Source organism: Streptomyces sp. I05A-00742 (assembly GCF_013055795.1).
In the GTDB taxonomy this organism is placed as follows: Bacteria; Actinomycetota; Actinomycetes; order Streptomycetales; family Streptomycetaceae; genus Streptomyces.
Window position 1 is genome coordinate 110,100 of the sequence record NZ_JABETO010000007.1, and the last position, 111,236, is coordinate 221,335.

Genomic DNA, 111,236 nt, shown 5'->3' on the forward strand with positions numbered 1-111,236 from the left:
CCACGCCGCGGCCGCCCACGGCCCCTTCGGCCGGCTCGACGGCTTCGACGAGGTCGTGGGGGTCGGAGACCCCTTCGGCGGCCCGTTCGGCGAGCCGCTCGGGGTGCCGGGCGGCGACGGCGCGTACGGGCACGACCACCACGCCCCCGACCCGCTGGGCGACGACTACCCCTCCGGCGGCCACCCCACGGGCGACTACCCGACGGGCGCCGGCGGCTACGACCACCGCGACCACGTCCACACGGTCCCGCTCGACGAGGGCAGCGACGACGGCAGCAAGGGCCTGGCCGTCCTCTTCTGCGACCTCGACGGCTTCAAGTCGATCAACGACCGGTTCGGGCACCACACCGGCGACGCGGTCCTGATCGAGGTCGCCCGGCGGCTGAGCAACGGCGTCCGCGACGGCGACACCGTGGCCCGGCTGGGCGGCGACGAGTTCGTCGTCCTCGCGGACGGACTGGGCCGCGCCGACGCGGAGGACCTGGCGGTCCGGCTGCGCAACGCGATCATCCCGCCGATCCGGGTCGACGGCCGGGCGGTACGGGTCGGGGCGAGTTTCGGCATCGGCTGGGCGGGCTGCGGGATGTCCGCCGACGAGGTGCTGCGCTCCGCCGACCAGCGCATGTACGTCGAGAAGCGGTCCCGCGCCAGGACCGGCCGGCGGGCGGGCTGACCGGCCGGTAGCCCCCCGCGCCAGGGCGTGGCCCGTCCCGCACGGGGTAGGCTGCGCCGATGCGGCACCGCCGCCGGACCGTGGTGGCCGAACCGGCCTCGACAGCCGCGGACCCGGTGCAGAACGTGGGTGCCCGGACGGCACATCACGTGGGGAGTGACTGGGGATGACGGCCGGTAACAACGGCAACGGCAAGCCGGAGGAAGAGGACCCCTTCGGCTACCTCTACCGCTCGGAGGGCGGCGACCAGGGCGCCGACGCGTCTGCGTCCGCGCCACAGCCCGGCGTCCCCCGCACGTCGTACAACCAGGTCCGGCCGGTCGGCTCCCGCCAGTACACCCCCCAGCCGGGCGGCACCTACGGCGCCGGCGCCCCCGCCCCCCAGCAGCCGCCCGCCCCGCACTACGCCGCCCCCGAAACCCTCCCCGGCGGCGCCCCGCGCCAGCCGGGCCCGCCCCCGGGCGGCCACGGGGGCCACGGCGGCGACGCGGGCCGGCCCAAGCGGCGTGGCCTGCTCATAGCCGCGATATCCGTCGTGGTGGTGGTCGCGGGCGGGATCGCCGCGGCGGTCATCACCAACATGGGTGACGGCGATGAGAAGAACAGCACGAACGTGAACGCGGACAAGTCGCCGTCGCCGAACACCGAGGACAAGAAGAAGGACCAGAAGAAGGGCGGCGAGGACAAGCCGTCCGGCAAGCCGGTCAAGGACCTGAAGCGGGACGCGGCGTCGCTGCGTCTGGGCGGCGGCGCGACCACGTCGACGGACGTGAAGAATGCGCCGACCGAGGGCGGCCTGTACGTCGCCATGAAGCAGGGGTCTTCGATCGAGTGGGGCAATGTGGACGTCAAGGACGGCGGCCAGTACACGGTGTGGGTCGACTACGGAGCGCAGAGCGGGGAAGCGGGACTTTCGCTCTGGGTCAACGGGCAGAAGTTGGACACCACCGTGAACCTGAAGAAGTGGCCCGGTGACGGCTGGTCGTACACCTACAACTACGTTCAGCTCAAAGCTGGCAAGAACGACGTCAAGCTGTCGTGCGACTCCCAGTGCAACGTCAACGTTGCCCGGCTCAAGGTGCTTTCGGGCTGGTACAAGTCCAAGTCGTAGCCTCGCCCTCCCCGATGGCCGCGGCCGGGCCGTCGGGGCGCTCCACCTTCATGGATCAGACGTCCTTGAGCAGGCGGTTGATGAAGTCGCGGGAGGCCGCTATGTCGAGCGCTTGCTCGCGCAGGTGGTTGAACGCCGCGTCGTAGCGGACGGTGTGGGTGTCCTCCTCCAGGTAGAAGGACGTGGTGAGCGGTTCGATCGCCACCAGCGGCTGGCCCTCGTCGAAGTGGAAGACGGTGTAGGCCCCGTTGAGGCCGGTGTGCGCGCCGGCGGTGAACGGAAGGACGCGGACCTCGACATTCGGCATCTCCGACGCGTCCAGCAGGCGCTTGAGCTGCCCTTCGAGTACCCCGGGTGCTCCTGCTCGGCGCCTCAGGCATGCCTCGTCGAGTACGCAGCGCATCATGAGCGGCGGCATGGGCACGTCGTCGAGCTGACGGCTCTCCAGGGCCTGTTGGCGCTTCATGCGTAGTTCGGCGAAGGTCCTGGCCTGGCGGGTGGTGCTCCATGAGCGGCTGCTCTCGATGACCGCGCAGGCGTAGTCCATGGTCTGGAGCAGGTCCGGAACGGCCAGTGCCGCATAGGTGTCGGCTTGGCTCGCGAGCTCTTCGAGCTCGATGAGGTCGGCGAGCGAGTCGTGGATGACATCACCGTATTGAGTGAACAAGCCCCTTCGGCGGCCGGTCTCCGCGAGTTTCGCCAGCTTTCGGATCTCCGTGATCCGTACTTCGTCCTCGACGCCGTACGCGGTGAGGCACTTGTCGAGGTCGGCGCGCTGCTTGCCGTATTCGGCCTTGCTCAGGCTCGGTGAGGAGGTGCCGAGCAGCTTGGCGGCCTCCGCCAGGCTCATGCCTGCCCGGATGCGCATGGTCCGCAGCTCTGCCCCGAGTCGTCGGCGCATCAGGGTGGGCACGGCGTCCGACAAATGATCACCTACCTCATTCTCGGACGTCGACTCTACGACAAGCGTCAGTACGAGTACGCCAGTTAACTCGTTTGGGCATATATCGGGGGGAAAGTTTCGCCCCAATCCCGGGGATGCCTCAGGCTGGGCACATGGACGGATTTCAAGCCATCCGGGGAGGCCGTCGGCAGTGACATACAGAGCAGGCAGCTACGTGGTGGACGTACGCGACGGCCGCCTGGCGCAGGTCGCGGAGGCCGCCGACGGCCTCGTCCGCGTGCGGAGCCTGAAGGGGGGCGCCCCCTGGAACGCACCGCCCGACGCCCTGCGTCTGGCGACCCGCGAGGAGCGGCAGGCGGCCGGCCTGCGCCCGTACCAGACCGGCTGCGACGAGTGCGCCGCGCTCGAAGCGGCCAGGAGGACCGCCGCCGAGGGCGGGGACGTCTTACGGTCGCGGAACGCCACCGCCGCCGCGTACACGCACTGGATCGTGACGCACTCCGCGTCCGCCATGAAGAGGGGGAACTGATGCGAACCGTAGGGCGCTTGATCCAGCACTGTGGGCACCGCTCCGGCTGGGAGCAGGGTGGCGGCGAGCGGCGCTGCCGTGACTGTGGTGCGCGCCGCTTCACGGACTACGCGGCGTTGCTGACTCCGGAGCGTCCGGTGGAGGTCGCTCCGCCGACCCGCGACCGGACGTGGTCGGACCGCTCGGCCGCCGCGCTGATTGCCGTCGGACTCCACAACCTCAGTCGTTGGGGTACCAGTGCCACCACCTGGCGGCTGGCAGTCTGACCAGCATCGCGGCATGCGGGTACGGTCGGAGAGATCAAGGTCACACTGGCCGACCAGGGTGCCGTACGATCGCCGTGCTGCGGTATCGCTGCGGCAGAAAGGAGCGCACAGCATGAGTGCACAACCCGCCGAGCGTCCGTGTGGTCCCCCGGAGCGTCTGCGCACTAGCGCGGAGATTCGACGTGCTCTTCCGGAAGGTATGCGCAGCGAGTTCGACAAGGCCATCAGTAGCGCGACCTTGACCGAGCGGGCACACGTCCTGGCCCTCTGGTCCGGAATCGCGATTGAGGCCGCCGATCCCTCCGGCGACGAGCAGGTCCGTCGGTTTCAGGAAGGGCGGCTGGAAGCGCACGCGCTGGAGTGGTACCAGGAGCGAGAAGGGCGCAGTTGGTGAGCTACGCGTACCGCGTCGCCTATACCCCCGAGGCGCGTGCCGACCTGATCAAGCTGGGTGAACAGCTTGCGAAGACCGTCAGTGCCGCCATTTCCGCCGAGATCGCACCTGCCCCCTATGGGGGCTTGTCGGTTCCACGGCCCATGGGCGGAGGTGAATGGGACCGAACGGCTCTGGTTGCCATGTCGGCCGTTCGTTACGTCGTTTCGGATGGAGAGGGCGTCGACCCCCCGACCATCACCATCGTGCGGGTTATCAACCGGGGGGCTTCGTAACAACCTTCAGTCCGGCCTGCCAACCTCGGCCGCAGGGTGTGGCCCGGCCAGCGCATCCAAGAACCGCTCCACCGTCGCCGCCATCGCCTCCCGCGCCGGGGCGAGGTAGCGGCGCGGGTCGACCGTCGACGGATGCGCTTCCAGGAAGGCGCGCACGGCGCCGGTGAAGGCGGTGTTGAGGGCCGTGCCGACGTTCACCTTCCTGATGCCCGCCGTCACCGCGCGGCGGAGTTCGGGGTCGGGGACTCCCGACGAACCGTGCAACACCAGCGGGACGGGGACGGCGTCGCGGAGGGCGGCGATCAGGGTGTGGTCGAGGGTCGCCGTGCGGGCCGTCATCGCGTGGGAGCTGCCGACCGCCACCGCCAGGGCGTCGACGCCTGTGTCGGCGACGAACGCGGCCGCCTCCGCCGGGTCGGTGCGTACCCCGGGCGTGTGCGCGTCCCCCGGTTTGCCGCCGACGCGGCCCAGTTCTGCCTCCAGCCACAGCCCGCGGGTGTGGGCCCAACGGGCGGCGTCCGCCGTGGCCTTGACGTTCTCGGCGTAGGGCAGCTTCGAGGCGTCGTACATGACCGACGAGAAGTCGTGGGCGCTCGCGGCGTGGAGGAGGTCGATGGACTCGACGTGGTCGAGGTGGAGGGCGAGCGGGGCGGAGGAGGAGCGGGCGACGGCTGCGGTGGCTGTGGCGAGTGGGGTGAGGTTGCCGCCGTGGAATTTGACGGCGTTCTCGGAGATCTGGAGGACGGCGGGGGAGCCGGCCGCCTCGGCGCCGGTGGCGATGGCCTCGGCGTGTTCGACGGTGATGACGTTGAAGGCGGCGATGGTCGCGCCGGGGGTCAGGAGGTCGGCGGTACGGGCCAGGGGCATGGGGATCGACTCCCTTGCTGGAGGGCGGCGCTCAGACTGCCACTACTTTCACCAGCGGCAGCGCCGCCTCGTACGCCTCCGCGTCGAACTCCCCGGCCACGGGCGCCCGGACGGTCGCCGCGGACACGGCGATCGCGCGGGCCAGCCGTTCCGGCCAGGGCAGGCCCTCCAGCCAGGCGGAGAGGAGGCCGGCGACGGCGGAGTCGCCGGCGCCGGTGGGGTTGCCGCGCAGGCGGGCGGGCGGGGTGGCGCGCCAGGTGCCGTCGGGGGTGATGGCGAGCATGCCGTCGGTGCCGAGGGAGGCGGCGACGGCGTGGGCGCCGCGGCGGCGGGCGTCGAGGGCGGCGCGTACGGGGTCGGTGGAGCCGGTGAGGGCGGCGAGTTCGGCGGCGTTCGGTTTGACGACGTCGGGGCGGGCGGCGATGCCGCGGCGCAGGGGTTCCCCGGCGGTGTCGAGCAGGACGGGGATGTGCCGGGTCCGTGCCTGGCGGATCAGCTGCGCGTAGGCGCCGACCGGGACGCCCGGTGGCAGGCTGCCGCAGAGGGCCACCGCCCGTGCGTCGTCGAGGAGTTGGGCGTAGTGGGCGGTGAAGGCGGCCCACTCGGCCGAGGTGACCGGCGGGCCGGCCTCGTTGAGCTGGGTGGTGTCGCCGGTGGCGGCGTCCACGATGCCGACGGTGCGGCGGGTGGTCCCGGCGATGGGGACCAGCGCGTCGGTCAGCCGTCCCGGTGTGTCCGCGGCGGCCGCGGCCAGCAGGGCGCGCAGGGTCTCGCCGGTCGCGCCGCCCGCGAAGCCGGTGACGGTGGTGTCGTGGCCGAGCCGGGCCAGTACGCGGGAGACGTTGAGGCCCTTGCCGCCCGGGCGTTCGACGGCCTCGGCGACCCGGTGGGAGGTGTGGGGGCGGAGCCGTGGGACGCGGTAGGTCAGATCGAGCGCGGCGTTGAGCGTGACCGTGAGGATCATCGGCGCCTCTCTCGGACCGGGGACGCTTGGACGGGATCGCGGGAGCGATCATGCCAAAACAGCGGCGGCAGGCCCAGACCCCGGACCCGCCGCCGCTCGTCGTCCCCGCCCAAAGGCGGGAGGAATCACCGCACTTCGGGCCGGACCAGCCAGGTGCCCTTGCGCATCACGCCGACCAGTTCGTAGGCACTGTCGAGCACGACGAGGTCCGCGTCCTTGCCCGGTTCCAGCGAGCCGACGCGGTCGGCCATGCCCAGCAGCCGGGCCGGGTTCTCCGACAGGGCCCGGACGGCGTGCTCGACCGGCAGGCCGTCGACCGTCACCGCGCGGCGGAAGGCCGTGTCCAGCGTCAGCGTCGAGCCGGCGATCGAACCGGCCGTCGGGCCGTCCGCGATGCGCGCGACGGCGTCCTTGACCTCGACCCGCATCGGGCCCAGCGCGTACATGCCGTCGCTCATGCCCGCCGCGCTCATCGCGTCGGTGACGAAGGCGACCCGGCCGGCGCCCGCGCGGGCGAACGCCAGCTCCAGGACGGCCGGGTGGAGGTGCGTCCCGTCGTTGATCAGCTCGACGGTGACCCGCTGGTCCTCCAGCAGCGCCGCGATCGGGCCCGGGGAGCGGTGCTGGAGCGCGGGCATCGCGTTGAACAGGTGGGTGGCGACGGTCGCGCCCGCGTCGACGGCGTCGAGCGTCGCCTCGTAGGAGGAGTCCGTGTGGCCGACGGCCGCGACGATGCCCAGGTCCACGAGCATGCGGATGGATTCGAGGCCGCCGGGCAGCTCGGGGGCGAGGGTCATCATCCGGGCCGTGCCGTGCGCCGCGTCGACGAGCTTGCGCACGTCCGCGGGGTCCGGGTCGCGCAGCAGCTCCGGCTGGTGCGCGCCGCAGCGGTGCGGGGAGATGAACGGGCCCTCGAAGTGGACGCCCGCCAAGTCGCCCTGCTGGGTCAGCTCGGCGAGGACGGCCGCCTGCCGGGCGAGGTCGTCCAGGTCGCCGGTGACGGTGGAGGCGACCATCGTCGTGGTGCCGTGCGCGCGGTGCGCGCGGACCGCGGTGAGGGCCTCCTCCGGGTCGCCGGAGGAGAAGGAGGCGCCGCCGCCGCCGTGGACGTGCATGTCGACGAAGCCGGGGACGATCCAGTGGCCGGTCAGGTCCCAGGCCGGCGTCTCCTCGGGCACGTCCGCGACGACGCGGGTGCCCTCCACGGTGACGCGGCCGTGCTCCACCACCCCGGCCGGCAGCACGACACGGGCGCCGTCGAGAACCGTTCGTTCGACCATCAGGCGGATACCTCCGTGGATTCCGTGGATTCCGTGGCGAGCAGGTCCCAGGCGAGCAGACCCGCGCCCAGGCAGCCGGCGGTGGCCCCGAGGGCCGCCGGGACGACGATGGGGAGTTTCTGGAACGTGACGCGGTCCGCGAGCGCGGCGCGCAGCGGCCCGAACAGCGTTTCACCCGCTTCGGCGAGGCCGCCGCCGATGATCAGCGTACGGGGGTCGAGCAGCGTCAGGCCGATGACGAGGCCGTCCGCGAGCGCGTCGACCGCGTCCTGCCAGACGCGTCGCGCGCGGGGGTCGCCCGACTCCACCGCCCGGGCGCAGGCGGCGGCGTCCGCGGCCGGGTCGCCGCTCGCCGCCGCCCATGCGCGGCCCACGGCAGCGGCGGACGCCAGCGTCTCCAGGCAGCCGCGGCCGCCGCAGCCGCACGCGGGGGCGTCGGGGCCGCGGCGTACGGCGATGTGGCCGATCTCCCCGGCCGAGCCGTTCGCGCCCTCCTCGATGCGGCCGTCGATGCCGATCGCTCCTGCGATGCCGGTGCCGAGGGGTACGAACAGGAAACGGTCCGCTCCGCGGCCGGCGCCGATCCGGCCCTCCGCGAGGCCGCCCGTGCGGACGTCGTGGCCCAGGGTGACCGGGATGCCGCCGAGGCGGCGGCTCAGCAGGTCCCTCAGCGGGAGGTCGCGCCAGCCGAGGTTGGCGGCGTAGACCGCGGTCCCTGTGCGGGCGTCGACGATCCCGGGGACGGCCGCGCCGACGGCCGACGGGGGTTCGCCGAACTCCTTCTCGCCGAGTTCGCGGAGCTCCGCGGCGAGGGTGAGGATGCCGTCGACCACGGCTTCCGGGCCTCGGTCGCGGCCGGTGGGGCGGAGGGTCTCGTGGTGGAGTGTGGCGTCCGGGCCCATGAGGGCGGCTTTTATCCCGGTGCCGCCCACGTCGAGGGCGATGACATGTTTCACCCGGACAGTTTCGCGTGTGGGGGTGGGAAAGGTCTAGTCCACTGTGCGGTGGGGGGTGCCCCGGGCCCGCCCTTTCACCGTTTCTGCAGGGAGGTCCCCGCGCCCCCGGGTGAGCGCGCCTGCGGCGCGCGTCCTCAAACGCCGGACGGGCTGAATAGCCCGTCCGGCGTTTGAGGACAACCGCGCGGAGCGCGGTTTGGGGGGTGCGGGGGCTTGCCCCCGCAAGAAACGGTGAAAGGGCGGGTCCGGGGCACCCCCACCCCCACCCGCCCGCCGCGTCAGGCGCCGAGCACCACACTCCGCGTCAGCCCCCGCGGCCGATCCGGATCGCACCCCCGCCCCTCCGCCACCGCCACAGCCACCCGCTGCGCCCGCACCAGCTCCGCCAGCGGATCCCGCCCGGCATGGACGAACATCCCCCCGGCCCGGACGACCGCCGCCTCCAGCCCGTCGGGCACGGGGCCGAAGGCCCAGGTCACCCGGCCGGGGGCGGCGATGGCGACGGGGCCGTGGCGATACTCCATGGCGGGGTAGGCCTCGGTCCAGGCGCCGGCTGCCTCGCGCATCTTGAGGGCGGCTTCCTGGGCCGTCCCGTAGGCCCAGCCGCGGCCGAGGAAGGTCCACTGCCCGGCTTCGAGGAGGGCGGCGGGCAGCGGCTCGGCGAGGGCGGCTTCGGCCTCGTCGGCGGCGCGCAGGACGGCGGTGGAGCCGTCCGGGAGGGCGGCCCGGAGGAGGGCGAGGGCGGTGGTGGCGAAGCGGGTCTGGACGACGGACTGCTCGTCGGCCCAGTCCAGGACGGCGACGGCGTCGGCGGCCTCGCGCACGGGGGTGCGGGGGTCGGCGGTGAGGGCCAGCAGCGGGGTGCGGCCGCGGAGGGTGCCGAGAAGGTCGAGGACCTCCGTCGTGGTCCCGGAGCGGGTGATCGCCACGACCCGGTCGTAGCGGCGGCCCGCGGGGAACTCCGACGCGGGGAAGGCGTCCGTCTCGCCCTGCCCGGCCGCCTCGCGGAGGGCCGCGTAGCCCTGGGCCATGAACCAGGAGGTGCCGCAGCCGGTGACGGCGACGCGCTCCCCGGGCTCCGGCAGCCCGGCGGTGCCGGGGACGGCGTCGACGGCCCGGCGCCAGGAGACGGGCTGGGTGGCCAGTTCGGCGGCGGTACGGGAACCGGAAGCGGTGGGTGATGCGGCCATGACCTGGGCTCCTTGCGTTCTGCGTGAGCGATCCGTCCGTGTCCCACCGTGGATAGCAGCCCGTCGCCCGGAGGGGGAAGGGCAAGGCCGGAGCGAGTCCGTGTTCGAAGAGCCCTTAAAGTGGCGCGGAAGGAACGTGCGGAGGCGGCGGTTCCCGCGGCCTTCACCGGGCGGGTCATCCGCGCCACGGCAGGGTCACGAGCACGGTCACACGGACACAACCACAAGGGCGGAAAGCAAGTGCAGCGGCGGCGGTTCTTGGGTCTCTCGGCGGCGGGTGCCGCGACGGCGGCGATGGCGCCCGCACTCTCGGCGTGCGGGAACGGCGGGCCCGGGGGCGGTAAGACGCTGAGGCTGGTCGCAGCGGAGTACGGCGACGGCAAGCCGGAGAACAGCTCGAAGAAGTACTGGGAATCGGTGGCCCGGACCTTCATGGGCGACCACAAGGGCGTCAAGGTCGAGGTCGAGGTCTACAACTGGACCGAGGTCGACAAGAAGGTCGCCGACATGGTCGCCGAGGGCAAGGCGCCGGACATCGCGCAGATCGGCGCGTACGCCGACTTCGCCGCGGCCGGCAAGCTCTACAGCGCCGACCAGCTGCTCTCCATACCCACCCAGGCCGACTTCATCTCGTCGATCGCCCGCGCGGGCGAGGTGCGCCGGATGCAGTACGGCCTGCCGTTCGTCTCCTCCACGCGGCTGCTCTTCTACAACAAGACGCTGTTCGACAAGGCCGGGATCGCCAAGGCCCCCGAGAGCTGGGCCGAGCTGCAGGCCGCCGCGGCCAAGCTCAAGGCGGCCGGGGTGAAGATCCCGTTCGGGCTGCCGCTGGGCCCGGAGGAGGCGCCCGCCGAGACCATGCTGTGGATGCTGGGCGGCGGCGGCAGCTACACGGACAAGAACGGCAGCTACACCATCCGCTCGCAGCCCAACATCAAGACGTTCACCTGGCTGCGGGACGAACTCGTCGGCAAGGGGCTCACCGGCCCCGGCAACCCCGCCCGCACCAACCGCCAGGAGCTCTTCAACGCCTTCTCGAAGGGCCAGGTCGGCATGCTCCACGGCCACCCGAGCCTGATGGAGCAGGCCGAGGCCGGCCAGGTGAAGTACGGGAGGGCGCCGCTGCCCGGCGCCAACGGCAAGGCCCAGTCGACGATGGGCGTCGCCGACTGGATCATGGCGTTCAAGCAGGGCGGCAACCGCAAGGAGGCCGGCCTCTTCCTCGACTTCCTCTACGGCACCCAGACCGTGCTGGACTTCACCGGCAAGTACGACCTGCTGCCGGTCACCTCGTCCGCCTCGGCGCAGATGTACAGGGACGACTCCCCGCGGCGGAAGAAGCTGCGGCCCTTCCTGGAACCGCTGAAGAACGCCGAGTTCTACCCCGCGGACAAGACGTCCTGGGCCAAGGTCAGCAAGACGATCAAGGAGAAGATCGGCGCGACCGTGCAGAAGGGCGCGGACGTGGAGGGCATCCTCGACGAGATCCAGCGCGAGGCGGACTCCACGGACGGCGTCGCGCGCTAGGCAGGGCTCCGGAGGGACGGACGGACGGACTTCCCGGCCGTCCCGCCCGCCTCCGGCCGTCCCCTACGCTGGACCGCATGGAAGAAAGCGAGCGGCCGCTCTCCGAGCGCGACCGGGCCGTGCTCGCCCTGGAGCGGCGGTCGTGGCCCGGGCCCGGGGCCAAGGAACGGGTCGTGCGCGAGCGGCTCGGTATCACGCCCACCCGCTACTACCAGCTGCTCAACGCGCTGCTGGACGATCCGCGGGCGCTCGCCCACGACCCCGTCACCGTCAACCGGCTGCGCCGGCTCCGCGACGCCCGCCGGGCCCGCCGCTGAGCCCGGCCCTGCCGGTCTCCGACGGTGAAATCGCGAAGGCCCGTCGAAATCGCGAAGGCCCGTCTTGGCGGCCCGCGCCTGGGTAGGGTCGTTGTCATGGGCAGCCACCCCCTTCCGGAACCCTTGACGTCCGCCGGGCGCGAGGGCCTCGCCGCGCTCCTCGCCCGGCCCGAACGCGCGATCGTCGCCCTGGACTTCGACGGCACGCTCGCGGAGATCGTCCCCGACCCCGAGCGCGCCCGAGCGCACCCGGAGGCCGTCCCCGCCCTCGCCCGGCTCGCGCCGCGGCTGGGCTCCGTGGCGGTGATCACCGGCCGCCCGGCGGGGGTCGCCGTCCGCTACGGCGGCTTCGCCGGGGTGCCGGGCCTGGACCGGCTGGCCGTCCTCGGCCACTACGGCGCCGAACGCTGGGACGCGGCCACCGGCACCGTCCGGTCGCCCGCGCCGCACCCCGGCATCGCCGCCGTCCAGGCCGAACTGCCCGGTGTGCTCGACGCGTCGGGGGCCTGGCGCGGCACCTGGGTGGAGACCGCGCCCATCGAGAACAAGGGCGGCCGGGCCATCGCCGTCCACACCCGCCGCGCCCCCGACCCCCAGGCCGCCTTCCGGGCGCTGGAGAAGCCGCTGGCCGAACTCGCCGCACGGCACGGGCTGATCGTCGAACCGGGCCGGCTGGTGCTGGAGCTGCGCCCGCCGGGCATGGACAAGGGCGTCGCCCTCGCCGACCACGTCCGCGCGACCGGCGCCGAGTGCGTCCTCTACGCCGGGGACGACCTCGGCGACCTGGCCGCCTTCGACGCCGTGGAGCGGCTGCGCGCCGACGGGCTGACCGGCCTCCTGGTGTGCAGCGGCAGCAACGAGGTCACCGAACTCGCCGCCCGCGCGGACCTCGTCGTGGACGGCCCGAGGGGCGTCGTGGAGCTGCTGGGGGCGCTGGCGGACGGGCTGGAGTCGCGCTGAGGGCCGGCCTCGCCCTCAGTCGCCGTCCGCGTCGGCCGTCTCCCGCCGCCCCTTCCCGTCGTCCTTGACGCCGACCGCCGCCAGCGCGGTCGTCCAGTCCCGCGCGATGGCCTGCTGCGCCTTCCGCAGATCGGCCTTGCCCGCGCAGATGGCGTGCTTCAGCTTCGTCTCGACGGAGTCCTTGGGGTTGTTCGGCCCGGCGCCCTCCTTGTGGCCCGGGGAGGGCGGCTCGACCCACAGGTTGCGCGGGTCGTTGGGGTCGCCGCCGAGCTGGAGGCTGATGAGGTGGTCGTACTCGGCGTCGCGCAGGGACTTCTTGTAGCCGTAGGAGGCGGCGTTGGCCGTCTTCTCCCGGCCGGTGATGTTCGTGGGCGGCCGGATGTCCTTGGTGTAGCCGCTGCGGCAGATCGTCGTCTTCAGCGTGGCCGGGGTGACCTTCGGATTGGTCGCGCCCGGTGTGCACTTGGGGTCGGGCAGCGGCTCCTTGGCCGCGGTCCAGCGGTAGGTGCAGGTGCCCGGGGCGGGCTGCTTCTGCACGGTGTACGAGGACTGGGGGCCCGGCCCGTCCGGTATCGTCCCGTCGCCGGCACCGGCGGACGGGCTGCCGCCGGAGGCGCCGGGTGCCGAGGGCGACGCCGTGCTCCCGGCCGCGCCTCCCTTGGACTCGGACTTCTTGTCGTCGGATTCCGACGAACAGCCGGACGTGGTCACGGCGAGGACGGCGACGGCGGCCGTGGCCGCCGCCAGGGCGAACCCGCGCGATGCGATCGACATGCCCCGATGATTACCCGCCCGCCCCACCCGTCAGCGGGGCGGGCGAAGCACACCGGCGCGAACGGGACGCCGTCACGCGCCCCGTTCGGCCGTCGGCCCCAACGCCCGCAGAGCCTCCAGCTGTTCGACGAACCACCGCGCCGGCGGCAGCGCCGTCGCCGCCGCGGCCAGCCGCTCCGTGCGTTCCGCGCGCCGGTCCGGCTCCATCAGCAGCGCCTCGTGCAGGGCGCGGGCCGTGGCCTCGATGTCGTACGGGTTGACGAGGATCGCGTCCGCGCCCAGTTCGGCCGCGGCCCCCGCCTCCCGGGAGAGCACCAGGGCGCAGCCGTCGTCGGAGACGACCGGCACCTCCTTGGCGACCAGGTTCATCCCGTCGCGGATGGGGTTGACCAGGGCGACGTCCGCCATCCGGTAGGCGGCCAGGGAGCGCGCGAAGTCGTCCTTGACGTGCAGGGCGACCGGCTGCCAGTCCGCCGTCCCGAACTCCTCGTTGATGCCGTCCGCGACGCGTTCCACCTCCGCCGTGTAGTCGCGGTACACGGCGAGGTCCTGCCGGGAGGGGTAGGCGAACGCGATGTGCACGACGCGGCCGTGCCACTGCGGGTGGTCCAGCAGGAGCCGCCGGTAGGCGTAGAGGCCGCGCACGATGTTCTTCGAGAGCTCGGTGCGGTCCACGCGGACGATCGTTTTGCGGCCCGGTCCGATCTGCTTCCGCAGGGCGGCCATCCGCTCCTCGACGTCCGGCCGGTGGGCGCGCTCGCGGAGGAAGGCGGCGTCCGCGCCCAGCCCGTGGACGCCGAGGAGGGTCGTGCGCCCCTCGAAGCGCACGGCCGTCGCGGTCCCGTCCGTCCGTTCGACCTCCGCGCCGAGCACGTCCGCGCAGCAGGCGGCGAACGCGTCGGCCCAGCGGCGGGTGAGGAACGCCGCGCGGTCGCCGCCCAGGATGCCGCGCAGCACCTGCGCCGCCACGTCGTCCGGCAGCATCCGGTAGTAGTCCGGCGGGGCCCAGGGCGTGTGCGAGAAGTGGCCGATGCGCAGGTCGGGGCGGCGCTCGCGGAGCAGCCCGGGGACCAGCGTCAGGTGGTAGTCCTGGACGAGCACGGCGGCGCCCTCGGCGGCCTCCTCCGCGAGGGCGTCCGCGAACGCGGCGTTGTACGCCTCGTAGGCGGCCCACTGCTCGCGGAATTCGGCGTCGAAGGCGGGCTCCAGTGGGGTCTGGTAGAGCAGGTGGTGGACGAACCACAGCACGGAGTTGGCGACGCCGTTGTACGCGGCGGCGAACGTCTCGGCCGGGATGTCCAGCATCCGCACCCGGTGGCCGCCCGTGTCGGCGGGGTCGAGTCTGCGGCCCGCGCGGCGGGCCGCGAGCCGGTCGCCCTCGCCGAGCGCGGCGCAGACCCACACCGCCCCGGCGTCCGCGCCGATGGCGCTGAGCCCGGAGACCAGCCCGCCTCCGCCCCGGCCCGCGGTCAGGGTGCCGTCCTCGGCGATCCGGTACGCGACCGGGCCGCGGTTGGAGGCCACGACGATCGGGGCGGAGTGCACGTGCTCAGCGACCATGACGCGAGCCTTGCCACCCCGCCAACCGCTCAAACGTACGCTTACGCCGCGCGGCGCCGCGCGTACTCGGGGATCCCGGCCATCGGCGGGCGCTCCTCGGTGTCCACGGGGTAGGTCCGCGGAACGAAGCCGTCCGCCGTACGTTCGAACTGGGTCAGCGCCGGGCGCACCAGCGGCTCGCGGCCCAGCCGCAGCTGTGCGGTGCGGTAGATCGCGGCGGCCATCCGGCCCAGCGCCCGCCCGTCCTGGTGCCGGTGCCTGCGGACCCCCACGTCCACCTGGGCCAGCGCGTCCAGGCCCACCGTGTGCAGCGCGTCGACCAGCAGCCCGAGCTCCACGCCGTAGCCGACGGGGAACGGCAGCCGCTCCAGCAGCGAGCGGCGGGCCGCGTACTCGCCGCCCAGCGGCTGTACGAATCCGGCCAGCCGCGGCCAGTGCAGATTGAGCAGCGGGCGGGCCACCAGCTCGGTGACCCGGCCGCCCTGGCCCGCCGCCCCGCCGAGCGGGCGGTCGTACATGGCCTTGACGAAGTCCACGTCCGGCTCGGTCAGCAGCGGGCCGACGATCCCGGAGACGAACGTGGACGAGAAGTCGCGCAGATCGGCGTCGACGAAGCAGACGACGTCGCCGGAGGTCACCAGCAGGGAGCGCCACAGCACCTCGCCCTTGCCGGGGACGGCCGGCAGGCCGGGCAGCACGTCGTCGCGGTGCTCGACGCGGGCCCCGGCGGCCCGGGCGGCGCCGGCCGTGCCGTCCGTCGAGCCGGAGTCCAGCACCACCAGCTCGTCCACCAGGGGGACGCCTGTGGGGGGTGCCGTCATCAGGTCGCGACGGATCGCGGTCACGATGTCCCCGACCGTGGCCTCCTCGTTCAGCGCGGGCAGGACCACGCTGACGGTGGTGCCCGTCTCGCGCTTCGCGGCGAGCAGCCGGTCGAGCGGGCGGTCTGCGGCGGTCCAGGACCGCCGGGCCAGCCAGCGCTCCACCTCTTCCAGCACGTGTACGACTCCTCGGTGTGGTTGTCCGGTGCGGTTGTCCGGCGTGGTTGTGACGCATCTCGCGGTACGGACGGCCCTCTCAGGGCGCCGCGCCTTCCGTTACAGTCTTGAACAACGCGGACCGCGCCCGTATGTCGGGGTCCTGCGTGCCACAAACGCCTGGGCGACGCCCAGCGCCATACCGCTCATCCAGAGGGGCAGAGGGACACGGCCCGTTGAAGCCCCGGCAACCCTCCAGCCGGTCTCCTTGTGAGGCTCCCGGCGGGGAAGGTGCCAATTCCGTCTCGTGGCGAGGTGCGCCACGGGGAAGATGAGGAGAAAGGGCCTCGCCTCCATGGCTGTGCAAGCCGTTGAACGCGTTACTTCCTTCGGTCCCGCCGTCGCGCTGTCCTGCCGCGAGTGCGGCGAGCGCCTCCCGCTCGGACCGGTCTTCGCCTGTGCCTCCTGCTTCGGCCCGCTGGAGGTCGCCTACGAGCTGCCGCTCGGCGACCCGGAGGGGCTGCGGCGCCGGATCGAGTCCGGTCCTGCCAGCATCTGGCGGTACGCGCCCCTGCTGCCCGTCCCCGCCGACGTCGCCTCACGGCCCAACCTCGAACCCGGTTTCACCCGGCTCGTCCGGGCCGGCAACCTCGCCCGAGAGCTGGGCGTGACCGGTGAGCTGCACGTCAAGGACGACTCGGGCAACCCCACGCACTCCTTCAAGGACCGCGTCGTCGCCGTCGCCGTCGAGGCGGCGCGCGCCTTCGGCTTCACCACCCTCTCCTGCTCCTCGACGGGCAACCTGGCCGGTGCCGTCGGGGCGGCGGCCGCCCGCGCCGGGTTCCGGTCCTGCGTCTTCATCCCGCACGACCTGGAGGCCGGGAAGGTCGTCATGGCCGCCGTCTACGGCGGCGACCTCGTCGGCATCGAGGGCACCTACGACGACGTCAACCGCTTCTGCTCCGAGCTCATCGGCGATCCGCTGGGGGAGGGCTGGGGCTTCGTCAACGTCAATCTCCGCCCCTACTACGGCGAGGGCTCCAAGACCCTCGCCTACGAGATCTGCGAGCAGCTCGGCTGGCGGCTGCCCGACCAGCTCGTCGTGCCCGTCGCCTCCGGCTCCCAGCTGACGAAGATCGACAAGGGGCTGAAGGAGCTGATCGCCCTCGGGCTGGTCGAGGACCGTCCCTACCGGATCTTCGGCGCCCAGGCGGAGGGCTGCTCCCCGGTCTCCCGGGCGTTCAAGGACGGCCAGGACGTGGTGCGCCCCGTGAAGCCCGACACCATCGCCAAGTCGCTGGCCATCGGCAACCCCGCCGACGGTCCCTACGTCCTGGACATCGCCCGCCGCACCGGCGGGGCCGTGGAGGATGTGACCGACGCGCAGATCGTGGACGCGATCCGGCTGCTCGCCCGCACGGAGGGGATCTTCGCCGAGACCGCGGGCGGGGTGACCGTGGGGGTGACGCGGAAGCTGCTGGAGTCCGGCGCGCTCGATCCGTCGCTGACCACCGTCGTGCTCAACACGGGCGACGGGCTGAAGACGCTGGACGCGGTGGCGGCGGGGCCGACGGCCACGATCCGGCCGAGCGTGGAGGCGTTCCGGGCGGCGGGGCTGGGGTAGGGGGCGGGCGTTCTTGCGGACGCCCCTCCCGTAACTCCCTCAACTTCCGCACCGGACAACCACTCATCAACACGCGCACCAGAAAGGCGAACCCCATGAGCGTCACCGTCCGCATCCCCACCATCCTCCGCACCTACACCGGCGGCCGCGCCGAGGTCCCCGCCGAGGGGGCGAACCTGTCCGAGGTGATCGGCGACCTGGAGAAGAACCACCCGGGGATCGCCGCCCGGGTGCTCGACGAGACGGGTCGGCTGCGCCGCTTCGTGAACGTGTACGTCAACGACGACGACGTCCGCTTCGAGGGCGGCCTGGAGGCGGCGACCCCGGACGGGGCCGGTGTGTCGATCATCCCGGCCGTCGCGGGCGGCTGACCGGCCGACGGCCCGTCACCCCGGCATTTCACAACATCACCGCACAGAACACGGAGCGCCCCGGCCGGAAACGGACGGGGCGATTCCGTCTGTTGAAGCGCGATACAGTTGGGGCGTTCCCCCTCCGGTGTCAGAGCCGAACGCATATGAGAACCCGTCAAGTTGCGCGCGAATTAGGTGTGCGAATTGTCGGGTTGGCCGGCGTATGTCCGGCCCGACTTGCCCTGGAACATCCCCAGTTCACCGGCTTTCGCCGCTCGGCGATGCCGGTATTTCTCGTCCGTCTGACCTGTTGCAGACGGCATCCGTGCAGATACATTCAGCCGCGGTCGACGCGTTCCGGCGCACACCCCTCGGTGTCACAAGGGGTGAGGTCTGACCCGGGTCCGCGAAGTGCGGGTCCCGCGCAAGGGCCAGTAATAGGGGAGTTAGGCATGGCTCAGGGCACCGTCAAGTGGTTCAACGCGGAGAAGGGGTACGGCTTCATCGCGGTCGACGGTGGTGCGGATGTTTTCGTCCACTACAGCGCGATTCAGATGGACGGCTACCGCACCCTGGAAGAGGGGCAGCGGGTCGAGTTCGAGATCTCGCAGGGCCAGAAGGGGCCGCAGGCGGACATGGTGAGGGTGACCGCCTGACCGCGGCGCATCGACCACCGGAGTGCTCGGACTCCGGATCGCTCAGCCTGTCGAAGGGGCCCGTACCCGAAGGTGCGGGCCCTTCGCGCTGCCCGGATCCGGATACGTGGGTCCTTCGCGGCGCCCGGATCCGGATACGTGGGTCCTTCGGGTGCCCGGATCCGGATGCTGCGGTGCGAGGGGCGCGGGACCCGGGGAGTGCGTCGGGGGTGGGTGGGGAAGGGTCTCCGGGGCACCCTGAGGGAGGCCTCCGGGATGACCCCGATCTTCGGAGGGACGCTTGCACTCGGAGGTGCCGAGTGCTAATCATTGGCTTAGCACTCTCCGAGTGAGAGTGACAGACTTGGACCGTCGGTGAGGTCCGCGAGTCCGGTGGGGCAAGGAACCGCCGAGCGCGCGAACCGTCCGTCGCGGGCGCCTGTGCGGTCCGGAGCAATCCACCCCCAGTCCGGGAGGACCACTTCACATGGCCAAGATCATCGCGTTCGACGAGGAGGCGCGGCGCGGCCTTGAGCGCGGTATGAACCAGCTCGCCGACGCCGTCAAGGTCACCCTCGGCCCCAAGGGCCGCAACGTCGTCCTTGAGAAGAAGTGGGGCGCCCCCACGATCACCAACGATGGTGTGTCCATCGCCAAGGAGATCGAGCTGGAGGACCCGTACGAGAAGATCGGCGCCGAGCTGGTCAAGGAGGTCGCGAAGAAGACGGACGACGTCGCCGGTGACGGCACGACGACCGCGACCGTCCTCGCCCAGGCGCTGGTCCGCGAGGGTCTGCGCAACGTGGCCGCCGGCGCCAACCCGATGGCCCTGAAGCGCGGCATCGAGAAGGCCGTCGAGGCCGTCTCCGCCGCCCTCCTGGAGCAGGCGAAGGACGTCGAGACCAAGGAGCAGATCGCCTCCACGGCCTCCATCTCCGCCGCCGACACCCAGATCGGCGAGCTCATCGCCGAGGCCATGGACAAGGTCGGCAAGGAAGGCGTCATCACCGTCGAGGAGTCCCAGACCTTCGGTCTGGAGCTGGAGCTCACCGAGGGTATGCGCTTCGACAAGGGCTACATCTCGGCGTACTTCGCCACCGACATGGAGCGTATGGAGGCGTCGCTCGACGACCCGTACATCCTGATCGTCAACTCGAAGATCAGCTCGGTCAAGGACCTGCTGCCGCTCCTCGAGAAGGTCATGCAGTCCGGCAAGCCGCTGCTGATCATCGCCGAGGACGTCGAGGGCGAGGCCCTGTCGACCCTGGTGGTCAACAAGATCCGCGGGACCTTCAAGTCCGTCGCCGTCAAGGCCCCGGGCTTCGGCGACCGCCGCAAGGCCATGCTCGGCGACATCGCCATCCTCACCGGTGGCACGGTCATCTCCGAGGAGGTCGGCCTCAAGCTGGAGAACGCCGGTCTCGACCTGCTCGGCCGCGCCCGCAAGGTCGTCATCACCAAGGACGAGACGACCATCGTCGACGGTGCCGGTGACAGCGACCAGGTCCAGGGCCGCGTCAACCAGATCCGCGCCGAGATCGAGAACAGCGACTCGGACTACGACCGGGAGAAGCTCCAGGAGCGCCTCGCGAAGCTGGCCGGCGGCGTGGCCGTCATCAAGGCCGGTGCCGCGACCGAGGTCGAGCTCAAGGAGCGCAAGCACCGCATCGAGGACGCCGTTCGCAACGCGAAGGCGGCCGTCGAGGAGGGCATCGTCGCCGGTGGTGGCGTGGCCCTGCTCCAGGCCTCCCAGGTGTTCGAGAAGCTGGAGCTCGAGGGCGACGAGGCCACCGGTGCCAACGCCGTCAAGCTGGCCCTGGAGGCCCCGCTCAAGCAGATCGCCGTCAACGGTGGTCTCGAGGGCGGCGTCGTCGTGGAGAAGGTCCGCAACCTGACCGTCGGCCACGGCCTCAACGCCGCGACCGGTGAGTACGTCGACATGATCGCCGAGGGCATCATCGACCCGGCGAAGGTCACCCGCTCCGCCCTGCAGAACGCCGCCTCCATCGCGGCGCTCTTCCTCACCACCGAGGCCGTCATCGCCGACAAGCCGGAGAAGGCCGCCGCGGCCGCTCCGGGCGGCATGCCCGGTGGCGAGATGGACTTCTGAGCCCACCAGGCTCGCCGGTCCTGAAGCAGACCGAGGGCGGCACCCCCATCACGGGGGTGCCGCCCTCGGGCGTTCCCGGGGAAAGCCGAAGAAGTACGTGGCCGCGAAGCCGGCGGCGTACCCCACCAGGAGCCCCGCCGCGTAGACGGCGATCGCTCCACCCAACCCGTGATCGCCCTTGAGCAGCGGGAACAGCGCCCACCCCGACGGTCCGATCGCCGTCGCGCCCACCCTGCCGCCCTCCTGGGCCATGAACCCCACGAACCCGCCGCCGAACGCGCCCCCGACGCAGGCCGTCACGAACGGCCGCCCCAGCGGCAGGGAGATCCCGTAGATCAGTGGCTCCCCGATCCCCAGCAGCCCCGCCGGAAGCGCGGAACGCACCGTCCGCCGGACGGACGCGTCACGCGACAGCCGCACGTAGACCGCGAGGGCCGCGCCCACCTGGCCCGCGCCCGCCATGGCGAGGATCGGCAGCAGGACCGTGCTGCCCTGCTCGCTGATCAGCGTGGTGTGGAGCGGGATCAGCGCCTGGTGCAGCCCCAGCATCACCAGCGGCAGGAACAGCCCCCCGAGCACGAAGCCGGCCGGGGCGCCGCCGCGGGACAGCAGCGTGTCGGCGAAGTGGCCGACGGCGGCGGAGACTTCACCCGCCGCCCACATCAGCCCGTACAGCGTCGCCAGTCCGGGGAGCAGGACCGTCAGCGCCGGGGTGACGAGGACGTCCAGGGCCTCGGGGACGACGCGGCGGCACGCCCTCTCCACGACCACCGCGAGCAGTGCCGCAGCGAGTGCGCCCAGCACTCCGCCCTGCCCGGGCGTCAACTTGAGTCCGAACGCGTCTACTTGGGTCACCCCCGGCCAGACCGCGATCGCCGCGACGGCTCCGCCGAGGATCGGAGTCCCGCCGAACTCCCGGGCCGTGCGGTATCCGACGAACACCCCGATCAGCGACATGAAGCCGGAGGCGATCGCGGTCAGCGCCGGGACGAGGGCGGGCAGCCAGCGCAGGTTGGCGAGCAGTCCGGCGAGGCCGGCGATGATGCCGCAGCCGATCAGGGCCGGGATGAGCGGGACGAAGATCTGTGCGATGCGGCGGAGGGCGAGTTTGGCCGGGGTGGCGTTGCGGGCCTGCTGGTCGGCGCGGAGGGTGGCGCCGCGGGTGGCGAGGGTGATGGCGGTGTCTGGGGGGTGTCCGAGGGCGGCGGCCACCCGGGCGGCCGTTCCTGGGCCCAGGACGACCTGGTAGGCGGTGCCGTCCGTGACCAGGCCGAGGACGCCGGGGAGGGCGCGGAGTTCCGCCTCACGGACGAGGGTCGGGTCGGCGACCTCCAGGCGGAGGCGGGTCATGCAGTGGGTGATGGAGCGGAGGTTGGTGGGGCCGCCGAGGAGGGGGAGGAGGGTGGTGGTGAGGTTGTCGGTGGGGTCGGGTGCGGGCATGGGAGATGCTTGCCCCGCGGGGGGCGCTTTCGTAACGGTGGGGTGCCCCGGTCCCTCCCTTTCACCGTTTCTGCGGGGAGGACCCCGCACCCCCGAAACCGCGCTCCGCGCGGTTGTCCTCAAACGCCGGACGGGCTGTCTCAGCCCGTTGGGGGTGCCCCCTCCGGGGGAGGGACCGGGGCTCACCCCTCCCGCCGCGCGCCCTCCAGCGCGACCCGCAAATGCCCCCCGGCCGCCTCCAGCAACCGCCCCGCCGTAGCCCCGTCCACCCCACCCAGCAGCACCAGAATCGCGTCCTTGACCTCCCCACCCGTCTCCGCCAGCGCAGCCTCGATCTCCGCATCCCCCGCCCCCGTCGCCAGCGCGACGATATGCCGGGACCGCGCCCGCAGCTTGTCGTTGGAGGCGCGGAGGTCGACCATCAGGTTCCCGTAGGTCTTGCCGAGCCGGATCATGGTGATGGTCGAGAGCATGTTGAGGACGAGCTTCTGGGCGGTGCCTGCCTTGAGCCGGGTCGAACCGGTGATCAGTTCGGGGCCGACGACGACCTCGACGGCGTGCTCGGCGGCGGCGCCGAGCTCCGAGCCGGCGTTGCAGGAGAGCCCGATGGTGAGCGCGCCGGCCCGGCGGGCGCTGGTGACGGCGCCGACGGCGTAGGGGGTGCGGCCGGAGGCGGAGACGCCGACGACGGTGTCGTCGGGGGTGATGCCGAGGGCGGCGAGGTCGGCCCCGGCGGCGTCGGCCCGGTCCTCGGCTCCTTCGACGGCCGTCACCAGGGCCTCGGGGCCGCCGGCGATCAGCCCGACCACGCGGCCGGGGTCGGTGGCGAAGGTCGGCGGGCACTCGCTGGCGTCCAGCACCCCGAGCCGTCCCGCGGTGCCCGCGCCCGCGTAGACCAGCCGGCCGCCGCGGGCCATCCGTTCGGCGGTGGCGTCGATGGCGGCGGCGATGGCGGGCAGCCGGGCGGCGACCGCGGTGGCGACCGTGGCGTCGTCGGCGTTCATGAGACGCGCGATGTCCAGGGTCGGCAGCCGGTCGATGTCCGCCAGTTCGGGGCGGAACGCCTCGGTGGTGAGGGCGGCCAGCTGGGCGCGGAGTGCGGCGAAGGCGGCGGGTGACGTCATGGTGGCCTTCCCTCGGATCAGCGCGGGTCGGGCCGCGGGTCGTGGCGGTGGGCGAGTGCCTCGTAGGAGGCGGAGAGGGCGGGCGCGGCCCGTTCGTACGTCCGTTGCGCGACGCCGATGAACAGGCAGTCGACCACCAGCAGCTGGCTGGTCCGGCTCGACATCGCGGCCGGTCGCAGCTCGCTCTCCCGGGCGGTGGACGTGGCGAGGACGTGGTCGGTGTACTGGCCGATGCCGCCGCCCGGGTTGCCGGTCACGGCGACGGTGGTCGCACCGTGCTCGAAGGCGACCCGCAGGGGTTCGATGACATCGGTGGTCCGGCCGGAGTGGGTGATGGCGATGGCCACGTCGCCGGAGCGCAGCTGGACGGCGTTGGTGACGGCCAGGTGGGGGTCGGTGGGGGCGTGCGCGATCACGCCGATGCGCAGCAGCTTCTGGACGAGGTCCTGGCCGACGAGGTGGGAGGCCCCTATGCCGTAGACGTCGACGCGCCGGGCGCCCGCGAGCGCGGCCACCGCCGCCTCCAGTGCCGTGGTGTCGAGCCCGGCGGCCGTGTCGGCCAGGCACTGGGCCTCGTCGTGGGCGAGTTTGGCGACGACGCTCGGCAGCGGGTCGTCCACGGCGATGTCCGCCGTGACGGCCGGCGCCCGCCCCGCGGCCTGGTCCGCGGCCAGCGCGGCGAGGGCCAGGCGCAGCTGGCGGTAGCCGGGGTAGCCCAGGGCGCGGGCCGTGCGGACGACGGTGGCCTCGCTGGTGCCGGTGCGCCCGGCGAGGCCCGTGACGGTGAGGCCGGCCGCCCCGGCCGGGTCGGCCACCAGGGCGTCGGCGACGCGCTGCATCGAGCGGGTCATGGAGGGGGCGAGCGTGCGGACCTTGGACGCCAGCGCGGCGGGGGCCGGGGGCGCGGGGGGCCGGTGGAGGCGGTGGAGGGGGCGTTCGGCGATTTCCTTCGGATCGCTGCTCACCTGTTGAAAGGTATTTTCAGCGGGATGTGCCGTCAACCTTTCGCGTCCCGGACAATGGTGCACATGGAGCTCGAACAAGCACTGCACGCGGCCCGGGCGCTCGTCCTGGACGACCTGACCGCCGGGGGCGTGGCCGAGCCGGACATCGTCTCGCTGGTCGAGGACGCGGTGGCCGGCCGGCGGTGGTGGGTCGAGCAGTGGCCGGAGGGCGCCGCCTACGTCGCCGGGCTCGTCGCCCAGGACGTCCAGGACGCCCTGCTGGAGCGGCACGGACGCTGGCCGCTGTGCCCGGTCTGCACGGACTCGGGCGACCCGCACGCCCTGGAGGTCGAGCCGGAGCTGGGGCCCGACCCGCACTGGGCCTGTACCAAACAGGCCGTGATCGTGGCACCGGTCGGCCGGCTGTCCTCGGCCCTGCGCGGATGACGGGCCGGATGACGGGACGGGGGACGGTCGGGTGACCCTGTACATCGACCCGCCGCTGTGGCCGGGGCACGGCCGCATGTGGTCGCACCTGGTGAGCGACGTCAGCTTCGACGAACTGCACGCGTTCGCCGGGCGGATGGGCCTGCCGGACCGCGCCTTCGACGGCGACCACTACGACGTCGCCGAGTCGTCCTACGCGGACGCGGTGCGGCTCGGCGCGGTCGAGGTGCGGAGCAGGGACGTGGTGCGGCTGCTGCGGGCGGCGGGGCTGCGGCGGCGGAAGGCCGGGAGGTACCGGTGACCGCCCCCTTCCGGCGCCGGACGGGCTGAGCTCCACCGCGTGCTCCCTGTCACGTCGTGCGGTTACGTCGTGAGCAGTGCGAGCTCCGTGGTGAGGTTGTGCCGGGCGGTGCGTTCCCACCGCTCGTACCCTTGCGGGGTGCGGAACAGCCTCTCCAGGCCCAGGAGTTGACGCAGCACGGCCGCCCGGCCGGCGCGGAACGCCCCGTCCGGCACGAAGCCGTACTCCTGGCGCACCTCGGCCGCGTACGTCGCGTACGCCTCGGGCGACCCGCCCAGGACGGCGAGGTCCGCGTCGCACAGCAGCTCGCCGTTGCGGTCCCCCGGGGCCGGGTCGTGCCCGACCGTCAGCAGAACGAGCCGTACGACCTCGGCGGTCACGTCCTCCGGCACCCCTAGCTCGGTGAGGGCGCGCTCCGCCAGCCGTGCGCTGCGCTCCTCGTTGGTCGAGCGCTCGGGCAGGTAGACCGCGTCATGGAACCAGGCCGCCAGCCGGACGGCGGCCAGGCCGACCGGGTCGTCGGCGGCCCCGGCCGGTTCGCCGGTCGGTTCGTCGGCCAGTTCGTCGATCCGGTCGAGGACGGCGGTCAGGTGCGCGACCGTGTGGTAGCGCCGCTGCGGCTCCGACCAGCGGGAGAGGAGATCGTCGGCATAGCGCCCGGGCGCCGGTCCCGCCGCCGCCTCCCGGACCGCCAGGACCGTACGCTCCCAGCGCTCCTTGAGCGCGGGGCCTTGCGGGTGCTCAGAGGGGTTGGCCATGGGGCAATTGTGGAGCACGCTCGCCTGTTCCATCCGCTGGGGGAACCGGCACCCCATCGGACTCCTGGATCCCCAGGCTCTCTTGTCGAAGGCTGTTGGCCACCAGTTCGGTCATCTTGAGCAGGGTGCGGACGTAACCGAACGCCTCGGGAGAGTTCGACCGGTAGCCCAGCCGGGACAGATGCCCGCGCAGTTTGGGTGCCCCCTCGGTGACCACGCGCCGACGGTGGGCGTCGAGGCTCCCGCCGTTCGCGAGGTACGTCGAGACGCACCCGGCCAGAAACGTGTCCAGCTCGGCCAGGGCGCTCTTGTCCTCGCGCGGGACGTCGCCGGGAAACGGCGCCCGCGCGAACTCGTTCCACAGCCGCTCAACCTCTCCGAGCATCGCGTCCCTGCCCTGGGGGCCGGGCCAACGGAACCCGTACACGTAACGCACCTGCGCCCGCGGCGGGGTACGCCGGTGCCGGGCCTTCTCCCCGCGGCGGTGCCCGGCGAACGCCTCGGTCTCCCTGATCCACACTGTCCGGCTGGCCTCCAGCATCTCCAGAGCGCGCAGCAGCGCCTTCTCGTCGTTGCGCAGGTCCCCCGCCGTGCCGAGGTAGGCCCAGGTGCCGTGGAAGCCCAGCGGGCAGTAGAGCCCCACAACGTCCCGCAGGGCACGGTGGCGCCGGGCAAGGGGAAGACCGCGGTCACGGACGCGCTTGGCATACACGGAGTGGCTCACACACCGATCATCCCCAGGCGCCGGGTGCGGCTTCAACCGGATTGACCGGCCCAGGCATTGAGAGGGCGGGGCGCCTGCGGGGGATGGAGAGGAGGGGAGGCCGGGTGCTAGCCGGGGTGGCGGAACCCGTGCCGGGTCGGCGGGGGTGTGGGCCCGGCTGCCTGCCGGTCTGGGGGCGGTGGGGCGGCATGGTGCTTTGTTGGCTGGTGGTTTCGTCTCGGGCCCTGCGGGCCCAGGGCGGCCGGCTACGCGGAGCGGGTGTGGCGGCCGGTCGTTGAGTGCGGGATGGCGTGACGGCTGGGGTGAGGGCTCAGGGTTGGTGGGGCGGCATGGTGCTTTGTTGGCCGGTGGTTTCGTCTCGGGCCCTGCGGGCCCACAGCGGCTGGCTACGCGGAGCGGAGGCCGGGCCGGGTGTTTGGCTGCGAGTGCGTTGTGGGGGCGGTGGGGCGGCATGGTGCTGTGTTGGCCGGTGGTTTCGTCTCGGGCCCTGCGGGCCCACAGCGGCTGGCTACGCGGAGCGGAGGCGGGGCCGGGTGTTTGGCTGCGAGTGCGTTGTGGTGGCGGTGGGGCGGGGTCGGTGGGCGGTTTACGTGGCGGGTGCCCGGCCGTCGACCTCTTTCGTCGTTGCGCGCGCCCAAAAGCCGCCTGACTGTGTAAGGGGCCGGGCTGCTGGTGCGTGTGGGACCAGTGGGGCGGGGAGGGGAGTCAACTGGTGGATTTGGGCGCGCTTTCGGCCCGGCCTGCCGAAAAAACCGCCCTGATCCGTCACTGACACGGAGGCAGGGCCTCGCACTCCGGCACCGGCCGTGCGACGGCGCCGGAGTGCAGCGCCCGCGCCCTCCTCGCCCCAGCCGGCGGGTTTTTGGCGTGCGCGCAACGACGAAACAGGGGCGGACGGCCAAGCACCCGCCATGTAAACCGCCCACCGACCCCGCCCCACCGCCACCACTCAACCTCCCGCACTCAAAAGCCTGCCCCTGCCCTCGCTCCGCGTAGCCGGCCGCTGTGGGTCCGGAGGGCCCGAGACGAAACCGCTCGCCGAGCAAGCACCATGCCGCCCCACCAGCCCTGAGCTCTCACCTCAGCCACCCAGCACCAGCAGTCAAACAACCGGCCCCCGCCTCCGCTCCGCGTAGCCGGCCGCCTTGGGCCCGCAGGGCCCGAGACGAAACCGTCAGCCAACAAAGCGCCATGCCGCCCCACCTCACCCAGTGATCCGGTTCGCCCGAAGTGAACCCGGCCGGGTGCCCTGATGCCGCGAACGTCTCGAAGGACTTACGCTGTGCTATTGGACTAGACCTGTGGTGCCCTGCCGTCGCTACGGCTGAGAGCTGCAGGGCGCGGGCCGTATGGGATTGCGCGCACGTTGCCCAAGTTGCGTGTGTTACTGAGAGGAATGGTGTCACGTGAGTAACGGTGCGATCTTGGAGGTGATCGCGCTCGGCGCGGAGGACGCGGTGGCGGCGCAGGCGGGTGGGGCGGACCGGCTGGAGCTGGTCAGTGAGATGGCTGCCGATGGTCTGACGCCCGGGCGGGAGACGTTCGCGCGGGTGCGGGCGGCCGTGGGGATCCCCGTCCGGGTGATGCTGCGGTCCTGCGAGGGCTTCGGGGCGGGGGGTGCGGCGGAGCTGGACGCGCTGTGCGCTGCGGCGCATGCGCTGCGGGCCGAAGGGGCGGAGGAGTTCGTGCTCGGGTTCCTCGGGGAGGACGGGCGGGTGGATCTCGCCGCGGTCTCCGCGCTCTGCGACGCGATCGGGCCCGAGGCCCGGTGGACGTTCCACCGGGCCATCGACCGGGCCGCCGACCGCGACGCGCTGCGCAAACAGCTCGCGGACCGGCCCGGGCTGGACACCTACCTGACCGCCGGCTCCGCCGCCGGTGTGGACGACGGCCTGCCGACCCTGCTCACCGAGGCGGCGCGCGGCGACGAGCCGGGGTACGAGCCCCGGATCCTGGTGGGCGGCGGGTTGCAGCTCAAGCACGTCCCGGTGCTCAGGGAGGCAGGGATCGACGGCTTCCACATCGGTGGCGCGGCTCGGCCGGGCGGCTGGGACGGGCCGGTGGACGCGGCGGCGGTACGCGTCTGGCGCGAGGCGTTGGACGGGTAGCGGGACGGATGGCGGGACGGGTGGCGGGACGGACGGCCCTGCTCCTCACGGCGACCGCCGGCCGGAGCCGCCGTCACACCTCGGCCCGTTCCGGGCCGGCCGCGGCCGGCGACGCCGTGTCCGTCGCGGCCGTCGCGGCCGCCGCGGCCGTCGACGACGCGGCCACCGGTCCGCCGCGTGCGCCGCGTCCCCCGTGCCCGGCGCGCCGGACGGTCGTCGCCGTGAGGAGCAGGGCCACCAGGCTGAGGGCCGTCGAGGCGAGGGGGAACCACCGTTCGCCGAGGAGGGCGATGGCGATGCTGCCCCCGCCGCCGCCCGCGGCGACGCCGAGGTAGAGCGCGCTGCTGTTGAGGGAGATGAGCAGGGGTGCGCTGGGCGGGTCGATGGAGGCGAGCCGGTGCGGGAGGGCGACGGCGACGGCCCAGGCGGCCATCGGGCTGACCAGGGCGTAGGCGAGGGCTCCGGGCATCGTCATCGACAGCCAGGGCAGGGTGGTGAAGCACACCGCCATGACGGTGCCGCCGGTGAACAGCACGGCCCGGGCCCCGACCCGGTCGACCAGCCGGCCGCCGAGCCAGCTGCCGGCGACCGAGGAGAGGCCCGTGGCCAGCAGGATCAGGGTCAGCCGGCCCTGGTGGCCGTCGGTGGCCGGGCGGACGGCGGTGGCCAGGTAGATGTAGACGGCGTTGACGGCGATGAAGAAGCTGAAGGTCGTGGCGGCGCCCGCGACCACCCGCCGGTCGCGCAGCGGCGCCAGCCGCTCGCGGAGGCCGGGGGCGGCGGTGGGGGCGGGCAGCCCGCGCAGCAGCAGCGCCAGGCCGCCGAAGGCGACCGCGCCGAGCGCCACGACCAGCCACATCGTCCAGCGCCAGCCGATGTCCGCGAGCCAGGCGCCGAGCGGGACGCCGAGCGCGGTGGCCACGGTCATCCCGCCCATCACGGTGGCGATGGCCCGGCCGCGGCGCTCCGGCGGCACCAGGCTGGTGGCGACGGCGTTGGCGGTCGGCGTGTACAGCGCGCCGCCGGCGGCGGCGAGCACCCGCGTGGCCATCAGCAGCGGGTAGTCGGGTGCCAGGGCGCTGAGCGCGTTGGCCGCGGTGAAGACCGCCAGCGCGGTGAGCAGCAGCCGGCGGCGGTCCCAGTGGGCGGTGAGGGCGGCGAGGACGGGGGCGAGCAGCGCGTAGGTGACGGCGAAGACCGTGACGAGCTGGCCGGCGGCGGAGACGGAGACGTCGAGGTCGTCGGCGATCCCGTCGAGGATCCCGGCCATGACCATGGAGTCGGTGCCGAGGGCGAAGGCGCCCAGGGCGAGCAGGAACAGGCGGAGACGCACGGGTGTCCTTCCGGGCAGGTAAGGTTGGACGTACGTCAAACAATAGAGACTGTTGGATAGGTGTCAAACAGTGGATGGTGAACTGCTGCCCCAGCCCGATGTCCAGGACATCGAGCTGGTGAAGGTGTTGCAGGCCCTGGGGGACCCGGTACGGCTGCATCTCTTCCGGGTTTTCGCGGAGAGTGTCCAGTGCGACTGCTCCGTCGAGCGACTCAACGTCTCCCACCTGCACAAGTCGACCGTCTCGCACCACATGCGCGTCCTGCGCGAGGCCGGGGTCAGCTCGACACGGGTGGTCGGCCGCAACCGTCACATGATGCTGCGCCGCGCGGACCTCGACGCCCGCTTCCCCGGCCTGGTCGACACACTGCTCGCCGCGGTCGCGGAGCTGCCGGAGCGCGGCCCCGAGGGCTGACGGGCTACGCTGCCGACGCCCCCGTCGTCATCGGGTCCCTGACCGGTCACTTCCGGCACAGCGCCGTGCCCAGGAACTTCGCCGCCTTGCCGTCCGCGTCCCGCGACTTGCTGAAGTTCCTGTTCATCGACAGCGTCACCTGCCGCTTCCCGTCGGCGGTGACGAAGCTGAAGGTGTTGTAGCCGGCGACGCTGCCCGAGTGCCCCCACACCGGCGCGGCGGTCCCGCAGAACCGGGTGCTGTTCTCCAGCCCGAGCCCGTACGAGCGGCCTTCCCGCCCCGCGCCCATGGGGATCAGGCGGTGCATCTCCTTCCGCAGGTGCGGCGGGAGCGGCTTGCCGTCGGAGAGGGCGCGGAAGAACGTGTTCAGGTCGTGTGCGGTGGAGATGACCGTTCCGGTGCTCCAGATGGTCGCGGGGTCGAACCGGGTGAAGTCCACGGGCCTGTCGCTCCCGGGCGCCCACTCGTAGCCGTTCAGGTGGTGCCGGCCGGGCATCCGGGACGTGGTCGGGAACGACGTGTCCTTCAGGTGCAGCGGGCGGATGACGCGGCCGGTGATCTCCTGGGCGAGCGTGCGCCCGGTGGCGCGTTCGACCAGCAGGCCGAGGACGACGTAATTGGTGTTGGAGTACGACCACTTGCCCTGCTCGTCGGGGGCGAACTTCCACCCGTGCTTCACGCCCAGGGCTGTCAACTGGCGCGGCGCGTAACGCGCGTTGCCCAGGCTCCGCAGCCGGTCGACGACCTGGTCCGGCTTCGACAGGTCGACGAGGTCGTCGGTGAGGTAGTCGGGAAGTCCGCTGGTGTGGTGCAGCAGCTGACGTACGGTCACGCGCTCGCCGCGCGGGCCCGGCGGCAGCAGGCCGGGCAGGTGGCGCTCGACGGAGTCGTCCAGCCCGAGCTTCTGCTCCGCGACGAGCTGGAGCACCACCGTGGCGACGAGGCTCTTCGTCACGCTGCCCGCCCGGAAGCGGTCCTCGGCCCGCGCCCGCCGCCCGTCCTCCAGGCCGGCCTTCCCGGCCGCCCCGCGCCACACGCCGTTCTCGTCACGGACCTCGGCGACCGCCCCGGGGACGCCCTCCGCGGTGATCGCGTCCAGGGCGCGCTGGAGGGCGGCCCGGCCGGCCGTACGGGGGTGGTGGTGCGCCACGGACTGCGGGGCGTCCGTCCGCGCAGGGGCGTCCGTCCGCGCAGGGGCGGCGAGGGCGGGAGCGGCCGTGGAGGCCAGCACCGTGGCGGCGACGAGCATGGTGAGAGTCGTGGTGAGGGTGCGGGACGGGGACATCGGTGGTGGCGCCTTTCCGGTGGGCGGCGGGACGTGGTCACTTGGCCACTTGGCCGCTTGGGCTCTTGGCCGCTTGGGCTCTTGGCCGCTCGGGCACTTGGTGATGTCTCCACGCCAGGCCGCGGCGCCGCAGCGTTGATCAAGCTCAAGGCGGAGGCGCCGGGCCGCAGGCCCCTAGGGGCGCCCCCGGGAGGAGCCCCTCGCGGGGCGGGCGCCCTCACCCCTCCGGGCGCTCCAACTCGCCCGGCAGCGCCTCCGCGTGCAGCACCGTCAGACCCGACACCGCCCTGGTCAGCGCCACGTACAGCCGCCGCAGCCCCGTCCGCTCGTCCGGCTCGGCGGCCACGATCGCGGCGGGCTCGTCGAGCACCACGTAGTCGTACTCCAGGCCCTTCGCCAGCGAGGCCGGCACCAGGGTGAGCCGCGCCTCGGCCGTCGTCTCCTCGCCGGGGGCGAGGTGGGACAGACCCGCCCCGGCCAGGGCCGCCGCGAGGACGGGCACCCGCGCGTCCGCCGCGATCAGGCCGATCGACCCCTCCCGCCGGAGCGCGTCCCGGCAGGCCGCGACCACCGCGTCGTCCAGCACCTCGGGACCGGCGACGGCCCGTACCGCGAAGTCGCCCGCGGACTCGCGCATCGAGGTCGCCTCGGCCAGCCCCGGCGCGATGGCCGGCAGCAGCCGCGAGGCGTACGCGATGACCTCGCGCGGGACGCGGAAGCCCTGCGTGAGCTCCTCGACGACCGCGTCCGGCTTGCCGAGGTGGAGGAGCGCCTCCTGCCAGCCGGGGGTCGCCCACGGCGTGGTGCCCTGCGCGATGTCGCCCAGCACGGTCGCCGAACCGGTCGTGCAGCGGCGGCCGACGGCCCGGTACTGCATGGGCGACAGGTCCTGCGCCTCGTCCAGCACCACGTGTCCCAGCGAGGACGTCCGCGTCACCAGGTCCATCGTCTCGTCGATCAACACCGCGTCCGCGGCGGACCACTTGGCCGACCGCACGCTCCGCGGCGGCTTCGCCCACAGCACGGCCCGCTGTTCGTCCTCCGAGAGGATCCCGGCCGCGTGCTCCGCGAGGAAGTCCGGGTCCGACAGCAGCCGGAGCACCAGCTTCGCCGGATCGACCGCCGGCCAGACCGCCTTGACCGCCGCCTTCACGGCGGGGTTGCGTGCCACCGCGTCCTGCACCCGGTCGTCCGGCGCCTCGCCCGCCTGCTCCATCCGGACGAGCACCGCGTGCGCGATGCGTTGCGGCAGGGCGTCGCGGGCGGCGCCGTAGCGGATGTCGCGGTCCAGCAGTTCGCGGACGATCTCCTCCAGCTCGTACGCCGGGACGCGCCAGCGCCGCGAGCCGCGCACCACGACCACCGGTTCCACCGGCATCGTCACCCCGGACCGGACCGCGCGCCGCAGCACCTCGGCCATCCGCGCGTCGCCCTTGACCCGGGCGGTCCCCGCCGGGTCCGTACCCCGCACCTCGACGTGCGCGACCAGGTCGTCGACCGTCGCCTGCGCGACGTTCAACTCGCCCAGGGCGGGCAGCACCTGCTCGATGTAGCGGAGGAACGACCGGTTCGGGCCGACGACCAGGGTGCCCGTACGGGCCAGCCGCTCGCGGTGCGCGTACAGCAGGTAGGCGACGCGGTGCAGGCCGACGGCCGTCTTCCCGGTGCCCGGCGCCCCCTGGACGCAGACCGTGCCGCCGATCCCGGCGCGGACGATCTCGTCCTGCTCCGGCTGGATCGTGGCGACGATGTCGCGCATCGGCCCGACGCGGGGCCGCTCGATCTCCGCCTGGAGCAGCGCGCTCGCCGCGTCGGCGCCGGCCGGGTCGGTCAGGTCCTCGTCCTCGTACGCCGTCAACTCGCCGCCCGTGTAACCGAAGCGGCGGCGCCGGCCCACGTCCATCGGGTCCTTCTTCGACGCCCGGTAGAAGGGCTGCGAGACGGGCGCGCGCCAGTCGATGACCATGGGATCGCCGTCACCGTCGTGGACGTGCCGCCGCCCGATGTAGAAGCACTCCCTGCCCGCCTCTTCCTCCTGGTCCACCCCCGGCGCGTGCAGATAGTCCAGGCGCCCGAAGAACAGCGGGGCGTGCGCCAGGTCGGCGAGCGCGCTGATGCGGTCCTCTATCTGCCGTTCCAGGACCTCCGCGTTGACCCAGTTGGCCGTGACGTCCTTGATGTCGAGCGCCTTCACGTCCTCGCGCATCACGCGCAACGCCGCGCGGGACGCGGCGAGATGGGCGCGCTCGCGGTGGAGCGGATCGTCGACGGGCATCCCGGGGACGTCAGGGTTCGGGTCAGGGTGCGGTCCGGGGTGCGGAACAGGGCGTCGGTCGGGGGCGTGCGCGGGCACGGCATGGCCTCCAGGGGCAACGAGCTGCGGGCGTACGAGCGAAGGACCGGCCGGTTTCCGTCCGGGCGGCGGCGCTCCCGGAGGACGCACGACGGGAGGCGGAAGATCGCGATTTTAGTCACCGGGCCCGACGGGCGCCAACGATTTTTCGTGCGCCCCCGGGTGGCTCTCAGGGTTGGGGTCCATCTCCCGTAGGGGTCGGGGTGATCCTGGAGTCGTAGGGCGGGGGGCGATCGTTTACACCGGCAGATCGATGTGCGGCGGCGTCGCGGATTCCATCATGGACACATGACCACCGCAGCGATCACCCCAGACGCCCAGGGCGCCGAGCACGGCGCCGCCACCGCCCTCTCCCACGCGTTCCGCGCCCTCAAGGTGTTCGCCGGCACGGCCGTCAGCGTGGTGCTGCTGGGGCAGTACGAGGGGGAGGAGACGCTGGTCAAGCGCTGAGCGTTCGCCGGGCCTCAGTCGTCCACCAGCAGGATGTCCGCGTCGTCGAAGATCCGCAGCACGACGAGCAGCAGCCGCCCCCGCGACACCATGTACTCCGCCACGATCTGCGCGGTGAGGCGGACCTCCCGGTCCTGCTCGCCCGCGCCGATGGGCCGTGAAAGCTTTGTATAGGGGTCCCGGGCGAGGATCTCGACCGCCTTGTCCAACGAAGCCCTGCGGACCGGGTCGAGGCGATCGCGGTCCCGCGCCGCCGGCTCGGTGTACAGCACCTCGTAGATGTCCTGGTGGGGCACCGTTCCCTCCAAGCCTGGCCTGTTGCTCAGGCCAGCGTACCCAGGACCGTCCCGCCCGTGCGGGCTCCGCCTGAGTACCCGCACGCGGGACATGAGTAGCCGCTCCGATCCGCCCTGCCCATGCCGTCCGGTGGGATGGAGACATGTCTCCGCACCCTCACCTCCCGCACGGCCGGACCGCCGGGCTCCTCGACGAAGCCGACGACCACTGGGCCGTACAGCCCGCCATCGCCTCGGTCCTGAGCGCCCCAGCCGTGCTGTGCAACGGCTTCGGGACGCCGCTCGACGGCGGCGAACCCACGCTGCGCGGGCTGTTCGTGACCGGGTTCGTCCTGCTGGTCCTGGCGTGGGGGCTGCCGCGCCGGGAGTCGATGGCGTTTCCCCGGACCGTGCTCTCGGTGACCGGCACCGTCGCCATGCTGATGCCGGTCCTCGTCATCGTCGTTCTTCTCGCGCTCATGGCCTTCGCCTGATCCGGCCGTCTGAGTACCTCTACCCGTACGGGATGAGTACCTGCCGGGATCCGTGCGCCCCCGTTGTCCGGTGGGATGGCGGCATGCCTTCTTCGACGACTACCGGACCGACGACCACCGGCACCCCCGCCGGCCCGCTCCACCGACTGCGCCTCCGGCTCGGCCGCCGCCTCGGGGAGGCCGACGGGAACTGGGCGAAGCCGCCCGCCATCGCCTCGCTCCTGTGCGCTCCCGTGCTGTGCCTGTACGCGTACTACGGTGGGCCGCTCCGTACCGGAGGCCTGGAGTCGGCCCTGCCGACGGCGGTGTTCGCCGGAGTGGTCGCGCTGCTCCTCGCATGGGTGCTGCCGCACCGGAAGGCGACGCGGTTCAGCCGCATCGCCTTCTCGGTCACCGGGACCGCGCTCGTCATGCTGCCGATCCTGATCGGGGCCGTCGCCGTCCTTGGAATGATCTTCCTGGTCTGAACCCGTGGGACGGTGGCCCGCCGCGGCCGGGTATCAGGCGTCCTCGTCCGCCAGCAGCTCGTCCGCGTCCACGATCCGGTACGCGTACCCCTGCTCGGCCAGGAACCGCTGCCGGTGCGCCGCGAAGTCCTGGTCGACGGTGTCGCGGGCGACCACCGAGTAGAACCGCGCCTCGTGGCCGTCCGCCTTGGGCCGCAGGACGCGTCCCAGGCGCTGGGCCTCCTCCTGGCGGGAGCCGAACGTGCCGGAGACCTGGATGGCGACCGTCGCCTCGGGCAGGTCGATGGAGAAGTTCGCGACCTTGGAGACGACGAGGACGGAGATCTCGCCCTGCCGGAACGCCTCGAAGAGCTTCTCGCGCTGGGCGTTGCTCGTCTCGCCCTTGATGACGGGCGCGTCGAGGTGTTCGCCCAGCTCGTCGAGCTGGTCGATGTACTGCCCGATGACCAGCGTCTGTTCGCCCCGGTGGCGGCGCACCAGCGCCTCGGTGACCTTCCGCTTGGTGGCCGTCGTGGCGCAGAAGCGGTACTTCTCCTCGGTCTCGGCCGTCGCGTACGCCAGCCGCTCGCCGTCCGTGAGGTTGACCCGGACCTCGACGCAGTCGGCGGGCGCGATGTAGCCCTGCGCCTCGATCTCCTTCCAGGGCGCGTCGAACCGCTTCGGACCGATCAGCGAGAAGACGTCCGACTCCCGGCCGTCCTCCCGGACGAGCGTCGCCGTCAGGCCGAGCCGCCGGCGGGCCTGGAGGTCGGCGGTGAACTTGAAGACGGGGGCGGGCAGCAGGTGCACCTCGTCGTAGACGACGAGACCCCAGTCGCGGGAGTCGAACAGCTCCAGGTGGGGGTAGATCCCCTTCCGCTTGGTGGTCAGCACCTGGTACGTGGCGATGGTGACCGGACGGATCTCCTTCTTCGTCCCGCTGTACTCGCCGATCTCGTCCTCGGTCAGTGACGTCCGCTTGACCAGCTCGTGCTTCCACTGCCGGGCCGAGACCGTGTTGGTGACCAGGATCAGCGTCGTCGCCTTGGCCTCGGCCATCGCCCCCGCCCCGACGAGCGTCTTGCCCGCGCCGCACGGCAGTACGACGACGCCCGAGCCGCCGTGCCAGAAGCCCTCGACGGCCTGCCGCTGGTACGGGCGCAGCGCCCAGCCGTCCTCCCGGAGCTCGATCGGGTGCGCCTCGCCGTCCACGTACCCGGCGAGGTCCTCGGCCGGCCAGCCGAGCTTCAGCAGAGCCTGCTTGACCTGCCCGCGCTCGGACGGGTGGACGGCGACGGTATCGGGGTCGACGCGGGCACCGACCAACGGCTGGATCTTCTTCGACCGCAGGATCTCCTCCAGCACCGGCCGGTCGGTGCTCTCCAGCACCAGCCCGTGCGTGGGGTGCTTCACCAGCCGCAGCCGCCCGTAGCGCGCCATGGTCTCGGCGATGTCGACCAGCAGGGCGTGCGGCACCGGGTACCGGGAGTAGGTGACCAGCGCGTCGACGACCTGCTCGGCGTCGTGCCCGGCCGCCCGGGCGTTCCACAGGCCGAGCGGCGTCACCCGGTAGGTGTGGATGTGCTCCGGAGCGCGCTCCAGCTCCGCGAAGGGGGCGATCGCGCGGCGGCAGGCGTCGGCCTGCTCGTGGTCGACCTCCAGGAGGAGCGTCTTGTCGCTCTGGACGATCAGGCAGGACACACATACCTCCGAAGTCGGGATCGCCGTCCGGGCGGACACCGCGGCGGCCACGGCCGGGCTCGTGCCCGTCGGCCTTCCGCGGGCACTCGCCCGGTCCCGCGCGGCCGGTCGCGTCCGCCTTCCGCGGGAAACGGAAAAGTCTACCCCGGCCGGGTGCGGAGGGGTGGCCCGCGCGGCGTTCCGCCTGGTCAGGGCGGTTGCAGGGAGACGGGGGAGCTTCACTGCGGCGCGCGCTCCCGCGCCCGCGCCTCGCGCCCCGCGTCCGCGAGCGAGCGCGGGCGCGGGGACCGGAGGCGTGCTGCGGAACGGGGGATGGTGCCGGGCGGGGAGAAGGTGGCCGGGGTGGGGGCGGGGGTAGGCCGGAGACCGGTGGGGATGTCCGGGATCGTGGAGGGGGAGCGGCATGGCTGAGGGGCGTGGGCGGGGCCGGCGCGGTGCGGTGGCGGTTCTGGGGGCGCTGGTCCTGGCGGGTTCGTCCGCGGTGTGGGCGCCGGCGGGGCAGGCGGACGGCGGACGGGTGCGGGGCGACCGGGCCGTGACCTGTACGGGGAGCGAGAGAACCGAGTTCGGCCCGGGGCTGTCCCTGGTGCCGCGCCCGACGCGGGTCCACGCGGAGGCGCGCTACACGTGCACGGTGGCCCCTGGCCGGACGGTCCCGGCCACGGGAGCGATCGACGCGTTCTCCCCGCAGGCCTCCTGCCTGACGGTGAGCAGCCCCCGTGGCCGGGAAACCGTCCGCTACGCCGACGGCCGGACCTCGGTCGTCGTCTACGACAGCGGCCGGGCCCTCCGCGTCGCCGGCGTGAACGCCGTCGAGCTGACGGGCCGGGTGGCCGGGGGCCGGGGCGCGGGTCAGGCGGCGCGGCGAACCCTCGTCGTGCTGCCGGGGCAGATGCCGACAGACTGCCTGGGGCCCGGCGGGGTCCGGCGGGCCGAGGGAGGGGTGCAGCTGGAGCTCGGGCCGGAGTGAGCGGGCCGGAGCGTCGGGAGTGGTCGGGTCGGAGTGAGCGGTTGAAGTGGCCGGGCTGGAGTGAGGATCGGGCAGGAGCGGCCGGGCCGGAGCGATCGGGGCGAGCGGCCGGGCTGGGGTGATCGGGGCGAAGAGGCTGGGCTGGAGTGATCGGGCCGAAATGGTCGGGAGTGGCCGGGCCGGAGTGGTCGGGTCGGAGTGGCCGGGTCGGAGTGAGCGGGCCGAGGCGGTCGGGAGTGGCCGGCGGGGGTGAGCGGGCCGAAGTGGCCGGGCCGAAGTGGTCGGGGCGGACTGAGCGGGCCGGAGTGGCCGAGCCGGAGCGACCGGGGCGAAGTGACCGAGCCGGACTGAGCGGGCCGGAGCGGCCGGGCCGGAGTGGCCGGGTTCGGGTTTGGTGGGTCGGAGTGTTCGGGGTTCAGGCGTGTTCGTCGGCCAGTTCGGCGACGCCGGTGATGCGGTGCAGCGGATACGTCCGCACCTCGTCCGCGGTGTGGTCGTACGCCGTGACGAAGCCGCCCTCCACCCGCACGGGGGCGATCACGCGCTGGCTCGCCGCGCCGTCCGCGTTGACGTAGCCGATCCAGACGACGGCGCCGGTGAGGACCGCCGCCTGCATGGTGGCGAGCGTCTCGGCCGAGGTGGTGCGGGGCAGGCCGCCGCCGGCGGGGGCGGGGGTGCCGACGGGTCGGCGTTCGGCCGTCGCCGCGAGGTCGCCGGCGCGGACGGCGCGGACTGCGGCGCCGAGCAGGGTGTCGTCGGGCTCGGGCGGGCCCTCCGGCACCGGCGCGGGCGGGGTGCGCGGGGGCGTGCGGTGGACGTCGGCGCGGGTGATCAGGACATCGCCCTCGGCGGACTCGGCCGCCGGCGCGTACCCCATCGCCCGCAGCCCGTCGAGCAGTTCGTCGGGCGCGGTCTGGGAGGCGAGGACGGTGGGGGCGAGCCGGCGCAGCCGCAGCGGGGCCGAGCGGCGGTCGGCGAGGAGCTCGGCGAGTACGGCCTCGTCGTCGCAGCGCAGGTACGAGGAGGCGGCGCCGACCCGCAGCCGGCCGTGGCGGCGGGCGACGTCCTCGATCAGGTAGCCGAGCGGCTGGGGCAGCGGTGTGCGCGAGTGCTCGGTGAGGAACGCGATGAGGTCGGAGGCCGACTGTCCGGCGTCCAGCGCGCGGCGCACCGACTCCGGCGTGAACCGGTAGACCGTGGCGCCGCCCTTGGACTCGATGTCCGCGAGGACGGCGAGCCGCTGGGCCAGCGGGCGGTGCAGCGGGCCCGGGGCGACGGCGGTGAGGTCGGCCTGGACGAGGACGTGGTCGAGCGGCTCGGGCAGCAGCGGGGCCAGGACCGGCGCGGGCGGCTCGCCCGCCAGCAGGGCGCGGCCGGGTGCGGAGAGCGCGCCGCGTCCGGTGACGCCGAGGAGTTCGGCCTCGGTGAGCGCCCACCGGGCGAGCCGGGCCCGCAGGTCGTCGCCGGTCCCGCGCGGCGGGCGCTCCCAGGCCAGCCGGGCCAGCAGCGCGTCGGCGGGGACGGCCGACCCCGCCGGCAGACCGGCGAGGAGGGCGAGGGCGCGCCGCCGGACCTCCGGCGCGGGCGCCCGGTCGAGGTCGGGCCCGAGCGCGGAGAGCGTGCGGCCCTTGGCGTCCCTGGTGCCCGCGAGGGCCGGGGTGCGGGTGGTCGCGAGCCAGGCGGTGGCCAGCCACGCCCAGCGCTCGGCGGGCGGCAGGTCCAGCCACTCGTCGTAGGCGGGGGTGGGGACGTACCGCTCGTCGACGTCCCCGTCGGAGGCCAACAGCCCTGCTGCGTACGCGAGTTCGGCCCAGAAGGCGGCGACGGGCCCGGGCACGTCGAGGACGGTCGCGGCCCGCTTGAGGTCCCGTACGCTCAGGCCGCCCGCGCGCAGCACCAGCGGCCCCGCGGTCTCCCAGTCCGCCAGCAGCTCCTCGACGGCGGCCAGAGCGGCGAGCGCCTGCCCGGCCGCGGCGGCGTCCACGGACTCAGGCGCGTAGGCGGTGACCGGCGCCGGCTCGGGCGCCTCCGGCTCGGGCGCGCGGTGCGCCCGCCCGGCCCGCAGATGGAGGGCCGCCTCCCGGGGCAGCACGACGTTCCCCGGACCGGTCGGCAGCAGCAGCCCCCGGTCCAGCAGCCAGCGCAGGTGCGGGGCGGGGTCGGCGGTCACCGTGCCGTACGGCGGCCCCCAGGCGAGACGTTCCAGGACGCCCCGCGCGCCCTCGGGCGCGGCGGCGAGCAGCGCGGCCATCCGGGCGCGGTCCTCGAACAGGCCCGTCAGCGCGGCGACGGCGGTCACCGGATCGTGGGTCGCGGGCAGCCCGGCCGCCTCGATGATCTGTTGCAGCCGTCCGGGTGACATCCCGGCCGTGGCCTCGGCGACGCTCGGGCCCAGCCCCGTCGCGGAGGGCCGGGTCGCACTGGGGGCCAGCAGCTCGCGGACCGTACGGACCAGCCGCAGCCGGTCGTCGCCGCCCCAGACCAGCGCCTGCCCCCGCAGCTCGGCCACGGCCCGCGGCAGCTCGCGCGCGATGCGCGGGTCCTCCGGCTCGTCGCCGGTCATGAGCCCGGCGAGCGTCCCGTACGGGCACGGGTCAGGGGCCACGGCCAGCGCCTCGGCGACCTGGAGCGCGAACCGGTCCAGGCGGTCCAGGGCCCGTACGGCGGAAGCTCGCGTCGCGGCCCGGGTGGCGAGCTGGGTGAGGTCGCCGGGGACCGGGTTGAGCAGGTCGGGGCGGGCCCGCAGCAGTCCGGCCAGGGCGTCGTCGGACCGGGCGCGCAACTCCTCGGCGAGGGTGCGCGGGGCCCCGCCGGTCCTGCCGCCGCCGCTGCCGGTCTCCCGCGAACTGGTCATTCTGCTAACGGTACCGGGTCGGTGCGGAGCCGGGCGGGCCTCCGGGACGGGCCGCACGCGGCCGCGACCTGCGATGCGCCCGGCCGGGTGCCCCGGTCCGTTCTCGCGGACAGCCGGGGGAGGACCGGGTACCGTCGGTTCCGGACGGCCGGAGGTCACCGGGGAGCCTGGGGGACGTGGTGGGGATCGAGAGCGACCAACTCGTCTACGACTACCTGAGCAAGGTGGGCGACATAGCCCAGCGGCGATCCCTCACCTCAGGGGACCGGATGCGCCTGGTCTCCCGGCTGCGCACGGAGATCGAACGGCGCAGGGCCGCCGAGAGCGCCGAGACGCCCGCCGCCGTGCGACGGATCCTGGACGGGCTGGGCACGCCCGACGAGGCGGTCGCCGGCGCCGGCGGCGAGGACCCCGCGGGACCGGCCGCCCCGGGCCGGGTGCCCGCGCAGCGCCGCGAGCCGGCGACCGGCGCGGTGCGCTTCCCCGACGCGGGCGCGCCTCCCCACCTGGCCACGGAGGAGGAGCTGCGCGGCCCGGCCGGGTCCGGGCGGACGGGCGGCGAGTGGTGGCGGGTGGAGCAGATGCCCTTCGGGGCGGGCGAGACGGCGTTCGGGGGCGGTGAGACGCCCTTCATGGCCGGTGAGACGCCTTTCGGAGCCGGAGAGACGCCCTTCGCGACCGGTGAGACGCCCTTCGCGGCCGGGGGGCGGACGCACGGCTTCACGGGCGGGATAGAGATCCCCGACATGCTCAAGCCCCCGCCCTCCCCCGAGGAGCTCGCCCGGCAGCGCGCCGGGGCGGAGGCACGGCCGGACGACCCGCTCCGGCCCTCCGCGACCGTCGGCGAACAGGCGCCGTCCGACGAGGGGGTGGGCGCCCCCCGCCGCCGCTTCCCGTTCCGCCGAGCGGACGGCGGGCAGGAGGGCACCGTTCCCATGAGCCCGCTGCTGGCCCTGGTGGCGGTCCTCCTGGTCGTCGGCGCGGTGCTCGGCAACTGGATCGTCATGGTGGCCGGCTGGGCCCTCGCCTACATCACGCGCCGGCTCACCCAGACCGAGTCCAAGTGGGCCGTCATGGGCGTTCCCGGCCTCGCGGCGGGCGGCGCCGTGGTGTGGCTGTGGGGCCGCCTCGAACACCGCTGGGGCGCCCCGGTGGCCCAGGGGCAGCTGGGCGCCACGCTCGTCGACACCCTGCCGGTCGTCGTCCGGGTCGCGGCGGTGGGCTCGGCGCTGTTCGTCCTGTGGCGGGCGCGCCGCCCGGGCTGAGCGGGGCACGCGGGGCGCGGCTGCCGGGGTACGGGCCGGGGTTCCGGTGGATCGGGGCGGTTTCCCGTCCCGAATGCCCCTTTTTGGCGCTCCGATCCACCAATTCCCGGGGGGGTGGGGGCGTGCGTGGAGGGTACGAGCGCCCTCCGCGCGGACTCGCGCCCCCCTGGCCTCCGGGTGCCCGACTCCCTGGCACCCTGACCCCTGCCCCGACGCATCGGTCGGCCACCCGCAACGGCCCGCAGCCGCCCGTCCACCTGGGCACTCGCCCCCACTCCGCCCCACCCTCAACACCCTTACCCCCACCACCGCATCCCGGCCCGAACGCGACTTGAACGCGTTCAAAAACAGGTCTACTGTCACCATCAACGGCAGTTTTGAACGTGTTCAAGAATGGGGCGGGAACATGGATTCTGCAGTCCTCGCGTACGTCATCTACCTGCTGATCAGCCTGGCGCTGACCGTCTGGGTGGCCCGCACGCTCAGCCGCAACGGACGGGTCTTCCTCGCCGACGTGCTCCACGGGAACGAGAAGCTCGCGGACGCCGTCAACCACCTCCTGGTGGTGGGTTTCTACCTGGTGAACCTCGGGTTCATCGCGCTCTACCTGAGGGACGACAGCGACATAGGGAACACCCGGGAGATCTTCGAGGCGCTGTCGTCGAAGCTCGGGGTCGTCCTGCTCGTGCTCGGCGCGATGCACCTCGGCAACGTCTTCGTCCTCAACAAGTTCCGGCGCCGGGGTGCCATGGAGAAGGAGCTGTACCCGCCGGTGCTGCCGCAGGGGTACGTGGCTCCGCAGGGCGCGGGGGCCGCGGGTGCGGACGGGAGCTCGTACCAGTGAACCCGTCCGCGGCGGCCGTCGAGCCGCCCCCCGTCCGCCGCTTCACCGTCCTCTACGACGCCCGGTGCCCGCTCTGCGCGTTCGTGCGGAACTGGCTGGCGGGGCAGGCGCAGCTGGTGCCGCTCGACCTGGTGCCGGCGGGGTCGGACGAGGCGCGACGCCGCTTCCCGGGGCTCGACCCGGCCTCCACCCTGGAGGAGATCACCGTGGTGGGGGACGGCGGCCAGGTGTACCGGGGCGCCGCGGCCTGGATCGCGTGCCTGTGGGCGCTCGACGAACACCGGCCGCTCGCGCACCGGCTGAGCACGCCGGCCGGAATGAGGTTCGCGCGCGGGGCGGTGCTGGCCGCCGCCAAGTACCGCGAGCTGCAGGGGCGGCGGGACCCGGAGGAGCCCGGCGGGCCGTACCGCCCCGAGGGCGGCCCCAGGTGGACCGACCCGCAGGTCTGCGGGAGCGGCGGTTGTACGGGGTCCGACTAGGCTCTGAGCGTGCCAGCAGTGAACGAGCCCCGACCCGCGAAGAGCGAGCAGACGCGCACCCTCATCCTGGAGACCGCGATGAGGCTCTTCCAGGAACGGGGCTACGACAAGACCACCATGCGGGCCATCGCCAAGGAGGCCGGGGTCTCCGTCGGCAACGCGTACTACTACTTCGCGAGCAAGGAACACCTGATCCAGGGCTTCTACGACCGGATCGCCACCGAACACCGGATGGCGGTCCGGCCGGTGCTCGACCGGGAGACGGACCTGGAGGCGCGGATCGCGGGGGTGCTGCGGGCCTGGCTGGACGTCTCCGAGCCGTACCACGAGTTCGCGGCCCAGTTCTTCAAGAACGCCGCCGACCCCGACAGCCCCCTCAGCCCCTTCTCCTCCGAGTCCGAGCCCGCCCGCGAGGCGGCCATCTCCGTGCACCGGGAGGTGCTCGCGGGCTCCAGGTCCAAGGTGCCGGCCGAGCTGGCGGACATTCTGCCGCAGTTGCTGTGGCTGTCCCAGATGGGGCTCGTCCTGTACTGGGTCTTCGACCGCTCGCCGGGCCACGAGCGCAGCCGCCGGCTGGCCGAGCGCGGCGCCCGTCTGACGACGCGCGGGGTGTCCCTGGCCCGCTTCCGGGTGCTGCGGCCGCTCGTCCACGAAGTGCACGAACTGTTCACGGACTTCCTGCCGGGCATGGCGCAGACGGTGGCGGCGCGCAAGCGGCCGTGAGGCCGCCGCGCTCGCTCGCAGCCCGCGCTCGCAGCCCGCGCTCGCAGCCCGCGCCCGCAGCCCGCGCCCGCCCGCAGCCCGTCGCCTCTGCCCTCAGGTGGAGGCGGTTCGCCGGACGGGAGCACGCGCCCTGAGCGCCCCGAGCTCCCGACCGGTAGGCCCGCCATGCGCCACCCCCTCTCCGTGGCAAGCAGACTGCGCGCGTCGTGGAGGGTGGCCCGCGCCCCCACGGCCGGGGTCCCCCGCTGGGCGCGCGTCGCCGCGGCACGCGGGTCCCGCTCGTCGTCCTGCCGTCGAGCCTGTGGCGGGCCGGCGGGGCATTCCTGCCGGGAGCGGACGGGCACGGGAGGGTGACCTGCCCGCCCGGGTGCCGGTCGAGCTGCCGGCCTTCACCGCCGTCGGCCCGGTCGCGGGCGGGGGCGAGGTCTTCCAGCGCTGGCGCTGGGTCCGTCCCCTTCCTGCGGGACGACGGGTGCCGACGGCCGTCGCCGTCGTGTCGGGCGCCGTGGGGGCGGCGGTGCTCACGGCGCTCCGGACGGTGCTCCTCGTGGTCACGGAGATCACCGGCGCCACCGTCCGGGGCCGATCGGCTCGCCGACGACCACCCGGGGAACCAAGGGAGTTGGGAAGCCTTCGCGTCCTACGTCCGTCACGTGCCCCTGATCCACTGGGGGCCGCTGCTCGGGGCGGTCACCGTGGCGTACTGGCGGCGGCTGTGCCGGGCGGTGACGCCGGGAGCGGGAAGGGGCGCGTCAGTCCTCTCCCAGCACCGCCCGGATCACATGCCGGGCGTTGCGTGCCATCGCCGGGTTCGTCCTCCGGTAGTACGGCAGCGCGATCAGCGCCTGTGAGAGCGTCCGCCCCCGGCCGCGCCGCCAGGTGGCGTCGTCCACGCCGAGGGCTTCGCGGAAGACCTCCCTGGCGTCGGGCGGGAGCAGGTTCCACGCAGGGAACAGGTCGCAGGCCGGATCGCCCACTCCCATGCACCCGAAGTCGATCACGGCGGTCAGCCTGCCGCCGTCCACCAGCAGGTTGCCCGGCATCAGGTCGGCGTGGAGCCACACCGGCGGCCCGTCCCCGCCGGGGGCGCGCAGCGCGTCCTCCCACACGGCGGTCACGGCGTCGCAGTCGACGCCCTCCTCCGGGATCCCGCGCAGTTCCTCGATCGCCGACCGGGTCTCCGCGTCGAGCGAGGCGACCGGTCCGCCGCGGTGGGCCCGCGGCGCGTCCGGGAGGGTGATGCTGCGCATCGCCGCCACGAAGGCGGCCAAGTCCCCGGCCAGCAGCAGGGGTTCGTCCAGCGCCCCCTCCCGCGGGTTCCCGCCCGCCAGCCACCGGTGGACCGACCACGGCCACGGATACCCCTCGGCGGGCACCCCGGCCCCGAGCACCTCGGGTACGGCGGTGGGCAGTCGGGCCGCGAGACGCGGCAGCCACTCCTGCTCCATCGCCACGTCCTCGGCGCCGCCCTTCACCAGCGGCAGCCGTACGGCCAGGTCGTCGCCCAGCCGGAACATGGCGTTGACCGTGCCGTCGGACGGGAACCGCTTCACCGCCAGGTCCGCCCACTGCGGGAACTGCCCGGCGACCAGCCGTCGTACGAGGTCTTCGTCGACGGTGTGCGGGCCCGGACGCGTCTGCCCTGTGCTGCTCATGAGCAGTCATCCGACCGCCGGTCGCCGGCGGGCGTCAAACGCTTTTCGGCCCGGCCGTCACCGCCGGGGCGCCCGGGACGACGAGCGGGCCGCCGGTCACCGGATCGGGCACGACCACCGCCTCCAGGCCGAAGACGTCACGGACGAGCTCCGCCGTCACCACCTCGCCGGGCCGTCCCTGGGCGACCACGCGGCCCTCCTTCATGGCCACGAGGTGATCGGCGTACCGTGCGGCCTGGTTGAGGTCGTGAAGGACGGCCACGACGGTCCGGCCGCGCTCCACGTTGAGACGGCGGACCAGGTCGAGGACCTCGACCTGGTGGGCGATGTCGAGGTAGGTCGTCGGCTCGTCGAGCAGGAGCAGGTCCGTCTCCTGGGCGAGGGCCATGGCGATCCAGACGCGCTGCCGCTGCCCGCCGGAGAGTTCGTCGACCGGGCGCGCGGCCAGTGCCGTGACGTCCGTCCGCTCCATCGCCTCGGCGACCGCCCGTTCGTCCGCCTCTGACCACTGCTGCCACCAGCGCTGATGCGGCTGCCTGCCACGGGCGACGAGGTCGGCGACAGTGATCGCCTCGGGCGCGACGGGGGTCTGCGGGAGCAGGCCCAGCCGGGTGGCGAGGGTGCGCGTCGGGATGCGGCCCAACTCCTCGCCGTCGAGGAGGACAGCACCCGCTGCCGGCCTCAACAGCCGCCCCAGGGCCCGCAGCAGGGTCGACTTGCCGCAGGCGTTCGGGCCGATGACGACGGTCACCTCGCCGTCGGGGACGTCGAGGCGGAGACCGTCCACGACGACGCGGTCCTCGTAGGCGAGCGTCAGGTCCCGGGCCCGCAGTCTGCTGCCGGTTGTGTTTCCGGCGGTGGCGTCGGCGGTGCTACCCGTCGTGCTGTCGGTCCTGCTCTCCGTCGTGCTGTCGGTCATGCCGCTTTCCCTCCCGTACGCCCGCGGATGATGAGCCGGATGAGGTACGGCGCGCCGACGGCGGCCGTGAGGACGCCCACCGGGAGCTGTGTCGGCTCGAAGAGCTTGCGGGCCAGCAGGTCCGCGAGGACGACGATCAGCGCGCCCGTCAGGGCCGAGCAGACGAGCGGGATCTGGGCGGTGCGTGTCGTGCGCCGGGCGATCTGCGGGGCGAGGAGGGCCACGAAGTCCACCGGGCCCGCCGCGCCCGTGGCGACGGAGGCGAGGACGACGCCGAGGAGGACGAGGCCGGCACGCACCCGGTTGAGCCGGACGCCCAGGGCGGTGGCGGTGTCGTCGTCCATCGCGACCGTGCGCTGGGCCCGCGCCGCCCAGCACAGGGGGACGGCGAGCAGCAGCAGGGTCCAGGCGACCGGGGCCGCGGCGTTCCAGCCGGCGCCGTTGAGGGAGCCGGTCATCCACACCTTGGCCTGCTGGGCGACCAGGTAGTCGCCCTTGGTCAGGAAGAGTTGGGTGATGGCGCGCAGGGCGATCGCGAAGCCGATGCCGATGAGGACGAAGCGGCCCGCGTGCAGGCCGCCGCGCCAGGCGAAGAGGTAGACGAGGGCGGCGGCGAGGAGGCCGCCCGCCATGGAGACGTACGGCAGCGCGGCGTACGAGGTGACGCCGAACGTCATCGCGCCGACCGTCAGCGCCCCCGCGCCCTGGGACACGCCGATGATGTCGGGGCTGGCGAGCGGATTGCGCGCCACGGTCTGGATGAGCGCGCCCGCGATGCCGAAGGAGGCTCCGATCAGCAGTCCCACCGTCATTCGCGGCAGCCGGAAGGTGCCGACGACCAGTTCGTCGGGGGAGGGCCGGCCGAGGAGCACGTCGAGGACCGCGCCCGGCGCGACGAACTGGTCGCCCACGCACAGGTAGGCCAGGCAGACGACGGCCAGGGCCGCGCCCAGGCACAGGGCGACGACCGCGCTGCGGCCGTGCAGGAGGAACGAGCCCCGGGCGGCGCGGACGACGGCGTAGCCGGCGGGACGCGCCTTGGACGGAGCGGGGGCGGGCTGTGACGGGTTCACGCGGCCACCGTCCTGCGGCGGGCGAGCGCGACGAGGAACGGGAGGCCGATGAGGGCGGTCATCACGCCCGCCGGGACCTCGCTGTCCGCGTAGATCACCCGGCCGACGACGTCGGAGAGGAGCAGGACGACCGGACCGAGGAGGGCGGCCATCGGCAGCAGCCTGCGGTGGTCGCCGCCGACGAGCGCACGGGCGATGTGCGGCACGGCCAGGCCGACGAAGGCGATGGGTCCTGCGGCGGCGACCCCGACGCCGGTGAGCACGGTGGCACCGGCGCCGGCGAGGATCCGTACGGCCGCGACGTTGCGGCCGAGGCCGCGGGCCAGGTCCTCGCCGAGCGCGAGCGCGTCGAGCCCCCGGGCCACGGAGAACACGAGCACCGTGCCCAGCAGCAGGAACGGCCACATCTGGCCCGCGATCTCCTGGTCCCGGCCGGCCAGCGAGCCGATCTGCCAGAACCGGAACTCCTCCAGGGCGGACGCCCGGGTGGTGAGGATGCCCGAGATCACCGAGACCAGCAGCGCGTTGATCGCGGCCCCGGCCAGCGCGAGCTTGACGGGCGACGCGCCGCCGCGGCCGCGCGAGGCGATGGCGTACACGGCGACGGACGCCACCGCGGCCCCCGCGAACGCGAACCACACCTGCCCGGCCAGGGTGTGCACCCCGGCGGCGGCGATGGCGAGGACGACGCCGAGCGAGGCGCCCTGGCTGACGCCGAGGATGCCCGGATCGGCGATGGGGTTGCGGGTGACGCCCTGCATGACCACCCCGGCCATCGCGAGGGCGGCTCCGGTCATGAGGCCGATGAGCGTCCGCGGCAGCCGCAGCGAGCGGACGACACCGGCGGTGGCGTCGTCCCCGCCGTGCAGCAGGGCGTCGAGGACGCGGTCCGGCGGGATCGTCCGGCTGCCCACGGCGAGGCTGAGCACCACGGCGGCCAGCAGCGCCGCGACGACCGCGGCCGTCCAGCCGGCACGGCGGCGCGTGCTGGGCGCCGGTGAGCCGGTGAGGCCTGGAGGGGGAGGTGGGGGAGATGGGGGAGGACCGACCGGGTCGGTGGCGGGTATGGCTTCCACGGCGCGGTTCCGGCGGCTCTCTCGGGTGGCGGACGGGTCTCTCGGGCGACGGACGGACGGACCGACGGCACGGGCAGCCGCGGGGGCGCCCGTACGGGACGTGACGCGATCCTTGCGGGACCGCGGCGTGCGGGCACGCGCGGACCCGATACGGCCGGCCGCTCTGACCGAAAGGCCCGAGTTAGGTTCGGCTAAGTCTACGGCGGGGTCCGGGGCGCCGAGGAGGGGCGTGGCCCCGAAGCGTGCACTCCGGCGCGCACCCCCTGGCCGCAAGTGCCCGCGGCCGCGGGCGCTCGCCGGGCTCAAGCGTTCACGGCCACAGATGCCCGCCGGGCTCAAGTGCTCACGGCCGCAGGCGCCCGCCAGGCACAGGCACCCGTGGCCGCGCCCCCCACCAGCCGCAAGCTCTCACCGGCTCAAGCTCTCACCTGCCCAAGCCCTCACCCGCCCAAGCTCCCGCCGACTCCAAGCCCCCACCGGGCCGCCCGCCCGCACAGCCGCGAGGAACAACCGCGGGGAACAACCACCGGGCCCGCCCCCCGGCACCCGCCCCCCGGCACCCGCCCCCACCACACCGCCTCGGCAGAATGAGCCGCATGACCACGCAGCCCCGTGCCGCCGCGCCGGCCCCCTTCACCGTCGGCTTCGACCTGGACATGACCCTGATCGACTCCCGGCCGGGGATCCGGGTGACCTACGAGGCCCTGGCCGCCGAGACGGGCGTGCCCATCGACGCGGAGCTCGCGGTCGGCCGGCTGGGCCCGCCGCTCGTCCAGGAGCTGCGCGAATGGTTCCCGGAGGAGGACGTGCCCCGGGTGGCCGACCGCTACCGCGAGCTCTACCAGGACCTCGCCATCACCGGGTCGCTCCCCATGCCCGGCGCCCGCGAGGCGCTCGCCGTCGTGCGGGAACTGGGCGGCCGGTCGATCGTCGTCACCGCCAAGCACGGCGGCAACGCCCGGCTCCACCTCGACCACCTGGCCCTGGAGCCGGACGCGCTGATCGGCGACCTGTGGGCCGAGCAGAAGGCGGTCGCCCTGCGCGACCACGGCGCGGGCATCTACGTGGGCGACCACACCGGCGACGTCCGCGGGGCGCACGCCGCGGGCGCGCTCTCCGTCGCCGTGGCCACCGGCCCCTGCCCCGCCGACGAACTGCGCGCGGCCGGGGCGGACGTAGTCCTGGCCGGGCTGGAGGACTTCCCCCGGTGGCTGCGGGCGCACCGGGCCCGGGCGGACGAGGAGGCGGCGGCCTCCGCGTGAGCGACCCGGGAGGCGACGATCAGTCCCGGCGGCTCCCGCTCACACCCCGGACGACGCCTCCCGCGCGCGCCGCCGCTGGTCGGCCGCCGTGCGGAGGACACCGGCCGCGGCGATCACGAAGCCGACGCCCATGAGCATGCACACGAAGTAGGCGGCCGACGGCAGCGGATCCGCGCCGAGGAACAGTGGGGCGACGGTGGCCATCGTGGCCACGGCGCCCACCAGGAAGACGATCGCGCCAGCGCGCACCAGCAGATCCCCGGCCCGGGGCGTTTCGTTGCTCACCCGAGCAGGGTAGTTGCCTTGTGGCGGGCACGTGCCCCCGGCTGCCCGGCAGGGCTGTGACCAGGAACGGCGCGAAAGGGCCGCCCGACGGCGGGGCGGGGAGAGGGCTCCACCGGACGCGCCCCCGACGCGCGCCCGGACGCGCAGAGGTACGACCTGAGGACGTCTTGTCACCGGGCCCGGGACCATTAGCCTTGGGGTAGCGGGTCTTGCGACCCGCTGTAGTGCTATCCAGAGCTGTTTTTTACTTGCTTTCAGAAGTTCGACCGTTTTCGATAACTTTCGCTTTTGCGACAGTTTTCCGATTTCCGACGAGTACGAGGACGAGGACAGACGTGCCTACCGGCAAGGTCAAATGGTTCAACAGCGAGAAGGGCTTCGGCTTTCTCTCCCGCGACGACGGCGGAGACGTCTTCGTGCACTCCTCGGTGCTCCCGGACGGGGTCGACGCCCTCAAGCCCGGTCAGCGCGTGGAGTTCGGCGTGGTCGCCGGACAGCGCGGTGACCAGGCGCTCACCGTGACGCTCCTGGACCCCACCCCCTCGGTCGCGGCCGCGCAGCGCCGCAAGCCGGACGAGCTGGCCTCGATCGTCCAGGACCTGACGACCCTTCTGGAGAACGTCACCCAGCAGCTGGAGCGGGGCCGTTACCCCGACAAGGCGCAGGGTTCCAAGATCGCGAGCATGCTGCGCGTGGTGGCCGACCAGCTCGACGTCTGACCGCCCGCGATACCGGAGGGTCCGCTTCAGGGGAACCTGAGCGCGTCGGGGCCGAGGGGCGGTACGAGCCCTTCGGCCGCGGCGCGGGTCAGCAGGCCGCGGACCGCCGCGTAGCCGCTCTCCCCGAGCTGCGCGGTGAACTCGTTGACGTACAGCCCGATGTGCTGGTCGGTGACGGCCGGGTCCATCTCCTGGGCGTGTTCCCGCACGTACGGCCGGGAGGCCTCCGGGTCGTCCCAGGCCATGCGGACGGACGTCCGGGCCGACTCGGCCAGCAGCCGCAGGGTCTCCGCGCCCAGCGACCGCTTGGCGACGATCGCGCCCAGCGGGATGGGGAGTCCGGTGGTGTTCTCCCAGTGCTCGCCCATGTCGGCGAGGCGGTGGAGACCGTAGTTCTGATACGTGAACCGGGCCTCGTGGATGACCAGGCCCGCGTCCACCCTGCCGTCGCGGACCGCCGGCATGATCTCGTCGAACGGCAGGACGACGACCTCGCCGACGCCGCCCGGCACCTCCGCCGCCGCCCAGAGCCGGAACAGCAGGTACGCGGTCGAACGCTCGCTCGGCACCGCGACGGTCCGCCCGGCCAGGGCCGCCGGGTCCGTCAGCCCGCCGGCGGTGAGGACCAGCGGCCCGCAGCCGCGTCCCAGCGCGCCGCCGCAGGGCAGCAGCGCGTAGTCCTCCAGCACCCAGGGCAGCACGGCGTAGGACACCTTGAGCACGTCGAGCTCGCCGCGCTCGGCCATGCCGTTGGTGACGTCGATGTCCGCGAACGTCACGTCCAGGGGCGGGGCGCCGGGGACGCGGCCGTGGGCCCACGCGTCGAAGACGAAGGTGTCGTTGGGGCAGGGGGAGTAGGCGATGCGGATCGGCCGGCCCATGGACTCCGTGGATTCCGTCGGCTCCTGGGACCCCGTCGATTCCTGGGACCCCGTCGATTCCTGGGACTCCGTCGGCTTCATCGGCTTCATCGGCCTTCCTCGGTGGATTCGGATGCCCGGCCCGCCCCGGCCGGCGATGCCGCGACCCGAGGTGCCGCGACCGGAGGTGCGACGACCGGAGATGCCGCGGCCCGAGGCGCGGCGGCGGCGTCACGGGCCGTGGCCGGAACACCCCCGGCCAGCCCCGCCCCCAGCGCCCCGAACGCCTCCGTCAGCGCGGCCAGCGCGTCCCCGATGCGCCAGGCCGCCCGGTCGCGCGGGCCGACGGCGTTGGAGACCGCTCGCAGTTCCAGCACCGGGACGCCGTGGGCCGCGGCGGCCTCGGCGACGCCGAAGCCCTCCATGGCCTCCGCCAGGGCGTGCGGGTGCCGGGCCGTCAGCTCCGCGGCGCGGGCCGCGGTTCCGGTCACGGTGGACACGGTCAGCACATCACCGGGCAGCGCGCCCGTCGCCGCGCCGACCGCGTGGACGAGGGCGTCGTCGACGACGTGCGCGTCCACGCCGAAGCCCAGCTCGGTAACGGGCAGGAAGCCGTCCGCGGTGGCGGCGCCCAGGTCGGCGGCGACGATGCGGGTGGCGACGACGAGACCGCCGACCGGCGCCCCGGGCGCGAAGCCGCCGCCGATCCCCGCCGAGACCGCCAGGTCGTACGGGGCGCCGGCGAGCGCCGCCGCCGTCAGGGCCGTGGCCGTGCCGGCCGCCGCCGCGGCGGGGCCCACCCCGGCCGCCAGCACGTCGTACGTCACGGTGGTGCCCGGGGCCGTTGCCGCCGCCGTCCGGTGCAGCACCGCGCCGCCGGGCAGCGCGGTCTCCGCCGGACCGCCGGGCCCGGCGGCCGTCACTGCCGCGCGCTCGGCGGCGACGGCGGTGACGACGAGGACACGCATCGTCAGCTGTTGTCCTTCAGCGTGTAGTTCCAGACGCCGTACGTCTTGCCGTCGCCGAACATGACGATGCTGACCTTGACCTCGCCCGTGCGGGAGGCCTGGAGGATCGTGCCGGCCGGGACGGTGCGGTACGTCTTCGTGCTCTTGCCCAGGCCGCGTTGGCTGCCGACGACGATCGTCCAGCCCTTCTTGGCGATCTTCGGGTCGACGCCGAAGTGAATGTTGTCGTCGACGGTCGCCTTGATGGTCTTGCCGTCGCCCTGGAGGCAGTCGCCGAAGTCCTTCTCGTCGATGCCCGCCTTGCCGTCGTAGCAGGCGGCCTGGGAGTGCACCTCCGACGTGCCGACGGTGACGGTCGTCAGCGGAGTCGGCTTGTCGCAGGCGGAGAGGGCGACGAGAGCGAAGGTCACGGCACCGGTGGCGGCAGCGGCGCGGCGGCGTCTGCCCCGGAAAAACGCAGCGGTCATGCGGGCAGGCTATCTGGCCACGTCAATCAGGCGACGCGCGGGTGCGGCGAGCCGCGCCGGGCGGCCGTCAGCAGGCCCCGTACGGCTGTCGCCACGCCCAGCGCGAGGAAGGCGGCGGCGACCGCCATCCCGAGGACGCCGTTGAGCGGCAGCAGGATGCCGATGGCGCCGCCGGCCACCCACGACATCTGGAGCAGGGTCTCCGAACGGGCGAACGCGGACGTCCGGACCGCCTCCGGGACGTCCCGCTGGATCAGCGAGTCCAGCGACTGCTTGCCCAGCGCCTGGGAGATCCCCGCGACCGCCGCGACGAGCACGATGAAGAACGCGGTGTAGAGCGCCGCCGAGACGACCGTGGTGGCCAGGGCGGCGGTCAGAACCAGTGCGATGGTCTTCTCCGGGCCGCGCGAGCGCAGCAGCGCGCCGATCGCGGTGCCCAGGGCGTTCCCCGCGCCGGCGGCGACGGCGACCATGCCGAGGGAGAACGCCGGGCTCAGCCCGTTCAGCGGATGGACGCGCAGCAGGAACGCCAGGAAGAAGGTGAGGAAGCCGGAGAGCATGCGCAGCGCGCTGTTCGCCTGGAGGGCGTGCAGCACCGACCGGCCGACGGTGCGCAGGCCGGGCCTGGCCCGCCGCTCGCGCCGCTCGCGCCGTTTCGCGCTCCCGGGGCGGGACGTCCTGTGGAGCCGGGGCAGGTGCGGCAGCGGGGTGCGGTGGGGGCGGTGTTCCGACGAGGTCAGGCGGGCGCGCGCCTCGCCCTTCGCCGAGTCGACCGCGTGCGGCAGCGACATCGACAGATAGGCGCCGAGCAGGAAGACGACGCACGCGCCGTACAGCGGCCAGGCGGGCCCCAGCTGGTGCAGCCCCGCGCCGAGCGGGGCCGCCAGTCCTGTGGCCAGCAGGCCTCCCAGCGTCACCCGGGAATTCGCCTTCACGAGGGAGATCCGTGGTGGCAGCAGCCGGGGTACGACCGCCGACCGCACCACCCCGTACGCCTTCGACGCCACCAGGACGCCGAGGGCCGCGGGGTAGAGCTCCAGGCCGCCGGTCGCCACCGCGCCGGTCATGGTCAGGGCCAGCACCACCCGGGTCAGCATGGCCGCGGCCATCGCGGCGCGGCGGCCGTGCGGGAGGCGGTCGAGCAGCGGGCCGATCACCGGGGCCAGCAGGGCGAACGGGGCCATGGTGATCGCCAGGTACAGCGCCACCCGGCCGCGGGCCTGGTCGGTGGGGACGGAGAAGAAGACCGTGGAGGCCAGCGCGATGGTGACGAGCATGTCGCCCGCGGAGTGCACCGCGTGCAGCTCGATCAGTTTGGCGAGGCCCGACTCGCCCGCCCCGTGCGCGTTCGTCGCCTTGCGAATGCCCCGCGCGGCGAACGTGACGGGCGCGCGCAGGGCGCGGCCGACGCTCCGGCCGCCGCGGCGGAGCGGACCGCCATTTGCTGACCGGATGGCTCCCACCACGCCATACTGCCCCACCCGGAGCGGAGTACGGCACTCCCGGCACGGTCGCTTTCAGGAGGTGCGGGCACCGCGGTCCGCTGCGCCGCGCGGGGGCGTACCGGAGTGACCCGGGGAGCTCGCCGAAACCCGGGTATCCCCCGGGCGGTCACCCGAGGTAGCGTGCCCCACGCGCCACCAGCGGTCGTTCTTGGCCGCGCGCCGAGTCTCGATCCCGCAGAATGGACATGACCAGGTGCGCCCGAGGCCGATCGGGCGCGGACGTCGACGCGGTCCTCCGGTCCGCTCCGTCCGCCGGCCCGGCCGTTCGGCTGGCGCACTCGTGAGACGGCGTGGAAGAGAGAATCGATTCTTGTGAGTGCTGCGATGCGAAGCCGTACCCCGGACCGCCTGTGCGCCGAGGCGGTCGAACTGGCCCGTGCGGCGGCCGAGGAGGCCGCGTTCCCCGGGCAGGTCGGTGACCACGTCGAGGCCGTCGCCGACGGGGACCGCGTCGTCACGCACTACTTCCGCTGCCTCGACCCCGGCTACCGCGGCTGGCGCTGGGCCGTCACCGTCGCCCGCGCCTCCCGCGCCAAGAACGTCACGCTCGACGAGACGGTTCTGCTGCCCGGCTCCGACGCGCTCCTCGCCCCCGAATGGGTGCCCTGGAGCGAGCGGCTCCGCCCCGGCGACATGGGCCCCGGCGATCTGCTGCCCACCGAGGCGGACGATCTGCGGCTGGAGCCCGGCTGGACCGGTGCGGAGGAGCCCCCGCCGAACTCCGCCGTCTCCGAGGAGCTGACCGAGCTCGCCGACGCCGAGGACGCCGACGTCGCCCCCGGTCCGCCCTCCGCCCAGCCCACCGCCCCCGCACGCGGCACTCTCACCTCGGTCGCCGAGGAGCTCGGCATGCGGCGCGCCCGTGTGCTCTCCCGCTACGGCCTGCACATCGCCGCCGACCGCTGGGACGAGTCCCACGGTGCGAAGACACCGATGGCTCAGGCCGCTCCTGCTTCCTGTGTCAGCTGTGGCTTCCTGATTCCCATCGGGGGCTCGCTCGGGCAGGCGTTCGGTATTTGCGGCAATGAGTTCGGGCCTGCGGATGGGCATGTCGTCTCGCTGTCGTATGGGTGCGGGGGGCATTCCGAGGCTGCTGTGATGCCTAAGCCTCCGCGGCCGGCGGAGCCGGTGATTGATGAGACGGTGGTTGATTTGCTGCCGCTGGGGGGCGAGGACGAGGACCTGGGGCACGCGTAGGGGGGTAGCCCCGGGCCCGCCCTTTCACCGTTTCTTGCAGGGGCTGCGCCCCCGCACCCCCAGAAGCGCGCTGCGCGCTCCCCCAGAGGGGGTACCCCCAGTCCTCAAACGCCGGACGGGCTGAATCGTGCGCCCGGGCGCGACAACCAGCCCGTCCGGCGCTTGAGGACGCCGCGCGCAGCGCGGCTCGGGGGCGCGGGGCAGCGGCACGCCATCCAGCCCGTCCGGCGTTTGAGGACAACCGCGCGGAGCGCGGTTTCAGGGGGCGTGGGGCCCTCCCCGCAGAAACGGTGAAAGGGCGGGCCCGGGGCGCCAACACGGTACGTTCACTCCTGGGCAATGCTTCGCGCCGGCGAAGCGCACGCACCGCGACGAGGGAGACGAACACAACGTGAGCGGCACAGCGATGGATCCGTTCGGAACCGCCCGCCTCCGCCGCGGCGTACTCGACGCCTGGACCGCGTCGCCGGCCCGCTTCCGGGAGGACGCCAACGCGGAGGAGGACCTCGCGCTGGGCGGCTACCGCGACCGCCTCGTCGTCGAACTGGCCCAGAACGCGGCGGACGCGGCCGCCCGGTCGGGTGTCCCGGGCCGCCTCAGGCTGACGCTGCACGCGGCGCGGGAGGACGGCCCGGCGGTACTGGCGGCGGCGAACACGGGGGCGCCGCTGGACGCGGCGGGCGTGGAGTCGCTGTCGACGCTGCGGGCGTCGGCGAAGCGCGAGGAGGAGGGCGCGACGGGCCGCTTCGGCGTGGGCTTCGCGGCGGTCCTGGCGGTGAGCGACGAGCCGGCGGTGGTCGGCCGTACGGGCGGTGTGCGCTGGTCGTTGACGGAGGCGCGCGGCCTGGCGGAGGAGACGGCGGCGGGAACACCGGCGCTGGGCGAGGAGATCCGGCGCCGCGACGGCCATGTACCGCTGCTCAGGCTGCCGCTGCCCGCCGAGGGGGCGGCGCCGGAGGGCTACGACACGGTGGTCGTGCTGCCGCTGCGCGACGGCGCCGCGCAGGACCTGGCCGAGCGGCTGCTGGCGGGGGTCGACGACGCCCTGCTGCTGGCCCTGCCGGGACTGCGGGAGGTGGTCGTCGAGCTGCCGGGCGCGGAGCCCCGCACGCTGACCGCCCGTCAGGAGGCAGGGCACGTCGTCATCGAGGACAGCGCGGGCGCGGCCACCCGCTGGCGGGTGGAGCGGGCCGCGGGCCGGCTGGACGCGGCGCTGCTGGCCGACCGCCCGGTGGAGGAGCGGCTGCGCCCGAACTGGTCGCTGACCTGGGCGGTCCCGGTGGGAGCGGACGGCGCGCCGGCCCGCCCCCGTACCGCGCCGGTGCTGCACGCGCCGACCCCCACGGACGAACCGCTGGGCCTGCCCGCCCTGCTGATCGCCACGTTCCCGATGGACCCGACGCGCCGGCACACCGCCCCGGGCCCGCTCACCGACTTCCTCACCGGCCGCGCCGCGGAGGCGTACGCCGCGCTGCTGCGCGACTGGCACCCCGTCTCGGCCGGCACCCTCGACCTCGTCCCGTCGCCGCTGGCGCAGAGCCCGCTCGACGCGGAGCTGCGCAGCCTGGTGCTGGAGCGGCTGCCGCGGGTGGCGTTCCTGCCGAGCGCGGCCCCCGCCCCGGAGGGCGAGGAGGCGTACGCGCTGCGGCCGTCCGAGGCGGAGATCGTGGAGGGCGCGGGCGCGGACACCGTCGCCGTGCTCGGCGAGCTGTTCCGCAGCCTGCTCCCCGCGGGTCTCGAACGCCGCCAGGAGCTGCGGGCGCTCGGGGTGTCCCGGGTGTCGCTGGGGGAGACGATCGACCGGCTCGCGGGCGTGGAGCGGACGCCGGAGTGGTGGTGGCGGCTGTACGACAGCCTCGCCGGGGTGGACCCGGACCGGCTGACCGGCCTTCCCGTCCCGCTCGCCGACGGCAACCGCACCGCGGTCGGCCCCCGCCAGGTCCTGCTGCCCGCCGCCGACCCGGAGGCGGCGGCCGGCGCGGAGCGGCTGTCCCGGCTCGGTCTGCGCATCGTCCACCCGGACGCCGCCCACCCGCTGCTGGAGAAGCTCGGCGCCACCTCGTCCTCGCCCCGCGCGGTGCTGACGACCCCTCAGGTGCGGGCGGCGGTGGCGCACTCGCTCGACGCGGCGGAGGCGTGGGACGAGGACGTCCTCGACCCCGACGAGCTCGCCGACACCGTCCTGGCCCTGGTCCGCGACGCGAACCTCGCCCCCGGCGACGAGCCGTGGCTCGCCGCGCTCGCCCTCCCCGACGAGGACGGCGAACTCGCCCCGGCGGGCGAACTCGTCCTCCCCGGCAGCCCGTTCGAGCGTGTGATCCGCCCCGGCGAGCTCGCCGCGTGCGACGCCGCCCTGGCCGGGCGCTGGGGCGAGCAGCCGCTGACCGCCGTCGGCGTCCTGGCGACCTTCGCCCTCGTCCGCGCCACGGACGTCGTCCTCGACCCCGACGAACTGGAGCCGCGCGACGGCGACTTCGCCGAGCCGGACGACGCCGGGCTGCTGGACGCGGTGGACGTGTGGTGCGAGGACGTCCTCGACCGGTTCCCCGACACGCCCGTCCCCCCGGTGGCCACCGAGCTCACCGCCGTCCGCGACCTGGACCTCGTCGACGACGACGCCTGGCCGCAGGCCCTCGCGATGCTCGCCCGGCCGCCGCTGCGCGACGCGCTGACCGCCCCCGTGCGCGTCCTGCTGCCGGACGGCACGACGGAGAGCGTCCGCCCGTACACCGCGTGGTGGCTGCGCGGCCACCCCGTCCTCGACGGCCGCCGCCCCGCGGGCCTGCGCGCCGCCGGCGGGGACCCGCTGCTGGACGGCCTCTACGAGGAGGCGGACGCGACCGGGTTCGCCGACGAGCAGGTGCTGCGCGCCCTGGGCGTCCGGACGACCGCCGCGGCCCTGCTGGACGAACCGGGCGGCCCCGCCGAGCTGCTGGCCCGCCTCGCCGACCCGGACCGCCCGGTGCGCGCCGACCGGCTGCACGCCCTCTACGGCATGCTGGCCGGGCTCGACCCCGAGGACGTGACCCTCCCCGACGAGCTGCGGGCCGTCGTCGACGGCGAGGTCCGCGTGGTGGACGCGGCCGACGCCCTGGTCGCCGACGCCCCCGACCTGCTCCCGCTGGCCGCCGGCCGCGCGCTGCTCCCCGTCCGCCCGGACCGGGCCGCGGAGCTGGCCGACCTTTTGCAGGTGCGACGGCTGAGCGAGGCCGTGCCCGCGGTGGTGGAGGCGAGCGCCGGAGAGCTCCGCGAGGTCCCGGACGGCGTCCGCGTCCTGCTGCCCGAGGCGCCGACGACCTATGTCGAGCACGAGGAACTGGCCGTCGACGGCGTCGAGTTGGACTGGCGTCTGGGGCCGGACGGGGTCCTCCACGCCACGACGCTGGAGGGTGTGGCGGCCGGTCTCGCCTGGGCCGCCGGGCACTGGGCCCGCCGCTTCGAGGCGGCGGCGCTGCTGGAGGACCCGTCGCGCACGGCGGAGCTGGCGCGGGACCGGTGGTTCGACTGACCGGCCGGTCCCGCCGCTCCCGCCGGGCGGTCACTTGCAGGGGGTCGACGGCCCGTTCTGCCGGGTGAGGTTGTCGTTGGACATCCAGCCCGCGGTGCTCGTGCCGGACACGCGGGCGTACGTCCATTGGTGGCCGTACGCGTGACGGCGTAGCAGTGGCACCAGAGCTTTGTGCCGGACGTGACCGAGGAGACAGCGGAGCACACCTGGTCCAGCCCGGTCACCAGGTGGTAGGTGCTGGGTTCGGGTCCCGCTGGCTCCAGCCGCCGCAACTTTTTGACACCGGGCTCGGCTTCGCCGTCGGAGGCGATCACGAGGGGGCCCGCGGCGTCACCGCGCGGCCTCCGCTAGGCGGACGAGGCCGGCGCGGAGCCGCCGCTCGCCGAGTTCGGGCAGGAGCGCGGTGATGTGCTCGGCGGACAGCGCGGCGAGCAGGGCGTGCGCGGTGTGGTCGGGGTCGGGCGCGCTGTCGAGCAGGATCGCCAGGTGGCGGTGCCAGAAGCGGTAGGAGCCGATCCGATAGCGGGCGCCGGGGGACGCCGTCTCCGACATCCGGACGAGGTCCAGGTGTTCCAGCAGGTAGTCGAGGTACGCCTCGACGAACGCCCGGATCCGTTCGTCCGCCGCGGCGCCGGGGCCCAGGGGCGGCGGGCCGTACAGGATCGCCTCCTGGAGATCGCGCTCACGGGCGTCGAGGAGCGCCGCGGCCAGTCCGGACTTGTCGCCGAAGCGGCGGAACAGGGTGCCCTTGCCGACCCCGGCCGCCGTCGCCACCTGGTCCATCGACACGGCGTCCACGCCGTGTTCGGCGAAGAGGCGGGCCGCGGCGTCCAGGACGGCGGCGCGGTTGCGCGCCGCGTCGGCGCGCTCCTTGGGCGGTGGGCCGACGCGGAGCTCAAGGAGCCTTGCGGAAGCGGACTGTGGTCCGTTAGCGTCTGGAGTCACGTAACCGGACTATAGTCCGTCTTTGGAGGAAGTGACATGACCGCACTCATCACGCGTGACGAGCTCAAGGCAGCGATCGACGCGGGCTCCGTGACCGTCGTCGACGCCCTGGGCGGCGAGTACCACGCCCAGCAGCACCTGCCGGGCGCGCTGGCGCTGACCCTCGCGGAGGTCGACTCCAAGGCGTCGGGCCTGCTGCCCGACCGCGACGCCGCGATCGTCACCTACTGCTCCAACCCCGGGTGCCCCAACAGCAGTCAGGTCGCCGAGCGGCTGACCGCGCTCGGGTACACCAATGTCCGCAAGTACCGCGAGGGGATCCAGGACTGGGTGGAGGCCGGCCTTCCCGTCGAGTCCGCCTGACCGCCGGGGCCGGGGCCGGTTCGGGGCGGCCCCGCCCCCGGCCCCGCCGGCGTCACGCCCCCGCGGCGGCGGGGGCGAGCGCCGTCAGGTAGTGGTCGTACGCCGAGCGCCAGGCGGCGGACGGCGCCCGGCTCTTCGGCATCCGGCTCGACGGGACGCCGGTCGGCGGGGTGATGTTCGTGGACTTCGACGCCGCCCTGGGGGTGTGCGAGATCGGGTGCCGGCCGGAGCCGGCCGGCGAGAGGCACGGCCTGGTCACCAAGGTCTGCGGCGCCCTGCCGGACCGGGCGTTCACCACCCGCGGGCCGCACCGCGCCGAGTGGAACTGCCGCGCCGACAACAAGCGGAGCTCCGCCATGGCCGAGCGGCTCGGCATGACGATGGAGGGCGTGCGGCGCGGGTACCGGCCGTACGACGGCGCCCGCCACGACAGGGAGGGCCGGGCGGCCCGGCCGGGGAGTGGCGTGCCCGCCGGTAGCGGGCGCCGGGAGTGGGTGCGCTCCCCGGAGCCCCGGCCCGCGTCCTAGGCTGGAAGGTGCGGCATCAGGACCGACGACGTTCGGGAGGCCGACATGACCAGGAAAGTAGCCGACTGCCGCAGGGTCCCCAGCGAGTCGCACTGCTCGCTCACCATCGCCGGTGAGGAGGACGAGGTGCTGCGCGCCGCGACCCAGCACGCCGTCTCCGTGCACCGGCACGAGGACACACCGGAGCTGCGCGAACAGATCAAGGAGTTCCTGGAGGACGAGAAGACGCCCGCGTGACCGCTGAGGCGTCAGGGGCGGCGGAATGCCTCCCATGCAAAGAAGCTCCGTCCGGAGTCATGCGGGGAACTTCCGCCCCACCCACCGCCAGGCGATCTCCAGCACCAGCGCCGACGCGGCCGCGATACCCACCGCGGCCCAGGGCAGCGTCGTCCCCACCAGCTTCAGCGCGAAGAACCGCTGGAGCCACGGCACGCCCAGGACGACCAGGAAGGCCACGCCCATGGCGGCGACCAGCAGGATCCGCCACCACGTATAGGGCCGGGCGATGATCGCCAGCACCCACATCGAGATCAGGAAGAGCGTCAGCGTCGCCGCGCTGGTCTCCGCGTCCAGGGCGCCCGCGCCCGAGTAGTGGTGCCGGGCCAGCAGGTACGTGGCGAACGTGGCCGCGCCCGCGATCAGTCCGGCCGGGACCGAGTACCGCATCACGCGCCGGACGAAGTTGGGCTTCGCGCGCTCCTTGTTGGGCGCCAGAGCCAGGAAGAAGGCGGGCACGCCGATCGTCAGCGTGGACAGCAGCGTCAGATGGCGCGGCAGGAAGGGGTACGGCACACGGGTGCAGACGACGAGGACGGCCAGCAGCACCGAGTAGACGGTCTTCGTCAGGAACAGCGTCGCCACCCGCGTGATGTTGCCGATGACCCGGCGCCCCTCGGCGACCACCGAGGGCAGCGAGGCGAAGCTGTTGTTCAGCAGCACGATCTGGGCGACGGCCCGGGTCGCCTCGGAGCCGGCGCCCATGGCGACGCCGATGTCCGCGTCCTTGAGCGCCAGCACGTCGTTGACGCCGTCGCCGGTCATCGCCACGGTGTGCCCGCGCGACTGGAGCGCCCCGACCATGTCCCGCTTCTGCTGCGGGCTGACGCGGCCGAAAACCGACCCCTCGTCGAGGACCTTCCCCATGTCCTCGCGCTCCGCGGGGAGCTTGCGCGCGTCGACCGGGGACTCGGCGCGGGGCAGTCCGAGCTTGGCGGCGACCGCGCCGACGGAGACCGCGTTGTCGCCGGAGATGACCTTCGCGGCGACCTTCTGTTCCGCGAAATAACGCAGGGTGTCGCCCGCGTCGGGGCGCAGCCGCTGTTCCAGGACGACGAGCGCGGTCGGCCGGACGCCGTTGGCGACCTGCGGGTCGTCCAGCTCCCGGTCGGAGCGGGCGAGCAGGAGCACCCGCAGGCCCTGGGCGTTCAGCTCCTCGACCTCGGCGAGCGCCCGGTCGCCCTCCCGGAGGAGCACGTCGGGCGCGCCGAGCAGCCAGGTGCCGCTGTCGCCGCCGGGTCCGTCGAGGGCGGCGCCGCTGTACTTGCGGGCAGAGGAGAAGGGCAGCGACCCGGTGCAGCGCCAGCCCTCGCCGTCCGGGTAGGCGTCGGCGATCGCCTGGAGGCTGGCGTTGGGGCGCGGGTCGGACTCGCCGAGGGCGCCGAGCACCTGGCGGACGTACGCCTCCTCGGTGTCGGCGAGCAGGCGCAGGTCCGAGACGTCCATGCCGCCCTCGGTGAGCGTGCCGGTCTTGTCGAGGCAGACGACGTCGACGCGGGCCAGCCCCTCGATCGCGGGCAGCTCCTGCACCAGGCACTGCTTGTTGCCGAGCCGGATGACGCCGATCGCGAAGGCGACGGAGGTCAGCAGCACCAGGCCCTCGGGGACCATGGGGACGATCCCGGCGACCATCCGCCGTACCGCCTCCCGCCAGTCGTGCTCCTGCACCACGAGCTGGCTGATGATCAGCCCGATGGCCGTCGGGATCATCATCCATGTCACATACTTCAGGATCCGGCTGATGCCGGTGCGCAGTTCGGAGTGGACGAGCGTGAAGCGGGACGCCTCCTCGGCGAGCTGCGCGGCGTACGCCTCGCGGCCCACCTTGGTGGCGGTGAACGCGCCGCCGCCCGCGACCACGAACGAGCCCGACATCACCTGGTCGCCGGTCTTCTTCAGCACCGGGTCGGCCTCGCCGGTGAGCAGCGACTCGTCGATCTCCAGCCCGTCGGTCTCCAGGACCTCGCCGTCGACGACGCACTTGTCGCCGGGGCCGAGCTCGATGACGTCACCGAGGACGATCTCGCCGGTGCCGAGGGCGACGGACTCGCCGTCGCGCCGGACGGTGGGTTTGGCCTCGCCGATGACGGCCAGCGAGTCGAGGGTCTTCTTGGCCCGCAGCTCCTGGAGGATGCCGATCGCGGTGTTGGCGACGATGACGAAGCCGAAGAGGCCGTCCTGGATCGGGCCGACGACCAGGATGATCAGGAAGAGCACGCCGATGATGGCGTTGAAGCGGGTGAGGACGTTGGCCCGGACGATCTCCGTCACGGATCGCGAGGAGCGCACCGGGACGTCGTTGACCTCGCCCCGGGCCACGCGTTCCGCGACCTCCCCTGCGGTCAGCCCGGGGTGCCGGGACGACCGGGCGGGAGCCTCGCGTGCCGTCTGCGCCGGATCGCTCATGCTCCGACGGTACGGGCGTTCAGCCCGTTTCACCTTCCGAAGGAACGCTTTCGGACGGGTTCCGCCCGGCCTCCCGGGCCGCCGCGTGCCGCTTGATCGCGGCGTCGCGCCGGCGGACGTACCAGACGCCGACGAGACCGAGGCCGCCGCCGGTCAGACAGGTCCACAGCCACCACAGGTGGCCGCCGTCGGAGAGCCGGCCGTAGAAGGGGAGCTGGACGAGGAAGAGGACGAACCACACGATCGTGCCGCCGGTGATGGTGGCGACGACATTGCCCTCCAGGGGCTCCGGCGCCTCGTGCCTGGGTGTCCACTTCGTCATGGCCGCCAGCCTAGTCCGTCCGGACGGACCGATCTTGGCCGGATCCCTGGCCTTATAGGGGTCTACGCGCGGAGATAGCAATTCGTGGCTTGTTTATTCATACTGAAACGCATCCGATCTGATCGGATTCTTCTGTAGAAACATCCAAAGCGGAAATTCAAAGCGAAACATCCCCAGTGACCGTCCCGTGGGCCTCGGCCCCCCTCCCGTCCGTCTGAGGTCCCGCATGCCCTCCTCGGCCACCGCACCGGTCGACGCCCAGCAGCCCTCCCCGCCGCCGTCCGGCAACCCGCTCGACCGCTGGTTCCGGATCACCGAGCGGGGCTCGTCCATCGCCCGTGAGGTGCGTGGCGGACTCGCCACCTTCTTTGCGATGGCGTACATCATCGTGCTGAACCCGATCATCCTCGGGGCCGGCCAGGACAAGTTCGGGCATCAGCTGGACAACGCCCAACTGGTCACGGCCACCGCCCTGATGGCCGGTCTCAGCACCGTCCTCATGGGCGCCATCGGCAACGTCCCCATCGCCTGCGCCGCCGGCCTCGGCATCAACGCCGTCGTCTCGCTCCAGCTGGCCCCCAAGATGAGCTGGCCGGACGCGATGGGCATGGTGGTCCTGGCCGGTCTGGTCCTGATGCTGCTCGTCGCCTCCGGTCTGCGGCAGCGCGTCATGGACGCCATCCCGAACGGCCTGCGGCGCGCCATCGCCATCGGCATCGGCCTCTTCATCTCGCTGATCGGCCTGGTCGACTCCGGCTTCGTCACCCGCAACCCGGACGCCGCCCACACCACCGTCCCCATGGGTCTCGGCCAGGGCGGCCAGCTGCACGGCTGGCCCGTCCTGATCTTCGCCGTCGGGCTGGTGCTGACCTTCATCCTGCTCGTCCGCAAGGCGCCCGGGGCGATCCTCATCGGCATCGTCGTGATGACCTTCGTGGCGATCCTGATCAACGAGCTGGCCGAGATCCCGGACGCCAACTGGGGCCTCAGCGTCCCCAGCGTCCCCGACAGCATCGTCGGCGCCCCCGACTTCGGCCTCGTCGGCGACATCAGCCTCTTCGGCGGCTTCCATGAAGTGGGCCTGCTCACCGGCTGTCTGTTCGTCTTCACCGTGCTGCTGTCCGGCTTCTTCGACGCGATGGGCACGATCATCGGCGTCGGCGAGGAGGCCGGCCTCACCGACGAGAACGGCCAGCTGCCCAACATGGGCAAGATCCTGATGGTCGACGGCGTCGCCGTCGCCGCAGGCGGCCTCGGCTCGGCCTCCGCCAACACCTGCTTCGTCGAGTCCACCGCGGGCGTCGGCGAGGGCGCCCGCACCGGCCTCGCCAACCTCATGACCGGCGGCCTCTTCCTGCTGGCCCTGATCTTCACCCCGCTCGCCACCGTCGTCCCCTCCCAGGCGGCGACCCCGGCCCTGCTGGTCGTCGGCTTCCTGATCATGGCGGCCAACGTCAAGGAGATCGACTGGAGCGACTTCACGATCGCGATCCCCGCGTTCCTGACGATCGTCTCGATGCCCTTCACCTACTCCATCACCAACGGCATCGGCATCGGCGTCCTCGCCTTCATCCTCCTGCGCATCGCCGACCGCCGCTTCCGCGAGATCCCGTGGCTGCTGAACGTGGTGGGGGCGTGCTTCCTCGTCTACTTCATGCTCGACCCGATCGAGCAGGCGCTCGGTGTGAAGTAGCAGGCGCTCGGTGTGAAGCAGGAGGAGAGAACGGGCCGTGGGCCCCGCCCGGCCGGGCGGGGCCCACGACGGTTTTCACCGCAGGGCCGTGCGCAGGGACAGCAGTTCCCTGGAGGCGGTCACCCCGGGCGTGCCGACAAGGCGGTCGACGATCTTCCTGTCGGCGGCCCGGCACGCCCGGTCGCGCTTCTTGATCACCCAGCGGTCGCCGTCGGGGTGGAAGTTCTCGTCCGCCCCCGTGTCCACCACGGCGAAGGGGCCGGCCGCCAGCTTCTTCCCGCCGTCGTGCTCGAAGACGACATCGGCCAGCCCGTACCAGGGCTCGCCCCCGTTCGAGGGGACCCCCACGGTGAGGGTCAGCCGGTCGAGCCCGGCCGGCTCGACCTGGAAGCTGATGTCCTTCTCCATCGTGTGGGGCGTCCTCGGCAGCGGCCACGGCACGGCGAAGTCGTAGTTGGCGCTGCTGCCGAGCTCACCGCCCGTCGCGCCGCAGGGCGGGAACCGTCCCATGTCCCGGAACCGGACCACGGCCTTGGTGATCAGGGACGGGCCACTGGCCCTGTTCTCGAACGTGATGTCGAGGTGGGGGCCGCGCAGGTCGCTCGCCTTGACGGGCTCGCTGTGACCGTCGAACGTGCTGCCTTCGATCCCGCCCCTGATGCCGGCGCTGATCCGGGCCACCTTCAGCCGGGGCAGCCGGCGGGCCTCCGCCGCCGCCACGTCGGCCTGCCGCCGGCCGCTGTCCGCCGATTTCCGCCCGCTGTCGGCGGAGTCCCTGGCGTAGTACAGCCCCGGGACCCCGAAGGCCACGGTGGCGACCACAGCGATCACCCCGGTGATCGCGGCCGGCGTCCGCCAGGACCAGCCGGCGTCGGGCGGGGCCCCGCCGCCTCCCGGTCCGCCGGGCGGCCCGCCCGGTCCGCTCCCCGCGCCGCCGCCTCCCGTGCTCGTCATCCAGGCTCCCGCGTCCGTGACTCAACTCCGCTTCCGGGACGGCCGATTATGCAGGAGCGCCGTGTGGCGTGCGATGCCCCGGACGCCGTCGGCCCGGCGGAGCCGGACGTTCACCGCTGTGGGCGACGGGATGGTCGTACGGCGCGCGCCTCCCGTCGATCCCGCCCCCGGGCCGTCCCCCTGCCCCCGTGCGCCCCCGCGTGCACACTTTCCTTAGGTGAAATAATGAGTTAATCTAATGAACATGCCGGACCTGTCCCGCACCTCTTCCTCCGAGGTCCCCGATCCCGAAGCGACGTCCCCGGAGACCGCCGCCACCACCGACACGGACGCAGTGAACGCACTGCGGTCGGGTGTCATGCGGCTGTCCCGGAGGCTCAAGCACCAGCGGGTCGACGAATCGCTCAGCCCCGCCGAGATGTCCGTTCTGGGCACCCTGGCGCGGTGTGGTTCCGCCACCCCGGGGGAGCTGGCCCGCAAGGAGCATGTGCAGCCGCCGTCGATGACCCGCATCGTGGCGCTGCTGGAGAGCAAGGGCCTGGTCAGGCTGGAACCGCACCCCGAGGACCGCCGGCAGAAGGTGGTCACACAGACCGAGCAGGCCGAGGCCATGCTCGAAGAGAGCCGGCGCAAGCGCAACGCCTGGCTGGCCGAGCTGGCCGGGCAACTGGACGAGGACGAGTGGGCGACGCTGCGCGCCGCCGCACCGGTACTGGAGAAACTCGCGCACTTGTAGCCCGAGCAAAGGAGGCGAACCCGCTTGAGTACGGGACCCGGAGCAGACTCCGCACCCGCACCGAACCGCCACGACGACGCACGCACCACCTCCCTGCCGCGTAAGGGAGGCATGTTCAGCTCACTCAGGATCCGCAACTACCGGCTCTTCGCCGCCGGTCAGGTCGTCTCCAACACGGGCACCTGGATGCAGCGAATAGCGCAGGACTGGCTGGTCCTCGGCCTCACGGGCTCCTCCACCGCGGTGGGCATCACCACCGCCCTGCAGTTCCTGCCGATGCTGCTCCTCGGGCTGTACGGCGGCGTCATCGCCGACCGGTGCCCCAAGCGCCTCCTGCTCCTCGTCACCCAGACGGCGAGCGGCCTGACGGGCCTCGCGCTCGCGGTCCTCACCCTCTCCGGCAACGTCCAGGTCTGGCACGTCTACCTCATCGCACTGGCCCTGGGGCTCGTCACGGTCGTCGACAACCCCGCCCGGCAGGCGTTCGTCCACGAGATGGTCGGCCCCGCCGACCTGGGCAACGCCGTCAGCCTCAACTCGGCCAACTTCCAGTCCGCGCGGCTCGTCGGCCCCGCCGTCGCCGGTGTCCTGATCACCGCCGTCGGCAGCGGCGCCGCGTTCCTCTTCAACGGGCTGTCCTATCTGGCCCCCATCGCCGGTCTGCTGATGATGCGCACCGGTGAGCTGCACAAGGCCGAGACCGCCCCGCGCGGCAAGGGCCAGCTCAGGGAAGGGCTGCGGCACGTCCGCGAACAGCCCGACCTGCTCTGGCCGATCATCCTCATCGGCTTCGTCGGCACCTTCGGCTACAACTTCCCCATCTGGCTCACGGCGTTCGTCGACGACGTCCACCACGCCGGGGCCGGTACCTACGGCCTGCTCAACACCCTGATGGCGGCGGGCTCCCTGGTCGGGGCCCTGCACTCGGCGCGGCGCGGCAGTTCGCGGCGGCGCGTGATGCTCGGCGCGGCCCTCGTCTTCGGGCTCCTGGAGATCGCCGCCGCCGTGTCGCCCACGTTCTGGATGTTCGCCGCGCTCCTGGTGCCGATCGGGATGTTCGGCCTGACGATCAACGTGACCGCCAACTCCAGCGTGCAGCTGGCGGTGGCACCGGCCATGCGCGGCCGGGTGCTCAGTCTCTACATGATGGTCTTCATGGGCGGCACCCCGCTCGGCGCGCCGCTCGTCGGCTGGATCACCGACACCTACGGGGCCCGCGTGGGCTTCGCCGCCGGCGGCCTGGTCTCGGTCCTCGCGGCGGCCGGCATCGGCCTGGTCCTGGCCCGCGCGGCCGGGCTGCGGCTCCGGGTCGGCCTGCGGCGGGGCCGTCCGCACCTGGCGTTCGTCCCGCGGGCGGCGTCGGCGGAGCGGGCGGAGGCCGCGATGGCGACGACGGGCTGACCGCCGCGGCGGTCGTGGTCACGCGACGGGCGGCTTCCCTGCGCCCGTCGCGGTCCCGCCGCGGTCCCTCCGGCGGGACCGTGCGTCAGACGGCGGTCCCGCCCCGGCCCACCCGCTGCTCCAGCAGCTGCCCGGGCCACTCGCCCACCGTGAACGTCTCGGTGGGGACGAAGCCCTGGCCGCGGTAGTACGCGACCAACTGCCCGTCGTCGCCCGCGTAGCAGTCCACCCGCAGCAGGTCGACGCCCCGCCGCCGGGTCTCCGCCACCGCGTGCTCCAGGAGCGCGGAGCCTATGCCCCGGCCCTTGTGGCGCCGGTCGGTGACGAGCAGCTGGATGTACATCTCCGGTTCGTCGACCGGGTCGATGTACGGAGTGGGCTCCGTGGCCAGCGTCAGCGTGCCCACGGGGACCCCGTCGACCTCGGCGAGCCACGGCGTGCCCGTCTCCAGGATGTCCCTGACCTTCTTCACCGTCGACGGCCGGGACGACCACGGCTCGGAGCCCCACTGTCCCGTGCGCCCCTGGGACGTCAGCCACTCGACGGCGCCGTCGAGCATCGCGAGGATCGCGGGGAGGTCGTCCACCCCGCCCTTCCTGATGACCGGACGGCCGGTCGCCTGTGTTTTGTTCTCCATCCCGGCACACTAAGCGCCATGCGTCTCTTTGTCGCCGTCGTTCCGCCGCAGGCAGCGCTCGACGAACTGGCCACCGCCGCAGCCGGGTTGCACGGTTTGTCCGACAGCGGGCGGTTGCGCTGGTCCGCACCCGCGACCTGGCACTTCACGCTCGCCTTCCTCGGCGAGGTGGACGAGTCGCTGCTGCCGGAGCTCATCGAACGCCTCGGCCGGGCCGCCCACCGCCACCCCGCGCACGAGCTGCGGCTCGCCGGGGGCGGCCGGTTCGGCGACCGCGTGCTGTGGGCGGGGGCGGAGGGCGACCTCGCCACCCTGCGGGCCCTCGCCCGCTCCTCCGGCGCCGCCGCCCGGCGCGCCGGCGTGGCCGTGGACGAGTCCCACCCGTTCCACGCGCACCTCACGCTCGCCCGCGCCACCGGACGGATCGCCCTCCGGCCGTACGCGGACGCGCTCGCCGGCTTCGCGGGCTCCCCCTGGCGCGCCGAGACCCTGGAGCTCGTCCGCAGCCGGCTCCCGGGCTCGGGCGTGCCGGGGGAGCGCCCCCGGTACGAGACCGTGCGGTCCTGGCCCCTGGGGCGCTGAGGGGGCCGGTTAGGCTTCTGGGGTGGACCCGAAGACCAGGAACCGGATCATGACCGGTGCGCTCGCCCTGATGCTCGTCGTCGTCGCCGTGGTGGCGGCCGTGCGCTGAGCCGTCCGCCCGGCGCCCCCCCCGCCTGGCTGCCGGGCGCAGCCGGGGATCACCAGGCGAACGCCTCCGGCGCGGCCCCCGGCCCCGGGAAGATCTCGTCGAGCGAGGCCAACAGCTCCTCCGGAAGATCGAGTTCGACCGCCTTGAGCGCCGAGCCCAGCTGCTCGGCCGTGCGCGGCCCGACGATCGGCCCGGTGATCCCCGGCTGCGCCAGCAGCCAGGCGAGGGCCACCTCGCCGGGGACCAGGCCGTGGGCGTCGACGACATCCTCGTACGCCTGGATCCGGTCCCGCACCGCCGTGTTCGCCAGCGCCTCCGCCGAGCGGCCCGTCTCCGCCGCCCGCCGGATCGCGCCGCCCAGCAGCCCGCCGCCCAGCGGCGACCAGGGGACGACCCCCAGCCCGTACGCCCGCGCCGCCGGGATGACCTCCATCTCGGCCCGCCGCTCCACCAGGTTGTACAGACACTGCTCGCTGACCAGCCCGTACGTGCCGAGCCGCCGCGCGGTCTCGTTGGCCTGTGCGAGGTGCCAGCCGGCGAGGTTGGACGAGCCCACGTAGAGGATCTTGCCCTGCTGGACGAGGACGTCCATCGCCTGCCAGATCTCCTCCCACGGCGTCTCCCGGTCGACGTGGTGGAACTGGTAGACGTCGATGTGGTCCGTCCCGAGCCGCCGGAGGCTGCCCTCCACCGACCGCCGGATGTTCAGCGCCGACAGCCGCGAGCGGTTGGGCCACTCGCCCTCCGACCCCGGCTCCATCGCCCCGAACACCTTGGTCGCGAGCACCACCTTGTCCCGCCGGCCCCCGCCCTTGGCGAACCAGCTCCCGATGATCGTCTCGGTCCGGCCGCGGTCCTCGCCGAAGCCGTAGACATTCGCGGTGTCGAAGAAGTTGACGCCCGCGGTGAGCGCGGCGTCCATGATCGAGTGGCTGTCGGCCTCGTCGGTGTGCGGTCCGAAGTTCATCGTCCCGAGAACGATCCGGCTGACCTTGAGTCCCGTGCGCCCGAGCTGCGTGTACTCCATGCGTCCAGCCAACGCCCTGCGGCGGGCCCGAATCAAGGGTGACTCTTTCGAGGGCGCGGCGCCCCGGGCCGCCGACGCGCCGCTACTCCCGGACCCGCGCGTCCCAGCGCCACTCGGTGACCCGTTCCCGTCCCGGCAGGTCGCCCCGGCCCGTGACCCAGAGCAGCGTGGCCCAGGGGTCGGCGCCGTCCGGCGCGTCCGGGAACAGCCGGGCGAGGGCGCGGGAGCACGGGCCGGCGGGCGGGTGCCAGGGGAGGCCGAGGCCGGTGGCCAGGTCGTAGGTGTGGAGGAGGGTCTCGACGGTGCCCATGGCCGCGAAGCCCGCCGGGTCGGACAGCCCGAAGCAGTGGTGCGCGCGGACGTCCGGCGAGGCCGTCCGGACCATGGCGGTCAGCAGCGCGCCGCACGCCTCCAGCACCTGGAGGAGGCCGTCGGGCCCGGCGGAGCGGTCCGCGTGGACGGCGTTCCGGGGCCCGCCGGGACGGCGGCTCTCCCAGACGAACGGGACCTCGCCGGCCGTCGGGGGCCGCCGGGGGCCCAGCTGGACAGCGTAGGCGAAGAGATCGTCGGCCAAGTGCTCGACGGTCTCCCAGCACGTCCACTCCAGGCCGCCCGCCGGGCGGTCCCAGGCGGCCGGGTCGGCCGGGCGGAGGGCCGCCAGGGCGAGCCGGACGGCGAGGTCGAGGTCGTCCGCGGCGACGGGGGAGGTGAGGGGGGTGGGCATGGCGGGACCGTACCGTCATGGGCGGGGTGCCGGACAGGGACTTTTGCGCGCGGACCGGGCGGCGGGTGCCGCGGACCGGGTGGGCGGATGCCGGAGCGGCGCCGCGAAGTGGAAGGGTTGCCGCCGCCAAGTGGAAGGGCGCCGTCCCGCCCCCACGCGGGACGGTGCCCTTCCGACCGTCCAGGTGTGCCCCCCAGCATCCCCGTCGCCCCCCAATGGTCGACGAGGCACCTGGACTCGCGCCGCGTGGCCGCGGCGCGCGGGCCGATGTGGAGGCGGCCCGCTCCGGGAGTGTGGAACAGGGGCGTCCGCACTTGCAAAGCTCTTCGGTCCTGGCCGAATACGGGTGGCGGAGCGCCCTTACCATAGGCAAGAGAGCGGGCTTCTTTGTCTGGTATGTACTGTTGCACTCCGCTATGGGGCCCGCCCCGTCCCCGCGTTTTCCGCGCCCAGACCGGTGGGAGGTCGGCCATCCATGACACTGCGCGTGCACTTCGACGCCGAGGACCTCGCCCGGGTGCGCATCACGCCCGTGCCCGATCCGCTCGCCGAGGCGACCTTCAGCCTGCCGCTGCTCCAGAGCCCCGGGCTGGGCGCGCCCGCCCTCGACGGCTGGCGGCAGCGGTCGCTGCGGCGGCTGAGCCCGGCCGTCCGCCCGCTGCTGGAGCTGGCGCCCGCGGGACTGGACGAGTACGTCCCCGAGGCGTTCATCCGGGTGCGGGGCTCGGCGTCGCTGGAGGACAGCCTGCGGTCCACGTGGAGCATGCCGCGCCGGATCTGGACGGCGGACCTGTCGGTCACCGAGGAGTGGCGGCCCACGGTGCCCCGGTGGATAGGCGACCTGCACACCGGTGACCGCGAGGCCGCCCTGCTCGTGGACCGCGGGTTCCGGGCCTACTACGACGCCGCGATAGCGCCCTACTGGCCCCAGCTCGCCGCCTCCGCCCACGCCGACCGGACCCACCGCGCCCGCGTCCTCGCCGACCACGGCGTCGAGGGGCTGCTCGCCGGCCTCCACCCCAGCCTGCGCTGGGAGTCCCCGGTCCTGCACGCGCCCTGCACCATGGACGTCGACCTGCACCTCGGCGGCCGCGGGGTGCTGCTCACCCCCACGTTCTTCCTCACGGCCCCGGTCATGCGCCTCGACAGCGCCGACCCGGACGCCCCCCTCGAAGTGCGCTACCCGGTCGCCCGCGACCCGGGCGCCTACCGGTCCGTACTGGTTCCCGCCGGCACCCGCCCCGGCGAACTCGCCCACCTGGAGGCCCTGATGGGCCGCACCCGGGCCCGCGTGCTCGCCGCCGCCGCGACCGGCGGCAGCACCGCACAGCTCGCGCGCGGCGCGGGCGTCTCCCCGGCGTCGGCGAGCGAGCACGCCACCGTGCTGCGGACGGCGGGCCTGATCACGACCCGGCGCGCCGGCTCGGCGGTGCACCACGAACTGACGCCGCTGGGGCGGGCGCTGCTGGAGAACGGGCCCGCCTGAGGGCGATCGCCGGATACCGGCCGCGCGGTCAGTTCCGCCGCTCCACGATCACCAGCGTGCCGCGGCTGCCCGGCCGCACCGCGTGCGGCGTCCGCGCCGGGACCTCGTACAGCTCGCCGGGGCCGACGGTCACCGGGTGCCCGTCGACGGTCAGCAGGAGCCGGCCGTCGAGGACGAGCAGCGCCTCGGGGTCGTCGTGCCGCTCCTCCGGGACGGGCCGCCCGTCCATCCGCAGCACCTTGACGCGGGCCGTTTCTGTCTGACTGACCGTCAAGCTACTCCAGGCGAGGGGTAGTTGGGCGGCTGTCGCGGTCAGGTCGGTCGGGTGCACGGCGCACGTCTCCTCTGGGAACGAGGGGTTCAAGGGACGCTCCGGAGCCTAGGTGCTCCGGGCCGCCCGCCGGTTGACCGTTCGGCAAAGGATGACGGGCGGTCCGTCGTCCGGCGGTCCGTCGTCCGGCGGGGCGGTCCGGTGAGGAGTGGCGTCCGTCCAGGCGTGGCGTCAGCTCAGGAGCGGTGCCCAGTGCAGGAGCGGCGCCCGGTTCAGGAGCGGCGTCCGCCGCGCCCCGGCCGGGTTCCGACGACGACGTTCGCGTCCAGGTCGTCGCAGCTCACCAGGCGGGGGATCAGCCCGGCCCGGGCGAAGACCGCCATCGACCGCACGGCCTGGCGCTCGCTCGTCTCCACCAGCAGGCGGCCGCCGGGCGCCAGCCACCGTGCCGCCTCCGCGGCCACGCGGCGCTGCACGTCCAGGCCGTCCGGGCCGCCGTCGAGCGTCACGCGCGGCTCGTGGTCGCGCGCCTCCGGGGGCAGCAGGGGGATCTCGCCGGTGGGCACGTACGGGGTGTTGGCCACCAGGACGTCCACCCGGCCCCGGAGGTCCGCCGGGAGCGGCGCGTAGAGGTCGCCCCCGTACACCCGCCCCGCCGCCCCGATGTTGCGCCGGGCGCACCGCACCGCGGCCGGTTCGACGTCGGCGGCGTGCAGTTCGGGGGAGTCCAGGGCCGCGGCCAGCGCCGTGCCCACCGCGCCCGAACCGCAGCACAGGTCGACGACGACGGCGCGCGGCCGGGCCAGTGCGACGGCCTGCCGGACGAGGAATTCGGTGCGGCGGCGGGGGACGAAGACGCCGGGGTCCACGGCGACGCGCAGTCCGCAGAACTCGGCCCAGCCGACGACGTGTTCCAGGGGGAGCCCGGCGACGCGCCGTTCCACCAGGGCGTCGAGCGCGGCGGGGGAGTCCGCCGCGGAGAGCAGCAACTCGGCTTCCTCCTCGGCGAAGACGCACCCGGCGGCGCGCAGCCTGGTGACGACGACGGAGGAGGAGGTGGGGAGGAGGAGAGAAGAGGAGGGGATAGCCGACATGGGAGCCTTCCGGAAGTCCGTGGAGCGCTCCCGGGGATCGTCTACGCCGGTACGGCTGCGACGTTCCGAGGCGGGAGCACCCGACCTGCCACTGCGGTAATGGGTCTCACCTCCTCGTTTCGTGCCCGGTCCGGGACAGCGTCACTGTACCTGACACACCGCCGGGCGGCCCGGCGGGTGCTCAGGGCAGCTCCGGCCGCACCAGCGCCCGCGCGAACGGCTCCCCGGTCCGCCGCGCGTACGTCATCCGCTCGCGGACCTCGGAGAGGGTGCGGGGGCGGTAGCCGGGCCCGTCGGAGCACCCCATCCGGAAGCGGACGCCCGCGTTCAGGAGGACGGAGAGGACGCGCCAGCCCGCCGTGTCCCCGCGGCGCGGCGGCTGGAACGCGGCACCGGCCTCGATCATCGGCCCGGCGCAGCGCGGACAGCGCCGCGCGGACTCCCCCGTCCCGAGCCGGGGTTGCTTGTACGAGGCCCGGCAGGGCAGGCAGACGTGCGAGGTCTTCGCGGGCGGCATGGGGAGAGCGTAGGAGCGCTTCCGGCCTGTGCGCGACGCCATTTCCCCTCGGTGGTGCGTCAGCCCAGGGCGCTCCGCAGGGCCGCCACCGCCGTGCCCGCGCCGGCGTCGCCCTCCGCCGCCTCCTCCAGCGCGGCGGTGAGCGTGGCCTCGTACGTCGCCGTCGCCGCCGCGTGCCGTGCGCGGCCGGCGTCCTTGAGGACGGTGTAGACGCCGCGCTTGTCGTCCGCGCAGACGTCCCGGTACGTGAAGTCGGCCGCGTGCAGCCGGCCGACCAGGCGCGTCACCGAACTCTGGTTGAGCCCCAGCCGGTCGGCCAGCTCCTGCATGCGCAGCTCGTTCCTGGGGGCGGCGGCGAGGAAGCCCAGCGCCCGGTACTCGGAGAGGCCGAGGCCGTGGTGGCGCTGGAGCGCGGTGCTCAGGCGGTGCTCGACGTGGGCGTGGAGGGCGAGGAAGCGATGCCACATCCGGGAGTCCGCGGAGGCCGGGGCGGTGATCGGGGCGGACGGCGAGGGTGGTGTGGACGGCGAGGGCATCTCCGGCTCCAGGGGTCGGCGGGCGGCGAACGGCGTTGACACAAGGTTACTTGTACATGCATGCTTTTTCTCGCACCCAAGAACATGCACATACATGCAAATAAGCGCCGTACGCTCTGGAGGAGCCGGAACCATGGCCTGGATCCATCTGCTCGTCGCCGCCGTCTTCGAGGTCGTCTTCGCCCTCGCCACCAACGCCACCGACGGCTTCACCCGGCTGTGGCCGTCACTCCTGACCGCCGGGGCCGCCGCCGGCGGGATCTTCTTCCTGAGCCTGGCGCTCAGGACGCTGGACGTCGGCGTCGGCTACACGGTCTGGACGGGCATCGGGTCCGTCGGCACCGTGGTCCTGGGCTCGGTGATCTTCGACGAGCCGGTCAATGCCTGGAAGGTGCTCGCCTTCGTCCTGATCATCGGCGGCGTCCTGGGGCTCAAGCTCGCCGACCGGTTCACCGGCGGCGCGTCCGTCGCCGACGGCGCGGCCGCCGGCCGGCGGACGGCCTCGACCGGCGCCTCCGCCTGACCCGTACACCCCCTCCCCGCTTCCCCTGCAACCGTCCGTCGCAGCCGTCCCCAAGGAGCACCGTCATGGCCTGGGCTTTCCTCGCCGTCGCCATCGTCTTCGAGATCGCCTTCGCGCTCGGCACCAACGCCACCCAGGGCTTCACAAAGCTCTGGCCGTCCGTCTTCACCCTGCTCGCCGCGGCCTGCGGGATCTTCACGCTCAGTCAGGCCCTGAAGACCCTCGACGTCGGCGTCGGGTACACGATCTGGACGGGCATCGGCTCCATCGGCACCGTGATCCTGGGTGCCGTCATCTACAAAGAGAAGATCACTCTGCCCAAGGTGCTGTCCTTCGCCGCGATCGTCGCGGGCGTCGTCACGCTCAAGCTGGCCGCCGGGGCATGAGCCCGGCGCACACGGTGTGACCTGTTACCTCGTCCTGCGTGAAGATCCCGAAAACACTTGTGGCTGGCCGAAATGCGTACCTAGGGTCGCGAGACCAAGATCTGTGCGTACTCGGACGAGACGAGGGGACGCGGATCGTCACAGAGGATCGAGAAGGGTTCTGTTGCATGCAGCCACCGACAGCGGGCGGGAAGACGCCGGCCGACGCCGTGCCCACGGTGTCCGGCGGGGGGAGTGCGTCGCTCTCGAAGAGCTCCCCCGAGGGATCCCCCGAGGGGTACAAGCGGGGACTCGGCACCCGGCAGATCCAGATGATCGCCATCGGCGGCACCATCGGCACGGGCCTGTTCCTGGGCGCGGGCACCGCGATATCCCAGGCGGGGCCCAGCCTGATCATCTGGTACGCGGTGGCGGGAGCCGTGCTCTTCCTCGTCATGCGCGCCCTGGGTGAACTGCTCACCCATCGACCGGTTTCGGGCAGTTTCGCCGAGTATGCCCGGGAGTTCCTCGGCCCGTTCTGGGGCTACGCCACCGCGTGGACCTACTGGATCATGTGGGTCACCACCGGCATGGCCGAGATCACCGCGGCCGGGCAGTACGTCAAGTACTGGTTCCCGGGGGTGGCGCAGTGGCAGACGGCGCTGGTGTCGCTCGTGGTGCTGCTGGCGGTCAACATGATCTCGGTCAAGGCCTTCGGTGAGCTGGAGTTCTGGTTCGCGCTCATCAAGGTCGTGGCGATCGTCGGCATGATCCTCATCGGGGTCGGCGTCCTGGTGATCGGGTTCGGTGACGTCGGGGACACCGCCTCCGTGACCCACCTCTGGAAGGACGGCGGGATCGCGCCGAACGGCGTGCACCAGTCCCTGATGACCCTCCAGATCGTGCTCTTCGCCTACCTCGGCGTCGAACTCGTCGGCGTCACCGCGGGCGAGGCCGAGGACCCGCAGAAGAACATCCCCCGTGCCATCAACAGCCTCCCGGTGCGCTTCGGCCTCTTCTACATCGGCACCCTGATCGTGATCCTGTCCGTGGTGAGCTGGGCCGAGTTCCACCCCGGGGTCAGCCCGTTCGTCGCCGCCTTCGCGAAGATCGGCATCCCGGCCGCGGCGGGCATCGTCAACTTCATCGTCCTCACCTCCGCGTTGTCCTCCTGCAACGCCGGCGGCCTCTACTCGACCGCCCGTATGCTGCGCACCGCGTCGGTCAACGGCCACGCCCCCAAGGCGCTCTCCCGGCTGACCGGGCGCGGGGTGCCGGCCGCGGCGCTGTGGGTGTCCGCGGTGGCCATGGGGATCGGCGTGCTCATCAACGCCCTCGACCCGGAGCACGCGTTCGCGTACATCACCTCGGTGTCGACCGGCGGCGCGATCCTGGTGTGGAGCATCATCCTGATCACGCATATGCGCTACCGCCGGGCGGTCGCCGCCGGCGCCGCGGAGGCGTCGCCCTACCGCCTACCGGGCGCCCCCTACACGAACCTGCTGGCGCTCGCGTTCTTCGCCCTGGTCACGGTACTGATCGCGTGGAGCTCGGACACCCGGGTGGCGCTGTACGTGATGGGCGTGTGGGTCGTGCTGCTCGTCCTGGGGTGGCTGGGCCTGCGGCGGCGTACCGCCCGCTGAGGGTTTCCGGCCACCGGCCCGCCCACCCCGCGGCGCAACCGTGGGGCGGGCGGGCTTGCGGGATCCGTAACAGCCCGGCGGCCCGGGATCCGGAACAGCCCGGCCCGGCTAGGCGCCCGTGGTCCCGTCGATCGCCTCCCGGAGCAGATCCGCGTGCCCGTTGTGCCGTGCGTACTCCTCGATCAGGTGGATGAGGATCCAGCGCAGGGAGACCTCCTCCGCCCCCAGTATCGCGGCCTCCTCCGGCGGCAGCCGGCACACGTCGTCCAGGGACACGTCCGCGATCAGCTCCTGTCCCCGCGCGACCTCGGCCCGCCAGGCGGCCAGTGCGTCGTCCATCCCCTGACCAGGGTCGAGGTCGAAGCCGGCGTGCGGCGGGACCCCCGTCACCGACCGGCCGGCGAACACCCGCTGGAACCAGTTCTGTTCCACTATCTCCATGTGCCGGACCAGCCCCAGCAGGGACATCGTGGAGGGGGACACGGAGGTCCGGCGCGCCTGTTCGTCGTCGAGACCCCTGCACTTCCCTTCGAGCGTCGCGCGGTGGAAGTCCAGCCAGCTCTCCAGTGCCTCGCGCTCACCGGCGAGCGGGGGCGGGACGGTGCGGCCGTCGGGCGTCGTCGTCATGCCGCCACTTTCCCACGCACCACTGACAATTGGGGGCGGCGGGCGGTGACACACAGGTCCCCTACATGCCCATCATCTGTGAATCCATGGCCGTTTCCAGCATGAGGAGGCTGTTACCGTCGCGACCGCCGCCGGCGGTGCAGTCGTAGTGCTCGCAGCCCGGACCCTCCAGCGTGCCGCCGGACTCAGGGCTGCCCGGCGGGCCGCCCGTCGCGGTGAAGGTGACGGGGGCGTCGCTCATCCGGTATCGGATGGCGGCCGCGCCGGACTCCCAGGGGAAGTGGACCGAGGTGACCCGGAAGGTGTCCGACTCCCGGGGACGGAGGACGTGTCCTTCGTCCGGGGCCTCGTCGAACGACCCGGCCACCGCCTTCGACGTCAGCACCAGCGCATGGGACGTCCGGTTGCTGACGGTGACCTCGTAGTGATCGCACTCCGGCAGGGGAACTCCGGTCGCGATGGCCGCGTCCCTGAGCCGCTTGGCGGATTCCGTGTTCATGCCCTCCAGCGTGCGCGCCGGAACGCGCACGCCGGGTCACCCGACGGCAGGGATGACCGGGGGACCGCCACCCCACCGATCAGTGGATGAGTGTCTGCTTCAGAGCCGCTCGATCACGTGGTCCACGCAGGCCGTCAGCGCCTCGACGTCGGCCGGGTCGATCGCCGGGAACATCGCCACCCGCAGCTGGTTGCGGCCCAGCTTCCGGTACGGCTCGGTGTCGACGATGCCGTTGGCGCGCAGCGTCTTCGCGACGGTCGCCGCGTCCACGTCGTCCGTGAAGTCGATGGTGCCGATGACCTGGGACCGCTTGGCCGGGTCGGTGACGAACGGGGTGGCGTGCTTGGACGCCTCGGCCCAGCCGTAGAGCGTCCGGGCCGAGGCGGCGGTCCGGCGGACGGCGAAGTCCAGGCCGCCCTGCCCGTTGAGCCACTCCAGCTGCTCGTTGAGGAGGAAGAGGGTGGCGAGGGCCGGGGTGTTGTACGTCTGGTTCTTCAGGGAGTTGTCGATCGCGGTCGGCAGCGAGAAGAACTCCGGGACGTGCCGGCCCGAGGCGTGGATCCGGGCGGCGCGCTCCAGGGCGGCGGGGGAGAAGACGCCGATCCACAGGCCGCCGTCGGAGGCGAAGGACTTCTGCGGCGCGAAGTAGTAGACGTCCGTCTCGGCGATGTCCACGGGCAGGCCGCCCGCGCCGGAGGTGGCGTCCACCAGGACGAGGGCCCCGTCGTCCGCGCCCTCGACGCGCCGGATCGGCATGGCGACGCCGGTCGACGTCTCGTTGTGGGTGAACGCGTAGACGTCGGTGCCGGCCTCGGCGTGCGCCTCGGGGTGGGTGCCGGGGTCGGCGGAGACGACCGTCGGCTCGTCCAGCCAGGGGGCGAGCCGGGCGGCCTTGGCGAACTTCGAGGAGAACTCGCCGAACGACAGGTGCTGCGACTTCGACGCGATCAGCCCGTGCGTGGCGACGTCCCAGAACGCGGTGGAGCCGCCGTTGCCGAGGATCACCTCGTAGCCCTCGGGGAGGGAGAAGAGCGCGCGGATGCCCTCGCGGACGGATCCGACCAGGTTCTTCACCGGCGCCTGGCGGTGGGACGTACCGAGCAGGGACGTTCCGGTGGCCGCCAGGGCGGCCAGTGCCTCCGGACGCACCTTGGACGGGCCGGCGCCGAAACGGCCGTCGGCGGGCTTGAGGTCGGCGGGAATCTGGATGTCAGCCACGGGGGCAGCCTAATCCGTCGGAGGCCCGCGGGTGGCGGAATGTCCAGCGGCTGAGACGTGCGTTCGGGCAGGCCGGGAGCCATGGTTGAGCACGACGGGAACGGCGGGGCGCCCGCCGGGGGCCTCGGGGCGGGCGTCGCCGGCGCGGCCCCACCCGGGACGGTCTCCTCCCGGCCCACACCGTTCGGGAGCACACCGCCCGGGAGCACACCGAAGCCGCCGCCCGGGCGCTCCTGAACGCCACCGCGCCTCCCGCGGATGCTGAACGGCGCCGCCCGTGCGCGAACTCGGCTGGGGCGGCGCCGCCGTCACCGCCACCTCCCGCCGCACCGGCCCGCTCGTCGTCCGGCCGGCCGTCGCACCGGCCGGGGCCGCGGCCCGGACAGCGGCCGATCTGCTGACCGACCCCGCCGACGGGTCCGACGCATCCGGCGCCCTGGACGGCTGAGCGGGCGACGAGGGGACGTAGGGTCCCGGCCCCGCGGTCACTCGTCGGCAGGCCCCATGGGGAAGATGACGAGCTCGGTCCGGCCGCGGTTGAAGCTGCCCATGGCGGTGGGTTCCAGGGCGGCGGCCAGCCATCGCCCGTCGGGTGACCAGGCGAGACCGTTGACGTAGGTCTTCAGGTGCCGCCCCAGGACGATCTTCTTGTCGGCCATCCGCCACACACAGATCTCGTGCGGCGGTGTCTTGCCGAGACTCAAGTACCCCAGCTTCCGGCTGGCGCTTCCGACGGCCACGTAGCCGCCGTCGGGGTTCGACGCGAGCGAGTACAGCCTGTCCGAGGCGTCCGCGACCCTGTCGACGACCTCTCCCGTCGCCGGGTCGACGACGTAGATGTTCTCCTCCGCGGCGAGGAACAGCCGGGATCCGTCCCCGGCGAAGTCCGCGCACTGGACCGGATCCCAGTGACCGGCGTGCGACATGTGCCGGTGGGGCGACCGCTCGGTGGGGAGCAGGTCGTAGCTGCCGTCGCCGGTCTCGTTCGGGCCGATCCGGTAGGCGCCGTCCCGCGAACGGAGGTGTCCTTCCTGGAAGGGGATCTCCACCTCCCTCCGGGCGTCGACGTCGAAGGCCCACTGCGGCCGGATCCCGGAGTCGCCCGGCTCTCCGCTGCTCTTGACCGTGAGGACGTGCTCACCCGGTACCCACATCGTGACGGGCGCGTCCCAGACGTCACCTGCGGAGGTGTGCACGACCTCCGTCCAGTCGGTGGTGTCGTACACCCAGACGCGCCCTTGGTCGCTGGCCGTGGCCAGATAGCTGCCGTCGTCGGAGAACGCCACCTGGGCGAGGTGGTCGTACTTGAGGTCCCCGGTGGCCGTGGTGAACGGACGCAGCGTGACCGCGGGACGCTCCAGGTCCGGGATGTGCGGTGCGTCCCCGGCCGTCCAGGTGTCCGCGTTGAGCGGGAACGCCGTCGTCCCCCAGGCGTCCCCCACGCGCAGCGGCTCCAGCCAGCGCCGGTCCGTGACCCGCACGTCGTAGGTGGACTGGACCAGCAGGTCTTCGTCCTTCCAGGCTCCGCCGCGCTCGTAGTAGAAGTCGCTCAGCCGGCCCCACTGTTCGTCCGTGGGCGGATGGTTGCGGGTGGCTACGTGCTCGACTCCGGAGATGAACCGGCGCGCGTTGGCGTCGACCCATGCGTGGTTCCCCAGGGTGTGGACGTTCACCAGCTTGCTCAGCGGCCCGTCCCGGTGTGTCCCGCAATAGCCGGACGCTCCCTCCCAGAGCAGATGGAAGAAGAATCCGAGGTCATCCGAGACGGGGGAATACGTCCGGACCTCCGTGTCGTAGTAGACCACGAAGACCTGAAATCTGACCTGTAGTTCCTGTGGGCTGACGGAAACCACCCGCACGCCGTAGATGTCGGTCGACATCGTCTTCCCTCCCGGAAGTAAGTGCCTTAACAGTGAACGAGGTTGACACACGGCACTGACATCGCGGGCCGGAGCTTCCGTTGGCGAGGACCCCCGCCGTGGCGCGGAGGAGGCGGGCCCCGTGGAGGGGGCGATGCGGCCGGTGACGCGCCGGACAAGGGGCTGCGGGTGCGGGATCGCACCGCGTGCCGCATTCTGGAGCGGCACTGCTGCTCCCAGTGCTTCCAGGGAGGCCGGAGTGGAAAAGATTGCGTTCCTGCGGTCCTTCGATATCGAGTGGCTTTCCCCCTATGTCGAAGAAGTGACGTCAGGTGCAGTCGGAGGCACCCGCCCCAAGCTCTTCTGCACCGAAGATCCCGGTGACCTTTCCGCCTACTGTCCGGAATTCGAACTGCTGGCACCCCAGGCCACCTGCGAGGAATTCGTCGAGCGCATCTGCCGGTGGGGTGCGGACGGCGCCATTTCCCTGTCGTGGCCCGATGAGAACTCCGTGCGCGACGCGGCCGTCGGCGAAACGCTCCGCAGTATCGGTATTCCCATGGTGATGCACGGCCAGGAGATCACCGCCCGTTTCTCGGACAAGTGGGAGACCCGCCGGATCGTCCGGGACTTCGGCCTGGAAACACCGGGCGGAGAGCTCCTGGAAGCCGGCCGCCTCAAGGGAAACACCTGGTCAGGCCTTGCCTACCGGCACTTCATCGAACAAAAGGCAGCCCGGCTGGGGTATCCCCTCCTGGCCAAGCCCCTGTGGGGATGCAGCGCCGAGGGCATCCTGTTCATCGAGGACGCCGCGGCGATGCGGCGGTTCCTCGACGAGCCTCCCGAAGCCGGCGTCGTGCTGGAGAAGTGTCTCAGCGGAGAGCTTTGTTCGGTGGAAATCATCGGCCACGACGGAAACTACATCCTCCAGCCCCTGGTCTGGAAAGGAGCGACCGGAGGCGCACCGACGCTGATGAGCGAACGGGTCCGGATCTGCGCCCGAAGGCAACAGGCCGAGACCGACTTCCTCCCTGTTGCCCGGCAGCTGCGCAAACTGTCCACCGAAGCTGAGGTGTGCGGCGCCATAGAAGTCGAAATGATTTATGTGGACGGGTCGTACCAGGTCATCGAGATAAACCCTCGGACGTCAGGAACCACAGTCATCTCGACCGCGGCGTCCGGCTGCAACACCTTCCAGTGCCTCCAGGACATCCTCCGGGGAAGGTGGTCGGCCGACAGGGCCCGGGCCCTGGAACAACACCCCTACTGCGCCGCCCAGATCCCGGTCGCTCCTGCCCTCGCCTCCGGCCCGGCATGGGCGGGCCCCGGCGTGAGCGGCTTCGAAGTGGTCCGTACCCGCCACTTCGCCTACCACGGCCAGGACTTCGGCGAACTGCTGATCCGTTGCCCGGCGGCGGATCTCCGAACCTTCATGGACCGGCTCGACGGGCTCCGCGCCGAACTTGCCTTGCCGCGCCTCGACATGGGGGCGGTGCACGACGAGCTCCTTCCGGAACTCCGGGCGGACGCCGCGTGATCGTGCATCTCAACGGCGGGCCCAGGGAGCCGGGTTACGCCCTGTCCGTGCCCTTGAGCACCCTGATCGCGGTGCGGAGGAGGCGGGTTTCGTCGGGGGCGATGTGGTCGACGAGGTCGGCCGGGTCCGTGAACGCCCACGCGACGACCGTCGACGACACCGAGCACGGCAGCTTGATCTGCGCGGCCTCGTCCGGGAGCAGCGTTCCGCACGCGAACAGGTAGGCCGTGCGGGCGCCTTGGAGGTCCATGTCGAGGACGAACCTCGGGGTGACACGGATCCGGAGGTCGCGGCGCACGTAGTACGTCGTGGCGTCACGCGCCGACTCACCGGCGATCGCCGGGCCGCCGGGGAGGCGCCAGCGGCCACCGTCCTCCTTGAGCAGCAGCAGGCGGTTGTTGTCGTCGGTGATGTGGGCGTAGCCGGAGGGGTGGGGGGTGGGGGGCATTGGTGCGCACTTCCTTACCTGGGTGGGTGGCTTCCGGGCGTCCGCCACGTAAAAGGGCGGCCCTTCGGCTCCCGCCGCACGTCAAGCGGAGGGCAGGGGCAGGGAGTTCGCCGAACCGCAGGCAGCAGCGTGGCTGCTTGGGCTGCGATTGCGGCGCGACGTACGGGGAAGGTAGCGCTCGCCGAGGCGAGGCGGCAACCATGCTACGGGGCAAGGTTGGAACTGGCATATGACGAAGCCCCCGACCGTCACGGAAGGGGGCAGGTGAGGGGGCCGACCAGGGGGACAGCGGGCCTCAGGGGGTGGGCTGATCCGACTCCCCGAACTTCACCCAGGTGAGTAGCGCGGCAAGGTTGCCCCTGCCTGTGATGATGACCGCCTTCGGCAGGTCGCTCTCCCGTATGAGGACGTCCTCGCCCCGGGCGGCGACTTCCATGCAGTCCTCACCGCCGCCTCCGGAGAACGAAGACTTTTGCCACGGTATGTGTCTGGTCATTCTCCGGTCTCTCACAGGTCCCTTGCGATGTGATGGATGAAGTGTCTCGACTCTTCGGGGTCGAGCGCTGCGTCTCCGGCGATGCCGATCAGCTGGCGGTACCTTTCCAGCTCCCTCTCCGAACTCAGGAAGCGGCCGCCGAACGGCATGTCGATCCGCACGGTGTCCAACTGGGGAACTGACGCTCCTGCGTACAGCACGGGATGGGTCACCTCGATGAATTCTTCGCTGGTGAAGGGGATGACTCGAACGGTGATACTGGGGTGCTGGGACTTCTCGATCAGGTTCTCCAACTGGTCTCTTGTGACCTTCCGCCCTCCGAAGCGCATGCGCAGCGCGGCCTCGTGAATGGTCGCGGCGAGTACGGGGGGCTCGTCGGCGTCCATGATCTGCTGCCGCCGCATGCGGTGCTCGACGCGAGCCCCGACCTCTTCGGGGGGAAGTTTCAGGTGCACGGCGCTGAAGAGCGCGCGAGCGTACTCCTCGGTCTGAAGCAGCCCCGGAATGGTGACGCTCTGAACGGAGGTGAGGGTGGTGGCATGGTGTTCGAGCTCCGCGATGTCGAGGAACCCGGGGGCCAGCACACCGCGGTATTCGTCCCACCAGAACTGCCCGCGGTGTTCCCGGGTCATGGCGCACAGAGCTTCCACCAGGGAAGCGTCATCGCACATGTAAAAGCTGGCAAGGCGCCGGATCCGTTCCTCGCTGATGCCGACGCGGCCGGCCTCGATGTGACTGATCTTCGCCTGATCGGTGGAGAGCAGTCCGGCCGCCTCACGGGCGGTCCTCCCGGCCTGCTCACGCAGCTTGCGCAGTTCGACGCCCAACCGCATTTGTCGCGCGGTCGGGTTGTCCCTTGGTGGCATGAGTCCCTTCCCCTGGTCCGGTGCGAGTGTCCTGCTAACCGTGGCATGGGTCCAGTCGCAACTCCAGCGTCGTGGACATGCTTGCTCCGGGGCATGCTTGCCACTACCTTCTTTCCAGCGCCGCGTCAGCGCGCCCGGAGACTCGAAGTGACGCCAACCGCCAGCCCGTTGATCAAGGACGAAGGTGGCCGGGTCGCGGGCGGCGCCGTGCGCGGAACCGGACCGTGAGGGAGTGCCCATGAGTACAGCTCGGCTCAGCCCCCGCCCGGCCGACCCCGGCCCCGCGGCGACGCCGACCTACCGTTTCAGCCTGCCGGCCCGGGCGACGACGCCGCGCCTCGCCCGTGACGTCGTACGGGTCGTGCTGAACGCCGACCACGCCACGCTCGTCGACGACGCGCGGCTCTGCGTCTCGGACGCGGTGACCGCCGTCCTGTCCGGGACGGCCTCACCCCACGTGCACGTCGACGTCTTCGTGGACCGGGACCGCGTGGTCCTCGCCGTCCTGGACGCCGACCGGACGCGCGACGGCCGCCGGCGGCCGTCGTCCGGCGAGGCGCTCCGACTGCCGCTGGTGCGACGTCTGTCGGCCGCGTCCGGGGTGACATGGGAGTGGGACGCCGAGCACCGGGTCATGGGACGGCGGGTGTGGTTCGCGCTGGACGGCAGTACCGGCACCAGCAGGACCGACAGCATCATGTGAAGCACCGCATCCGGTGTGGTGAGCACTAGTCCCAGAGTTCCGCGTTCGTCTCTCGGGTCCTGGCACCACTGAGAGTGCCAGGGACTGGCCCAGTGAAGTGGAACCTTCGTCTGGCGGCCGCCAACCGAGGCATCTGGAAGGCCGGCGAACTCCAGCGGATGCTCGCCGAGCGTGGCGTTGTGATCAGCGCGGGGAAGATGTCGGGGCTTTGGCCCGGTCAGCCGAACACCGTCAAGCTCGATGAGCTCGACGTCATCTGCGCGGTGCTCGGATGCGGAGTCGAGGAACTGCTGCTGCCCGAGCCGGAGCGGGTGCCGGCCCCGGCCCCGGCGTCGGCGGCGGACTCGCAGGCCACTGCGGTGGGCCAGCCGCGCGCCGTCGCCCCACGTCCTCGCACCGGCAGGTCTCTGCCACCGCGATGACCTGCGTGCACTGCGGCAAGCTGCTGCCCGCGGGCTCCCGGCTGGACCGGGCGTACTGCGACAACAAGTGCCGGGGCTTGGCCTCCTACACCGGCGCAAGGCGGGCGTCCCACCCCCACCACCCGGCTCAGGACGGAGGACATCCCACGCAGCCTGCTGCCGATGACCGACGACGAAGTGCTCGCCGTCCAGCGGATCGCCGTTACCCCGGCGCAACGGCTTGTCGTCGCCCTGGCTGCCGTCCACGCGGCCCGCGCTACGGCCATCCGTCGCCTCACCTTGGACGACCTCGACATGCCCAACCGCAGGATCACCATCGCCGGACATGGCCAACGGCTCGGCGAACTTCCCCACCAGGCGCTGCTGGCCTGGCTCGACCAGCGCCGGGCCACCTGGCCGAAGACCCCCAACCGGCACGTCCTGATCAACGCGAAGACAGCCCTGGGAACCGGGCCCGTCAGCCCCGAATACCTTAAACGGCACCTGCTGCACCACGGCGTTTACCTCGAACGCATCTACGGCGACCGGGTACTTCACGAGGCACTGACCGTCGGCACCGACCCACTGCATCTCGCCCTGGTCTTCAACCTGTCCCACACCGCCGCGAGCCGCTACGCGGCCATCGCCCAAAACCTGCTCGACGACCAGATCGAGCAGACCGCCGAGATACGGCCGGAAGGGAGAGCGGGCGCTCTTGACGGCTGCCCGTGAAGCGATCCCCGGCCGAACGGTGCCGGCGGAGCAGACAGAAAAGACCGGAACGGCTTCTGTCGAGGAGCTGCCGTTAAACCAGTGGCGCCCCGTGGACGCGCCTCATAGCTTGTGCGCTCGTGACTGATGATCCGCAGATGCGCCCGAATCGACATGACCTCGGTCGGGTGTTCAACGAAGTGCCCGAGCTCTACGACCGGGTCCGGCCGGGATACCCCGACGAACTGTTCGCGGACCTTGTCACCGTCACCGGCATGGACGAAAGGTCGTCGGTGCTGGAGGTGGGCTGCGGTACCGGCCAGGCGACGCGCTCGCTGGCAACGCTTGGATGCTCAGTGACCGCCATCGAGCCGGGCGAAGAAATGGCCGCACTCGCTCGCCGGCGAATCGCCACCTTCGGCAACGTCGAAGTCGAGACGTCGACGTTTGAGGAGTGGGACGACCGCGGTCGACGCTTCGATGTCCTTGTGGCTGCGTCGTCGTGGCACTGGGTCGACCCGTCGATCGGCTGGCGGCGAGCGCACGACGTGCTCCATCCCGCAGGCTGGATGGCACTGCTCGGCAACGTCGTTGTCCGCCGAGTGGGAGAGCCGGAGGTGTATGCCGAGACCGCCGATCTCCACGAGCGGTTCTGCCCCGGGAACCCCGACTGGGGTCATCCGCCCCTGGAGGACGACGTGCGCACCACCGACGAGGGCTGGGGACTGGTCGAAGATCCTGGCGGATTGTTCGGCTCAACGATCGTGCGCTGGTACCCGACCGTTCAGTGGTTCGACGGGGACGGTTTTGCCGATCACCTTCGCTCGTTGTCGCTGTACCGGAGGCTCGACCGCGACGTCCGTGAACCCCTGCTCGACGCAATCGCCGAGCGCATCCGCACACGGATGGGCGACCGAGCATCACGCCGATACCTGAGCGTCCTCCGCGTCGGACAGCGCACCGAGTGAGCCCAGCGGTGGAGGACCTGCCGATTCATCGGCAACGGACCCACCGCACTTCCATGCCTGCCTGCCCAAGACGCCGGGGGACCCAGTGAAAGCACTTCAGTCACGCTGAACTCACGGCCGGCGCGCCGGTAAGAGCCCTGTCACCAGCCGCAAATGAGGGGCATCACATCCGGAGCGACAGGGGTGCCGTATCGAGCGGCGAACCAACCGACAAGCAACCCGCCAGGAAGCGTACGGCTTCCCTTGTCCGGATCAGCAGTGAGCCGCCGACATTGATCAGGCCCTCCCGGTGATCTCCGACAAGAGGTCTCGCGCCGACCGTTCGTCTCCCTCGGCCACCAGCCACTGCGCGTACTGGGACACGGCGTAGGAGTCGCCATCCGGTCCTGGGCCGTGCAGCCGGGCCAGCTCGCCTTCGAGGACGTCGAGGACGTCGAGGTCGGCCGGTGTCCCGCTTTCGTCGTGTATTCGGGCGATGGCGGCGGTCACCCGGTCTTCGGCGTGGTCGGCCACTCCCTCGGATGCCTCCCGTGCTGCGTGGACATGGCCGGCCACCGCTGCGTACACCTCGCTGGCCGCTTCGACGTCACCGATCTCGTCGAGCAGCCGGGCGAGCCTGACGGTGGCCTCGGCTTCCGCTGCGGTACGACCGAGTTTGCGGACACACGCGTAGGCTGCGCGCGCCGCCTCCGTGTCACCGACCTCGTGGAGCAGGCGGCCGAGCTTGAGGACGGCCGCGTCGGCGGCCGGGATGCCGCCGAGTTCGCGGACGCATATCCAGTACGCGTCGTGGCACCAGGTGTAGGGCCGAGTGCCGTAGACCTCGTAGTCGGACGGAGGGAGCAGCGCAGCCAGTCTCTCCCCGATGGAGGCGACGGCCTCAAGGGGTTCGGCGGAACCGTTGGCAAGGGCGTAGTGCCATGCACCAGCCGCGAACTCGTTCCGGCTCAGCAAGTCCGCGACGGCTTCCGTCGCCGTGTCATCTGCCTCGCGGGCGTACAGGAAGGCCAGGTCGACGGCCACCTGTCCGATCTGCCTCTCTTCGAGGTCACCGCCGATCCGCTCCAGGGCCGCCTCCGCGGCCTCGAAGTCACGGGCGTACAAGGCCAGGCCGAATTCGACCACGAGGGAGGACGGTTGGTAGGCCCCCCGCAGCTCCGCCGCCGCTGCGGCACGGTTGCCTTGCTGTGCGAGGCGGTAGCCGTGTTCGGCGGGTGTCTCCATGCCGGCTCGCTGCCTGGCCTCCGCGAGGAGGGCCGGGTCCGCGGCCTCATGGACGATCAAGTAGGCGGCCCGCGCCGCATCCTGCCTCCCGTCCGACTGCAGCCGAACGCAGAGGTCCAGGGCGGACCGTGCGCGCTGCCTCAGCTCCTCGGCGAACCCGGTCTCCTCGCGCTCGGTGTGCAGTCCGTCAAGGCACGTCTGCGCCTCCACAGTTGTGTGCGCGTCGCCCAGGTCTGTGGCCCTTCGATACGCGGCAGCCGCGCCATCGAGGTCACCCCGCTGCTCCCGGTACCAGCCCAGGCTCAGACAGGCACTGCCCGTCGCCGCTGCGGGCAATCCGGTTGCGGCCAGGTGGTCGCGGGTCAGGGCATCGGCTTCGTCAGCGAGGCCGTGGTCGGACCGGCTCTGATACGCCGAAGTGCGGAAGCCCTGACCGTGCCGCAGTGGTGCCAGCCAGCGGGGATCGGTGACCCACACGTCGTAGTCGGCATGGACGAGGCGGTCTTCGAGCTTCCAGCGGTTGTCCCACTGGTGGTAGTGGGCGTCGAGGCTGTCGAAGTGGTCCTCGTGGAAGTCGGCGAGACGGTCTGCACGAGCGTCGTCGTCGGGGGCGTTGTGGATGGCCACCCGCTCCACCGCCCGTACGAAACGGCGGCTGTTGGCGTCGGTCCACACCGGGTCGATGCACTCCTCGATGCCGACGAGGTCGTGGAGGGGGCCGTGACGCCGATGCGCCACACCGTCAGCAGCGTCCCAGAGCACGCGGAAGAAGAAGCTCGCATCGTCCGGCAGCAGGCCCTCCCGGCCCCATGCCCGGTCGTACCGGACGAGGAAGACCCGGAACCTCACGCGTTGCTCAGTGGTGTCCAACTCCAGGACACGAACGCTGTAGAGAAAGGTGGACATGGCGCACTATCCCGATCAGGAGGAGGGCTTCACATCACCGCGTGGCGCGGCTTCCGCAACGCTACAAGCCACCTGTGACATCTCGGCTGCCTCCCGTTTCGTCCAGCATCGAACAGGAGCTTGTCGATTCCGGTGGGGCTTCACCCACCGCTGCCGTACGGCCCGGGGGACTCACTCACACACTCCGGTGGTGGCCTGAATGTGGACCCTGGCTCCGACTGGACAGTTCTGTAGCCGGAGACCGGTCAACTCAAGTGCTGGTCCGGGTGATGTCGACGTCGAGACAGTGTCGGAAACCCAGCTTTGTCGCGGTTGGCGTCAAGGTGACCATCAATGGATGACACGTACGCCCAAGCCGCATACGTAGGAGGCCGGTGACTCCGCCCGGCCGATGCCGTTCTGCTGCGGGTCGCCTCTGGAGGAGCCGGAGGAGTTCAGCACGCTGCGAACAACTGCCCCGGCGCCTTCCGGGCCTCGCCCTGCACGCCGCCCCGTGGGCGGTGCTGTCGACAGACAAGGAGCGGGTCACACCGCCAATGAGGCGATGACCCCGGCGAGCACCAGGGCACGGAAGCGCGGACGTGACATGTCGTCCCCCTCTTCGTCCCGGGTACGCGACGGGCCCGGGGGCGCGAACACGCACCCGTGTCGACGCGAATGCCTGCCTCATCTTCCAGCCGGGTGCGCACCACCGGCCATCACCCGCACCGGTGACGCTACGAGGACGCCAGTCGCGCCTGGCGCCAAGTGGCACCAAGTGGCGTCGAGTGGTGCCACCCGCCATCTCGGGGTGCCATTCCGCGCCCCCAGGAGTGCGTGAGCATGCATGGCGCCACCCTGGCGCAGGTCGATCTCCTTATGTTTCCGCAGGTAGGGCGGCTTCTTCTGCTCGCACCACCCGCGAGGCGCCATCGGGGCTTGCGTATGGCGCCACTATGGTGCCAAACTACTGCCATGGACCTCACGCCGTATGTCGACACCCTCCGCCGTGAACTCGCGGTGGCCGCCGAGGCCGGCGGGGAAGATGCCCGCGAGCTGGCCGAGCGGCTCACGGCTCCGCTGGAGTCGGCGACCCGTCTGACCATGCTCAATGTGCTCTCCGCCGCGATGGACGAGATCACCCGCGAGCTCGCCCCCGGCTCGGTCGACGTACGGCTGCGCGGGCTGGACCCGGACTTCGTGGTGACGCCGCCGCCCGCGGAGGGGGGTGCACCGGCGGAGCAGGGCGCGCCGGTCGAATCGTTCAGGGCCGCGGCCCCGGCCGAGGGTGACGAGGGTGGCACCGCCCGCGTCAATCTGCGGCTGCCGGCGCACCTCAAGGCGCGTGCCGAGGAGGCGGCGAGCCGGGAGGGGCTGTCGGTCAACGCGTGGCTGGTGCGGGCGGTGTCGGCGGCGGTCGACGGTGGTGCCGGGCCGCGTACGACGGAGAAGACCCGGACGGTCGGACAGAGCTTCACGGGCTGGGTGCGCTAGCCGCGCCCTGCTCGTACCCCTTCATCCACACCACGTCCCACCAGCGGGGACGTTCCGAAGACCCAAGAGGACGGGACAGCCATGCCTTCTTTCGACACTCCCGAACCGATCTCGGCCACGGCGCGCGTGGAGGCCGGTTCCCTCCAGTTCACCGCAAGCGACCGGCTCGACACCGTCGTCGAGGTGCGGCCGCGCGACCCGAAGAAGGACCAGGACGTGCGGGCGGCCGACCAGACCGAGGTCGCCTGTGTGAGCGGCGTACTGACCGTGAGGACGCCCAAGGCCGGCCTGTTCGGCCGCACCGGTGTCGTCGACGTGACGGTCGAACTGCCCGAGGGCTCGCGCGTCGACATGACCGGCGCCTGGACCCAGGTGCTCGGCGAGGGCCGGCTCGGTGAGGTCCGGGTGAAGACCTCGTCCGGTGACGTCCGCTTCGACACGACGGGCCCGCTGCACGTGACCGCGGCGCACGGCTCGATCGCCGTGGACCGGGTCGAGGGCACGGCCGAGATCACCACCAGCTCCGGCAGCCTGCGCGTCGGCACCGTCGACGGCCCGGCCGTCCTGAAGAACTCGCACGGCACCACGATCGTCGGGGCCGTGACCGGTGAGCTGCGGGTGCGCGGGGCCAACGGGGACATCGAGATCGGGCGCGCCGGGGGTTCGGTCACCGCCGCCACCGCCCACGGTGCCCTGCGGGTGGGCGAAGTGGCCGGCGGCATCGTCAGGCTGGAGACCTCCTACGGCGCCATCGAGGTCGGCGTCCGCGAGGGCACGGCCGCCTGGCTCGACGTCAACTCGGGCTCCGGGCAGGTGCGCAACACGCTCGCCGCGTCCGAGACCCCGGAGAAGACCGAGGACACCGTCGAGGTCCACGCCCGCACCCGGCACGGCAACATCGACATCCGCCGCGCCAAGGCCTGAGCGCCGCATCCCCGGCCGGCTCCGTCCCTCACTCGCTTCAGCCTTCGAATGGAGGGCTCCATGCCTTCTTCTGTCATGCCCATGCCTAGTAAGCGCGACAGCCGCCCGTCGCCCGTTGCCGTCTCCGCCGTCGGTCTGCGCAAGTCGTACGGCGACAAGACCGTCCTCGACGGCATCGATCTGCGTATCCCGGCCGGCTCGGTGTTCGCGCTGCTCGGGCCGAACGGCGCCGGCAAGACCACCACCGTGCAGATCCTGTCCACGCTCATCACCGCCGACGGCGGCCAGGCCCAGGTCGCGGGCCACGACATCGCCACGTCACCGCACGGGGTGCGTGCCGCGATCGGCGTCACCGGACAGTTCTCCGCCGTCGACGGCCTGATCACCGGCGAGGAGAACATGCTCCTCATGGCGGACCTGCACCACCTGTCCAAGCGCGAGGGGCGGCAGGTCGCCGCCGAACTGCTGGAGCGCTTCGACCTGGTGGGCGCGGCGAAGAAGCCCGCCTCCACCTACTCCGGCGGTATGAAGCGCCGCCTGGACATCGCCATGACGCTGGTCGGCAACCCGCGGATCATCTTCCTCGACGAGCCGACCACGGGCCTCGACCCCCGCTCCCGCCACAACATGTGGGGCATCATCCGCGAGTTGGTCTCCGACGGCGTCACCGTCTTCCTCACCACGCAGTACCTGGAGGAGGCCGACCAGCTCGCCGACCGCATCGCCGTGCTCAACGACGGCGGGATCGCCGCCGAAGGCAGTGCCGAGGAGCTGAAGCGGCTGGTTCCGGGCGGGCATGTACGGCTCCGCTTCTCCGACCCCGTCGCGTACCAGAACGCCGCCTCCGCGCTGCGCGAGGTCACGCGGGACGACGAGGCGCTGGCGCTGCAGATCCCCAGCGACGGCAGCCAGCGCGAACTGCGCTCCATCCTCGACTGGCTGGACGCCGCCGGCATCGAGGCGGACGAGCTGACTGTGCACACCCCCGACCTCGACGACGTGTTCTTCGCCCTCACCGGCCCCAACCAGCCGGGCCAGCCGAACCAGCCCAAGGAGTCCGTCCGATGAGCTCCCTCGCCCTCGCCGTGCGCGACTCGTCCACCATGCTGCGGCGCAACCTCCTGCACGCGCGCCGCTACCCCTCCCTCACCCTGAACCTGCTGCTGACGCCGATCGTCCTGCTGCTGCTCTTCGTCTACATCTTCGGTGACGTGATGAGCGCGGGCATGGGCGGCGGCGCCGACCGCTCCGAGTACATCGCCTACGTCGTGCCGGGCATCCTGATGATGACCATCGGGGGCACCGTGGTCGGGACCGCGGTGTCCGTCTCCAACGACATGACCGAGGGCATCATCGCCCGCTTCCGCACCATGGCCATCCACCGCGGCTCGGTGCTCATCGGGCACGTCATCGGCAGCGTGCTGCAGTCCGTCGTCAGCGTGGCCCTCGTGGGTGCCGTGGCCGTGGCCATCGGCTTCCGGTCCACGGATGCCACGCCCCTGGAGTGGCTGGCGGCGTTCGGCCTGATGACGCTGGTCGCCCTGGCGCTCACCTGGATCGCGGTCGGGATGGGCATGATCAGCCCGAACGCCGAGGCGGCCAGCAACAACGCCCTGCCGCTGATCGTCCTGCCGCTCATCTCCAGCGCCTTCGTCCCGGTCGACGCGATGCCCGGCTGGTTCCAGCCGGTCGCCGAGTACCAGCCGTTCACCCCGGCCATCGAGACCCTGCGCGGGCTGCTGCTCGGCAGCGAGATCGGCAACAACGGGTGGATCGCGGTGGCCTGGTGCCTGGGTCTGGCCGTGCTCGGCTACTTCTGGTCGAAGGCGGTCTTCAACCGCGACCCGAAGTAGCCACGCCACGCCGGTCGCCCGTACCCCGCGACTCGTCCGCCCGAGGGCGGCGTACCCCGACACCGCGTCGGCGTGCGCCGCCCTCGGGTGCGTGCCGCGGGGTACGGGCGACCGGCGTGGCGCCTACTCCTTGTGCACCGAGCCCGCCGTTTCCACGGCGGCCGGGCTCCCCGCGGACGGCGCGGCCGGCCGCCTGGAGACGAGAGCCGTGGTGACGAGGCCGAGGAGGACGACGCCGCCGGCGAGGTAGCTGCCGAGGGTGATGGCGTCCGTCATCGCGGCGTAGGCCGCGTCGGCGGCCGGGGCGGTGGCGGGGTGGGCCGAGAGGGGTTGGATCGCGGCGCCGGCGCTGTCCGTGACCGTCCGGGCGAGGGCGTCGGCGCGGGAGTCGGGCAGGCCGCTGTCGGTGAGCCGGTCGTGGAGGCCGTTGCCGAGGGTGGTGAAGAAGACGGTGGTGAGCACCGCGATGCCCAGGGCGGAGCCGAGTTGGCGGAAGGCGGACTGGACGCCCGCCGCCTGTCCGGCGTCGCGGCCGGGCACGTCGGCGAGGACGACGTTGGTGACCTGGGCGGTGGCGAAGCCGACGCCGATGCCGTAGACGAAGAGGGCCAGGGCGATGGGCCACCAGGGGCTGTCCGGGGCGGCGACCAGCCCGAGCAGGCCGAGTCCGGCGGCCTCCAGGACGAGTCCGAGGCGGACCTGGCCGAGCGGGGAGATCTTGTGCGCCGCCCCGAAGCTCGCCCCGCTGGCGACGAAGCTGCCCACGGCCAGCGGCAGGAGGGCGAGTCCGGCGTCGAGCGCGCTGTAGCCGAGCGTGAACTGGAGCCACAGGGGCAGGACGGCGATGATGCCGAACTCGCCGAGGCCGATGATCACGGTGGCGACGTTGCCGTTGCGGAAGGAGGCGACGGAGAACAGCCGGACGTCCATCAGCGCCCGCGCCCCGTCGCCGCGCCGGACGAGGGAGGACTGCCGGAGGACGAACGCCGCCAGGGCCGCGCTTCCCAGCACCAGCGCGACCAGGACGGGCGAGGGGCCGCCGCTCCACGACCATCCGAACACCTCCATCGGGCGGACGACGGTCAGCCACCCGTACGTACGCCCCTCGACGAGCCCGAAGGCCAGCAGGCCCAGGCCGAGCACGGAGAACAGCCCGCCCGCCGCGTCGACGCGTCCGCCGCCGCGCGGGGAGGGCGCCAGGAAGGCCAGGGCGCCGACGCAGATCAGCGCGGCGAGCGGGATGTTGATCCCGAACGCCCAGCGCCACGAGGCGTGCGCCGCGAGCCAGCCGCCCAGCAGCGGTCCGAGGGCGGAGGCGGCACCGATGGTCGAGCCCCAGACGGCGAACGCCTGCCCGCGCTCCTTGCCCGTGAAGGTCGCGTTCAGCAGGGCCAGCGAGGTCGGCAGGATCATCGCCGCCCCCGCCCCCTGCAGGAACCGGGCCACCACCAGCAGCTCACCGGTGGGCGCCAGCCCGGCCGGCACGCTCGTGGCCCCGAAGACCGCGACGCCGATCACAAAGACCCGGCGGGCGCCGAGGATGTCGGCGAAACGTCCCGCCAGCAGCAACAGCGCCGCCAGCACGATCGCGTAGGACTCCTGGATCCACTGCGCCTGGGTGGAACTCACGTCGAGGTCCTCGACGACCGACGGGACGATCACATTGACGATCGTGGTGTCCACCACGATCAGGGCCACCCCCAGGGCGACGACGACCAGACCCAGCCATCGACGGGCAGGGGACGGGACAGCGCTCTCAGCGCTCACCGATTGCCTCCACTGTAAAGTAACTCCACCATGAAGTAATTCCGCAGTGAAGGTAAAGTGGCTCCGGCAGGTTGTCAACGCGGACGCCGACGCGGACGCGCCGGTACGAGACGAGGGGTGGCTCCGGATGCGGGAACCCATGAGGGAAGGCAGCATCGCGGTCCAACGTGGCCGGATCGCAGAGGAGTTGCGGGCCTACGGAGCGAGCTTCACCGAGCTCGGACGGCGCTTCGCCGCACTGCTGGGTGTGCACTCCACCGACGCGTTCGCCCTCCTGGAGATCGCCTCGGCGGAGGAGGCGGGCGTCCCCCTCTCCCCGGCCCTCCTGAGCCGGCGCATCTCCCTCTCCTCGGGAGCGATGACCGCGCTGCTCAACCGCTTGGAGGGGGCCGGGTACATCGCCCGCACCCGCGAGCACACCGACCGGCGGGTGGTCACCCTGCGCAGCAGCGGGCGGGCGGAGGAGCTCGCCGACGATTTCTTCGGGCCCGTCAACGAGCGGCAGGACGCGATCCTGGCCGAGTATTCGCCGGATATGCTCCGGGAGTTCGAGACGTTCCTGATCCGTCTGCGCGCGACGATGGACGACGCCGGGGCGGCCGCGGCGGACGAGGGTTCCTGACGGGCGCGGGGCGGCGGGGTGCTGCCGGTGTGGCGCCCCGCCGCCCCGCGGCCGTCGGCTACTGCGACTTCGTCGGCTACTGCGGCTTGAAGGACCGGATCTGGTACGAACCCTGCAGGTTGCCGCTCTGGCCGGCCGGTGTGGAGCCCACGCGGGACCGGTGGTTGGTGCCGGTGTAGTACTGGACGCGGTGACCGGTTGCGTTCCTGACCGAGCGGACGTTCTGGCCCCGCTGGATGAAGGAGCAGTCGTCGGCGGTGTTCGCCCTGCTCTCGTCGGACCACTGGCAGCGGGTTCCCGAGCCGTTCCAGTCGCTGTAGATGCAGAAGTGTCCCGGGGCGCAGTTGAAGGCTGCCAGGCTGGTGGCGGCGGGCGCCTCGGGGGCGGCGCTTACGGCGGGGGCCGCGCCGAAGGCCGCCACCAGGGCGGCGGCTGCGACGGCGAACGAGTGCATGCGGCGCATGGGGGATGGTCTCCTTCTTCTCGGGGGGTGGTCCAGGGGCGGCTGAGGCGCCCCGGACAGGCTGAGCCGCGAGAGGATCGGGCAAACCACCGAACATGCTCGCGAGCCGTCCCCCGGGAGCTCTGCCCGCGCATCAACCACCCGCCGAATCAAGGCAGTTCGTCAGCGGCCGAAAACCATTCAAGCGTGCTTGCTTGTTTTCCCGGCCGCTGTCACGCTCCCCACCGTGCTGAGGATCGGCAACGCCTCCGGTTTCTACGGTGACCGTTTCGACGCGATGGAGGAGATGCTCACCGGTGGCCCCCTGGACGTGCTCACCGGGGACTACCTCGCCGAACTGACCATGCTCGTGCTGGGCCGGGACCGGCTGAAGGACCCGGAGCGGGGGTACGCCCGCACGTTCCTGCGCCAGCTGGAACGCTGCCTCGGGATCGCCGCCGAGCGCGGCGTGCGGATCGTCACCAACGCGGGCGGGCTCAACCCCGCCGGACTCGCCGAGCGGATACAGGAGTTGGCAGAGCGCGTCGGCGTACCCGCCCGCGTCGCGTACGTCACCGGCGACGATCTGCTGTCCACCCGCGACTGGGGGCCCGGCGTCCTCACCGCCAACGCCTACCTCGGCGGTGCGGGCATCGCCGCCTGTCTGCGGGCGGGGGCGGACGTCGTCGTCACCGGGCGCGTCACCGACGCCGCCCTCGTCAGCGGGCCCGCCGCCGCGCACTTCGGGTGGGCGCCGGACGACCACGACGCCCTCGCGGGGGCGGTCGTCGCGGGGCACGTCCTGGAGTGCGGGGCGCAGGCGACCGGCGGGAACTACGCGTTCTTCACCGAGCACGACACGCACGACGAGCACGACCTCCGCCGGCCGGGTTTCCCGATCGCCGAACTGCACGCCGACGGCAGCTCGGTGATCACCAAGCATCCGGGCACAGGGGGTGCGGTGACCGTCGGCACGGTCACCGCACAGTTGCTGTACGAGACGGCTGGTGCCCGCTACCCCGGTCCCGACGTCACGGCCCGGCTGGACACCGTCCGGCTCGCGCAGGACGGCCCGGACCGGGTGCGGATCGACGGGGTCCGGGGCGAGCCGCCGCCCGCGACGCTCAAGGCGGGGGTCACGCGCGCCGGAGGCTGGCGGAACGAGGTCGTCTTCGTCCTCACCGGCCTCGACATCGAGGCCAAGGCCCGCCTCGTCCGGACACAGATGGAGGACGCGCTGTCCGGCCGCCGCCGGCCCGCACGCGTCCGCTGGTCGCTGGCGCGCACCGACCGCGCCGACGCGTCTGTCCAGGAGGAGGCGAGCGCCGTGCTGCGGCTGGTGGTGCACGACCCCGAACCCGAGGCCGTGGGGCGGGCGGTGAGCGGGGCGGCCGTCGAACTGGCCCTCGCCGGCGTCCCCGGGTTCCACCTCACGGCGCCGCCCGGTCCGGGCGCCCCCTACGGGGTCTTCGAGTCCGTGCCCGTGGACCCGGAGGGCGTCCGGCACGTCGCCGTCCTCCCCGACGGCACCCGCGTACCGGTGCTCCCACCGCCCGTACGCGCCACAGCGCTGCCACCCCCACCCGATCCCGTCCTCCCGGAACCGCTCCCGCCCGGCCCCACCCGCCGCGCGCCGCTCGGACTGGTCGTCGGCGCGCGCAGCGGGGACAAGGGCGGCGACGCCGACGTCGGCGTCTGGGCGCGAGACGAGGCCGGGTGGCGGTGGCTGGCCCACGAGCTCACCGTCGAGCGGTTCAGTCAACTGCTGCCCGAGACCGTCGGGTTGACCGTGACGCGGCATGTCCTGCCCAACCTGCGCGCCCTCGCGTTCGTCGTCGAGGGTCTCCTCGGACACGGCGTCGCGGAGAACGTCCGCTTCGACCCGCAGGCCAAGGGCGTGGGGGAGTGGCTGAGGTCCCGGCACCTGGAGATACCGGAGGTGCTGCTGTGACCGTCCTGACCTCCCGGCTCGACACCGAGGGGCCGGAGTACGCGGCCAACCGGGCCGCCATGCTCGACCGGCTCGCCGAGGCCGATGCCGCGCACGCGCAGGCCGTCGCGGGCGGCGGCGAGAAGTACACCGCCCGGCACCGGGCCCGTGGCAAGTTGCTCGCGCGCGAGCGCGTCGAGCTGCTGCTGGACCCCGACACCCCTTTCCTGGAGCTGTCCCCGCTGGCAGCCTGGGGCAGCGAGTACCCGGTGGGCGCGTCGCTCGTCACCGGCATCGGCACGGTCTCCGGCGTCACCTGCCTGATCAGCGCCAACGACCCGACCGTGCGCGGCGGAGCGAGCAATCCGTGGACGCTGCGGAAGGCGCTGCGGGCGCACGAGATCGCCCGCGCCAACCGGTTGCCCGTGATCAGCCTCGTGGAGTCCGGGGGCGCGGACCTCACCGGGCAGAAGGAGATCTTCATCCCGGGCGGCGCCCTGTTCCGCGACCTCACCCGGCTCTCGGCCGCCGGCATCCCCACCGTCGCCGTGGTCTTCGGCAACTCCACGGCGGGCGGGGCGTACGTCCCCGGTATGTCCGACCACGTGATCATGGTCAAGGAGCGGGCCAAGGTGTTCCTCGGCGGGCCGCCGCTGGTGCGGATGGCCACCGGCGAGGAGGCGGACGACGAGTCGCTGGGCGGCGCGGACATGCACGCGCGCGTGTCCGGCCTCGCCGACCACTTCGCCGTCGACGAGCGGGACGCGCTGCGGCAGGCCCGTACCGTCGTCGCCCGGCTCGACCGGCGCGCGCCGACGGCCGCGCCGTGGCCCGCCGAGCCGCCCCGCCACTCCGCCGACGAGCTGCTGGGCATCGTCCCCGGCGACCTCCGGGCGCCCTTCGACCCGCGCGAGGTCATCGCCCGTGTCGTCGACGGCTCCGACTTCGACGAGGTCAAACCCCTCTACGGCGCCGGCCTCACGGTCGGCTGGGCCCGGCTGCACGGCCGGCCCGTGGGGATCCTGGCCAACGCGCAGGGCGTCCTGTTCAGCGCCGAGTCGCAGAAGGCCGCGCAGTTCATCCAGCTCGCCAACCAGCGGGACACCCCGCTGATCTTCCTGCACAACACCACCGGGTACATGGTCGGCCGCGCCTACGAGCAGGGCGGCATCATCAAGCACGGCGCCATGATGATCAACGCGGTGTCGAACTCGCGGGTGCCGCACCTGTCCGTCCTCCTGGGCGCGTCCTACGGCGCCGGGCACTACGGGATGTGCGGACGGGCGTACGACCCCCGGTTCCTCTTCACCTGGCCGAGCGCCCGGGCCGCCGTCATGGGGCCCCGGCAGCTCGCCGGCGTCCTGTCGATCGTCGCGCGCGCGTCCGCGGCCGAGAAGGGGCTGCCGTACGACGAGGAGGCCGACGCGGGGCTGCGGGCCGCGGTGGAACGGCAGGTGGAGGCCGAGTCGTTGCCGCTGTTCCTGTCCGGGCGGTTGTACGACGACGGGGTCATCGACCCGCGCGACACGCGGACCGTGCTCGGCCTGTGCCTGGACGCGGTCCACCACGCGCCCGTGGAGGGGGTACGCGGCGGCTTCGGCGTCTTCCGGATGTGAGGGGTGAGTCAGAGGGGTGAGTCAGAGGTGACCGTGATCGGATCCGTGCTCGTCGCCAACCGGGGCGAGATCGCCTGCCGCGTCTTCCGCACCTGCCGCGAGCTCGGCGTCGCGACGGTCGCCGTCCACTCGGACGCGGACGCGGGCGCGCGCCACGTCCGGGAGGCCGACGCGGCCGTCCGGCTGCCGGGCAGCGCGCCCGCGGACACCTACCTCCGGGGCGACCTGCTGGTCCGGGCCGCGCGGGCGGCGGGGGCGGACGCGGTGCATCCGGGGTACGGATTCCTCTCCGAGAGCGCGGAGTTCGCCCGCGCGGTGGGGGAGGCGGGGCTGGTGTGGATCGGGCCGCCGCCCGGGGCGATCGAGGCCATGGCGTCGAAGACCCGCGCCAAGGAGGTCGCGGCCGCCGCCGGCGTGCCGGTGCTCCGGCCCCTCGACCCTGCCGCCCTTCCTGCCTCCGCCCTCCCCGTGCTCGTCAAGGCCGCGGCGGGCGGGGGCGGCCGGGGCATGCGGGTGGTCCGTGAACTCGGCGCGCTGGACGCGGCCTTGGCAGCGGCGCGTACCGAGGCGGCGTCCGCCTTCGGCGACGGCGAGGTCTTCGTCGAGCCGTACGTGGAGGGCGGGCGGCACGTCGAGGTCCAGGTGCTCGCCGACGCGCACGGCACGGTGTGGACCCTCGGCACCCGCGACTGCTCCCTCCAGCGCCGCCACCAGAAGGTCGTCGAGGAGGCCCCCGCTCCCGGCCTGCCCGGGGACCTGCGGGACGCCCTCTGCGCCCACGCGGCCGGACTCGCCCGCGCCGTCGGGTACATCGGGGCCGGAACGGTGGAGTTCCTGCTCGGCGCGGACGGGCGGCCGTGGTTCCTGGAGATGAACACCCGCCTCCAGGTGGAGCATCCGGTGACGGAGCGCGTGTACGGGGTGGACCTGGTCGCCCTCCAGCTCCGCGTCGCCGAGGGCGGCCGTCTGGAGGACGCGCCACCGGCCCCCGCGGGCCACGCCGTCGAGGCCCGGCTGTACGCCGAGGACCCGGCGCGGGACTGGCGGCCGTGGACGGGCACGGTGCACACCCTGGCGCTGGATCCCGACGGCGCCGGGCTGCGCGTCGACTCCGGCACCGGCGACGGCGACACGGTGAGCCCGTACTACGACGGCCTGCTCGCCAAGGCCGTCGCCTGGGCCCCCGACCGCCCCGCCGCCCTCCGGTTGCTCTCCCGCGCCCTCGAACGCGCCCGCATCCACGGGCCGGTCACCAACCGCGACCTCCTCGTCCGCTCCCTCCGCCACCCGGAGTTCGCCTCCGGCCGGGCCGGGACCGACTTCTACACCCGCCACCTCGCCGAACTCACCACGCCTTGTGAACGGGACGTCCGGCTCGCCGCCCTCGCGGCCGCCCTCGCCGACGCGCAGGGGCGGTCGCCGTACGGCGGCTGGCGCAACGTCCCGTCCGGACCCCAGGTGAAACGCTTCCGCTCGGAGCCGGACGGCGTGGAGTACGAGGTCCGTTACCGCCTCGGGCGGGGCGGGACGCTGGTGGAGCCGGACGGGGTGGCGCTGTGCGAGGCCGCCCGGGACCGCGTCGTCCTGGAGACCGGGGGCGTCCGGCGGCCGTTCGCGGTCGCGTTCCACGGCGCGTCGGCTTACGTGGACGGGCCTTCGGGCGGTTGGTCGTTCACCGTTCTGCCGAGGTTTCCCGATCCCGTTTCCCCGGCTGAACCGGGTTCGCTGCACGCGCCCATGCCGGGCACGGTCGTCCGCGTCGCTGACGGGGTCGGGCCAGGGAAGGGGGTGGAGGCGGGGCAGCCGTTGCTGTGGCTGGAGGCGATGAAGATGGAACATCGGGTCGTCGCCCCCGCGTCCGGCACTCTTACGGTGTTGCATGCCGTCCCCGGGCGTCGGGTGGCCACTGGGGACCTGCTCGCGGTCGTGGCAGCCGATGCTGCTGGTGCTGCTGACGGTGTCTGTGCTGCCGGCGCCCGTGACGCGGCCGCTACTGGCGGCGCGGGCGCCACTGGTGACGCGGGCGCCACTGGTGACGCGGGCGATACCGCCGTCACCGGCGAGGTCACCGACAGCGCCGGGAGCGCCAACACCGCCGTCATAGCCGACGTCTCCGTCACCCCCGTCAGCCCCGACACCCCCAACACCCCCGCCCCAGCCGTCCCGGACGAGGAGGCCACACCATGACCACCGCACCGACCGGCACCGCCGAACAGCACGCCCTGCGCACGGCCGTCGCCGCCCTGGGCGCCCGCCCGCTGAGTGCGGACGAGCTCTGGGCGGAGGCGGGGAAGCTCGGCTACCTGGGCGTCAACCTGCCGGAGGAGTACGGCGGGGGCGGCGCCGGGATCACCGAACTCGCCATCGTCCTGGAAGAATTGGCGGCAGCGGGCAACCCGCTGCTGCTCATGGTGGTGTCGCCCGCCATCTGCGGCACGGTCATCGCCCGGTTCGGCACCGAGCGGCAGAAACGGACGTGGCTCCCCGGGCTGGCGGCCGGGAGGCTCCGGATGGCCTTCGGCATCACCGAGCCGGACGCGGGTTCCAACTCCCACCGCATCACCACCACCGCCCGCCGCGACGGCGGCGACTGGATCCTGACCGGCAGGAAGGTCTTCATCTCCGGCGTGGACGTCGCCGACGCCACCCTGATCGTCGGCCGTACGGAGGACGCCAGGACCGGCCGCCTCAAGCCCTGCCTGTTCGTCGTCGACAGGGACGCACCCGGCTTCGGGCGGACCGCCATTCCCATGGAACTCTCCGGTGACCTGCGGCAGTTCGAGCTCGTCCTCGACGACGTGCGGCTGCCCGCCGACGCGCTGGTCGGCGACGAGGACGCGGGTCTGCTCCAGCTGTTCGCCGGGCTGAACCCGGAGCGCGTCATGACCGCCGCGTTCGCCCTCGGCCTCGCGCGGTACGCGCTCCGGCGGGCGGTGGAGTACGCCCGCGTCCGCGAGGTGTGGGGGCGGCCGATCGGCGCCCACCAGGCCGTCGCGCACCCGCTGGCGGAGGCGCACATCGGCATCGAACTGGCCCGTCTGATGACGGACCGGGCGGCCCGGCTGTACGACGCGGGCGACGACGCCGCCGCGGGCGAGGCCGCGAACATGGCCAAGTACGCGGCCGCGGACGTGGCCGTCCGCACGGTGGACCAGGCCGTGCACACCCTCGGCGGGAACGGGCTCACCAAGGAGTACGGACTGGCCGCGCTCATCACGGCGGTGAGGGTGGCGCGCGTGGCTCCGGTGAGCCGCGAGATGATCCTGAACTACGTGTCGCACCAGAGCCTCGGGTTGCCCAAGTCGTACTGAAGGGAGGGGCATTACGGCCCCGACCGGTCCACCCGGGCCATCTGACAACCCAGACGGAGAGTCCATGCCCGTACGCCTCGACGCCGACGCCGGCGTCACCACCCTCACCCTCGACTTCCCCGCCCGCCGCAACGCGCTCTCCGCCACCCTGATCGACCACCTCCGCGCCGGACTCGGCCGCGCGGCGGACGACGCGGGGACCCGGGCCGTCGTCCTCGCGCACACCGGTTCCACGTTCTGCGCGGGCGCCGACCTCGCGGAGCCGCCGGGCGCGGCGGAACTGGTCGCTCTGCTGCGGGAGATCACCGAGCTGCCGAAACCGGTGGTGGCCAGGATCGACGGTCACGTCCGGGCCGGCGGGCTGGGCATCGTGGGCGCCTGCGACCTCGCGGTGGCGGGGGAGGGGGCGACGTTCGCGTTCACCGAGGTCCGGCTCGGCCTGGCCCCGGCGGTGATATCGCTGCCGCTGCTGCCCCGGCTGGAGCCGCGCGCGGCGGCCCGGTACTGCCTGACGGGCGAGACGTTCGACGCCCGGGAGGCGGCGCGCGTCGGGCTGGTCACGGTGGCGGCCCCGGACGCGGGAGAGGCCCTTGCGGGCGTCCTCGACGGGCTGCGGGCGGCGTCCCCGCAGGGGCTGGCGGAGACGAAACGCCTGCTCACGGCGGACGTCCGGGCCGCGTTCGACCGCGACGCGGACGCGCTCGTGGCCCTGTCCGAACGGCTCTTCGCGTCGCCGGAGGCCCGCGAGGGCATCGCGGCCTTCCTGGAGCGGAGGCGGCCCGCGTGGCGATCCTGACCGACCCCAAGCAGAGCCGCGGCCGCGCCACCCGCAGGAGGCTGCTGAACGCGGCCGTCGAGTGCCTGGCGGAGTACGGCTGGGCGGGTTCGACCGCCGCCGTGGTGGCCGAACGGGCCGGGGTGTCGCGCGGCGCCCTGCAGCACCACTTCCCCACCCGGGAGGACCTGTTCACCTCGGCCGTCGAGCACATGGCGGAACAGCGGTCGGCGGCGCTCCGCGCGGTCGTCGAGAACGCCGCGCCGGTCCTCGGCCCCGCCCGCCGGTACCTCGTGGTGACGGAGCTCGTGGACCTCTACACCGGCCCGCTCTTCCGGGCCGCCCTGCACCTCTGGGTGGCCGCCGCCACCGAGGAGCACCTGCGGCCGCGCGTCGTCGAACTGGAGGCGCGCATCGGCCGCGAGGCCCACCGCATGGCCGTCGAACTCCTGCACGCGAACGAGAAGGAGCCCGGCGTCCGGGAGACCGTCCAGGGCCTGCTGGACATGGCCCGGGGCCTGGGCCTCGCCTCGCTCCTCACGGACGACGGGGCGCGGCGGCGCCGGGTGGTGGAGCAGTGGATGGCGATCCTGGACGATGTGCTGTGAGCGGGTGGGGGCGCTCGCCCACGGGGCGACCGCCCCCACCCCCACCTCCCACCGCTGTCAGCGCCCCTGGTACCCGGGGATCTCCCGCGGGTCGCGCGGGCCCGGGCCCACGTACCGCGCCGACGGCCGCACCAGCCGGCCGGTCCGCTTCTGCTCCAGGATGTGCGCGCTCCACCCGGCTGTGCGGGCACAGGTGAACATCGAGGTGAACATGTGCGCCGGCACCTCGGCGAAGTCGAGCACGATCGCGGCCCAGAACTCGACGTTGGTGGCGAGCACCCGGTCCGGACGGCGGTTGTGGAGCTCCTCCAGGGCCGCCTTCTCCAGCGCCTCGGCGACCTCGAACCGGGGGGCGCCCAGCTCCCTGGCCGTACGGCGCAGGACGCGGGCGCGCGGGTCCTCGGCCCGGTAGACGCGGTGGCCGAAGCCCATCAGGCGCTCGCCCTTGTCCAGGGCCTGCCTGACGTAGGCGGAGGCGTCGCCGGTCCGCTCGATCTCCTCGATCATGCCGAGGACGCGGGACGGCGCGCCGCCGTGCAGCGGACCGGACATGGCGCCGACCGCGCCGGAGAGCGCGGCGGCGACGTCCGCGCCGGTGGAGGCGATGACGCGGGCGGTGAACGTGGAGGCGTTCATGCCGTGTTCGGCGGCGGAGGTCCAGTACGCGTCGACGGCGGCGACGTGCTTGGGATCGGGCTCGCCGCGCCAGCGCTTCATGAAGCGCTCGACGACGGTCTCCGCCTTGTCGATCTCCCGCTGCGGCACCATCGGCAGGCCCTGGCCGCGCGCCGACTGGGCCACGTAGGAGAGGGCCATCACGGCGGCGCGGGCGAGGTTGTCGCGCGCGGTGGCCTCGTCGATGTCGAGGAGCGGCTTCAGGCCCCACACGGGGGCGAGCATGGCGAGCGCGGACTGGACGTCGACGCGGATGTCACCGGAGTGGACGGGGATGGGGAACGGCTCGGCGGGCGGCAGCCCGGGGTTGAAGGAGCCGTCGACCAGCAGGCCCCAGACGTTTCCGAACGAGACATTGCCGACCAAGTCCTCGATGTCGACGCCTCGGTAGCGGAGTGCGCCGCCCTCCTTGTCGGGTTCGGCGATCTCCGTCTCGAACGCGACGACTCCTTCGAGTCCGGGTACGAAATCGGACATCAGGCGGCTCCTCGTGATGTGTTCGACAAGCGACTGCTGACCGTGGCGGTGTCCCCGGCCGGTGGTCAGCGGGATGTCTGTGCGGTGTCTGGTGGTCCTGCTGCGGCGGTCCCCGGGCCCGTCCCGGCGGGTGGCGGGGCGGGTGCCGGACGGATGCGCGGCCGAGGCTCGCGCTCCGTGTCGTTCTCGGGTCCTTCTCGGCTCGTTCTCACCGGTCATGCCCCGTGCGGGAGCACTTCACCCGGCCCTTCACCCGTACTCCTCGGGGAGCCGGGTCAGGCCGGAAACGATAGCCGGTGCTGTGGGGGGTCCACAGCCTTCCACCTGCCGATTTTGGTGGGTTCGCCACATGCGGGGAAGGGTGATGTCCGGCACACAGTGCATTTCACCACGGGAAGGGTTGGGAGGGGTGGTGGCGGGGCACAATCATCTGTTCCGTACGCGGAGCCGCCGACGCGGCGTGCTGCTGCGGAGGTGCCGACGCGGACGTGCTGCTGCGGACGTGCCGCGGGTGCTGCAAGATGAGCGGATGCCCGACGTCTTCCCCTTCTCCCCGGCCGGGGACCCCGACGGCGCGCTCGACCCCGCCGTCATGCGCGCGCAGTACCGCACGGCCGGTCTGCTGGAGTCCGACCTGGCCGGCAGCCCGTACCGGCAGTTCGCACGGTGGTTCGCCGAGGCGACGGCGAGCGGGCTGGAGGAGCCCAACGCCATGGTGGTGTCGACGGCGGACCGGACCGGACGGCCGAGTTCGCGGACGGTGCTGCTGAAGGCGTTCGACGAGCGCGGGTTCGTCTTCTTCACCAACTACGGCTCCCGCAAGGGGCTGGAGATCGCGGGCAACCCGTATGTGTCGCTGCTGTTCCCCTGGCATCCGATCGCCCGTCAGGTCATGGTCGCCGGACGGGCGGAGCGGGTCGCTCCGGAGGAGACGGCGGCGTATTTCCACTCCCGGCCGCACGGTTCGCAGGTCGGCGCCCTGGCGAGCGCGCAGTCGACGGTGGTCGGCTCCCGGGCGGAGATCGACGCGGCGTACGCCCGGCTGGCGGCCCGCTACCCGGAGGGCACGGAGGTGCCGGTGCCGACGGAGTGGGGCGGGCTGCGGGTGGTGCCGGAGAGCGTGGAGTTCTGGCAGGGGCGGGAGAACCGGCTGCACGACCGGCTGCGGTTTGTGCGGGTGGAGGGGGAAGCGGAGGGAGCGGGGCGCGAGTGGCGGGTGGAGCGGCTGTGCCCGTAGGGGCGGACGCTGTTGGCTCGTGACCCGTGAGAGCCGTTTGTCCGTGAGCGCCGGTGGCTCGTGAACGCCGTTTGTCCGTGGACGCTGCTTGCCCGGGGACGTCGTTCCGCCCTCGGACCTTGTGTTGTCATGGGACGTCGTTCCGCCTGCGGACCTTGTGTTGCCGGGGGACGCCGTTTTGCCCGCGGACGCCGTCTTGCCCGCGGACCCTGTTCCGCCCGTGAACGCAGACGATCCGTGGGCCGGTGACCGCCGCGCCTTACGGCGCGGCGGTGCCGAGCGGACGACTCGGCGGCCCACGGATCGGGTGACTGCTGGGAATTGGCCGGCTCACCCCGGGCCACGAAGGCCCGGAAGGTACCCGGCGCTGCGCTCTGCGCGACGACGGGCGCTAGCCCGCAATCACCTCACGCGTCCGGACTGAAATCATCGGTCCGATCACCTCCCTTCTCGTGTGCCCCACACAGTAGGCAGCCCTCGCGGGGGTCACAAGCGAATTTCCGGGGACACCGATTTCGGCGAAGACGGTGTGGTGCCGGGCGGTGTCGAGTTGAATGACCCGTCGTGCAGGACATGCAGACGCGTCCAGCTGGGGGTATCTCGTGACCGCTCCACACCACTCCGGTCCCGCCCGCCACGAGGCCCGCCCTGGAACCGGGGACACCGACGCCGGGCCCGTCCCCGAGGGCGAGGACCACGACCTTCTCGCGGCCCTCCTCGACGGCATGGACGCGGCGCTCTGCGCGTTCGACGCCGAGGGCACGGTGACCCACTGGAACCGCGAGGCCGAGCGGATCCTGGGCTGGTCGGCGGAGGAGGCGGTGGGCCGGGAGGGCCTGACGGGCTGGGCGGTGCGCGAGGCGGACGCGGCCGCGGTGAGCGCCCGGCTGGTGGACGCGATGCAGGGGAACGGGCGGCAGGTCGACGAGTTCGCGCTGCTCACGAAGGACGGCGGACGGGTGCTGGTACGGACCCAGACGTCGGCCGTGCCGGGCACCGACGGCAGACCGGCCGGCGTGTACTGCGCCTTCAGCGAGGTCCACACCCAGATCGACCTGGAGCGCTCGGTGGCGCTCAGCGAGGCCCTCTTCGGTGACGCGTCCTGGGGCGTCCTGCTGATCGACGCCGACCTGCGCCCGGCCCTGGCCAACGCGCACGCCGCGCGGGCCCTGCGGTCGAGCCGTTCCGGGCTGCTCGGCCGCCCGCTCGGGGATCTGCTGGACCAGGGCCTTGAGGACGTGGAGAGCGCTCTCCAGCACGTCCTGGCGACAGGCGCCCCGCCGGCCCCGACCGAGCTCTGGGTGACCGTGCGCGGCGGCACGGACGGCGGGGCCGACGGGCGCGGGGCGGGCGCGCCGGAGCGGCGCTGCTGGCGGAGCGGGTTCCTGCGGCTCGCCACGCCCCTCGCCGAGGAACCGGTGCCGCTGGGCGTCGCCTGGCTCTTCCTCGATGTGACGAAGGCGCGGCTGGCGGAGCAGGAGAGCGCCCGGCTGCGGTTCCGCGGCAGTCAGCTGCACCGGGCGGGGCGTGCGGTCGCCGAGTGCGAGGACCCGATGGAGGCCGCGGCCCTGTACATGGACTTCGCCCTCGCCGGCTTCGCCGACCACGCCCTGATCGACCTGCTGCCCGACCCCGGGCCCGACCCCGAACACCCCATCCGGCTGCTCCGCGCCGCCGCCACCCCGGCAGGGGCCGGCGTCTCCGGCACCGCCTCGGTCCGCGGCGGCCTGCCCGTGCCCTACCGGGACGGGCACCCCGCCCTCCAGGCCGTCGAGCGCTGCGGCTCCGTCCGGGCCGTCTCCGACCGCACCCGCGACTGGGCCGCCACCCGCAAATGGCCCGCCGGCACCCAGCACGCCCTCTCCACCGCCCTCCGCAGCCGCGGCAGGACCGTGGGCGTGGTGACCTTCCTGCGCGGCCCCTCCCGCCGTCCCTTCGACCGCGCGGACGCGACGTACGCGGAGGACATCGCGACGCGGGTGGCGGCGGCGGTGGACCTGGCGGCGGTGACGGCGGCGGCGGGCTGAGCGGGGGAGCTCACGGGGGCCGGAACGGAGTTCACGGGTGCCGGAACCGGGGAGCTCACTGGTGCCGGAAGAAGATCCGGTCCCGGTACTCCGCGAACACGCGTCCGTTCCACTCGTGCCCGCCGTCCACGTTCCCGGACCGCAGCATCGGCGGCTCGGTCCCGCGCGCGGCGAGCTCCCCGGCGGCCGAGGCGATCACGGCCTGCATCAGGGCGCTGGTCACGACCGTGGACGCGGGGGCGAACGGCGCGGTGATCCCCTCGGCGGTCAACTCCGCGTCCCCGACGGCGATCTTGCTGTCGATGACGACGTCGCAGTGGTCCTTGAGGAATGTCCCGGACACGTGCCGGGACTTGGTGTGCTCGGCGTAGGCGAGCGAGGTGACCCCGACGACCTTGAGACCGAGGGCGCGCGCGTTCATGGCCA

General features: G+C 72.9%; 112 protein-coding genes and 1 riboswitch (2 of these 113 cut by a window edge). Of the genes, 59 read left to right on the plus strand and 53 right to left on the minus strand.

The genetic code is table 11. From position 1 onward, the window contains the following. Positions 1–673: the final stretch of a diguanylate cyclase CdgB gene (cdgB, locus tag HN013_RS09525; protein ID WP_171165101.1), read on the plus strand. The gene continues 1,100 nt to the left of window position 1, outside the view; the window shows 673 of its 1,773 coding nt (coding positions 1,101–1,773); its start codon lies beyond the left edge, outside the window; its stop codon occupies positions 671–673. A gap of 166 nt (positions 674–839) precedes the next feature. Next, positions 840–1,784, plus strand: coding sequence for a carbohydrate-binding protein (locus HN013_RS09530; protein ID WP_171165103.1), 945 nt, complete (start codon positions 840–842; stop codon positions 1,782–1,784). A 55-nt stretch (positions 1,785–1,839) separates the two neighbouring features. Here HN013_RS09530 and HN013_RS09535 read toward each other — a convergent pair whose 3' ends face one another. Further along, complete coding sequence (locus tag HN013_RS09535) at positions 1,840–2,709, minus strand: helix-turn-helix transcriptional regulator (RefSeq protein WP_171165105.1); 870 nt, start codon at positions 2,707–2,709, stop codon at positions 1,840–1,842. Positions 2,710–2,878: 169 nt separating this feature from the next. Between HN013_RS09535 and HN013_RS09540 the strand changes: the two genes are divergently transcribed. The 4 genes from HN013_RS09540 to HN013_RS09555 all read left to right on the plus strand — a co-directional run bounded on the left by HN013_RS09540 (position 2,879) and on the right by HN013_RS09555 (position 4,152). Then, positions 2,879–3,217, plus strand: a complete 339-nt coding sequence (locus tag HN013_RS09540) for a hypothetical protein (RefSeq protein ID WP_171164925.1) — start codon at positions 2,879–2,881, stop codon at positions 3,215–3,217. A gap of 17 nt (positions 3,218–3,234) precedes the next feature. After that, entirely contained in the window at positions 3,235–3,483 is a 249-nt protein-coding gene (locus HN013_RS09545) for a DUF6255 family natural product biosynthesis protein (RefSeq protein ID WP_171165107.1), read from the plus strand. Between the two features lie 199 nt (positions 3,484–3,682). Then, positions 3,683–3,877: a hypothetical protein gene (locus HN013_RS09550; protein WP_171165109.1), complete on the plus strand. Its 195-nt coding sequence runs from the start codon at positions 3,683–3,685 to the stop codon at positions 3,875–3,877. Next, a complete protein-coding gene (locus HN013_RS09555) occupies positions 3,874–4,152 on the plus strand; it encodes a hypothetical protein (RefSeq protein WP_171165110.1) in 279 nt (92 codons plus the stop codon). The genes HN013_RS09550 and HN013_RS09555 overlap by 4 nt, the downstream gene beginning before the upstream one ends. Before the next feature lie 6 nt (positions 4,153–4,158). On the opposite strand, the gene HN013_RS09560 is transcribed toward HN013_RS09555, so the two are convergent. From HN013_RS09560 to HN013_RS09580, 5 genes are all read right to left on the minus strand, one after another. Beyond that, complete coding sequence (locus HN013_RS09560) at positions 4,159–5,019, minus strand: class II fructose-bisphosphate aldolase (RefSeq protein WP_171165112.1); 861 nt, start codon at positions 5,017–5,019, stop codon at positions 4,159–4,161. A gap of 31 nt (positions 5,020–5,050) precedes the next feature. Further along, positions 5,051–5,983 carry a 1-phosphofructokinase family hexose kinase gene (locus HN013_RS09565; protein WP_171165113.1) on the minus strand — a complete coding sequence of 311 codons (933 nt, stop codon included), beginning with the start codon at positions 5,981–5,983 and terminating at the stop codon, positions 5,051–5,053. A 125-nt stretch (positions 5,984–6,108) separates the two neighbouring features. Next, the gene (gene nagA, locus HN013_RS09570) at positions 6,109–7,263 is read right to left on the minus strand and encodes an N-acetylglucosamine-6-phosphate deacetylase (RefSeq protein ID WP_171165115.1); all 1,155 of its coding nucleotides are present in this window, start codon (positions 7,261–7,263) and stop codon (positions 6,109–6,111) included. Then, positions 7,263–8,219 carry an ROK family protein gene (locus tag HN013_RS09575; protein WP_171165118.1) on the minus strand — a complete coding sequence of 319 codons (957 nt, stop codon included), beginning with the start codon at positions 8,217–8,219 and terminating at the stop codon, positions 7,263–7,265. Before HN013_RS09575 ends, nagA begins: the two co-directional genes overlap by 1 nt. Positions 8,220–8,497: 278 nt before the next feature. Then, positions 8,498–9,409: an SIS domain-containing protein gene (locus HN013_RS09580; RefSeq protein WP_171165120.1), complete on the minus strand. Its 912-nt coding sequence runs from the start codon at positions 9,407–9,409 to the stop codon at positions 8,498–8,500. Positions 9,410–9,703: 294 nt separating this feature from the next. On the opposite strand from HN013_RS09580, the gene HN013_RS09585 reads away from it, so the two are divergent. The 3 genes from HN013_RS09585 to otsB all read left to right on the plus strand — a co-directional run bounded on the left by HN013_RS09585 (position 9,704) and on the right by otsB (position 12,213). Then, a complete protein-coding gene (locus HN013_RS09585; RefSeq protein ID WP_171165122.1) occupies positions 9,704–10,936 on the plus strand; it encodes an extracellular solute-binding protein in 1,233 nt (410 codons plus the stop codon). Between the two features lie 77 nt (positions 10,937–11,013). Next, on the plus strand, positions 11,014–11,253 hold the full coding sequence (locus tag HN013_RS09590; protein ID WP_171165124.1) for a DUF3263 domain-containing protein: 240 nt from the start codon (positions 11,014–11,016) through the stop codon (positions 11,251–11,253). A 96-nt stretch (positions 11,254–11,349) separates the two neighbouring features. Then, on the plus strand, positions 11,350–12,213 hold the full coding sequence (gene otsB / locus HN013_RS09595; RefSeq protein ID WP_171165132.1) for a trehalose-phosphatase: 864 nt from the start codon (positions 11,350–11,352) through the stop codon (positions 12,211–12,213). 15 nt (positions 12,214–12,228) lie between these two features. On the opposite strand, the gene HN013_RS09600 is transcribed toward otsB, so the two are convergent. The 3 genes from HN013_RS09600 to HN013_RS09610 all read right to left on the minus strand — a co-directional run bounded on the left by HN013_RS09600 (position 12,229) and on the right by HN013_RS09610 (position 15,545). Next, positions 12,229–12,987: a hypothetical protein gene (locus tag HN013_RS09600; RefSeq protein WP_171165134.1), complete on the minus strand. Its 759-nt coding sequence runs from the start codon at positions 12,985–12,987 to the stop codon at positions 12,229–12,231. Between the two features lie 72 nt (positions 12,988–13,059). After that, positions 13,060–14,547, minus strand: coding sequence for a trehalose-6-phosphate synthase (locus HN013_RS09605; RefSeq protein ID WP_171165142.1), 1,488 nt, complete (start codon positions 14,545–14,547; stop codon positions 13,060–13,062). A gap of 41 nt (positions 14,548–14,588) precedes the next feature. Then, positions 14,589–15,545 (minus strand): glucosyl-3-phosphoglycerate synthase, encoded by a 957-nt coding sequence (locus HN013_RS09610; RefSeq protein ID WP_171165144.1) that lies wholly within the window; start codon positions 15,543–15,545, stop codon positions 14,589–14,591. Between the two features lie 182 nt (positions 15,546–15,727). After that, a riboswitch (SAM riboswitch) is annotated at positions 15,728–15,862 on the plus strand. Between the two features lie 17 nt (positions 15,863–15,879). On the opposite strand from HN013_RS09610, the gene thrC reads away from it, so the two are divergent. From thrC to groL, 4 genes are all read left to right on the plus strand, one after another. Next, positions 15,880–17,148, plus strand: a complete 1,269-nt coding sequence (gene thrC, locus HN013_RS09615; RefSeq protein WP_249374864.1) for a threonine synthase — start codon at positions 15,880–15,882, stop codon at positions 17,146–17,148. A gap of 95 nt (positions 17,149–17,243) precedes the next feature. Continuing rightward, complete coding sequence (locus HN013_RS09620; protein ID WP_171165147.1) at positions 17,244–17,519, plus strand: MoaD/ThiS family protein; 276 nt, start codon at positions 17,244–17,246, stop codon at positions 17,517–17,519. Between the two features lie 434 nt (positions 17,520–17,953). Further along, entirely contained in the window at positions 17,954–18,157 is a 204-nt protein-coding gene (locus HN013_RS09625) for a cold-shock protein (RefSeq protein WP_004986573.1), read from the plus strand. A gap of 466 nt (positions 18,158–18,623) precedes the next feature. Next, positions 18,624–20,246, plus strand: coding sequence for a chaperonin GroEL (gene groL / locus HN013_RS09630; RefSeq protein ID WP_004954155.1), 1,623 nt, complete (start codon positions 18,624–18,626; stop codon positions 20,244–20,246). Between the two features lie 48 nt (positions 20,247–20,294). On the opposite strand, the gene HN013_RS09635 is transcribed toward groL, so the two are convergent. The 3 genes from HN013_RS09635 to HN013_RS09645 form a co-directional block, all read right to left on the minus strand. After that, positions 20,295–21,686 carry a PTS transporter subunit EIIC gene (locus tag HN013_RS09635; RefSeq protein WP_171165149.1) on the minus strand — a complete coding sequence of 464 codons (1,392 nt, stop codon included), beginning with the start codon at positions 21,684–21,686 and terminating at the stop codon, positions 20,295–20,297. Between the two features lie 182 nt (positions 21,687–21,868). Beyond that, positions 21,869–22,810: an N-acetylmuramic acid 6-phosphate etherase gene (murQ, locus tag HN013_RS09640; protein ID WP_171165151.1), complete on the minus strand. Its 942-nt coding sequence runs from the start codon at positions 22,808–22,810 to the stop codon at positions 21,869–21,871. Positions 22,811–22,827: 17 nt separating this feature from the next. Next, complete coding sequence (locus tag HN013_RS09645) at positions 22,828–23,775, minus strand: MurR/RpiR family transcriptional regulator (RefSeq protein ID WP_312018550.1); 948 nt, start codon at positions 23,773–23,775, stop codon at positions 22,828–22,830. A gap of 63 nt (positions 23,776–23,838) precedes the next feature. Here HN013_RS09645 and HN013_RS09650 point away from each other — a divergent pair, with 63 nt between their 5' ends. Together HN013_RS09650 and HN013_RS09655 are read left to right on the plus strand one after the other, a co-directional pair. Then, entirely contained in the window at positions 23,839–24,201 is a 363-nt protein-coding gene (locus tag HN013_RS09650; protein WP_171165153.1) for a hypothetical protein, read from the plus strand. A gap of 31 nt (positions 24,202–24,232) precedes the next feature. Next, positions 24,233–24,502 carry a DUF4031 domain-containing protein gene (locus tag HN013_RS09655; RefSeq protein WP_171165155.1) on the plus strand — a complete coding sequence of 90 codons (270 nt, stop codon included), beginning with the start codon at positions 24,233–24,235 and terminating at the stop codon, positions 24,500–24,502. 62 nt (positions 24,503–24,564) lie between these two features. Here HN013_RS09655 and HN013_RS09660 read toward each other — a convergent pair whose 3' ends face one another. After that, positions 24,565–25,260 carry a hypothetical protein gene (locus HN013_RS09660; RefSeq protein WP_171165157.1) on the minus strand — a complete coding sequence of 232 codons (696 nt, stop codon included), beginning with the start codon at positions 25,258–25,260 and terminating at the stop codon, positions 24,565–24,567. After that, on the minus strand, positions 25,244–25,984 hold the full coding sequence (locus HN013_RS09665; RefSeq protein ID WP_171165158.1) for a hypothetical protein: 741 nt from the start codon (positions 25,982–25,984) through the stop codon (positions 25,244–25,246). Before HN013_RS09665 ends, HN013_RS09660 begins: the two co-directional genes overlap by 17 nt. Before the next feature lie 1,406 nt (positions 25,985–27,390). Here HN013_RS09665 and HN013_RS09670 point away from each other — a divergent pair. Further along, on the plus strand, positions 27,391–28,092 hold the full coding sequence (locus HN013_RS09670) for a copper homeostasis protein CutC (protein ID WP_171165159.1): 702 nt from the start codon (positions 27,391–27,393) through the stop codon (positions 28,090–28,092). Positions 28,093–28,165: 73 nt separating this feature from the next. On the opposite strand, the gene HN013_RS09675 is transcribed toward HN013_RS09670, so the two are convergent. Continuing rightward, positions 28,166–29,425: an MFS transporter gene (locus tag HN013_RS09675; protein ID WP_171165160.1), complete on the minus strand. Its 1,260-nt coding sequence runs from the start codon at positions 29,423–29,425 to the stop codon at positions 28,166–28,168. A gap of 70 nt (positions 29,426–29,495) precedes the next feature. On the opposite strand from HN013_RS09675, the gene HN013_RS09680 reads away from it, so the two are divergent. Continuing rightward, complete coding sequence (locus HN013_RS09680) at positions 29,496–29,840, plus strand: helix-turn-helix domain-containing protein (protein ID WP_171165161.1); 345 nt, start codon at positions 29,496–29,498, stop codon at positions 29,838–29,840. A 46-nt stretch (positions 29,841–29,886) separates the two neighbouring features. Here the strand turns inward: HN013_RS09680 and HN013_RS09685 are convergent, their stop codons facing one another. Together HN013_RS09685 and HN013_RS09690 are read right to left on the minus strand one after the other, a co-directional pair. Beyond that, positions 29,887–31,125, minus strand: coding sequence for a serine hydrolase (locus HN013_RS09685; protein ID WP_171165162.1), 1,239 nt, complete (start codon positions 31,123–31,125; stop codon positions 29,887–29,889). A 217-nt stretch (positions 31,126–31,342) separates the two neighbouring features. Continuing rightward, positions 31,343–33,478 carry a HelD family protein gene (locus HN013_RS09690; protein WP_398979019.1) on the minus strand — a complete coding sequence of 712 codons (2,136 nt, stop codon included), beginning with the start codon at positions 33,476–33,478 and terminating at the stop codon, positions 31,343–31,345. Positions 33,479–33,766: 288 nt separating this feature from the next. On the opposite strand from HN013_RS09690, the gene HN013_RS09695 reads away from it, so the two are divergent. Next, positions 33,767–33,928 (plus strand): hypothetical protein, encoded by a 162-nt coding sequence (locus HN013_RS09695; RefSeq protein ID WP_171165164.1) that lies wholly within the window; start codon positions 33,767–33,769, stop codon positions 33,926–33,928. A gap of 14 nt (positions 33,929–33,942) precedes the next feature. On the opposite strand, the gene HN013_RS09700 is transcribed toward HN013_RS09695, so the two are convergent. Continuing rightward, positions 33,943–34,224 carry a hypothetical protein gene (locus HN013_RS09700; protein ID WP_171165165.1) on the minus strand — a complete coding sequence of 94 codons (282 nt, stop codon included), beginning with the start codon at positions 34,222–34,224 and terminating at the stop codon, positions 33,943–33,945. Positions 34,225–34,367: 143 nt separating this feature from the next. Between HN013_RS09700 and HN013_RS09705 the strand changes: the two genes are divergently transcribed. Both HN013_RS09705 and HN013_RS09710 read left to right on the plus strand, forming a co-directional pair. Then, positions 34,368–34,697 (plus strand): hypothetical protein, encoded by a 330-nt coding sequence (locus tag HN013_RS09705; protein ID WP_171165166.1) that lies wholly within the window; start codon positions 34,368–34,370, stop codon positions 34,695–34,697. An 83-nt stretch (positions 34,698–34,780) separates the two neighbouring features. After that, a complete protein-coding gene (locus HN013_RS09710) occupies positions 34,781–35,164 on the plus strand; it encodes a hypothetical protein (RefSeq protein WP_171165168.1) in 384 nt (127 codons plus the stop codon). 33 nt (positions 35,165–35,197) lie between these two features. Here the strand turns inward: HN013_RS09710 and HN013_RS09715 are convergent, their stop codons facing one another. Next, complete coding sequence (locus tag HN013_RS09715) at positions 35,198–36,844, minus strand: DNA repair helicase XPB (RefSeq protein ID WP_171165170.1); 1,647 nt, start codon at positions 36,842–36,844, stop codon at positions 35,198–35,200. 403 nt (positions 36,845–37,247) lie between these two features. Between HN013_RS09715 and HN013_RS09720 the strand changes: the two genes are divergently transcribed. Continuing rightward, positions 37,248–37,814, plus strand: coding sequence for a hypothetical protein (locus tag HN013_RS09720; protein WP_171165172.1), 567 nt, complete (start codon positions 37,248–37,250; stop codon positions 37,812–37,814). Positions 37,815–38,229: 415 nt separating this feature from the next. Here HN013_RS09720 and HN013_RS09725 read toward each other — a convergent pair whose 3' ends face one another. After that, the gene (locus HN013_RS09725) at positions 38,230–40,668 is read right to left on the minus strand and encodes a helicase C-terminal domain-containing protein (protein ID WP_171165174.1); all 2,439 of its coding nucleotides are present in this window, start codon (positions 40,666–40,668) and stop codon (positions 38,230–38,232) included. Between the two features lie 176 nt (positions 40,669–40,844). Here HN013_RS09725 and HN013_RS09730 point away from each other — a divergent pair, with 176 nt between their 5' ends. The 4 genes from HN013_RS09730 to HN013_RS09745 all read left to right on the plus strand — a co-directional run bounded on the left by HN013_RS09730 (position 40,845) and on the right by HN013_RS09745 (position 43,979). Then, entirely contained in the window at positions 40,845–41,933 is a 1,089-nt protein-coding gene (locus HN013_RS09730; protein WP_312018551.1) for a hypothetical protein, read from the plus strand. 406 nt (positions 41,934–42,339) lie between these two features. Further along, positions 42,340–42,777, plus strand: a complete 438-nt coding sequence (locus tag HN013_RS09735; RefSeq protein WP_171165176.1) for a hypothetical protein — start codon at positions 42,340–42,342, stop codon at positions 42,775–42,777. Then, entirely contained in the window at positions 42,774–43,256 is a 483-nt protein-coding gene (locus HN013_RS09740; protein ID WP_171165178.1) for a thiol-disulfide oxidoreductase DCC family protein, read from the plus strand. Before HN013_RS09735 ends, HN013_RS09740 begins: the two co-directional genes overlap by 4 nt. Before the next feature lie 78 nt (positions 43,257–43,334). Then, complete coding sequence (locus HN013_RS09745; protein ID WP_171165322.1) at positions 43,335–43,979, plus strand: TetR family transcriptional regulator; 645 nt, start codon at positions 43,335–43,337, stop codon at positions 43,977–43,979. A 752-nt stretch (positions 43,980–44,731) separates the two neighbouring features. On the opposite strand, the gene HN013_RS09750 is transcribed toward HN013_RS09745, so the two are convergent. From HN013_RS09750 to HN013_RS09765, 4 genes are read right to left on the minus strand one after another with little or no spacing between them, the layout of a single operon-like run. Next, positions 44,732–45,634: an aminoglycoside phosphotransferase family protein gene (locus HN013_RS09750; RefSeq protein ID WP_171165180.1), complete on the minus strand. Its 903-nt coding sequence runs from the start codon at positions 45,632–45,634 to the stop codon at positions 44,732–44,734. A gap of 34 nt (positions 45,635–45,668) precedes the next feature. Continuing rightward, positions 45,669–46,553, minus strand: coding sequence for an ABC transporter ATP-binding protein (locus HN013_RS09755; protein WP_249374865.1), 885 nt, complete (start codon positions 46,551–46,553; stop codon positions 45,669–45,671). After that, positions 46,550–47,626, minus strand: a complete 1,077-nt coding sequence (locus HN013_RS09760) for an iron chelate uptake ABC transporter family permease subunit (protein WP_171165182.1) — start codon at positions 47,624–47,626, stop codon at positions 46,550–46,552. The genes HN013_RS09755 and HN013_RS09760 overlap by 4 nt, the downstream gene beginning before the upstream one ends. Further along, positions 47,623–48,702 carry an iron ABC transporter permease gene (locus HN013_RS09765; RefSeq protein ID WP_171165184.1) on the minus strand — a complete coding sequence of 360 codons (1,080 nt, stop codon included), beginning with the start codon at positions 48,700–48,702 and terminating at the stop codon, positions 47,623–47,625. Before HN013_RS09765 ends, HN013_RS09760 begins: the two co-directional genes overlap by 4 nt. Before the next feature lie 596 nt (positions 48,703–49,298). On the opposite strand from HN013_RS09765, the gene HN013_RS09770 reads away from it, so the two are divergent. After that, the gene (locus HN013_RS09770) at positions 49,299–49,964 is read left to right on the plus strand and encodes an HAD family hydrolase (RefSeq protein ID WP_171165186.1); all 666 of its coding nucleotides are present in this window, start codon (positions 49,299–49,301) and stop codon (positions 49,962–49,964) included. 39 nt (positions 49,965–50,003) lie between these two features. Here HN013_RS09770 and HN013_RS09775 read toward each other — a convergent pair whose 3' ends face one another. Next, positions 50,004–50,249: a hypothetical protein gene (locus HN013_RS09775; protein ID WP_171165188.1), complete on the minus strand. Its 246-nt coding sequence runs from the start codon at positions 50,247–50,249 to the stop codon at positions 50,004–50,006. A gap of 335 nt (positions 50,250–50,584) precedes the next feature. Between HN013_RS09775 and HN013_RS33635 the strand changes: the two genes are divergently transcribed. Continuing rightward, on the plus strand, positions 50,585–50,968 hold the full coding sequence (locus HN013_RS33635; RefSeq protein ID WP_171165190.1) for a cold-shock protein: 384 nt from the start codon (positions 50,585–50,587) through the stop codon (positions 50,966–50,968). A gap of 26 nt (positions 50,969–50,994) precedes the next feature. Here HN013_RS33635 and HN013_RS09785 read toward each other — a convergent pair whose 3' ends face one another. From HN013_RS09785 to HN013_RS09800, 4 genes are all read right to left on the minus strand, one after another. Further along, positions 50,995–51,849: a 1,4-dihydroxy-6-naphthoate synthase gene (locus HN013_RS09785; RefSeq protein WP_171165326.1), complete on the minus strand. Its 855-nt coding sequence runs from the start codon at positions 51,847–51,849 to the stop codon at positions 50,995–50,997. A gap of 86 nt (positions 51,850–51,935) precedes the next feature. Beyond that, positions 51,936–52,796 carry a futalosine hydrolase gene (locus HN013_RS09790; protein ID WP_249374867.1) on the minus strand — a complete coding sequence of 287 codons (861 nt, stop codon included), beginning with the start codon at positions 52,794–52,796 and terminating at the stop codon, positions 51,936–51,938. Positions 52,797–52,798: 2 nt separating this feature from the next. Continuing rightward, on the minus strand, positions 52,799–53,263 hold the full coding sequence (locus HN013_RS09795; RefSeq protein ID WP_171165191.1) for a DUF2771 domain-containing protein: 465 nt from the start codon (positions 53,261–53,263) through the stop codon (positions 52,799–52,801). Positions 53,264–53,289: 26 nt separating this feature from the next. Next, entirely contained in the window at positions 53,290–54,726 is a 1,437-nt protein-coding gene (locus tag HN013_RS09800; protein ID WP_171165193.1) for an MFS transporter, read from the minus strand. Between the two features lie 366 nt (positions 54,727–55,092). On the opposite strand from HN013_RS09800, the gene HN013_RS09805 reads away from it, so the two are divergent. Both HN013_RS09805 and HN013_RS09810 read left to right on the plus strand, forming a co-directional pair. Then, entirely contained in the window at positions 55,093–55,965 is an 873-nt protein-coding gene (locus tag HN013_RS09805; RefSeq protein ID WP_171165195.1) for a DUF3027 domain-containing protein, read from the plus strand. Between the two features lie 406 nt (positions 55,966–56,371). Then, the gene (locus tag HN013_RS09810) at positions 56,372–59,473 is read left to right on the plus strand and encodes a sacsin N-terminal ATP-binding-like domain-containing protein (protein ID WP_171165328.1); all 3,102 of its coding nucleotides are present in this window, start codon (positions 56,372–56,374) and stop codon (positions 59,471–59,473) included. Between the two features lie 30 nt (positions 59,474–59,503). On the opposite strand, the gene HN013_RS33640 is transcribed toward HN013_RS09810, so the two are convergent. After that, positions 59,504–59,635 (minus strand): hypothetical protein, encoded by a 132-nt coding sequence (locus tag HN013_RS33640; RefSeq protein WP_283247531.1) that lies wholly within the window; start codon positions 59,633–59,635, stop codon positions 59,504–59,506. A gap of 168 nt (positions 59,636–59,803) precedes the next feature. Further along, on the minus strand, positions 59,804–60,418 hold the full coding sequence (locus tag HN013_RS09815) for a TetR/AcrR family transcriptional regulator (RefSeq protein WP_171165197.1): 615 nt from the start codon (positions 60,416–60,418) through the stop codon (positions 59,804–59,806). A gap of 36 nt (positions 60,419–60,454) precedes the next feature. On the opposite strand from HN013_RS09815, the gene HN013_RS09820 reads away from it, so the two are divergent. The 3 genes from HN013_RS09820 (at position 60,455) to HN013_RS09830 (ending at position 61,545) form a co-directional block, all read left to right on the plus strand. Continuing rightward, positions 60,455–60,781: a rhodanese-like domain-containing protein gene (locus HN013_RS09820; protein WP_171165199.1), complete on the plus strand. Its 327-nt coding sequence runs from the start codon at positions 60,455–60,457 to the stop codon at positions 60,779–60,781. 140 nt (positions 60,782–60,921) lie between these two features. Continuing rightward, positions 60,922–61,308 carry a GNAT family N-acetyltransferase gene (locus tag HN013_RS09825; RefSeq protein ID WP_171165330.1) on the plus strand — a complete coding sequence of 129 codons (387 nt, stop codon included), beginning with the start codon at positions 60,922–60,924 and terminating at the stop codon, positions 61,306–61,308. Between the two features lie 45 nt (positions 61,309–61,353). After that, positions 61,354–61,545 carry a DUF1059 domain-containing protein gene (locus HN013_RS09830; RefSeq protein WP_171165201.1) on the plus strand — a complete coding sequence of 64 codons (192 nt, stop codon included), beginning with the start codon at positions 61,354–61,356 and terminating at the stop codon, positions 61,543–61,545. 57 nt (positions 61,546–61,602) lie between these two features. On the opposite strand, the gene HN013_RS09835 is transcribed toward HN013_RS09830, so the two are convergent. After that, complete coding sequence (locus HN013_RS09835) at positions 61,603–63,990, minus strand: HAD-IC family P-type ATPase (protein ID WP_171165203.1); 2,388 nt, start codon at positions 63,988–63,990, stop codon at positions 61,603–61,605. A gap of 19 nt (positions 63,991–64,009) precedes the next feature. Further along, positions 64,010–64,312 (minus strand): DUF2530 domain-containing protein, encoded by a 303-nt coding sequence (locus HN013_RS09840; RefSeq protein WP_171165205.1) that lies wholly within the window; start codon positions 64,310–64,312, stop codon positions 64,010–64,012. 226 nt (positions 64,313–64,538) lie between these two features. On the opposite strand from HN013_RS09840, the gene HN013_RS09845 reads away from it, so the two are divergent. Continuing rightward, positions 64,539–66,005, plus strand: coding sequence for an NCS2 family permease (locus HN013_RS09845; RefSeq protein WP_171165206.1), 1,467 nt, complete (start codon positions 64,539–64,541; stop codon positions 66,003–66,005). Positions 66,006–66,080: 75 nt separating this feature from the next. Here HN013_RS09845 and HN013_RS09850 read toward each other — a convergent pair whose 3' ends face one another. Beyond that, positions 66,081–66,959: a hypothetical protein gene (locus tag HN013_RS09850; RefSeq protein WP_171165208.1), complete on the minus strand. Its 879-nt coding sequence runs from the start codon at positions 66,957–66,959 to the stop codon at positions 66,081–66,083. Positions 66,960–67,317: 358 nt separating this feature from the next. On the opposite strand from HN013_RS09850, the gene HN013_RS09855 reads away from it, so the two are divergent. Beyond that, complete coding sequence (locus HN013_RS09855; RefSeq protein ID WP_171165332.1) at positions 67,318–67,695, plus strand: MarR family winged helix-turn-helix transcriptional regulator; 378 nt, start codon at positions 67,318–67,320, stop codon at positions 67,693–67,695. Positions 67,696–67,719: 24 nt separating this feature from the next. After that, positions 67,720–69,096: an MFS transporter gene (locus HN013_RS09860; protein WP_171165210.1), complete on the plus strand. Its 1,377-nt coding sequence runs from the start codon at positions 67,720–67,722 to the stop codon at positions 69,094–69,096. 85 nt (positions 69,097–69,181) lie between these two features. Here the strand turns inward: HN013_RS09860 and HN013_RS09865 are convergent, their stop codons facing one another. After that, the gene (locus HN013_RS09865) at positions 69,182–69,733 is read right to left on the minus strand and encodes a GNAT family N-acetyltransferase (RefSeq protein ID WP_249374868.1); all 552 of its coding nucleotides are present in this window, start codon (positions 69,731–69,733) and stop codon (positions 69,182–69,184) included. 18 nt (positions 69,734–69,751) lie between these two features. On the opposite strand from HN013_RS09865, the gene thpR reads away from it, so the two are divergent. Beyond that, the gene (thpR, locus tag HN013_RS09870) at positions 69,752–70,315 is read left to right on the plus strand and encodes an RNA 2',3'-cyclic phosphodiesterase (protein WP_171165213.1); all 564 of its coding nucleotides are present in this window, start codon (positions 69,752–69,754) and stop codon (positions 70,313–70,315) included. 158 nt (positions 70,316–70,473) lie between these two features. On the opposite strand, the gene HN013_RS09875 is transcribed toward thpR, so the two are convergent. Both HN013_RS09875 and HN013_RS09880 read right to left on the minus strand, forming a co-directional pair. Further along, the gene (locus HN013_RS09875; RefSeq protein WP_171165215.1) at positions 70,474–71,451 is read right to left on the minus strand and encodes an aldo/keto reductase; all 978 of its coding nucleotides are present in this window, start codon (positions 71,449–71,451) and stop codon (positions 70,474–70,476) included. A gap of 82 nt (positions 71,452–71,533) precedes the next feature. After that, a complete protein-coding gene (locus tag HN013_RS09880; protein WP_171165216.1) occupies positions 71,534–72,175 on the minus strand; it encodes a DinB family protein in 642 nt (213 codons plus the stop codon). Positions 72,176–72,650: 475 nt separating this feature from the next. Here HN013_RS09880 and HN013_RS09885 point away from each other — a divergent pair, with 475 nt between their 5' ends. Further along, a complete protein-coding gene (locus HN013_RS09885) occupies positions 72,651–73,661 on the plus strand; it encodes a winged helix-turn-helix domain-containing protein (RefSeq protein ID WP_171165218.1) in 1,011 nt (336 codons plus the stop codon). 28 nt (positions 73,662–73,689) lie between these two features. Here the strand turns inward: HN013_RS09885 and HN013_RS09890 are convergent, their stop codons facing one another. The 4 genes from HN013_RS09890 to HN013_RS09905 all read right to left on the minus strand — a co-directional run bounded on the left by HN013_RS09890 (position 73,690) and on the right by HN013_RS09905 (position 76,079). Continuing rightward, positions 73,690–73,992, minus strand: a complete 303-nt coding sequence (locus HN013_RS09890; RefSeq protein WP_312018553.1) for a cupin domain-containing protein — start codon at positions 73,990–73,992, stop codon at positions 73,690–73,692. 212 nt (positions 73,993–74,204) lie between these two features. Next, positions 74,205–75,026 carry a putative protein N(5)-glutamine methyltransferase gene (locus tag HN013_RS09895; protein WP_171165220.1) on the minus strand — a complete coding sequence of 274 codons (822 nt, stop codon included), beginning with the start codon at positions 75,024–75,026 and terminating at the stop codon, positions 74,205–74,207. 181 nt (positions 75,027–75,207) lie between these two features. Next, positions 75,208–75,543: a deoxyxylulose-5-phosphate synthase gene (locus HN013_RS09900; RefSeq protein ID WP_171165222.1), complete on the minus strand. Its 336-nt coding sequence runs from the start codon at positions 75,541–75,543 to the stop codon at positions 75,208–75,210. Positions 75,544–75,602: 59 nt separating this feature from the next. Beyond that, positions 75,603–76,079, minus strand: a complete 477-nt coding sequence (locus HN013_RS09905) for a MarR family transcriptional regulator (RefSeq protein WP_171165338.1) — start codon at positions 76,077–76,079, stop codon at positions 75,603–75,605. 133 nt (positions 76,080–76,212) lie between these two features. On the opposite strand from HN013_RS09905, the gene HN013_RS09910 reads away from it, so the two are divergent. The 3 genes from HN013_RS09910 (at position 76,213) to HN013_RS09920 (ending at position 78,610) form a co-directional block, all read left to right on the plus strand. Beyond that, positions 76,213–76,602 (plus strand): multidrug efflux SMR transporter, encoded by a 390-nt coding sequence (locus HN013_RS09910; RefSeq protein ID WP_171165224.1) that lies wholly within the window; start codon positions 76,213–76,215, stop codon positions 76,600–76,602. A gap of 65 nt (positions 76,603–76,667) precedes the next feature. Next, positions 76,668–76,988: a multidrug efflux SMR transporter gene (locus tag HN013_RS09915; RefSeq protein WP_171165225.1), complete on the plus strand. Its 321-nt coding sequence runs from the start codon at positions 76,668–76,670 to the stop codon at positions 76,986–76,988. A gap of 167 nt (positions 76,989–77,155) precedes the next feature. Next, positions 77,156–78,610: an amino acid permease gene (locus HN013_RS09920; protein WP_249374870.1), complete on the plus strand. Its 1,455-nt coding sequence runs from the start codon at positions 77,156–77,158 to the stop codon at positions 78,608–78,610. A 108-nt stretch (positions 78,611–78,718) separates the two neighbouring features. Here the strand turns inward: HN013_RS09920 and HN013_RS09925 are convergent, their stop codons facing one another. The 3 genes from HN013_RS09925 to serC form a co-directional block, all read right to left on the minus strand. Further along, a complete protein-coding gene (locus HN013_RS09925; protein ID WP_171165227.1) occupies positions 78,719–79,237 on the minus strand; it encodes a DinB family protein in 519 nt (172 codons plus the stop codon). Between the two features lie 61 nt (positions 79,238–79,298). Next, positions 79,299–79,736: a hypothetical protein gene (locus HN013_RS09930; protein WP_171165229.1), complete on the minus strand. Its 438-nt coding sequence runs from the start codon at positions 79,734–79,736 to the stop codon at positions 79,299–79,301. Between the two features lie 99 nt (positions 79,737–79,835). Continuing rightward, positions 79,836–80,954 (minus strand): phosphoserine transaminase, encoded by a 1,119-nt coding sequence (serC, locus tag HN013_RS09935; protein ID WP_171165231.1) that lies wholly within the window; start codon positions 80,952–80,954, stop codon positions 79,836–79,838. A 277-nt stretch (positions 80,955–81,231) separates the two neighbouring features. On the opposite strand from serC, the gene HN013_RS09940 reads away from it, so the two are divergent. Beyond that, the gene (locus tag HN013_RS09940; protein WP_171165233.1) at positions 81,232–81,402 is read left to right on the plus strand and encodes a hypothetical protein; all 171 of its coding nucleotides are present in this window, start codon (positions 81,232–81,234) and stop codon (positions 81,400–81,402) included. Between the two features lie 37 nt (positions 81,403–81,439). Here the strand turns inward: HN013_RS09940 and HN013_RS09945 are convergent, their stop codons facing one another. After that, positions 81,440–82,834 (minus strand): WD40 repeat domain-containing protein, encoded by a 1,395-nt coding sequence (locus tag HN013_RS09945; RefSeq protein ID WP_171165235.1) that lies wholly within the window; start codon positions 82,832–82,834, stop codon positions 81,440–81,442. A 238-nt stretch (positions 82,835–83,072) separates the two neighbouring features. On the opposite strand from HN013_RS09945, the gene HN013_RS09950 reads away from it, so the two are divergent. Further along, a complete protein-coding gene (locus HN013_RS09950) occupies positions 83,073–84,350 on the plus strand; it encodes an ATP-grasp domain-containing protein (RefSeq protein WP_171165237.1) in 1,278 nt (425 codons plus the stop codon). 34 nt (positions 84,351–84,384) lie between these two features. On the opposite strand, the gene HN013_RS09955 is transcribed toward HN013_RS09950, so the two are convergent. The 3 genes from HN013_RS09955 to HN013_RS09965 all read right to left on the minus strand — a co-directional run bounded on the left by HN013_RS09955 (position 84,385) and on the right by HN013_RS09965 (position 86,160). Further along, positions 84,385–84,798: an NUDIX hydrolase gene (locus HN013_RS09955; RefSeq protein ID WP_171165239.1), complete on the minus strand. Its 414-nt coding sequence runs from the start codon at positions 84,796–84,798 to the stop codon at positions 84,385–84,387. 295 nt (positions 84,799–85,093) lie between these two features. Continuing rightward, a complete protein-coding gene (locus HN013_RS09960) occupies positions 85,094–85,294 on the minus strand; it encodes a DUF397 domain-containing protein (protein WP_171165241.1) in 201 nt (66 codons plus the stop codon). Positions 85,295–85,305: 11 nt separating this feature from the next. Continuing rightward, positions 85,306–86,160 (minus strand): helix-turn-helix transcriptional regulator, encoded by an 855-nt coding sequence (locus HN013_RS09965; RefSeq protein ID WP_171165243.1) that lies wholly within the window; start codon positions 86,158–86,160, stop codon positions 85,306–85,308. A 238-nt stretch (positions 86,161–86,398) separates the two neighbouring features. Between HN013_RS09965 and HN013_RS09970 the strand changes: the two genes are divergently transcribed. The 4 genes from HN013_RS09970 to HN013_RS09985 all read left to right on the plus strand — a co-directional run bounded on the left by HN013_RS09970 (position 86,399) and on the right by HN013_RS09985 (position 88,943). Then, entirely contained in the window at positions 86,399–86,863 is a 465-nt protein-coding gene (locus HN013_RS09970; RefSeq protein ID WP_171165245.1) for a hypothetical protein, read from the plus strand. 92 nt (positions 86,864–86,955) lie between these two features. Then, positions 86,956–87,285 carry a helix-turn-helix transcriptional regulator gene (locus tag HN013_RS09975; protein WP_171165247.1) on the plus strand — a complete coding sequence of 110 codons (330 nt, stop codon included), beginning with the start codon at positions 86,956–86,958 and terminating at the stop codon, positions 87,283–87,285. Between the two features lie 162 nt (positions 87,286–87,447). Continuing rightward, positions 87,448–87,996 (plus strand): hypothetical protein, encoded by a 549-nt coding sequence (locus HN013_RS09980; protein ID WP_212764157.1) that lies wholly within the window; start codon positions 87,448–87,450, stop codon positions 87,994–87,996. Positions 87,997–88,115: 119 nt separating this feature from the next. Next, positions 88,116–88,943, plus strand: a complete 828-nt coding sequence (locus HN013_RS09985) for a methyltransferase domain-containing protein (protein ID WP_312018554.1) — start codon at positions 88,116–88,118, stop codon at positions 88,941–88,943. Between the two features lie 276 nt (positions 88,944–89,219). Here the strand turns inward: HN013_RS09985 and HN013_RS09990 are convergent, their stop codons facing one another. Further along, positions 89,220–91,073 (minus strand): hypothetical protein, encoded by a 1,854-nt coding sequence (locus HN013_RS09990; RefSeq protein WP_171165249.1) that lies wholly within the window; start codon positions 91,071–91,073, stop codon positions 89,220–89,222. A gap of 954 nt (positions 91,074–92,027) precedes the next feature. Here HN013_RS09990 and HN013_RS09995 point away from each other — a divergent pair. From HN013_RS09995 to HN013_RS10010, 4 genes are all read left to right on the plus strand, one after another. Continuing rightward, complete coding sequence (locus HN013_RS09995) at positions 92,028–92,546, plus strand: toxin-antitoxin system HicB family antitoxin (RefSeq protein WP_171165251.1); 519 nt, start codon at positions 92,028–92,030, stop codon at positions 92,544–92,546. An 81-nt stretch (positions 92,547–92,627) separates the two neighbouring features. After that, the gene (locus tag HN013_RS10000) at positions 92,628–93,470 is read left to right on the plus strand and encodes a DUF4097 family beta strand repeat-containing protein (RefSeq protein WP_171165253.1); all 843 of its coding nucleotides are present in this window, start codon (positions 92,628–92,630) and stop codon (positions 93,468–93,470) included. Between the two features lie 60 nt (positions 93,471–93,530). After that, positions 93,531–94,538 carry an ATP-binding cassette domain-containing protein gene (locus HN013_RS10005; RefSeq protein ID WP_249374872.1) on the plus strand — a complete coding sequence of 336 codons (1,008 nt, stop codon included), beginning with the start codon at positions 93,531–93,533 and terminating at the stop codon, positions 94,536–94,538. Further along, entirely contained in the window at positions 94,535–95,323 is a 789-nt protein-coding gene (locus tag HN013_RS10010; RefSeq protein WP_171165255.1) for an ABC transporter permease, read from the plus strand. Before HN013_RS10005 ends, HN013_RS10010 begins: the two co-directional genes overlap by 4 nt. A 123-nt stretch (positions 95,324–95,446) precedes the next feature. On the opposite strand, the gene HN013_RS10015 is transcribed toward HN013_RS10010, so the two are convergent. Then, the gene (locus HN013_RS10015; RefSeq protein WP_312018555.1) at positions 95,447–97,090 is read right to left on the minus strand and encodes a DHA2 family efflux MFS transporter permease subunit; all 1,644 of its coding nucleotides are present in this window, start codon (positions 97,088–97,090) and stop codon (positions 95,447–95,449) included. A gap of 139 nt (positions 97,091–97,229) precedes the next feature. On the opposite strand from HN013_RS10015, the gene HN013_RS10020 reads away from it, so the two are divergent. Then, on the plus strand, positions 97,230–97,712 hold the full coding sequence (locus HN013_RS10020) for a MarR family winged helix-turn-helix transcriptional regulator (RefSeq protein ID WP_249374873.1): 483 nt from the start codon (positions 97,230–97,232) through the stop codon (positions 97,710–97,712). A 76-nt stretch (positions 97,713–97,788) separates the two neighbouring features. Here the strand turns inward: HN013_RS10020 and HN013_RS10025 are convergent, their stop codons facing one another. Beyond that, the gene (locus HN013_RS10025; RefSeq protein ID WP_171165260.1) at positions 97,789–98,175 is read right to left on the minus strand and encodes a peptidase inhibitor family I36 protein; all 387 of its coding nucleotides are present in this window, start codon (positions 98,173–98,175) and stop codon (positions 97,789–97,791) included. A gap of 226 nt (positions 98,176–98,401) precedes the next feature. Between HN013_RS10025 and HN013_RS10030 the strand changes: the two genes are divergently transcribed. The 6 genes from HN013_RS10030 to HN013_RS10055 all read left to right on the plus strand — a co-directional run bounded on the left by HN013_RS10030 (position 98,402) and on the right by HN013_RS10055 (position 106,394). Beyond that, complete coding sequence (locus HN013_RS10030) at positions 98,402–100,105, plus strand: acyclic terpene utilization AtuA family protein (protein WP_171165262.1); 1,704 nt, start codon at positions 98,402–98,404, stop codon at positions 100,103–100,105. Continuing rightward, positions 100,102–101,700, plus strand: coding sequence for a carboxyl transferase domain-containing protein (locus HN013_RS10035; protein ID WP_171165264.1), 1,599 nt, complete (start codon positions 100,102–100,104; stop codon positions 101,698–101,700). The genes HN013_RS10030 and HN013_RS10035 overlap by 4 nt, the downstream gene beginning before the upstream one ends. 33 nt (positions 101,701–101,733) lie before the next feature. Further along, positions 101,734–103,887, plus strand: a complete 2,154-nt coding sequence (locus tag HN013_RS10040; protein ID WP_171165346.1) for a biotin carboxylase N-terminal domain-containing protein — start codon at positions 101,734–101,736, stop codon at positions 103,885–103,887. Then, positions 103,884–105,011 (plus strand): acyl-CoA dehydrogenase family protein, encoded by a 1,128-nt coding sequence (locus HN013_RS10045; RefSeq protein ID WP_171165266.1) that lies wholly within the window; start codon positions 103,884–103,886, stop codon positions 105,009–105,011. Before HN013_RS10040 ends, HN013_RS10045 begins: the two co-directional genes overlap by 4 nt. A 64-nt stretch (positions 105,012–105,075) precedes the next feature. Then, positions 105,076–105,807 carry an enoyl-CoA hydratase family protein gene (locus tag HN013_RS10050; protein WP_171165268.1) on the plus strand — a complete coding sequence of 244 codons (732 nt, stop codon included), beginning with the start codon at positions 105,076–105,078 and terminating at the stop codon, positions 105,805–105,807. Next, positions 105,795–106,394, plus strand: a complete 600-nt coding sequence (locus HN013_RS10055) for a TetR/AcrR family transcriptional regulator (protein WP_171165270.1) — start codon at positions 105,795–105,797, stop codon at positions 106,392–106,394. The genes HN013_RS10050 and HN013_RS10055 overlap by 13 nt, the downstream gene beginning before the upstream one ends. 57 nt (positions 106,395–106,451) lie before the next feature. Here HN013_RS10055 and HN013_RS10060 read toward each other — a convergent pair whose 3' ends face one another. Then, positions 106,452–107,546 carry a citrate synthase 2 gene (locus HN013_RS10060; RefSeq protein ID WP_171165272.1) on the minus strand — a complete coding sequence of 365 codons (1,095 nt, stop codon included), beginning with the start codon at positions 107,544–107,546 and terminating at the stop codon, positions 106,452–106,454. Positions 107,547–108,075: 529 nt separating this feature from the next. Between HN013_RS10060 and pdxH the strand changes: the two genes are divergently transcribed. Together pdxH and HN013_RS10070 are read left to right on the plus strand one after the other, a co-directional pair. Continuing rightward, positions 108,076–108,783, plus strand: coding sequence for a pyridoxamine 5'-phosphate oxidase (pdxH, locus tag HN013_RS10065; RefSeq protein WP_249374875.1), 708 nt, complete (start codon positions 108,076–108,078; stop codon positions 108,781–108,783). 602 nt (positions 108,784–109,385) lie between these two features. After that, positions 109,386–110,810, plus strand: coding sequence for a PAS domain-containing protein (locus HN013_RS10070; RefSeq protein ID WP_171165280.1), 1,425 nt, complete (start codon positions 109,386–109,388; stop codon positions 110,808–110,810). Between the two features lie 55 nt (positions 110,811–110,865). Here the strand turns inward: HN013_RS10070 and HN013_RS10075 are convergent, their stop codons facing one another. Beyond that, on the minus strand, positions 110,866–111,236 hold the end of the coding sequence (locus HN013_RS10075) for an SIS domain-containing protein (RefSeq protein WP_171165282.1). The gene runs 388 nt beyond the window's last position; only the last 371 of its 759 coding nucleotides appear in the window; its start codon lies beyond the right edge, outside the window — the gene reads right to left on this strand; its stop codon occupies positions 110,866–110,868.

Coding starts and splice junctions, on each gene's coding strand:
- HN013_RS09965 (WP_171165243.1), bottom strand. CDS start 86,160: ATGCCACCAAGGGACAACCCGACCGCGCGACAAATGCGGTTGGGCGTC.
- HN013_RS09920 (WP_249374870.1), top strand. CDS start 77,156: ATGCAGCCACCGACAGCGGGCGGGAAGACGCCGGCCGACGCCGTGCCC.
- HN013_RS09785 (WP_171165326.1), bottom strand. CDS start 51,849: ATGGGCCGGCCGATCCGCATCGCCTACTCCCCCTGCCCCAACGACACC.
- HN013_RS10025 (WP_171165260.1), bottom strand. CDS start 98,175: ATGCGCCGCATGCACTCGTTCGCCGTCGCAGCCGCCGCCCTGGTGGCG.
- HN013_RS09930 (WP_171165229.1), bottom strand. CDS start 79,736: ATGAACACGGAATCCGCCAAGCGGCTCAGGGACGCGGCCATCGCGACC.
- HN013_RS09840 (WP_171165205.1), bottom strand. CDS start 64,312: ATGACGAAGTGGACACCCAGGCACGAGGCGCCGGAGCCCCTGGAGGGC.
- HN013_RS09900 (WP_171165222.1), bottom strand. CDS start 75,543: ATGCCGCCCGCGAAGACCTCGCACGTCTGCCTGCCCTGCCGGGCCTCG.
- HN013_RS09695 (WP_171165164.1), top strand. CDS start 33,767: ATGACCACCGCAGCGATCACCCCAGACGCCCAGGGCGCCGAGCACGGC.
- HN013_RS09945 (WP_171165235.1), bottom strand. CDS start 82,834: ATGTCGACCGACATCTACGGCGTGCGGGTGGTTTCCGTCAGCCCACAG.
- HN013_RS09895 (WP_171165220.1), bottom strand. CDS start 75,026: ATGTCGGCTATCCCCTCCTCTTCTCTCCTCCTCCCCACCTCCTCCTCC.
- HN013_RS09685 (WP_171165162.1), bottom strand. CDS start 31,125: ATGTCCCCGTCCCGCACCCTCACCACGACTCTCACCATGCTCGTCGCC.
- HN013_RS09585 (WP_171165122.1), top strand. CDS start 9,704: ATGGCGCCCGCACTCTCGGCGTGCGGGAACGGCGGGCCCGGGGGCGGT.
- HN013_RS09625 (WP_004986573.1), top strand. CDS start 17,954: ATGGCTCAGGGCACCGTCAAGTGGTTCAACGCGGAGAAGGGGTACGGC.
- HN013_RS10005 (WP_249374872.1), top strand. CDS start 93,531: ATGCCTTCTTCTGTCATGCCCATGCCTAGTAAGCGCGACAGCCGCCCG.
- HN013_RS09820 (WP_171165199.1), top strand. CDS start 60,455: ATGACCGCACTCATCACGCGTGACGAGCTCAAGGCAGCGATCGACGCG.
- HN013_RS10020 (WP_249374873.1), top strand. CDS start 97,230: ATGAGGGAAGGCAGCATCGCGGTCCAACGTGGCCGGATCGCAGAGGAG.
- HN013_RS09650 (WP_171165153.1), top strand. CDS start 23,839: ATGGAGCTCGAACAAGCACTGCACGCGGCCCGGGCGCTCGTCCTGGAC.
- HN013_RS09850 (WP_171165208.1), bottom strand. CDS start 66,959: ATGACGAGCACGGGAGGCGGCGGCGCGGGGAGCGGACCGGGCGGGCCG.
- HN013_RS10010 (WP_171165255.1), top strand. CDS start 94,535: ATGAGCTCCCTCGCCCTCGCCGTGCGCGACTCGTCCACCATGCTGCGG.
- HN013_RS09885 (WP_171165218.1), top strand. CDS start 72,651: ATGACACTGCGCGTGCACTTCGACGCCGAGGACCTCGCCCGGGTGCGC.
- HN013_RS09875 (WP_171165215.1), bottom strand. CDS start 71,451: ATGGAGTACACGCAGCTCGGGCGCACGGGACTCAAGGTCAGCCGGATC.
- HN013_RS09660 (WP_171165157.1), bottom strand. CDS start 25,260: ATGGCCAACCCCTCTGAGCACCCGCAAGGCCCCGCGCTCAAGGAGCGC.
- HN013_RS09600 (WP_171165134.1), bottom strand. CDS start 12,987: ATGTCGATCGCATCGCGCGGGTTCGCCCTGGCGGCGGCCACGGCCGCC.
- HN013_RS09865 (WP_249374868.1), bottom strand. CDS start 69,733: ATGGAGAACAAAACACAGGCGACCGGCCGTCCGGTCATCAGGAAGGGC.
- HN013_RS09905 (WP_171165338.1), bottom strand. CDS start 76,079: ATGCCCTCGCCGTCCACACCACCCTCGCCGTCCGCCCCGATCACCGCC.
- HN013_RS09530 (WP_171165103.1), top strand. CDS start 840: ATGACGGCCGGTAACAACGGCAACGGCAAGCCGGAGGAAGAGGACCCC.
- HN013_RS09550 (WP_171165109.1), top strand. CDS start 3,683: ATGCGCAGCGAGTTCGACAAGGCCATCAGTAGCGCGACCTTGACCGAG.
- HN013_RS09750 (WP_171165180.1), bottom strand. CDS start 45,634: ATGAGCAGCACAGGGCAGACGCGTCCGGGCCCGCACACCGTCGACGAA.
- HN013_RS09590 (WP_171165124.1), top strand. CDS start 11,014: ATGGAAGAAAGCGAGCGGCCGCTCTCCGAGCGCGACCGGGCCGTGCTC.
- otsB (WP_171165132.1), top strand. CDS start 11,350: ATGGGCAGCCACCCCCTTCCGGAACCCTTGACGTCCGCCGGGCGCGAG.
- HN013_RS09755 (WP_249374865.1), bottom strand. CDS start 46,553: ATGACCGACAGCACGACGGAGAGCAGGACCGACAGCACGACGGGTAGC.
- HN013_RS09725 (WP_171165174.1), bottom strand. CDS start 40,668: ATGACCAGTTCGCGGGAGACCGGCAGCGGCGGCGGCAGGACCGGCGGG.
- HN013_RS09580 (WP_171165120.1), bottom strand. CDS start 9,409: ATGGCCGCATCACCCACCGCTTCCGGTTCCCGTACCGCCGCCGAACTG.
- groL (WP_004954155.1), top strand. CDS start 18,624: ATGGCCAAGATCATCGCGTTCGACGAGGAGGCGCGGCGCGGCCTTGAG.
- thpR (WP_171165213.1), top strand. CDS start 69,752: ATGCGTCTCTTTGTCGCCGTCGTTCCGCCGCAGGCAGCGCTCGACGAA.
- HN013_RS09915 (WP_171165225.1), top strand. CDS start 76,668: ATGGCCTGGGCTTTCCTCGCCGTCGCCATCGTCTTCGAGATCGCCTTC.
- HN013_RS10000 (WP_171165253.1), top strand. CDS start 92,628: ATGCCTTCTTTCGACACTCCCGAACCGATCTCGGCCACGGCGCGCGTG.
- HN013_RS09990 (WP_171165249.1), bottom strand. CDS start 91,073: ATGTCCACCTTTCTCTACAGCGTTCGTGTCCTGGAGTTGGACACCACT.
- HN013_RS09790 (WP_249374867.1), bottom strand. CDS start 52,796: ATGCGTGTCCTCGTCGTCACCGCCGTCGCCGCCGAGCGCGCGGCAGTG.
- thrC (WP_249374864.1), top strand. CDS start 15,880: ATGGCTGTGCAAGCCGTTGAACGCGTTACTTCCTTCGGTCCCGCCGTC.
- nagA (WP_171165115.1), bottom strand. CDS start 7,263: ATGGTCGAACGAACGGTTCTCGACGGCGCCCGTGTCGTGCTGCCGGCC.
- HN013_RS09710 (WP_171165168.1), top strand. CDS start 34,781: ATGCCTTCTTCGACGACTACCGGACCGACGACCACCGGCACCCCCGCC.
- HN013_RS09970 (WP_171165245.1), top strand. CDS start 86,399: ATGAGTACAGCTCGGCTCAGCCCCCGCCCGGCCGACCCCGGCCCCGCG.
- HN013_RS10050 (WP_171165268.1), top strand. CDS start 105,076: ATGCCCGTACGCCTCGACGCCGACGCCGGCGTCACCACCCTCACCCTC.
- HN013_RS09795 (WP_171165191.1), bottom strand. CDS start 53,263: ATGACCGCTGCGTTTTTCCGGGGCAGACGCCGCCGCGCCGCTGCCGCC.
- HN013_RS10060 (WP_171165272.1), bottom strand. CDS start 107,546: ATGTCCGATTTCGTACCCGGACTCGAAGGAGTCGTCGCGTTCGAGACG.
- HN013_RS09925 (WP_171165227.1), bottom strand. CDS start 79,237: ATGACGACGACGCCCGACGGCCGCACCGTCCCGCCCCCGCTCGCCGGT.
- HN013_RS09565 (WP_171165113.1), bottom strand. CDS start 5,983: ATGATCCTCACGGTCACGCTCAACGCCGCGCTCGATCTGACCTACCGC.
- HN013_RS09810 (WP_171165328.1), top strand. CDS start 56,372: ATGGATCCGTTCGGAACCGCCCGCCTCCGCCGCGGCGTACTCGACGCC.
- HN013_RS09835 (WP_171165203.1), bottom strand. CDS start 63,990: ATGAGCGATCCGGCGCAGACGGCACGCGAGGCTCCCGCCCGGTCGTCC.
- HN013_RS09805 (WP_171165195.1), top strand. CDS start 55,093: ATGCGAAGCCGTACCCCGGACCGCCTGTGCGCCGAGGCGGTCGAACTG.
- HN013_RS09705 (WP_171165166.1), top strand. CDS start 34,368: ATGTCTCCGCACCCTCACCTCCCGCACGGCCGGACCGCCGGGCTCCTC.
- HN013_RS10045 (WP_171165266.1), top strand. CDS start 103,884: ATGACCACCGCACCGACCGGCACCGCCGAACAGCACGCCCTGCGCACG.
- HN013_RS09735 (WP_171165176.1), top strand. CDS start 42,340: ATGGATTCTGCAGTCCTCGCGTACGTCATCTACCTGCTGATCAGCCTG.
- HN013_RS09845 (WP_171165206.1), top strand. CDS start 64,539: ATGCCCTCCTCGGCCACCGCACCGGTCGACGCCCAGCAGCCCTCCCCG.
- HN013_RS09830 (WP_171165201.1), top strand. CDS start 61,354: ATGACCAGGAAAGTAGCCGACTGCCGCAGGGTCCCCAGCGAGTCGCAC.
- HN013_RS09980 (WP_212764157.1), top strand. CDS start 87,448: ATGACCGACGACGAAGTGCTCGCCGTCCAGCGGATCGCCGTTACCCCG.
- HN013_RS09745 (WP_171165322.1), top strand. CDS start 43,335: ATGAGGCTCTTCCAGGAACGGGGCTACGACAAGACCACCATGCGGGCC.
- HN013_RS09770 (WP_171165186.1), top strand. CDS start 49,299: ATGACCACGCAGCCCCGTGCCGCCGCGCCGGCCCCCTTCACCGTCGGC.
- HN013_RS09720 (WP_171165172.1), top strand. CDS start 37,248: ATGGCTGAGGGGCGTGGGCGGGGCCGGCGCGGTGCGGTGGCGGTTCTG.
- pdxH (WP_249374875.1), top strand. CDS start 108,076: ATGCCCGACGTCTTCCCCTTCTCCCCGGCCGGGGACCCCGACGGCGCG.
- HN013_RS09605 (WP_171165142.1), bottom strand. CDS start 14,547: ATGGTCGCTGAGCACGTGCACTCCGCCCCGATCGTCGTGGCCTCCAAC.
- HN013_RS09880 (WP_171165216.1), bottom strand. CDS start 72,175: ATGCCCACCCCCCTCACCTCCCCCGTCGCCGCGGACGACCTCGACCTC.
- HN013_RS09910 (WP_171165224.1), top strand. CDS start 76,213: ATGGCCTGGATCCATCTGCTCGTCGCCGCCGTCTTCGAGGTCGTCTTC.
- murQ (WP_171165151.1), bottom strand. CDS start 22,810: ATGACGTCACCCGCCGCCTTCGCCGCACTCCGCGCCCAGCTGGCCGCC.
- HN013_RS09560 (WP_171165112.1), bottom strand. CDS start 5,019: ATGCCCCTGGCCCGTACCGCCGACCTCCTGACCCCCGGCGCGACCATC.
- HN013_RS09955 (WP_171165239.1), bottom strand. CDS start 84,798: ATGCCCCCCACCCCCCACCCCTCCGGCTACGCCCACATCACCGACGAC.
- HN013_RS09635 (WP_171165149.1), bottom strand. CDS start 21,686: ATGCCCGCACCCGACCCCACCGACAACCTCACCACCACCCTCCTCCCC.
- HN013_RS09995 (WP_171165251.1), top strand. CDS start 92,028: ATGGACCTCACGCCGTATGTCGACACCCTCCGCCGTGAACTCGCGGTG.
- HN013_RS09960 (WP_171165241.1), bottom strand. CDS start 85,294: ATGACCAGACACATACCGTGGCAAAAGTCTTCGTTCTCCGGAGGCGGC.
- HN013_RS09620 (WP_171165147.1), top strand. CDS start 17,244: ATGAGCGTCACCGTCCGCATCCCCACCATCCTCCGCACCTACACCGGC.
- HN013_RS09855 (WP_171165332.1), top strand. CDS start 67,318: ATGCGGCTGTCCCGGAGGCTCAAGCACCAGCGGGTCGACGAATCGCTC.